The sequence below is a fragment of the Tellurirhabdus bombi genome (genome assembly GCF_021484805.1).
Classification (GTDB): Bacteria; Bacteroidota; Bacteroidia; order Cytophagales; family Spirosomataceae; genus Tellurirhabdus; species Tellurirhabdus bombi.
Genome location: NZ_CP090557.1, coordinates 2,479,859 through 2,595,201, shown reverse-complemented (window position 1 = coordinate 2,595,201; position 115,343 = coordinate 2,479,859). Strand labels below are relative to the sequence as shown.

The following is a 115,343-nucleotide window of genomic DNA, read 5'->3' as shown; positions in this document are numbered from 1 at the left end:
GGCCTCAATTCGGCGCTAATGAGCCGATTTATGACAACTTCCGCAGTGTTTTTCAAACGGGTTTCACCCAGAAACACGATTTGTCGGTCAGCGGGGGCAACGAGCGCTCTACCTTCTACGCCTCGGCCTCGCGTTTTGCACAGAACGGAATTGTAAAAAATACGGATTTCAACCGGAGTTCATTCCGAATCGCTGCCGATAGCAAAGTAGGCAATAAACTATCGGTAGGTGGTAGTGCCAGCTACATCAAGACGGATCGCCAATACCTCTCACAAGGAAGCGCTAATGGCGTTTTAGGGGCTGTTTACTGGCCCCGGAACGATGACATGACCAATTACCTGAACCCGGACGGCACGCAACGGACCATCGCTGCCAACGATAATCCGCAGTGGACCATCCGCAACAAACCGGTTAATAGTGAGGTTGACCGCATTATTGCCATCGGTAACTTGTCGTATGATCCGTTTAGCTTCCTAAATGTTACGTATCGCTTAGGAACGGACTATTACACGGATAATTTCAAAAGCATTCGGGCGACAGGAACAAAGGTTGTCGGGGAAGAAAAAGGGGCAATTTCGCAATCCTCGGCCAATAACCAGATTACTACCTCAACCTTGTTGGTTACCGCCAAGAAAACATTTGCCGAGAATTTCAACGTTAGTCTAACAGTGGGTAATAACGTGGAAGACTCACGTCGCCAGACGGTTACTTGGTTTGGCCGGAACTTTATCGATCCGAATTTCCCAAGCATCAATAATGTCCTGGAAACCAACCGGACCGTCTCGCAGACCATTAACCGACGGCGGATTATCGGCCTGTTCGGCGACCTGAACTTGGATTGGAAAAGCATTGCCTTCCTGAACTTCCGAGGCCGTAACGACTGGTCGTCTACCCTACCCGTTTCGAATCGTTCGTTTTTTTATCCGGCCATTAGTGGTTCACTTGTTGTTACCGATCTGTTGAAAGAGCTAGGCACCATGTCGGAAAGCGATGTGCTGTCGTTTGCGAAAGTTCGCGCTTCCTGGGCTCGCGTTGGTAAAGATGCACCGGCGCACGTACTGACCTCCACGCTAGCCACAACAACCAACACCTTTACGATTGCGCCGCGTGGCTTTATCTCGAACGTGAATGATTATTTCGGAAATCCGACGCTGCAACCTGAGTTTACGAACTCCATCGAAGTAGGTGCCGACGTACGTTTCTTCCGCAACCGCCTGGGCCTGGACGTTGCTTATTACAAGACAAGCTCCGACAACCAGATTCTGGCCACCCGCACGCCACCTTCGTCCAGTACGTTCCTGGCTTACCTGAACGGCGGTCAGATTGACAACGAAGGAATCGAGTTTCTGGTGACGGTACAGCCCGTTAAGAAGAAAATAGGCTGGTCGCTCGACTTCAATTTTGCGCGGAACCGAGCAACGGTGAGAGACTTACCGGGCACGCTGGACCGGGTCGAATTGTCGGACGCCTGGGTGGCGGGCTCCGTAGCACAGGGAGCGGCTTTCCTGGGTGGTTCGCTGTTTGGCATTAACGGTAACGTCTGGAAACGGAATGCCCAAGGACAGTTACTACTCGATAACAATGGTTATCCGCAGGTTCAGGCAACAATGGCCAATATTGGCGACCGGGCGCCCCGCTGGACGGGTGGCATCACCAACACCCTTACTTACCAAAACCTGTCGCTTTCCTTCCTGATCGACGTTCGGATTGGTGGCCACGTGTATAACGCCACCGAAAACTCGCTTGTTAGCTCCGGGCTTAGCACCAAAACACTGGAGCGCGGCCAGACTCGTGTGTTCGAAGGAATCATTGAATCAACAGGTGAACCAAATACGAAAGAAGTGGCGCTGAATCAGAACTATTACCAGACGTTATACACCAAGCAAGGCTACGATTTTGTGGAAGATGGCGGCTGGTATCGTCTGCGTTACGTGACATTGAATTATGCTTTACCAAAAAGTGTATTGAGCAAAACCCCGATCAGCGGGTTGCAATTCTTCGCAACGGGCCGAAACCTGATCCTGATCACAAAATACTCGGGTATGGACCCGGAAGTATCGGGTAGTGGCGCTGGTGTGGGCGGTTCGGGTTCTTTTGGTTTCGATAACCTGGGTATTCCGGCCACACGCGGCTTTGATTTCGGTTTGAAGTTGACTCTTTAATTGTCGTGAATCCATGAAAAAACTCGTTTCAAAAATACAGTTTCTTGTTCTGGGTACAGTCCTGCTGACATCGTCTTGCAAGGATTATCTGGACGTTAACAAGGACCCCAATAACCCAACGCAGGTGCCGGTTGAAAGCCGTCTGGTTGGGGCCATTACCACCACAAACGGAGCCGCCATGTGGCGCGGTGCCCGAGAAATTACGGGTGTGACGCAATACGGCGTGACCAAACTGACAACGGGCACGAACCGCAATGCCGAAACCTGGCGCTTTACGGCTTCGTATTTTCTGTGGCAGAATGCCTACACGTTTGCGCTACCTAACTGCGTGGATATGACCGTTCTGGGCGAACGCGATGGCTCCCCGCATTTTGTGGGCGCAGGCAAAGTTTTGCAGGCCATCAATTTTAGTTTGCTCACGGATCAGTATGGTTCAATTGTGTTCAGCGATGCGTATGACGGCGTTTCTCAGGTAAAACTGACGCCTAAAATGGACGACCAGCAGACGGTGTATCAGGGTATCGACCGTTTGTTGGATGAAGCGATTGCGGCTTTCAATAACACGAATAATAAAACTGCGCTGAACGCGGGCGGTGGTGATATTATGTATGCCGGTGATGTCGAAAAATGGCGGCGGCTGGCTTGGTCGCTGAAGGCGCGGCAACTGAATCACCTGTCTAAAAAAGGCAGTCTGTACGATCCTAAAAAAATCATCGAAGCGTGTACGAATGGGTTTAACAAGGATGGCATGGACGCCGAATTTGCTTACCTCGCCGGGGCGCAGCAAACCGACGAAAATCCGTGGTTTAGCTGGGGTGGTTTCACGAGCGCGACCGATCCGCGTTATTTTACGTATTCTCAGTTTTTTGTAGACATTCTCACAAAATTCCCAGTTACGGAAACCTCTTTTCAGGATCCACGAATCAGCCGCATCATGGCTCCGGCCCCTTCCGATGGGAAGTACCGTGGTCTGAAGCCGGGCTTAGGCTTGGCCGGTGGTCAGGGTGGAAATGGCCAGTTCAAAAATGAAAACGATTACGGTAAATTCAGCAACAGCGGTTTTTACACCAAAGCGACCTCGCCGTTCCCGTTCATTACCTATTCAGAGGTAAAACTGATTGAAGCCGAAGCGCGTCTGCGCTCGAACGACGTGACGGGTGCGCTGGCCGCGTATGAAGAAGGCGTAAAAGCCAACATGCGGAAACTGGGCGTAACGACTGCCGAAATCAATGCTTACTGGACTGCCCAACTAGCCGACGGACTAGCGGCGCATTTTGCCAACCAGACGCAAGGATTGAGCCACATCATGCGGCAGAAATACATCACGCAGTGCCTGAACCCCGAAACTTGGGTGGATATGCGGCGGATGGATTACAGCCAGGCCATTTACGGTCCAAGTCTGCAACGTCCGGCCAACCTGAACACGGTTATTTTTGACGCCAACAATGCCACCGACTGGATTCAGGCCATGGTGTATGAATCGAACGAGCAGAACCGGAACCCGGAAAACGTGGGTGACAATACGGAGAAAACCCGCTTGAAAACGCCGCTGTGGTGGAATAAGCCTTGATTTATTATTCCTGATTAATCTGAGAAGAGTTACGCCAGTTGATATAGCGTAACTCTTCTCATTTCATCTGTTTTCTCCACTCCAACCAGATCATTTCCAATGGCTATACTAACCCGGCGTATTCTATTCAATAGCTATCTTTTGGGATTTTTCCTGCTGAGTGCATGCGCTTCGGCACCTACGTTCCGCATTATTGACAAACCCATTATTTTCGATGAGGAGCGAAAGCAGCTTTCTCTGGAATACCTCAAGCAACGCCACGGCATTCAGCAGGATGAGCCCTACATCAAACCCAAAATGATTGTGCTGCACTGGACGGCTATCCCAACGCTCGAAAGTTCGTTCGATGCTTTTAACCCTACCTTGCTTCCCGGACGTCCTAATCTCGCTTCGGCGAGTCGGCTTAACGTGTCGGTTCCGTTTCTGGTAGATCGCGACGGCACTATCTTTCGCTTATTGCCAGACACAACCTTCGCCCGGCACTGCATTGGCCTGAACTACTGCGCAATCGGGGTTGAGAACATTGGTAATAACGATTTGACGAAAGCGCAGGTGAAAGCAAACGTTAAACTGGTGCGCTACCTGAAACGGCGCTACGACATCGAATACCTGATTGGACATCACGAATACAAAGACTTTATCGGAACGCCGCTCTGGAAAGAAACGGACCCGAATTACCTGACCGCAAAAACGGACCCGGGCAAACGGTTCATGCGAAAAGTCCGCAAAGAATTGAAAGACTTAAATTTGAAAGGCAGCCCGAGAGCTACCCCTTAAACACAAAAGGTCGCCTATTGGGGCGACCTTTTGTTTGTTGAAATTTATTGTTAATATGGTTGTGCTGGGTGGCCTTTGTCTTCGGCTTCCTGCACGCCTTTGTCGGAGCCTGTCGAACCAATTGGCCCGCTAGAAATCCCGTCTCCGCTCGTACCGCGCAGCCCTTCCGCAACCCGGCGACCGTAATCTTCATCGCACTGGGTGAACAGCTCGATCATTTTATCCTGAATGTGCTTATGCGCTGGTTTCAGCGTATTTACCAGGTTCAAGATTAAATCGTCGCGCTCCCAATCTTCAAACGACCGGTAACGCTCACCCGCCTGCTGGAAGTTGTTTTGCCGATCAATTTTTTCCTTAACCACGTTGCCTGAAACAAACGGCGTGTGATCTTTTCCACTTTTGGGTGCTTCTTTCAGACCACCCAACGTAGACGGTTCGTAATTCACGTGCGGATTCTGACCAGAACCCATATCTACGTGATAGGTCATTTGGCCATCCCGCTGGTTGGTTGCCACGTGGCGCTTCGGCGCGTTGATTGGCAATTGCAGGTAGTTGGCTCCAACGCGGTACCGCTGCGTATCGGAGTACGAAAGCGTCCGTCCCTGCAACATTTTATCGTCCGAGAAGTCAAGTCCATCCACCAGAACACCCGTTCCGAAAGCGGCTTGTTCTACTTCAGCGAAATAGTTAACCGGGTTGCGATCCAGCACCATCCGACCTACCGGCAGGAATGGGAATTGGTCGGTTGGCCATATTTTCGTATCGTCGAGCGGATCGAAATCCAGTTCGGCGTGCTCGTCATCGCTCATGATCTGAACGCAGAATTCCCATTCTGGAAAATTACCCGCTTCGATGGCATCGTATAAATCCTGCGTAGCGTGGTTGAAATTCTTACCCTGGATGCTTTCCGCTTCGGCTTGGGTCAGGTTTTTAATGCCCTGTTTTGGCTCCCAGTGGTATTTCACCAGTACGGCCTCGCCGTCTTCATTCACCCATTTGTATGTATTCACGCCGGAGCCTTGCATCTCCCGGTAGTTCGCCGGAATACCCCAGGGCGAGAACAGGAACGTAATCATGTGCATGGCTTCGGGCGTGCCAGAAATAAAGTCGAAAATCCGCTCGCCATCCTGCCGGTTCGTCACCGGATCGGGCTTGAACGCGTGGACCAGATCAGGAAATTTCACGGCATCCCGAATGAAAAAGACTTTCAGGTTATTGCCTACTAAGTCCCAGTTTCCATCTTCCGTGTAGAACTTCACGGCAAAACCACGCGGATCGCGCAGTGTCTCCGGCGAGTGACCGCCGTGAATTACCGAGGAGAAACGCACAAAAACCGGTGTTTTCTTGCCTTTTTGCTGGAATAATTTGGCCCGTGTATACTTGGAAACGGGTTCGTCACCCACCGTTCCGTAGGCTTCAAAATAACCATGTGCACCAGCTCCGCGCGCGTGTACAACGCGTTCAGGAATGCGCTCACGGTCAAAATGGGTAATTTTTTCGATGAACTGATAGTTTTCCAGTGTAGAGGGTCCACGATTTCCTACTGTCCGTAAGCTTTGGTTGTTCGTGACCGGATGCCCCTGCCGCGTCGTCAGTGTCTGATCACCTTCTCCGTTTTGGCCATTCGATTGGCCGTTGGTTTTTGGGGTTTCTTCCTGCATGGTTTTTCACAGATTAAATTTACACTATTATGTAATGAAGTAACCTGTATAGGACCAAACTGTTTGGCCGTAAAGCGCCTTTTAACTTAGATAAAATCTATCTCTCATCGATTTTATCTAATACTTTAAGCGAACGTGTGTAATGCAGGAATAATTAGATAATAAATTGATAACCGGGCAACAAACAAACAGAGCTAGGTGCTCTACCGCTGAGCTACCCTGAACAAGCCAGGGGCAGGAGTCGAACCTGCGGCCGCCCGAGTGAAAGTCGAAGTAACTCTGTCTTACGGCACCGGTTATCAATTGGGTAAGTAAGGCAACAGGTAGTCAGAGTCGTTTTACAGACGAAGGAGCTCTAACTGACGGCACTTACTTAATGAGGTTGCAGGGTATGTTTTGTTTGAGCTATACCGAAATTTTCGGCAGTAGGGCGTGAACCTACCCCTCTCCTATTACTAGGAGCGCTCTAACCATCGAAGTATCACTGTACTACGACACCTGCAAATAATGAAAACAGGAGTAACAAGCGGGCTGGGCTAGCGGGGCATTTGCGTGCCAGAGTCGAACTGGATAATCTTGCTTCATAAAAGAAGCTACATTATTCCTCCCCTAAGTTTCGAGCGAAGTAACCCAACCCTACGACATCCTGTCATTCCTTATAATTCAATCTGAGCAATATGGCTCAACGCGTCCTGCCCTTCCTCCAAAGCCTGCAAGACGTCAAAGATTTTGTCCGACCAGCCAGCAATCAGAAAAACATCATCCTGCTCCGTTCGCAAAGGCGCCTGACCGTGGCCCGCCAGATCGAATAAATACAACTTGGCGTTGGGGGCGATTTCTTTATATTGCCGCCACTTCGCCGACAGCGTATTGTTTACAGACTGGTTGTATGTTTGGCTATCCCACAGCTGCATATCGGTGAAAAACATCACTTTATCCGCTACGTGACGGCGGCAAATCAAGTCTTCTAACACTAAATAACCATTGGTCGAATACCCAACTTCGCCCTCCCGTCGGTAAAATGCCTCCACATTTTCCAGCACATTATCCGAAGACAGGCTGACCGGTTGCCAGCGGTCGCCAAACATGCCACTCAGCACATTTTTGCATTTTGACTGCAACAGCATCCCCAGCAGCAAACCAATGTCGTACAAAAGCACTTTACTTCTGGCCGACACCGGACTCTGCATCGACCCCGACACGTCGCAGGCGATAACAACCTGTTTATCAGCGTCAAATCCCCGCAGATTGGCCATACTCATCTGAATCGCCTTTTCGAGTGCGTTCAAGACAACGGGTGCATAAACCGGCTGTCTATGTATATCCTCAATCCCTTGTCCAGCAACAGCGATGAAGCGAGCTGGTAATCGCACGCCCTTGATTTCCCGGTAAGCCGCCAGGAACCGAAACGGCAACTGTTTGGATTTTTGCACCGCCTTTTCGTTGGCCAGATAAGCACAGACCTGCCGAAGCGTCTCCGTGTTTACGCCAGCTTCCAGCAGGTTGCGGAGGTTGCGCAAGGTAGCCATGTAGCCCATGCGCTGGCTGCTGACCAGTTCTTCCCACTTCTGCCGGAACGCCTCCGCTTTTTTAGCCGGTGACGGAAATTTTACCTGTCCCAAGGCGCTTAACTCCGTTTCCCAGGTATAAGGCGTCTCCAATGAATCGCTGACGATCTTGTTAAAAATCACCTGCTGTTCTTCGTCTTTCGCTTTGGGGTGAACCAGAAACAAGGCATCGCGCAGCTTAACCGTGGCCGCCCGGTTGTATTTGGCGAACTGGTACTCGTCAAATTTATTAAATGCGGCGGATAAGCCTTTTTGCACCTGCTTCGACAGGCGGTTCAGGCGTTTTACTTCCTTGCGCTCATTGGCCATCTGGTAATAAGCCAGCAGTTCCAGAATTTCGTCCGGGCGCTGGACCACGCGATTAACTGTTTTACTGACCAGGTTATCGCCATTGTGCACCTTGGCCAATTCGCTGGCCAATACCACCGGCGCCGAACGTAAGTACATCTTTTCCCGCACGTAAACCGCCAGTTTGGCAACGAACGCCGGGCTAACTTTCCCAACCAGTTCGCGAATTCGGTTCATGCGCTCGTCTGCCTGTTCGTAGAAGGTCGCGTTCAGCATCGTACTCGCCACCGCCGAATACAGTTCCAGTTCTGGTGTCAACCGAAAGGCTCCGGCTCTCTCGTGGTTGACTGTGCGGGTTTTAAAATACGTGCTAAATTTCATGACCGTTTCGTTTTTACTGCCTTGGTGCTACAAAGGTTTAGTCCAACTGCGCAGCCTTTTTGCGCAGTTCAATTTTTTTTCAGATTTTTTCGAAATTTTTCCAGAAACACCCATGCCCGCCAACCGCAACGCCCTGATTCGCTACAAGATCATCGACAATTGCCTGCGAAATCGCTACCGACAATGGACGCTGGAAGCGCTCATCGACTGCGTTTCGGAGGCTTTGTACGAGTATGAAGGCATGGAGAAAGGCATCAGCCGCCGGACCATCCAGGCAGATCTGCAAATGATGCGCAGCGACAAGCTAGGCTACAATGCACCCATTTTGGTGATTGACAGGAAGTATTACACCTACGCCGATCCGGCCTACAGCATTACGCAAACCCCGCTGACCAATCAGGATTTAAGCCGCATGAACGAGGCAGTGGAAATGTTGAAACAGTTCAAAGGCTTTTCGCATTTTCAGGAACTGAACGAAGTCATTCAGAAGTTAGAGGCACACGTCCACGCCGCTACGGTCCGGCAAACATCCGTCATTGATTTCGAGAAAAATGATGGCTTGAAAGGCCTTTCTTACCTGGATCAGATTTATCAGGCAATCATTCAGAAAAAAGTGCTTTTTCTTACCTACCAGTCGTTCAAGGCCCGGCAGTCAAGCCAGTTTCATTTCCACGCCTGGTGGCTGAAAGAGTTTAAAAACCGCTGGTTTGTAGTAGGGATACAGGCTAATAAATCAGAAATAATGCACCTCGCCCTGGATCGAATTCTAAGCCTAAAGCTGGCCGAAGAACCGGAATTTCTCGCTAACGACGCCTTTTCGCCCGACAGCTACTACCAGCACGTCATCGGCGTCACGGTCAGCCCTCGCATGCGACCGCAGTGCGTCCGTATTCTGGTTAGTCTGCAACATGCGCCCTACGTCGAAACCAAGCCGCTCCACCCTTCCCAGCAGCTTATTGAGCGTCGGGAAGATGGGATCGTGATCGAGATTTGTGTTCAACTGAACCTTGAGCTGGAAAAAGAAATTCTGGGTTTCGGGGAAGGCATGACCGTACTGGCTCCGGCCAGCCTGCGCGCCCGGATACAAGCCCGGCTGGCAACGGCAGCCCGTTTTTACGAACAGCCGTAAAGTTTATGGGGCGAATCGGTAGTGTTTGACCTAAAGTTGCTTTCGTTAATCAGCCGCATTATCCGTATGAGTATGAGCGAACAACCCAACCGCCGCCAGTTTCTTAAGTTGGCTGCCCTGACTCCTTTTCTGCCTGCCGCGAAGCCCGAGCCGGTTCCGCCGCGCCCAATTCATCACAAGCTGAGCTGCAACCTGTACTCGTTCAACCGACCCCTGACTACTGGCCAGATGACGCTGGAGCAGGTGTTGGAGTTTTGCGCCGACCTGGGTTTCGACGCCGTTGACCCAACCGCCTATTACATTCCAAACTATCCCGCTTTACCCGACGACACTTATATCTATACGCTCAAACGCAAAGCCTTTCGGCTGGGCCTTGACATTAGCGGAACGGGGGTGCGGAATAATTTTTGCCTGCCCGACACCGCCAGCCGGAAGAAAGAAATTGACCTTGTTAAGCAGTGGACGCACTTTGCAGCAAAATTTGACGCGCCGGTACTGCGGGTCTTTTCGGGTCTGGAGGTGCCCAAAGGGCATACCCGCAAAGAGGCCACCAAATGGGTCGTTGACTCGCTCCGGCAATGCGCTGACTACGGAGCCCAGCATGGCGTTATGATCGTACTGCAAAACCACGCCGATTTTATTGAAACCGCCGATCATATCCTGGAAGTTTTACGGCTGGTTGATTCCGACTGGCTGGCGCTTAACCTGGATATTGGCAGCTTCCGCGTAGGCGATCCGTATAAAGAAATAGCGAAAGTAGCCCAACACGCCGCCACCTGGCAAATCAAGGAAAATCTGTACGTTAACGGGCAGGAAGTAGCGACCGACCTGGATAAAATTGTCCGAATCGTGCGGGAGTCAGGCTACCGGGGTTACTTGCCCATCGAAACCCTCGGCCCCGGCGACCCACGGGAAAAGGTGCCCCTCTTTCTGGAAAAAGTGCGGCAGGCCCTGGCGAATGGATAAGCTAGCCGTTTAGTAAACTACACGCAAACCTTTTTTAGATAAACGAACGTTCTTTTATTTTTGCCTACAAGATGCGCATTAGAGACGAAAATAAAGAACTGGCTATTCGGGAGAAAGCGCTCGATATGATTGTGCAGGAAGGCTTTGACGGGCTGAGTATGCACAAACTGGCCAAAGCGGCAGGCGTTTCACCCGCTACGATCTACATTTATTTTAAAGATCGGGAAGACCTGATTGTCCAGATTTACCGGGAAGAAAGCCAGCGCATGACCGAAGCTACCCTGGATGGTTTCGACCCGGCCATGCCTTTCGAAGAAGGACTGCGTATTCAGTGGGTCAACCGGGCCAATTACTGCCTGCGCTACCCGCAGCGGATGCATTTTATGGAACAGATGCGCCACTCGCCTTTTCACGACAAATTCCGACAGGTGGCAGAAAATCCGTTTATCGCAGCCATGAAATCTTTTGTTTGTAACGCCATCAAACGCAAGGAACTGGAAGAACTGCCCCTGGAAGTCTACTGGTCACTTGCTTTTGCCCCGCTCTATCAGCTTATCAAGTTTCACATGTCGCACCGGGGGGAGCCGGGAGCCAATGAATTTACGTTGGATAAAATATTACTCAACAAAACACTGGAGCTGGTTCTGAAGGCCCTCCGCCCCGCTTAAACTACAATCAAACAACAAATGCAAAACACACCATCAACCACTTCGTTCAGTACGTACCACAAAGTGGTCATCGGACTGCTCGCTTTCCTCCAGTTTACGGTCGTGCTGGATTTTATGGTTCTCTCGCCGCTGGGCGCTCAGCTCATGAGTGAACTAAAAATTACAACCGCTCAATTCGGCTGGGTTGTTTCGGGTTATGCCTTCAGCGCCGGAATTGCCGGACTGTTGACCGCCGGTTTTGCCGACCGCTTCGACCGAAAAAAATTACTGCTCTTTTTTTACTCTGGCTTCGTCATCGGCACGTTGCTCTGCGGCCTCGCGCCTGACTACCTCTCGCTGCTCATTGCCCGCATTGTGACCGGTATTTTTGGCGGTGTTATTTCGTCCATCAGCTTTGCCATCATCACCGATTTGTTCGACTGGCAGGTTCGGGGTCGGGTAATGGGTTTTGTCCAGATGTCGTTCGCGGCGAGTCAGGTGCTGGGAATTCCCCTTGGTTTGTACCTGGCTAATCACTTTGGCTGGCATTCGCCTTTTCTGCTCATCGTGGCGCTGAGCATTGGAGCCGGGTTTGTTATTGCGTTTTACCTAAAGCCAATTACCGCCCATTTGCTCTTGAAATCGGACCGAAACCCCTTGCAACACCTCGTTCATACCGTTTCTCAGAAAGCCTATCTGCGCGGATTTGCCGCCACTATTCTGCTCACTACGGGCGGTTTTATGCTGATGCCTTTCGGTAGTGCCTTTTCGATTCATAACCTGGGTATTTCACAAACTGAACTGCCGCTGATCTATCTGGTTACCGGTATTTCTTCCATCATTATGGGTCCGTTAGCGGGAAAACTGAGTGACAAAATTGGCAAATACCCCCTGTTTTTCTATGCCTCCGTGTTGGGCATGATTGTCACCATTGTGTATTGCAATCTGGGGATTACGCCGCTGCCCTGGCTCATTTTACTGAACGTGATTTTGTTCATGGGTGTCACTGCCCGAATGATTTCCTCGTCGGCGCTGATGTCGGGCGTTCCGGAACCCGCCGACCGGGGTGCCTTCATGGGCGTCAATTCATCTGTTCAGCAGCTATCGGGTGGTCTTGCGTCGATTGCGGCCGGATTTATTGTAGTTCAGGCACCAGATGGCACATTGCAGCATTATGATTTGCTGGGCTACATTGTGGCTACCACCACCGCCTTTACGATTTTCATGATGTACTTCATCAACAAGTACGTTACGCAGAAGCAACAAACCGCTCTAAAGAGCGAATCAGTAGTAGGTAGTAAAGAGGTATTTTCCTAATTTCACCCCGATATCTCATACTTCAATCAACACATGCAATTGAGAACTTCTTCTCTTTTTCTGAGCCTGTTGACGCTGTCACTGGGTGCCTGGGCGCAAACCGCTCCTTCACCGCGTTACAACGCCAACGACCGCTTCGAGCAAATGGGTACTATGTTGCCTACGCCCAACACGTACCGCACCGCTTCGGGCTCACCGGGACGCGATTATTTTCAGAACCGCGCCGACTACGACATCAAAGTCGAACTGGACGACGCGAACCAGAAAATTATTGGTTCGGAAATGGTGACGTATTACAACAACTCGCCGGATGTGCTGCCTTATATCTGGTTGCAGGTTGAGCAAAATCTATTCGCTAAAAATTCGGCGGGTAGCCGCAGTCGCACCGGCAGTGTCAATCCCAACGGCATGTCAGCTGCGGCAATGGGAGCCGCGATGGGCCAGGGTGCTGGACGCGATTATGGGTATAACATCACTGCCGTGCGCGACAAAGCGGGTAAGGCGCTGAAATACACCATCAACGAAACCATGATGCGGGTTGAATTGCCTGCTCCGTTGAAGCCGGGGCAAAGCGTATCGTTCGGTGTTGACTGGAATTATGTAATCACGGATTATCGCCGCAGCGGATACGAGTTTTTCCCGAAAGATGGTAATTACAACTACTTCATTGCGCAGTGGTTTCCGCGTTTGGCCGCCTACAACGACGTGAATGGCTGGCAGAACAAGCAGTTCATGGGTCAGGGTGAGTTTACGCTGATTTTCGGGAATTATAAGGTAGCTATTACCGTTCCCAACGACCATATCGTGGCCGCTTCGGGCGAATGCCAGAACTACAAGCAAGTGCTGTCCGGGACGCAATTCCAGCGCTTGCAAAAAGCCGCCAACTCCAAAACGCCCGTTGTGATCGTCACACAGGCTGAAGCCGAAGCCGCCGAGAAAGCCGGGGGTGCGAACGCCAAACCAAGGGGCAAAAAGACCTGGATTTACAAAGCGGATAACGTCCGCGACTTCGCGTTTGCCTCGTCCCGCAAGTTCATTTGGGATGCCATGCAGACCGACGTATACGGTGATGGTAAGAAAATCTGGAGCATGTCCGTTTATCCGAAAGAAGGCAATCCGCTGTGGGGCCAATATTCGACGCGCGTGGTTGAGCATACGCTGAAATCCTACGGTAACCGCACGTTCAAATACCCGTATCCGGTAGCCATTTCCTGTCATGCTACGTCGGGCGGCGGGATGGAATACCCCATGATCAGCTTTAACGGGGGTCGCCCGGAAGCGGATGGAACTTATTCCGAGCGCACCAAAGCGGGCATGATTGGGGTAATTATCCACGAGGTAGGCCACAATTTTTTCCCCATGATTGTCAACTCCGACGAACGGCAGTGGACCTGGATGGATGAGGGGCTGAATAGTTTTTGTGAATATCTGGCGGAAAAAGAATGGGATTACAATTTCCCAACCAGCTACGGCGAACCCCAGGGAATCGTAGACTACATGAAGTCAGACAAGGCGGTTTTGTCGCCCATTATGTCTTCTTCCGATAACGTCATTAGCCTGGGACCCAACGCGTATTCCAAACCGGCGACGGCGCTGAACATCCTGCGGGAAACGGTGATGGGTCGCGAGCTGTTTGATTATGCGTTTAAAGAATATGCCAATCGCTGGGCCTTCAAAAACCCCGAACCCGCCGACTTTTTCCGCACGATGGAAGATGCCTCGGGCGTTGATCTGGACTGGTTCTGGAAAGGCTGGTTCTTTGGTACCGAAGCGGTTGATCAGGACTTGGTAGAAGTGGACTGGTTTCAGGTGAATTCACAGAATCCGGAAATCGTCAAAGCCGAAGCCCGCGCCGAGGCCCAACGCCGCAGCAACACCATCAGCAAGCAGCGCGATGCCGCCACCCAGAAAGAAACGGTGGTTTCGCAGGATACCAGTATGCGGGATTTCTACAACAACTATGACCCCTACAAAGTAACGGAGGCCGACAAGAAGAAATACCAGGAGTATCTGGCCAGCCTGTCGGAAGAAGAACGCAAACTGGCGGAATCAACGCAAAATTTTTACACGCTGACGCTGAAAAATAAAGGCGGTATTCCAATGCCGGTCATTGTTCGGATGCAGTTTGAAGATGGCACCGACTCCGTGGCCCGCTTCCCGGCTGAAATCTGGCGTTTCAACGACCAGCAGGTGCAGAAAGTACTGGCTACGTCGAAGCGCGTGACACAATGGACGCTCGATCCGTTCAAGGAAATTGCCGATATTGATACCGATAATAATGCATTCCCTCGTCAGTCGGAATCAACTCGTTTCCAGTTGTTCAAGCAACAGCAGCGACGTGGAGCCGGAGAGCCTAATCCCATGCAACAGCAACGGAGCACGCAACCTCCCGGCGCCCAAAGCGGCGGCAGAAAAAATTAAGGACGTACGCCCAAAACACAATAGCCGATGGACAGCATAGATTCGCTGTCCATCGGCTATTTTTATTGCTTTTCCTAGCGCTTGGCCCCACCCAGCGCCGCTGACTGGCTGCCCATGTTTTGCACCAGCGTAGCCAACCGGCCACTCAGCGTGTCAATGGCTTTTTTGTAACGAGCTTCCAGATCCGGCAAATTGGCGGTTGATTTTAGCGAAGCTTCGTAGAGAAAACCCGGTAACATCCACGACGCGTAGCCACTATACGGATCAGACGAAGCATATAACGAGCGATACCAGGCCCCAAACGCCATGCCTTTCGGATCAATGAAAGACTGCTCCAGTTGACGCATGGTTTTGTTCAATTCCGCCAATTTGTCGGTTCGTCCCGCTTGCAGATAAGTTTGACGCGCTGTTTCTGCCGCATCCGTATTTTTCTTCAGCTCAGCAACGGCGTTCAGTAATGGTTCGATAGAATACGTGGGTGAATACGTCTTGATGGCTTTTTCCGCCGCTTTCAGGTGCGTCGCCAGATCATTCGCGTACCGCGCTAGATCGTAAGGCAACAAATCGGCATTAGCCAGTCGTAGCGTCATAGTACCAACGACCTGCTCCACCATCGGTCCCATTTTATAAGTCGGGTCGGCAAATTTATCGTAGAAATACAAATCATCGTAGGCCGAGTGATAGAGCGTTGGCCCGCCTGTACCGGCATTCAGCGACGGAATGCCCACGTGCATGTACGGCCCGATGTGGTCGGAACCACCACCCAAGTTGCCAATAATAGGCTCATTCGCGACGGTTGCCGGGGCCGAGGACGCAATCCCGACCGTGCTGCCGCTACGGGGTTTGCTTTGGCCCAGCCAGTGCTGATACACCGTTTTGTTGGAGTCTGGATAGTCAACCGCCTGCGTAGCTTCGATGAGCAGCTTTTTCATGGAGGGCGAAGCACTGGCCCCGAATACGCGCCCCGATACGGCGGCATCGTAGTTCATGTAGGCAACGGCTTTCTGCGTTAGCTCATCCCGAAACTGCTCCGACCATTCTGCCGAACCGATTACGCCAAATTCTTCGGCATCCCAATGGGCTACCTTGATCGTTCGCCGGGGACGCTGGCCCGCCTTGGCGAGTTTACCCAGGGTCTCGGTCATACTTAGCAGCATCGCCGTTCCGCTGTTGGGGTCGGTGGCGCCAAACGACCAGGCATCGTAATGACAGCCCGCAATGATCCACTCGTCCGGAAACTCGGAGCCGGTTAAGGTGCCAACCACTTCGTAAACGCGGGTAATCGCTTTTTCCTGCTTCACCATCAACCGAACTTTCAGGGCGGAGCCGCCTTCCAGCCGGTAGGTGAACGGCAATCCGCCCTGCCAGCCGCCCGGTACGGCCCGCGCTCCGGTCATGCGTTTCATGATCTCGGTGGCCGAACCATACGGAATGGGAGTCACCGGAATTTTATGCAGCGCTACGTCCTTCGGATCCAGCCGTTTAATCTTGGTTTTCCCATCTACGGGCAACGCGGGTTCAAAGGGCGTTAGTGGATCGCCGGTATACGGCACAGTTAGCAGCGACCCGCGCTGAATGACACTTTCACTCGGCTGCGGTCCTTCGGGGAAGGTCAGCCCTTTCGTGTAGCCATTATCCGCCGGATCGGTGTAAATAATCACGCCCGCAGCGCCTGCCGCCTCGGCAAACTGCGCTTTGTAGCCCCGGAAATTGCCCCCGTAACGGGCCATGACAATCTTGCCCTGCACCGAAACGCCCATCGCTTTGAGTTGCTCAAAATCTTCCTTACGTCCGTAATTGGCATAGACCACCTCAGCCGTCACATCGCCCGAACCGGAGTAGGCATTCCAGCCCGGCATAATGCGCGGATCTTTGGCGTATTTGTCCTGCTCAAACAAGAACTCGCGAATGTTCAGCGGCTGCCGGGTCGGCTCGACCAGCTCGACGGCAATCTCTCCGGGGCCTTTGGGCAGGTAAATGTCGTGCGGATAAATATCGACTTGCCAGCCTGCCTTGCGCATGGTTTCGGCAATGTAATCCCGCACTTTTTCGTTTTCTGGCGTTCCCGCTACGTGTGGTGCACTGGCCAATGTTTCCAGATGCTTTTTAAAAGCCGCCGTCGATTGTTGTTTCTTGAATTCTGCTTCTAGTTTTACTTCGGCCGCCTGGCGGTTTGGCGTGAAGCCGGTAAACGTCTGCGCCTGGGCTGCGGAAAAGCACAAGCCCAAAGCCAATGCCTGCCCAACGGTAGCGCGTAAGGTGGTAATTTTCATCTCCATACAGTCTAGGTTTTCTAAGTAACGTCAGTAAAAGATACTGAAAAAGAGGAAGTCATTTTGACGTAACTCCGTAAATTGATACTAATTGCCCTTGGAATCCAGCTTTTACCAAATTGGGAAGTCAGGGCCCTATAATGTAGCTTTGCCTATATACTTTTTACACATGAACCGTCGTCATTTTATTCAACAGTCAGCCGGGGCTAGTCTTGGTCTGATGGTCAATAGCCAGTGGGCCGCTGCCGCCCTCCCTCCAACCTTCCCCGTTGTTCGGACTGCTCCCGACAAGCGTAATTTCACCAGCACTGCCGTCGAACAAACCATCGAGCGGATGAAGAAAACCATCCGCGATCCGGAGCTGGCCTGGCTTTTCGAAAACTGTTTTCCAAATACGCTTGATACCACTGTTCAATTCAAAGAAGCGGGTGGAAAACCCGATACGTTTGTCATTACGGGCGATATTGATGCCATGTGGCTACGCGATAGCACGGCGCAGGTCTGGCCGTATTTGCCGCTGACCAAAAACGATGCTCCTTTGCGCCAGTTGGTTGCCGGGGTAATTCGGCGGCAGTCGCAATGCATCCGCTTCGATCCATACGCCAATGCTTTTTACGCCGACGAAACGCACGAAAGCGAGTGGAAAAAAGACCGCACCGACATGAAACCCGGCCTCCACGAACGAAAATGGGAGCTGGATTCGCTTTGCTACCCAATTCGGCTGGCTTACCATTATTGGCAAACCACGGGCGACACCAGTCCTTTCGACGCGGGCTGGTTGCAAGCCATGCAGAAAGTAGTGCAAACCTGTCGTGAGCAACAACGGAAAACGGATCGCGGACCGTATAAGTTCGGGCGGGAAACGGCCTGGTCGACGGATACGGTTCCGGGCGATGGCTACGGCAATCCAACGCGCCCCGTCGGACTGATTCACAGCATCTTCCGCCCTTCCGACGATGCGACGATTTTCCCATTCCTGGTGCCTTCCAACTGGTTTGCGGTGGTCTCACTGCGGCAGTTAGCTACCATGATTGATAAGATTCAACCCAATCCGGCCCTGTCAAAAGAATGTCGCGCCATGGCCGACGAGGTTGAAGGTGCATTGAAGCAATACGCCGTTTATAACCACCCGAAATACGGAAAAATGTACGCGCTGGAAGTAGATGGGTTTGGAAATCATCTGTTACAAGACGACTCCAACGTGCCCAATCTGATCTCGCTGCCGTACCTGGGCGTGTGTCCACCTACTGATCCTATTTACCGCAATACCCGGCGATTTGCGCTCAGCGCCGACAATCCGTATTATTTTAAAGGCAAAGCCGCCGAAGGAATTGGCAGTCCGCATACACTGGTCAATAATATCTGGACCATGAGCCTGACCATGCGAGCGCTGACTTCTACCGACGATCAGGAAATTCTAACCCAGCTCCGGCAGTTGAAAAACACCCACGCCGGTACGGGCTTTATGCACGAATCGTTCAATCAGGACGACCCGGCAAAATTCACCCGCAAGTGGTTTGCCTGGGCTAATACCCTGTTCGGCGAATTGGTTCTGAAAGTCGCCGCCGAACGTCCTCACCTGCTGAGTAAGCCGTTGTAAACACAATGAGCGGGTATTCTTGAATACCCGCTCATTGATAAATTATATTGTCTGAATGCGTAACCCGTTGCCATACGCATCAAAATTAGACACGTATGCCCGCGCTGACCTGATGCGAAAGACCTGTTTCCCGCACAACCACCTGGCTTTCGAGCAGAGCCTGGGCGTACGATTCGCTCAAGATGCGCTTGGGAGGCAGCCCTTCTCCCAGTTCCGCATCCCATAAGCCAGAGCGGTGCCAATGATCCAGGTTATCCCAGTCGGGACGGTCAATGATGGGATACAGGCAGATGCCCCAAAGTGGCAAACCACGCCGCAGGGTGGCTGCGCACTCGCTGGCTACGTACCGAATCCAGTGCGGTCGGTCTTCACCGGGATGGCTGGTTTCGCTCAGCACAATTGGCTTTCCGTAGCGTTCGTACACTTCCTGAAAAAGACTGCGCAGCGGCCGCCAGCGTGGGTCGTTCCCTTCGTTCGCCCAGGGCAGGAAATGATGGGGCTTGTTTGGCTCCACTACCCATTGGTTATTGTAATAAAAATTCACCCCGATAATATCCACATAGTCAGGCGATCCGCCCAGTTCGGGGCAGGCCCGTCCTGTCAATATATCCATTGCCTGGTACTGGGCGTTATGGGCTTTTTTGGCCCGGGAAATATCCTGGGGTGTGCCTTTCAGCGGCGGCACCATGTTTACCAACGGTTCAGTAGACATAATGCAGATTGTGGGATCGGCTTCCCGTAGGGCAGCTACCCCCTCAATATAAGCCCGCATCAGGTGGTATTTCACGTCCCAGCCCTGCCCTACGCAATAGGGCGACGTGCCGCGAACATCACCGCCCAGCCACGAAATAAAGCTCACTTCATTGATGGGCGTTACGATAAGCACCCCATCGGGGTTAACAGAACGGTAAAACGAAACAAAGGCCCGACAGAGGGCCGCAAAGCGCCGGGCAAACATCGGATGCAAGGGCGTCAGATCGTCCGGATAGCCGAAGTGACATAAATCCCATACCTGCTGAATGCCGTGAGTACGGCCTTTTTCCAGCATTAGTTTAACGGTACTCCAATCGTATTGATAGGCCTTTTTCTCTACTTCACTCCAGCGGATACCCTCCCGAACCGTGTGAATACCAAACGGATGAAGATTTTGGTAATCTTCGTCCAGCATATCCAGGTGGCCGGTAGTTTTCGCCAGATCGACCCGAATACCAAAGCAGTTCTGTTGATCGGTGCATTCGTAGCCGCCCATCCAGAAAGAACGAAACGGATTGGGAGAAGTGTGTTGAATTGAGCGCGTTGCAAGCATTGAGGTGGAAATTTGATCCACAGCCAAGGTAGCTAAAATCGCTGTCCTGTTGCCGCAATTCGCTAGAATAATAGTAAATGGCCTTACAGAAATCAGTCCTCAATAATAGGATTTATCGAATAATACGGCCTAAAATTTAAAAGCCTGACCAAGCCGTTTTTTCGGTTGCTTTTATTCGCATTATAAACCCATTAAATTATGTGTCTAAGAGCTTATATGACTGTTTATTGGTAGACTATTTCATTAATTTTTTATCCTTTTGCAGTCATAACCGAACTTGTACTTTAGCTACATCATTTTTTTGAAAAATCCATACCTGGCCTTACTTGCTACGGCCTGGAAATACGCCCGTCAAGAGAAAGGTCGCTACCTTTTTATTTATTCGCTTTTCATAGCTTCGAACCTGATTGTTGCCCTGCATCCGCTCCTATTTGGCTGGTTTATTAACGCCATCCAGCAGAAAGGAGCCGATGTTCCGACCATTGCGCTCCAGTTTGGCGGTGGCTTCTTACTCCTGAAACTAGCGGAATGGGCCTTCCACGGCCCCGCCCGGATTATGGAACGCGAGCTGGCCTTTAACGTCAGCCGGAATTTTCTAACCGAGCTGTACCACCAAACGTTGCACTTACCCGTTAAGTGGCACAAAGAGCACCACAGCGGCGCTACCATCAACCGCATCCGAAAAGCCTACGAAGCCCTGAAATCGTTTTTTCAGACGGGCTTTGTTTACATGCACACGATTTTCAAGTGTCTTTTTTCGTTCGGAGCGATGCTGTATTTTTCGCCACTTTACGGCTCGACGGGCATTCTGCTCGGCGCGCTAACCGTCTGGGTCATTCTGAAGTTTGACAAACCATTCATTAAAGCTGTTGACGAAACCAACGAACGCGAACACGACTCGTCGTCTATGCTGTTTGATAGCCTTTCCAACATCATTACGGTGATTACGCTGCGGCTCGAAAAGCAGATGGAAGCCGGTATGCTCGGCAAAATCATGCAGGTTTTCCCGCCCTTCCGGCGCAATATCCGCATCAACGAGTGGAAATGGTTTGTGGCCAGCATGCTGATTGGGTTGATTTATGTCGTCGTTACGGCGGGGTACGTACATCAGCATTATACACCGGGGCAGGTCTTTGCCGTGGGCGGTCTGGTTACACTCCTGGGTTATGTCAATCAGTTCACGAGCGTTTTCACGGATGTAGCGTTCCAATATACGCAGATTGTCCAGTATAATACGGACGTGCAAACGGCCCGTAGCATCAGCGAGGCACACAGCCAGCACCACCAGCAGGACAAAGAAGCAGCTTTGGTAAGCAACTGGAAAACCATCGGCATCCGTGGGCTGAACTTTTCGCACCCGACGACGGCCCTTGATGTGAACCGCAAAATGCCGAGCCTGACCGACATCAGCATTCAGATTGAACGCGGTAAACGCATTGCCTTCATTGGTGAAAGCGGCAGCGGAAAAAGTACCCTTCTGACCTTGCTACGCGGTTTGTACCAACCTGAGTTTGTCGAAGAAATCCGCGTGGACGGGCAGCCGGTGGCCAGTCTCAGCCAGATTGCCGATTCGGTGACGCTGTTCCCGCAGGAGCCCGAAATTTTTGAAAACACGGTGGCTTATAACATTACACTAGGCTTGCCGTTCGAAGAGGCGGATGTGTCGCAGGCTTGCGAGACGTCGCGTTTTGCCGATATTGTTGACCGGTTGCCGCTGGGTCTGGAAACGAGTATTCAGGAGAAAGGCGTTAACCTGTCTGGTGGGCAGAAGCAGCGGCTGGCGCTGGCCCGGGGCGTACTGGCCGCCCGTGATAGCGATATTGTCTTACTGGATGAGCCTACCAGCAGCGTGGATCCAAAAACAGAATTTGAAATTTACCACAAAATGCTGGCCCAGTTCTCCAACAAAGCCGTTATTTCAACCCTCCACCGCCTGCACCTGCTGCCGATGTTCGATTACATCTACATTCTGCGCAACGGGCGGGTTGTTGATGAAGGAAGCTTTGTTCACCTGCGTCAGCACAGTATGCTGTTCCAGGAAATGTGGCAGCACCAGCAGGAAACGAAAAGCGAATACCTGGCCGCCTAAATACGATTTATCGGGCAGCATAAAGTTACAGTAGTTTCAAGCCCTATAACTTTATGCTGCCTAATGAATAAATTACTTGGTTATCTCCTTCAACCAGGTTGTCATTGCCTCTAGCGCCTGCGGAGAGAACGTTTCTTCAAGCAAGCCATACTCCTGAATGGAGCCTGTTGTTGACGTCTGAAACAGGTGATTTAAACCGGGGAATGTCTGCGTTTTGAAATTTTTGTTACCGGCCTGGGTCAAGCCTTTTTCGATCGCAGCCAGGTTTTCTACTGCCGATACCTGCATGTCTTTATCGCCGTTGAGGGCCAATACTGGAATGGTCAATTTGGACAATACTGGTGCCGGATCGTACTTAACAATATAATGATACCACTTGGCGCTGGCTGCTTTCGCAAATTCATCGGCCATTTTCTGTCCCGCGGTGCCGGCAACGCCCATCTGCTGCAGGCGTTCCTGCGGCTGGCTTTGCTGCCAGTTTGCCATTGCCAACCGAACATCGGCGGTCAGGTCGGTCTTGCTCATGGGCTGATTGGCAACAGCCTGTAACATCGCTGTCTGCATGCTGGTGAAGTAGCCGATAAATTCTTCATTCAGCATCCCCGAAGCCCGGACGATATCCGCATACTGGCGCTTCAGCAAATCAATTCCTTTTACACCGACACCCGCCAACGATACCAGATACGCTACGTCTTTCGATTGCGTAGCAGCCAGTGGCGCTGTTATGCCCCCTTCGCTGTGCCCAATCAGACCAATCTTCTTTTTCGCAACTTCTGGACGAGTTTTAAGGTAATCAATAGCAGCCAGCGCATCCTGGGCAAAGTCAGCGGCGGTAGACTGGTCGAAATTACCTGTAGTTTGCCCAACGCCCCGGTCATCGACGCGCAATACGGCAAACCCGGCCCGGCTCAGGTGGTCGGCAATTACCCAGAACGGCTTGTGTCCCAGCAGCGTTTCGTCACGATCCTGCGCACCACTGCCCGAGAGCAGCACAACTGTTGGAAAAGGCCCGTTCCCGGTTGGAATGGTCAGCGTACCGCCAAACTGAAGGCTTTTGTCTTTATTGGCAAATGTGACGTTGTCGCTCCGGTAAGGGAAAGGTGGTTTTGGCGTCTGCGGACGGGCGGGTTCGGATATGGCACCCACTCGCTTCAGGGTGAGCGGAGCTTCCATTCCCTGTTGCTTCCAGATGCCGACTGCCGTTTGTTTGTTTCCTTCGAATTTACCCTTGAATACCCCATTGATGGTCTTTGATTCAGCGATCAGACTATCAGCGGTTTCGGACAGGCGGTGGATGGGTATTTTTTTCACGCCCTGATCGGGGCTTTCAAAATGGGCGGCGGGCTGGCGTGTCAGAGAATCCGTATACAGGTGAAGAACCAGTCGGATTGGCCCTAATTGCCCCTGATAAATGCGCTTTTCCTTGCCTGTTTGCGCCTGCACAAAACCGGTGAGTAAGATCAGACCGAGAAGTGATAAATATTTCATGATTTACTGAAAAAGAAGTGAATTTTTACGGCTCAAAGAGACACTAGTTACAAATAAAAACGCCGTAAATTCCCAAAATAGTGATAAGCAGGGATATTTCACGGTTCAACTGACTCAAATGATGATGAATCTCGTCGCGATGGTTAGCCCCGAACAGGCTGTGCAAACCATTCAATCTGGTAACCGTGTTTTTATTCATAGCGTTGCACAAACGCCGCACCGCCTTATTGCTGCTATGGTAGCCAGGGCTGATAGCTTAACTAATGTTGAAGTTTGCCACATCCACACGGAAGGCCATCTCCCCTACTGCGAAGAACAATACGCCGGTATTTTCAAGCCAAACGCTTTTTTCATTGGGGCTAACATGCGGAAACAGGTCAACATGGGCATTGCCGATTATGTCCCGATTTTCCTGAGTGAGATTCCTTTACTCTTTCAACGAAATATTTTACCAATTGATGTAGCCCTGATTCAGGTTTCTCCGCCCGATCAGCACGGATTTTGCTCGCTTGGTCCGTCGGTAGATGTGTCCCTGAGCGCCATTAAAATGGCTAAATACGTGATTGCCCAGATCAACCCCAACGTGCCCCGGACGCACGGCGACGGCATGATTCACGTCAAATCAATTCATGCTGCCATTGACTGCGACGATCCTATTTACGAAATACCAATCAAACCTGTTACGGACACTGAGCAGAAAATTGGCCGCCTCGTGGCCGAACTGGTCGAAGATGGCGCTACGTTGCAGATGGGTATCGGCGGGATTCCAAATGCGGTGCTGGCCGAACTGGTGCATCACCAGAAGCTGGGGATTCATACTGAGATGTTTTCCGATGGCATCATCGACCTGGTGGAACGCGGCGTCGTAACGGGCGAACGCAAAAAAGTCCTGCCTTATAAGCTGGTTTCGTGCTTCGCGATGGGCAGCCGCCGCCTGTACGACTTCATCAACGACAATCCCGGCGTGACGATGAAGGAAGTTTCTTACACCAACGATACCTCCATCATCCGGCGCAATCCGAAAGTGACGGCCATCAACAGCGCCATTGAAGTAGATTTGACGGGTCAGGTGTGCGCCGATACCATTGGAACCTACCAGTATTCGGGCGTTGGCGGGCAGATGGATTTTGTGCGCGGCGCTTCGTTGTCTGAGGGTGGCAAGCCCATTATTGCCCTCCCTTCTGTGACTAAATACGGCGAAAGTAAGATCGTGCCTTTCCTGAAAGAAGGGGCCGGTGTAACCACTACCCGCGCTCACGTTCACTACATCGTAACTGAATATGGCGTGGCGAATCTTTACGGAAAAAATCTCCGTCAACGAGCACACGCCCTTATCCAGATTGCCCATCCTGACCACCGGGAAACGTTAGAAAGACAGGCGCATGAGCGTTTTAGGGTATTTTAATGTCAGATAAACTATTCATTTACAGCCACATACTAAGTTGTTAGTAATTATTTTTGCGGGTTATTCGTAAAAGCCATAAATTCACATTCCTTCCAATTTACGGCCACCGAATGCTGAGGTTTATTTACGTTGCGGCTACGCTTTTATTGTTACTAACAGCTTACCACCCACCGGAGAGATTTGTCACTTCTGCAAAGCCCTTTATAAGTCGTGGTGATTCGGTCCCTCGATTAAATAATACCGCAGTACGCTTAGTCTGGAACGGAAATTTTTCGAATGCCTTCAATCTTTTGCAACGCGCTGGCGCCGCGCGGTCGGTGGATACCATCACGTACAACCAGGCGCTGGTATTAGGTCGGCTGAAACGCTACGAAGAAGCGGAACAGCAGTTACGGTCTGTTCCCAGTTTTCAGCTTTCGGAGGTCAACCAGGGTATTTTTCGCTGTCTGCAAGGCGATCATGCCGCAGGTGTTCAATTGTTGGAAAGCGGTTCTGCGGGTAAAGATCAATCGTCTAAACTGTATTACAACCGGGCGCTCGCTTACCTGAAACTGGATCGTTTGCCCGAAGCCAGCAAAACCATCGACGAAGCCATTCGCCTGCGCGGTAATGAGCCTGTTTATCGCCTCTTGAAAGGCGATGTTTTATTAACGCAGGGCAAACACCGGGAAGCCCTGAGTCAGTATCGTTCCCTGGGAAATCAAAAGGATGTAGCCCGTTTGCTGCCCGTTCGCATCGGTAATTCGCTGCTGGGACTCAAAAAATACGAAGAAGCCGCTACTATTTTTGAGAAATACCTCCAGCAACTCGACCGCACCCATCATTTCTGGGCCTGCTATGGTTTGGCCAGCGCCCGTTACGCCTTGAAGCAGTTTCCGGCAGCCGTTATGCAGTTTCGCCACGCTACGCAATTGGAACCCCAGTCGGCGGCTGCGCACCTGGGTTTGGGACACGCATTCTGTAGTCAACACGATTATAAACAGGCCCGACAGGAATACGAAACTGCTCTTCAGTTAAAGCCCAACAATTCGTACGCGCACCTGGGGCTTGGCGTAGTAAGCTGTAAACAAGGCGCTTACGAAGAATCCCTGGAAGAGTTTGAGAAAGCTGGCGAGGCTTTCAATCCGAAAGATCCGAGTCTGGCCGACTGCTACCTGAGCCGGGGGCTCGCCCAACTGGAAATGGGCAAAAATCAGCTGGCTATGGCTGATTTCCTGACGGCTATTAACCTCAATAAAGACCTGCCAGCCGCTTACGCCGGGGTGAGTGATGTGTACCGGAAAAACGAGAATTTTCTACAGGCAATTCGCTACATGGACAAGGCCGTTAGCCTGGAGCCACAAAACGATAAGTTGTTGACCAACAAGGGTAATCTGTACCTTAAAGTTAGCAATATGGATGAAGCCTACCCAATGTTTATGTGGGCACTCCGACATAACCCGCGCAATGTTAACGCCCTGAACGGCATGGGGGTAGCCCTGCTCGAACGCGATCATATTGAACGGGCCCAAACCTTGTACGACAGCCTCATTTCCCGTGGCCACCACAAAGCTTACCTGTACAACAACCGGGGAATTGTTCGTTCGTATGTGGCCCTGAAGCTGGAAAAAGCAAAGGATTTTCATAACTCCCGGCAGTATTTCTACCGCTCGCTGAAAGATTTTGAAAAAGCCCAGAAACTCGACTCATCGACTAAGTATTACCAGAATAATCTCGGCAATGTCTACAAAAACATGCAAGATTTCGGCAATGCCATTAAGAGTTACGAATCGTATCTGAGTAAGACCGCCATCAACAACATGGGCGTTTTGTTTGCCAGCAACTCGAAAGGAACCATTTCCAAGCATTATTTGAATATTGCGATTGATCTGGATTCGACCAATCAAATCTATCATTACAACCGCTACCGGGTTTTCAATGAATTTTTCAAGGATTCATTGCACACCAACAACGATGTGGCCCGGGCCGGGACACTGGTGCTGACCAACTCGATTAGCGCTAAATACAGCCGGGATGGGTATATCAACATTTACATGTACGATTACGCCTTCGACAAAATCGAATTTCCGGGCGAACACTTTTTCCCGATTCTTCCTGAAAACCCGCCCCATCCTGATTTTCGGCCCATTGATGATTTGCTGATGATGGACATCAAAGCCGAACGCGCAGACAGCCGTGTGTCGCCGCCTATCCAGGTCAAATCCAAACGGATGCCCAAGCCCCGCCGTTCGCGCGCCAACTCCGGCACCGACTGTCCAAAAATTATTTAGCGCTACATCCTTTTCATCTTGTTCTTGAAGGGTCGTAATCAGCCGTATACCTGGCGCGGGTGCGGACTTATTCTTCACATTATTCCTGAAGCTGTTGTATTTTGTTGGTAGAGTAACCCATTTTTTAACGAATAATTGGGTTTATTTATCCTCCACTTGATCTTCAAGCCAGATGAGTAGTCAAAAACTTCGGGAAGATGCCCTGCATTATCACGCCAAAGGCCGCCCCGGAAAAATTGAAGTTGTTCCTTCCAAAGAAACGGCCAACCAGCGCGATCTTTCGTTAGCTTATTCCCCCGGTGTGGCGGAACCTTGCCTCGAAATTGCCGTCGCTCCCGAAAAAGCCTATGATTATACGACCAAAGGAAACCTGGTCGCGGTTATTTCCAACGGGACGGCCGTGCTCGGTCTGGGCAACATCGGCCCCGTTGCTTCCAAGCCGGTAATGGAAGGCAAAAGCTTGCTTTTCAAAATTTACGCCGACATCGATTCTTTTGATATTGAGCTAGATACCAACAATATTGACGAGTTTGTCCGAACCGTAAAAATTCTGGAGCCAACCTTCGGGGCGGTTAACCTGGAAGACATTGCGGCACCGGCCTGCTTCGAAATAGAAACGCGGCTCCGCCAGGAACTCACCATTCCGGTCATGCACGACGACCAGCACGGCACCGCCATTGTTAGCTCAGCCGCCCTGCTCAACGCCCTCGAACTGTCGGGGAAAGACATCAGCCAGATTCGGCTGGTGGCCAACGGAGCCGGAGCCGCCGCCATTGCCTGCCTGAATTTATACGTGGCGTTGGGTTTGCCGCGCGAAAACATTACGGTTTTTGACAAAGATGGTTTGCTGCATACGTCGCGCACAAATCTAGCTGCCAACCAGTATGTCTACGTTACGGATCGTTTTTCAACGGATTGGACCTTAGCCGATGCGCTTCGGGGTGCCGATGTTTTTCTGGGCTTGTCGGTTGGTAATGTCGTCAGTCCGGAAATGGTTGCGTCGATGGCCCCTAACTGCATTGTGTTTGCGATGGCTAACCCCACTCCCGAAATCAGTTATGAAACAGCTACGGCTGCCCGGCCAGACCTGATCATGGCCACCGGACGTTCCGATTACCCGAATCAGGTCAATAATGTGTTGGGCTTCCCCTATATTTTCCGTGGGGCGCTCGACGTGCGTGCCTCCGAAATTAACGAAGCGATGAAGCTGGCCGCCGTGCAGGCGTTGGCTTCGCTGGCCCGAAAAACAGTACCGGAAAGTGTCTACCGCAGCTACGGAACGACTAGCCTATCGTTCGGAAAAACATATATTTTACCCAAACCAACCGACCCCCGCCTACTCACCACCATTGCCCCGGCAGTAGCCCAGGCAGCCATTGAATCGGGCGTGGCTCGAAGAGCGATTACGGATTGGGATGAATACCGCCTGCAATTGTCGCGCCGTCTGGGTCAGGATAATTCACTCATTCGGGGCATTATTGCCCAGGCGCAGGAACGGCCCAAGCGAGTGGTGTTTACGGATGGTGAAAATCTGACGGTTCTACGGGCCGTGCAGGAAGTGCTCGAACAGCGCATTGCGATTCCTATTCTGCTGGGCGACCCCGCCGTTATTCAGCAGGTGATGCAGGAACAGGCTTTGACGTTTTCGGATCAGGTCATCATCATTAACCCAAGAAATAAGGATCAGGCCGACAAACGCGCCGCATACGCCCAGGTTCTCTACGAAAAACGAAAGCGAAAAGGACTAACCTATTCCGATGCTTTGGGCTTGCTGCAACACCGGAATTATTTTGGCGCCGTGATGGTCGAAACGGGCGAGGCCGACGTGTTGATTTCCGGTCTTACCCGCAATTACCCCCAAACCATTCGTCCGGCTTTGCAGGTGATCGGGCGGCAAAAAGGTGTTCGTAAGGTACTGGGAATGTACATTCTGATGAGCCGGTTCGGGCCACTTTTCTTGGCCGATACGACGGTCAACCTAAATCCGACGGTGGACGAAATTGTCGAAATCGCCGAATTGGCAGCCCGGCAGGTCCAGCGTTTGTCGGTGGAGCCCCGCGTGGCACTGCTCTCCTATTCAACCTTTGGCAGTGCGTCGGGCGAAGATGCGACTAAGATGCACGAAGCGTCCGAAATTCTGCGGGCCAAGCACCCGAACCTGATCGTTGATGGAGAAATGCAGGCGCACTTACCGTTCAATCTGGACCTGCTGAAAGAAACGTACCCCTTCTCGCCCCTGGCGCAAACCGGCGCGAACGTGCTGATTTTCCCAAATCTAGCCGCGTCAAACATCGCGTATAACCTCCTAAAAGAAATTGCTCAGATTGAAAAAATAGGCCCGGTTCTGATGGGTCTGAAAAAGCCGATTCACGTCCTGCAATTAGGTAGTACGGTTCGGGAAGTATTCAACATGGTAGCGATTGCGGTGGCCGAACAGTAACGCTCAGAGTTTGAGCTGCTGTTTAAACTGACGCGGACTAATCTGCTCCACCGAACGAAATGCACTGCTAAAATGGGTCAGGCTGTTGAAGCCTGACTCGTAGCAGGCATCGGTAATGGATTTGGCCGGATTGCTAAGCACTTGCTTTGCCAGCCGGATGCGCTCGGTCAGAATAAACTGCACGGGCGACATACCCAATTCGTTCTTGAACAGCCGGAAAAAATGCGATTTAGACAAACAGGCTTTGTTGCATAGCTCGTCAATGGATAGATTGCGCGTCAGATTTTTCCGGATAAAATCAATCACAAACGCCAGTCGATGGGTACTCAGGTACTGTTGCGTCTGGTCCAGCAGCACACTTTTAGCGCGGGTCTGCATGAGCCGAACCACCAGTTCTTTCAGCGAATTGGTAATAAAAAATGGCTTGAAGGAATTGTCATTCCGAAACGTGCGAATGATTTTATCGATCAGTGAATTCATCTCGTAATCATTCCGCAAGTGGTAATTGTTCGCTTCGAGCCGCCACTCCCCCGCTTCCTCCACGAGTGGACATTGCTCATTTAGGGTATTGACCGTCTCTCGAATAAACTCATCCGAAATGGTAAGGGCAATGCAGCGCGTGGGCGTTTGCAGCTCCGCATCGGGAAAATCAATGCGCATGGGCTTATGCGCCGGCAGCATTAGCGACTCTCCCGGCAGGTAATCAAACGGCGTCAGCTCATCAATGTGCATTACTTTTTTTCCCTTCAACATACTGGTTAATACGGGCGCATCGAATTGCAATTCGACCAGTCGGGCACGCTGAAATGTTTCGTAGAGGTGCAGTTCGGCGTTGTCATGACCTAGTGTCAGTTTATTCTCAACCAGACGGTCCAGCCGACCACCAAAGGCATTCACAAGGTGGTTTGCAGAGCTATTTTTGGCATATTTCATAGGGCTTCTGACTTCTTCATCGCGACCAGATGGCGGCAATAAAATGAGAGAATACCGAAACAAAATGAGATTTCGGCGCAACACTTCTTGCACAATATCGGCAAAATTTGTGACTAAATAAACCCAACCAATTGATTATCTACGCTAAACACCTGTCAAATTATGGAAACGATTGAAACCGCAAACCCAGCTCTCGACCGGCCCATGTTCAAGGCTCAGTACGAAAACTACATTGGTGGACAGTGGGTTGCGCCCGTAGACGGAGAATATTTTGAAAACCATTCACCCGTTGATGGCAGCCTGATCAGCCGCGTGGCCCGCTCAAAGGCGGCCGACGTGGAACTGGCGCTGGATGCGGCCCATAAAGCCTTCGAAAGCTGGTCGAGAACGTCGGCCACCGAACGCTCCAACCTCCTGCTGAAAATTGCCGATATTATTGAAGACAACCTGGATTATATTGCCCGCGTCGAAACAATGGAAAACGGAAAGGCGGTCCGCGAGACGATGGCCGCCGACATTCCGCTTTGCGTGGATCACTTTCGGTACTTTGCCGGGGTGATTCGAGCGGAAGAAGGCAGTCTGGCCGAACTGGACAGCACGACCGTTTCGCTGATTATTAAAGAACCGATTGGCGTTGTTGGGCAGATTATTCCCTGGAATTTTCCGCTGCTGATGGCGACCTGGAAGCTGGCTCCGGCCCTGGCGGCGGGCTGCTGCGTGGTGATGAAACCCGCCGAGCAAACGCCTACATCCATTCTGGTGCTGATGGAGTTGCTGGAAGGTGTTCTTCCGGCGGGGGTAATTAACATCGTCAACGGGTTCGGGCCGGAGGCGGGTAAACCCCTCGCGCAATCCAAACGCGTAGCGAAAGTGGCCTTCACGGGCGAAACTACCACGGGCCGCCTGATCATGCAGTATGCTTCGGAAAACCTGATTCCGGTTACGATGGAATTGGGCGGAAAGTCGCCGAATATCTTCATGCCGAGCATCGCCGACGCCGACGACGAGTTTTTTGATAAGTGTGTGGAAGGGGCCGTTCTGTTTGCGCTCAACCAGGGCGAAGTTTGTACCTGTCCATCGCGGCTGCTGGTTCACGAGAGCGTTTACGACCGTTTCATGGAGCGCGTGGTGGAACGGACCAAAGCCATCAAAATGGGCCACCCACTCGATCCGAGCACGATGATGGGCGCGCAGGCTTCTAACGACCAATACGAAAAAATTCTGTCGTACATTGATATTGGCAAGCAAGAAGGGGCCGAAGTGCTAACCGGCGGCGGACCGGCTAACCTCAACAGCGGTTTGGAAAAAGGCTATTACATCCAGCCAACCATTCTGAAGGGGCATAACAAAATGCGGGTCTTCCAGGAAGAAATTTTTGGTCCGGTGGTTTCCGTGACGACCTTCAAAAGCACGGAAGAAGCCGTTCAGATGGCCAACGATACGCTTTACGGACTCGGCGCTGGCTTCTGGACCCGTGATGCCCACGAAATGTATCAGGTTCCGCGGGCCATTCAGGCCGGTCGGGTGTGGGTAAATTGCTACCACCAATATCCGGCCCACGCGCCGTTCGGCGGTTACAAAAAATCGGGCTTTGGTCGCGAAAACCACGCCATGATGCTGAACCACTACCGGCAGACTAAAAACCTACTCATCTCGTACAGCAAATCCAAACTAGGATTTTTTTAAAGAGTGAAAGAGTGAATGGCGAAAGAGCGATCTGGAGTGGTTCCCTCTTTCGCTTTGATCCAGCGCATTGATTTGGCTCTTTGCTGGATCGCTCTTCCACTCTCTACCTTTTCGCTCATTACCGAACCGCTCTTTCATTCTTTATCTCTTTCGCTCTTTATATTTTTTTATATGGTTTCTCTTTCCCGCGTCGATGTGACGGCTGCGGCTGCCGAAGTGATTGATCAACTGCGGAAGCAGCACGGTGAATTGATGTTTCACCAGAGCGGCGGCTGTTGCGACGGATCATCGCCCATGTGTTTTGCCGAGGGTGATTTTCAGATTGGTTCTACGGATGTGCTGCTGGGCCAGGTTCACGGCTGTGACTTCTGGATGGCCGAAGATCAGTTTGAATACTGGAAACATACTCACCTGACTGTCGATGTCACCCCCGGTCGTGGGGCTAGTTTTTCGCTGGAAATTCCGCTGGGTATCCGCTTTATCATTCGCTCCCGCTTGCTGGAAATGGACCAACTAGAGCAATTACCAGCCGTACACGTTGGACCGTTGCCTTAATTACAGTCAACCCTTCTCTAATCAAACGGGTTTAGTTAGGTAGTTAATTAAATACACTTACCTTTAACAACTTAACGTTATGGCTAACAAGGATTTGGAAACGTACGAGGAGATGATTGGCGGAGGCCAGGCGGGTGATAAACAAAGCAACGGCGCCCAAAAAGGCTCCAAAGGAACACGCAGCGGCACGTCCCACAGCAACAGCAATAAAGGTAGCCACAGTGGCGGTGGCTCAACTGGCGGCTCCAAAGGAGGACATAAAAACTAGGCTTATCAAGGCCCTATTTTGAAAGACCGGTAGCGTGCTACCGGTCTTTTTGCTGTTGGCCAGTAACATTCCGCAACTAGAATCTGTTTTCCAGACAGAGGTATTTCCGCTAAAAGTACCATGACGCCTTCTTCGCCAACGATTAATTCCAGTCCTTCTCTGTGGGAGGCTTTTCGCTTTCCGGTTTTTAAAGCTATCTGGCTGGCTGCCTTTGTCTCCAACATCGGTACCTGGATGCAGAACATGGCGGGGGTCTGGTTGCTTACCACACTCTCCGACTCGCAGGTGCTGGTGGCCCTAATGCAAACGGCCACGAGCTTACCCGTCTTTTTGCTTAGCATTCCGGCGGGTGCACTAGCCGATTTGCTGGACCGCCGCAAGCTCCTGATGACCACGCAGGGCTTTATGGCCATCGTCGCCTTTACGTTAGGCATTGTTACGCTGAGTGGGCTGGCCAGTCCGCAACTGGTCCTTTTCTTTACGTTCCTGCTGGGAACGGGGGCCGCCCTGAATGGTCCGGCTTGGCAGTCGGTCACGCCCGAGGTAGTGCCACGACCGATCCTGCCGACGGCGCTTACCCTGAACGGCATTAGCATGAACCTGTCCCGCGCCATTGGTCCCGCCATTGGTGGCCTTGTCATTGCCTATTATTCGCCGGGTTTTGTGTTTATGCTGAATGGCGTTTCGTTTATTGCTACCTTTTTGGTTATTTATCGCTGGCAACGCACTGCTGTAACTGCCACTGCACCGGTTGAAGACTTCTTTACGGCCTTGATTGCTGGTATGCGTTACGTGCGCTATTCGCCTTCGCTGCACGCCATTCTCGTCCGAGCCTTTTCGTTTACGTTTGGGGCCAGCGCCATGTGGGCGTTGCTTTCCCTCGTGGTAGCGCGCAAGTTAAATCTGGAATCCAGTTCGTACGGTCTGATGCTGACCTGGCTGGGAGCGGGTGCCGTTACGGGAGCCTTAGCGCTCAACAAAGTGCGCGAGCGCATCAGCCCCGATCTGCGGGTTATTATTGCGGTTACTATTTTTGCCGGGGTTAATTTCTCGCTTGCTCTGGTCACCTCCGTGTATGTGCTTTACCCCATCATGTTTATCTGCGGCACGGCCTGGCTGCTGGTTATGACCAGCATGAATGTTTCCATTCAGCTGCAACTTCCCAAGTGGGTTCAGGCGCGGGTGCTAAGTATTTACATGCTTATTTTTCAGGGCGGTATGGCCCTGGGCAGTTTGGTTTGGGGTTCGGTTGCCGACCGTTTTGGCTTATCGGTCGCCCTTATGGCGGCGGGAATCTGGCTGCTGTTGTCGTTGCTGCTGGTTATTCCGTTTCGGCTCCCAATGGGCGATTCTCTGGACTTATCCCCCGCCCGCAATTGGCCGCACCCCGCTATCAGTGACCCCATTCGACCGGGGCAGGGACCCGTGGTTATCATGATTGAATACCATGTTCGTTTAGGCGATCGGGATAATTTTCTGCGCGCCATGGAGTCGCTGAAACGGCTGCGATTACGGGATGGTGCCCTTCGTGCGGGCGTCTTTACGGACACCAACAATCCGCTGCGGCAGGTAGAGTTTTTTCTGGTTTCTTCCTGGGATGAGCACCTCCGCCAGCACCAGCGGTTTACGAAAGAAGATCAGCGGATTCAGGATCGTGTTCTTCAATATCATTCCGGCCCCGAATTACCGGTTGTGTCCCATTTTATCAATCAGCCGGAACCAGAAACCGACACGCACGCCGTAGTTGCTACAGCGGGAATGGGCGACCTGGAAGGTTAATCGAGCAACGCGGCATTTCGTCCCTGCAAGCCGCCGGTATGCAACGCCACCACCGTTGAACCCGGTTGAAAATAGCCTTGTCGGGCCAAATCATAAATGCCGTACAGCATTTTACCCGTATAAACCTGCTCAAGCAAAATTCCGTTTTGCCGCTTAAAAAGGCGAATGAAGTCAATCAGTTCTGGCTTGGTGCGCGCATAGCCCCCGAAATGGTAGGCCGTCTGTAAAGAATCGGTTGGCGTTACCCCTTTCAGTGCCGCGAAGCCAATCACCCGCGTTGGTTCAGCCGCTCCGGCTACCAGTCCAGCCAGCGTTCCCCCGGTTCCGACGGGACAGCATATATAATCTGGGGCAGCGCCTAACTGCGCCCTGATTTCAGGTATTACTTCTGCCACGCCGCGCACGGCCAGCTCGTTGGTGCCGCCTTCCGGAAGGTTGTAAAAATCGCCGAACGACTGCCGCAAATCAGCCAGAAATGGGGCTTCATCCTTACGCCGAAACTGTTCGCGCGTGACAAAATGGAGCCGCATTCCCTGCTCACGCGCGTAAGCCAAGGTAGGTGTATCCCGTTCGCGGTGGTCCTCCCCCCGAATAATACCAATCGTTTGGAAACCAAATACTTTCCCCGCTGATGCCACGGCATAGATGTGGTTCGAAAAAGCGCCGCCGTACGTCAACAGCGTGTTCTGGCTAAGGCGGCTCGCTTCCAGCAGGTTGTATTTTAATTTGCGCCATTTATTTCCGGAAACATTCGGATGTAGTTCATCGTCCCGCTTTAGAAATAACCGAATAGAAACCGGTTCTGGAAATGGATTGGGCAGGAACTGAAGCCGCGAGCCAGCAGCCAATGCGAAGAAATCTTCCAACATTTGTAATTTTGCAGCTGAGAACGGTCACTGAACCGTTTCTTTAGCCATTGATTAACTACGGAATGCAAGATACAGCAGAAAATTGGGAGAATGAGCTGGATGGCCTTGACCCCGCAGCGGGCATGGAATCGGATGAGGACGAACTGTACGAACATTACCGGATTGTGGCTGATAAAGGCCAGAGTCTGATTCGTATCGATCAGTTTCTAAAAGACCGTATTCCAAACGCTACCCGCACCAAAATCCAGAACGGGATTGATACCGAATCGGTCAAGGTGAACGGCAAAGTCATCAAGGCGAGTTACAAGCTTAAACCGCTGGATGTCATCACGGTATCACTACCGCATCCGCCGCGTGATACGGAGATTATTCCAGAAAATATTCCGCTTAACATCGTTTACGAAGATGATGATCTGCTGGTGATGAATAAACCCGCTGGCATGGTGGTACACCCCGCGCATGGCAACTGGTCGGGTACGGTCGTTAACGCACTGGTCTATCATTTTCAGCATTTACCAACGCATCGCAATGGCGAGGCGCGTCCCGGTCTGGTTCACCGGATTGATAAAGACACGTCTGGCCTGCTGGTAATTGCCAAAACCGATTACGCCATGACGCACCTAGCCCGGCAGTTTTTCGAGCACACAATTGAGCGAACGTATTACGCCCTGGTGTGGGGCGAACCCAAGGAAGCCGCCGGAACCATCGTTGGCCACCTGGGCCGCAGTGTGCGCGACCGCAAAGTGCAAGTTGTCTACCCTGACGGAAGCCAGGGCAAACACGCCGTTACGCACTACAAAGTCTTGAAAACGTTGCACTATGTCTCGCTGGTGCAGTGCAATCTGGAAACCGGACGGACGCACCAGATTCGGGCGCATATGCAATATTTGGGTAATCCGCTGTTCAACGATGCCATGTACGGCGGCGATCAGATCAAGAAAGGAACCCCCAACGGCTCCTACAAAGCTTTTGTGCAGAATTGCTTTAACCTGATTCCCCGGCAGGCGCTCCACGCTAAGTCACTGGGTTTTATCCATCCCAAGACGAAAGAATGGATGCAGTTCGATTCGGACTTGCCCAGTGATTTTCAGGCGGCACTGGAAAAATGGGAAAGTTACATCGCCAATCGGTAAGGGCTTCGGGAAAGCGTCACTAGGCTGTACCTTTGATCTGCTTTCCCGAAAATTTACCATTTCTTGAAGACAAAAAACACCGCCAGCACGATCAGGGCGAAACCCACTATGTAATTCCACTTTACCTCTTCTTTCAGGTAAAAGACGGCAAACGCGACAAAAACGACCAGACTTATTACCTCCTGCATGGTCTTGAGCTGAAAAGCACTGAACTGGTACGATCCAATTCGATTGGCCGGAACCGCCAGCCAGTATTCGAAGAAAGCGATCAGCCAGCTAATCAGGACAACTTTCCAAAGCGCCTCCTGCTTGAAGCGCAGGTGCCAATACCAGGCCGTTGTCATAAAAAGATTGGACATAACGAGCAAAATGACAGTCCGCATAAATTAAGTTGGAGTAAGGATATAAAGCGGCTAAAAGTGGTGCGAATTTACGCGGATCCGCGAAATAAAAAACCCTTCTCCTCTTGCCGAAGTTAAGGCTTACATGAAGCCTGACTTTGATCTTGATGTTGTTCTTACCCGCGTCGAAGAGGCCATTCGGCCTTACCCGAAAGCCGCCATGTTCGAGTTGACCGAGCGTGGGTATAGCAGTTTATTTGAGCAATTAATTTCCTGCATTATCTCCATTCGGACGTTGGACGAAACGACCATTCCTATATCGGAGCGGCTGTTTGCCGTTGCCCGAACGCCGGAACAGTTTCTTCAACTCGATGCTTCAAGGCTCACCCAACTGCTCTACGGTAGCAGTTACCCCGACCAGAAAGCCGCAACCATGCTCGGCATTGCCCAGCGGACGGTAGACGAATTTGACGGCCAGCTTCCCGCCGATTACGAAACGCTGATTAGTCTGAAAGGCGTTGGTCCCAAGTGTGCCAACCTAGCGCTGGGTGTATCGACGGGCAACGCGGGAATCAGCGTGGATATTCATGTGCACCGCGTCACGAACCGCTGGGGTTTTGTGGAGGCCAGCCAGCCGGAAAAGACCATGCTTCAACTAGAGAAAAAAGTCCCTCGATCGCAGTGGGTTGACATCAACCGGCTTTTGATGCCGTTCGGGAAGCACATTTGCACGGGCACCCTCCCCCATTGCTCCACCTGCCCCGTTCTGACCTGGTGCGAGCAGGTTGGCGTGACGAAGCATCGCTGATTGGAGAACCGGATTTTTGTGTATATTTCTGGTACATCGATTCGCTAAGCCCCATCAACATGACCCTCTCCCGCCGCTCTTTCCTGGCTGCTTCGACGCTGGCCGCTACTCCACTTCTACCCACCCCAAATACACCAGCACCAACGATCCCGGCGGCTCCGCGCATCAAACTGGGCATTTCTTCGTATTCGTACTGGCATTTTAAAACGGCTAAGGTACCTATCGAAATGGTGATCGACGAAGCGGCCAAGCTTGGCGTGGAAGGCGTCGATATTCTGCACCGCCAGATGGAAGGTGAAGACAACGCGTACCTGCAAAAGCTGAAACGGCATGCCTTCCACGCGGGTATCGACCTGATTTGCCTGTCCATCCACCAAGGATTCGTCTACCCGGACGCGGCGGAACGTCAGAAAAACATCGACCATACCATCAAAGGCATTGAAATGGCTTACAAGATGGGCATTCCGTGTATGCGGCTGAATACGGGCCGCTGGAATACCATCAAGTCGTTTGATGAACTGATGGCCAAGCGTGGCATCGAACCCATTTTGCCGGGGCATACGGAAGATGAGGGTTTCAAATGGGTGATCGACAGCATTGAAAAGTGCCTACCTAAAGCTGCCGAGTGCGGCGTGATGCTGGCGCTGGAAAACCACTGGGGTTTGTCGTCAATGCCGGAAGGACTGCTGCGCATTCGCCAAGCGATTGATTCGCCCTGGATGGGGGTTTTGCTCGATACGGGTAATTTCCTGGAAAACCCCTACGACAAACTGGAAAAAGTAGCGCCCCACGCCACGTTCGTTCAAGCCAAAACCTACTACGGCGGCGGGGAGTGGTATTCGCTCGATCTAGACTACAAACGCATTTTCAACCTCCTGCGTAAAGCCAATTACCAGGGTTATTTATCGATTGAATTTGAAGGCAAGGAAGATGCTAAAACCGGCGTGCGAAAAAGTGTGGAACTGATGCGGAACGCTATGATCAGTTAGCCAAGGGGAGAATTAGGGCTGTACTTCCTCGGCTGGCGGCAGCACATCACCAGCTAGCAGAGCGGCTTCGTGCAGAAGTTCCGTGGCTACCAGTTCGTCCGTTACCTCTTCAATGTGTTCGTCGAGGGTTTCGAGCGTTTCCTCCTGGTTTGGCGAATGCGTGGTCATGCCCAGCAGAAGCCGACCGACGTAAAGCAGATTAAGCGAAAGACGAAGTTCGGGCAGAGCGTGGCTGTGGCGCGTTGACGGTTCTGTATTCATAGGCAATGGCAAAACACAAACGTCAATTGCTTCGGTTCCCGGCGGTTTGTGTTCTATTTCTCCTGTAAAGCCTCCTGCAACGCTTTCAAAAAGCGCTCCGGTTCCTGTATGTGCGGAATATGGCCAATGCCGGTCAGTTCAATCAGTTTGCCCGATTTCAATTGCTGAACGATTTTTTTACCAAGCGCCTGATACTGCCCGTGCCGCTCCTGCTCCGACTTAGCCAGCAGTGCTTTGCCAACCACAGTACGGTCTTCCTGACCCAAAATCAATACGGTTGGCATCGCCAAGTTAGCAAATTCGTACACGACGGGCTGTTCGTAAATCATCTGGTAGGTGATGGCATTTGACCAGGCAATAGCCTTGAAATCCGGCGCTCGCAGATCGCTGGCCTGCACCCGGACTAAATCTTCATACTGCGGTTTCCAGATCGGATAGTAACTCTGTTGGTATTTTTTGTAGGACTCATACGAAGCAGTTAGTTCTTTCTGGTACTGCTGCTCAATGGTTTGGAAGGGCACAAAGGTTTTGTAATCTTCCAGGCCAATTGGATTCTCTAGAATCAACTTCTCAACCGTTTGCGGATACATGAGCGAGAAGCGCGTACCCAGCATGCCGCCCATGGAATGCGCCAACACTGTCACTTTAGGAATATTCAAGGTATCTAGCAGCTTTTTTGTGTTGGCCGCCAGCCGGTGAAAACTGTAATGAATGTCGGGGTGCGATGATTTGCCCCAGCCCACCTGATCAGGAATGATGGCCCGGTAGCCATTTTTTGTGAGCCACTGGATTACCCTTTTCCAGTAATACCCATTAAAATTTTTACCGTGTAAGAGCAAAACAACCTTGCCGTTCGGACGCTCAGACCGAACATCCATGTAAGCCATTTTGACAGGCTTCGACTCAATAGTCAGTGGCAAATATTGAACGGGATAAGCATAATTGATTTCGCCGGTATCCTGAGCAACACCACGAGAAACAACGAAAAGAAAAATCAGTAGGTAACTAAAAAAGCGCATTGCATTTCGGTTGGTCTTTGTTCTGCCAACAGAAAAACAAGGCGCTTTGTTGGGCAAATCTGCTTTTTAACCCAGCAGATCAGGCCGTCTTGCCTTGGTTCGCTCCACGGCCTTTTCAAATCGCCACTCATTGATTTTAGCTTCGTGACCCGAAAGCAGAATTTCCGGAATGGCATGACCTTCAAAGTCTGCCGGGCGCGTGTATACGGGCGGCGAGAGTAAATCATCCTGAAACGAATCCGTCAAGGCCGAGGTTTCGTCGGAAATGACCCCCGGAATCAGCCGAATAATGGAGTCAGCAACCACCGCAGCGGGCAATTCGCCACCCGTCAGCACGTAATCACCGATGCTGATTTCTTTCGTGATAAACAACTCCCGCACGCGTTCGTCAACGCCTTTGTAGTGCCCACAAAGAATGAGCAGATTTTTGGCCAGCGAAAGCCGGTTTGCTGTCCGTTGGTCGAAGCGGTCACCGTCCGGCGTCATATAAATAATATCGTCGTAAGAACGTTCCGCCTGCAGAGCCCGGATGCAACGCGCGATGGGTTCAATTTGCATGACCATACCGGCCCCGCCACCAAACATATAGTCGTCGACGCGCTTGTGCTTGTCCGTTGAATAGTCACGCAGATCGTGGATAACCACTTCGACCTGCTGGCTCTGCTGCGCCCGCTGCACGATGGAATGCGCAAAAAAGCTATCCAGCAATTTAGGCAGGCACGTAATAATATCAATCCTCATCGGGGAAAGTTGGTTCGTCGGAATCAATTGGTTCGTCTTCGTCGTCAGGCTGCTCTTTTTTTCCAGCACCTTCTTCCAGGTACAAATCAATCAGACCTTCCGGCAAGCGAACATTCAGGACTTTCTGCTCCCGATCTGCGGTTGTGACAATATCACTGTTTGAGGGAATTAAAATCTCCTGCCCCTGATAATCCATCACAATCAGATCCTGGGTAGACATGCTGTATACGGTCCGTACCGTTCCCAAGTCTCCCATTTTTTCGTCGCGTACCAGAAAACCAACAATTTCGTGGAAGTAGAACGCGCCTTCGTCAAGTTCTTCCAGGTTCTCCAAAGGCAGGTACAGATCGCAATTTATCAGCTTTTGCGCCGCCTCAATCGTGTCTACATCTTCCAGACCGACAATGGCCCGGTTGCGGTGGATCGAAATGGACTCAATAAAGTAAGGCACCAGTTCGCCCCTTACCTCGACCAGTACCGAGTCCAGTTCGTCGTATACATTTGGCACATCCACATCCAGAAAGAACACCAGTTCTCCCTGTACGCCATGTGTTTTTGTTATTTTACCCAGTTGGTAACAATCGTCTTTCGTCACAGCAATTAGATCGCCGCAGCGACCGTTTATTCATTTAGTATACCCTATAAACAACAACTGACGGGAATCCATTCCGCATTGGCAGAACAGACGCCCATCAGTTGTCTAAAGAGGAAATTATGCTTATTCAGCCGCTGTTTCTTCGCCTTCAGAAGCCGCTGGTGCTTCTTCAGTTTCAGCCGCCGGCTCAGGCTCTGGTTCTGGAACGGCGTTCTTTTTAGCGATGGCTTCGGCACGGGCTGCGCTAACTTTCTGCTCAGCTTCCAGACGCGCTTGTTTGTCGCTCGCTTTCTTCTGAGATTTCGTTTCAGCAACACCGGCTTTGCGGCCTTCTTTTTCTTCTTTCCAAGCGTCGAACTTAGTGTCGGCTTGTTCCTGCGTGATGGCACCTTTAAGTACCCCAACTTGCAGGTGTTTTTTCAGCATAACGCCTTCGTGCGACAAAAGGGCACGAGTCGTATCGGTTGGCTGGGCACCTTTCAACAACCAATCAACTGCGCGCTCCGACTTCAGCGTAACGGTAGCAGGATCGGTGTTTGGGTTGTATGACCCAATTTTTTCAATGAATTTACCATCCCGTGGTGATCTGGCGTCGGCTATAACGATGTCGTAGATAGCCAGTTTTTTGCGTCCCCGACGCGATAAACGGATTTTAACTGCCATTGTAGTGGTTTATTTTTCCTGAAGGAACACGTCCCCCAAAACCGGGCGCAAAGTTACTGATTTTTTGATTGTTTACCAACGTGTTTGCCCCATTCCTTCGAAGCTTTTTCGGGAATGCTTCCAGCGTTTGTGCGACCAGAGCCAATCTGACGGGTTTTTGCGGATTGTTTTTTCCAACAAATCCCGGTAGCGATCAATAATTTCGCCTGGTGAAAGCTGCTCGTAAGGCGGTTCAGCAACGGGCCGAAACGTAGCGATGTAATAGCCCCGCCCGACACGCTCCATCTCAATGTAAAAAACCGGATGTTTCAGGCTGCGGGCGAGGCGCTCCGTACCCGGATAAAAGGGGGTTTCCTGGTGTAAAAAATTGGTCCAGTAGCCCATTTCGGGTCTATCGGGAACCTGGTCGGCAACCAGCGCGATGAGGCGAGGTTCGTTTTTCCGGGCAGCAATTTCCCGTAGCAGGCGGTGCATGGGCACAGGTTTTGCGCCAAAAGCAGAGCGGATATACCGCACAATCTTCTCGAATCGTTGGCTAGCCAACGGCTTATAAATGGCGTCAGCTGGCATTCCGTTTAGCACAGCAGCCGAAGGAGCCCACTCCCAATTACACTGGTGAGCCGCCATGATAATTACACTATGCCCCGCTTTCAGGTAGTTTTTCACGACCTCCTCATTGTAAAATGTCACCCGACGGCGCAGCTCACCGACTGAAAAAGCCGGCATCTTGATGGTTTCCACAATGAGGTCGGCCAGATGGCGGTAGAAGCCCTGCGCAATCTGGTGCCGCTCGGCAGCCGATTTTTCGGGAAAGGAGTTGGCGAGATTTTGCTCAATTACCTTACGGCGATACCTGAAGACACGGGCCAACAAAAAGTACAAGAAGTTACTCAGAATATATAACCAACTGATTGGTAGCTTGGAAAGTAGGCGAAAAAAAAACAGGCTCATTAGAAAATAAAGAACAGCTGGTATACCACTCTATAAAAACGAAATAAAAATTTACCGAAAAAGTTGACTGTTCGACATTTTTCTCGTTATTTGGATTTATAAGATAGAATAACGATTATTGGAAAAGTACCAAGTTAAGCAGTCCATAAATGCCATTCGAATAGAAGCTCATTACTTACCTTGTCTGGCCTATTTTACTGCTATTTATCCTTTCGATACGGTTTGGCTGGAAGCCGCCGAGCATTATGGAAAGCAAAGTTACAGAAATCGCTGTTATGTACGGACAGCTAATGGTGTGGACCGGCTTACAGTTCCGGTTTTGAACGGCACGCACAAACAAGCCATTCGCGATATAAAGATCGATTACCGGCAGTCATGGGCTGAGCAGCAATGGCGATGCCTGGAAACAGCTTACCGCAAAGCCGCTTTTTTTGAGCACTATGCCGAAAATTTTAGAACCGTTTACCAAAAAAAATATACTTTTCTTTTTGATCTGAATGTTGAGATGCTGACAATTTGTCTGCATTCCCTCGGATGGCAAAAATCCCTGAAAATCACCGAAGAATTTGAGAAACAACCGAATAAGGCAGAAGTAGCAGACATGCATGCGTGGATTAGCCCACGTGGCGACGATCAAAGTGGCAGTGTATACCGGCCATTTCCGTACCTTCAGAATTTTGGCAGTGATTTTGTACCTAACTTAAGTCTTATTGATCTGATTTTTTGTCAGGGGCCGCTCGCCAGTGAGATCTTACAATGCTCTCGTTTAGAGTGAACAAACCCGAAAAAAATTTCGTTAGAGTAATAAGACGCAATACGATTTATAGACCCCACAGCGAATGGAAGCTAAATTTTCGAACCGAGTAAAAGAAGTCATCACACTCAGCAGAGAGGAGGCCTTGCGTCTGGGCCATGATTACATTGGCACAGAGCACCTGCTGCTGGGCATGATTCGGGAAGGTGAGGGGGTAGCCGTCGGGCTTTTGAAAAAATTGGGAATTTCTCTGGAAGAATTACGACTAACGATCGAACAAGCCACCAAAGGAACCGCCACCAACAACGTCAAGAATCTGGCTAACATCCCACTGACCCGCCAGTCGGAGAAAGTGTTAAAAATTACGTATCTGGAAGCAAAAATCTTCAAAAGCCCTCTAATTGGTACAGAGCACCTGCTGCTGTCTATTTTGCGGGATGAAGATAACGTGGCTACCCAGATTCTGAACAAGTACAACGTTAACTACGAAGTCATTAAGGAAATGCTGGAATATCAATCATCAGGTACGCGCCCACATATGGGCTCCGAAACCGACGACGATGACGAACGCGGCAGCATGTTTGGTGGAAGTGGTAGTTCTTCGTCGGGGAAAGACCCGAAAGGAGCCGAAAAATCACGTACGCCTGTACTCGATAACTTTGGACGGGACTTAACGAAGCTGGCAGAATTAGGAAAACTTGATCCTATTGTTGGCCGTGAGAAAGAAATCGAGCGTGTTGCTCAGATTCTAAGCCGCCGTAAAAAGAATAACCCAATTCTGATTGGTGAACCAGGCGTTGGTAAGACGGCAATTGCCGAAGGACTTGCCCTGCGTATTGTTCAGAAGAAGGTTTCGCGGGTGCTGTTTGGCAAACGAGTTGTAACTCTTGATCTTGCCTCGCTGGTAGCTGGTACCAAGTACCGTGGTCAGTTTGAAGAGCGGATGAAGGCCGTTATGAACGAGCTGGAAAAATCGCCGGAAGTTATCTTATTCATTGACGAGTTACATACCATTGTTGGCGCTGGTGGAGCTTCCGGCTCGCTGGATGCATCCAACATGTTCAAACCAGCCTTAGCCCGTGGAGATATCCAATGTATTGGTGCTACTACGCTGGACGAATACCGTCAGTATATCGAAAAAGATGGCGCTTTAGCGCGTCGGTTCCAGGTTGTTATGGTGGATGCAACTTCGGTTGAAGAAACCATTGAAATCCTGAACAACATCAAAGATAAGTACGAGGAACACCACCACGTTAACTATACGCCGGAGGCCATCGAAGCAGCCGTTAAGCTGTCAGAACGTTACATTTCTGACCGTTTCCTGCCCGATAAAGCCATCGACGTAATGGATGAAGTTGGTGCCCGCGTACACATCTCTAATATCTCTGTTCCTGAGGATATTCTGAAGCTGGAAGAAAGCATTGAGAATATCAAGAAAGAGAAGAATCAGGTTGTTAAAAGCCAGAAATACGAAGAAGCCGCCCAGCTTCGCGATAAGGAAAAACGCCTGATCGATCAGCTTGACCGTGCTAAGCAAGCGTGGGAAGAAGAAACCAAGAAGAAACGCTATGAGGTTAACGAAGAAAGCGTAGCCGAAGTCGTAGCGATGATGACGGGTATTCCGACAAACCGCGTGGCTACCAACGAAGGAGCCAAATTGCTGAACATGGGCGAACAGCTGAAAGGTCGCGTGATTGGCCAGGACAAAGCCGTTGAGAAACTGGTGAAAGCCATTCAGCGGACGCGGGTTGGTCTGAAAGATCCGAAGAAACCAATTGGCTCGTTTATCTTCCTGGGTCCAACCGGGGTTGGTAAAACCGAGTTAGCCAAAGTGCTCGCTACTTACCTATTCGACAAAGAAGATGCGCTGGTGCGGATCGATATGTCGGAATACATGGAGAAGTTTAGCGTAAGCCGTCTGGTTGGAGCGCCTCCGGGCTACGTTGGTTACGAAGAAGGTGGTCAGTTGACGGAGAAAATCCGCCGGAAGCCTTATTCAGTCGTGCTTTTGGATGAGATCGAAAAAGCACACCCGGATGTGTTTAACATTCTGTTGCAGGTGCTTGACGATGGTATCCTGACCGATGGTTTAGGCCGCCGCGTTGACTTCCGTAATACCATCATCATCATGACGTCGAACATTGGGGTTCGTGACCTGAAAGATTTCGGTACAGGTATTGGTTTTGCGACCAAAGCTAAGTCCGAAAATCAGGATGATGCGATGAAGAGCACTATTCAGAACGCCCTGCGGAAAGCTTTCTCGCCGGAGTTCCTGAACCGTCTGGACGATGTAATCGTGTTTAACTCACTGCAACGTGAAGATATTCACAAGATCATCGACCTCATGCTCGGCAAATTGCTGGGTCGTGTAACCAGCCTCGGCTACAAAGTCGAACTGACGGATAAAGCGAAAGACTTCCTGTCAGAAAAAGGCTACGATCCACAGTATGGTGCTCGTCCTTTGAGCCGTGCCATTCAGAAATACCTCGAAGACCCCGTCGCTGAGGAAATCCTGAAAGGCGATCTTAAAGAAGGCGATGTCATTATGGCTGACTATGACGACAACGGTGAAGCGCTTAACATCTCGGTGAAAAAACAAGAAGAAGTAGCTAACTAATAAGGTTATAGATAAAAAAAAGGCTGGACGTTCGTTCAGCCTTTTTTTGTGCTTTTCATTTTACTGCTGCGGAGGATTGATCATGATGTGAGCGCGGTGGGTTCCGGGATCCATGAGCCAGGGCATACCGGGTGCCTCCGCCTTCAAAGGTAAACCGGTACTCTCGGTAGTCGCGTAAGGGATGTAAACGACATACCGCAAGTAACCGTCTTTCACTTCTCCCGTTGACAAATTGTAATTCTCATCTTTGGCGGAAAAGACATACAGCGTCGTTGGCTGCTTTGGCATTTTTAGCTTACCGGCCTTGGTTTCTTCTTCCCGAATCTGCATAATTTCGTCGGATTTCTTGCCCGCTTTTTGCAATTCACGGCCTCGTTTCATGAAAGGTTCCAGATCACGGTGATAACAGGAAACCGAAAGGCCTTTTTTATCGGGATCATCGGTAAGGCATACCAAATCATTCGAACCTTTTCGAAGCACAACAAACTCTTTTTGAGCGTTATACCCATAAACCAAGGCTCCCTCCCGCTTCTCGGTTGGGGCGGCCAGAAGGGCAGTTTTAATCTGAAGATCAGTACTGGGAAGAGCGGTCTGGGCCGAAGCATTCAGCGCCGTAACCATTAGTAGCACGACCGGAAGAGCAAGGTTTTTCATAAAGATTAGAGGGTTGGATTGATAAGCAACTTAGCGAGTTTTTTTGGGTCGTCAAATGTGGATGACGTTAATCTTTCACGAATTGCCTTTATTAATTTTCTATCTTTATTGCCTGTTACTATTCATTTACTCGTGGCTACTCAAACGCTTTCGGTTTCGTCTTTTAATATGATTCTGTTTGCCGCCCAACAACGCGGCGCTAATCCCAGCGATCTGATTCAGGCCGTTGGTGTCAAACCGGAGCAGCTGGGTGACCCTGATGGCCGGATTCCCATTCCGACAGTACAGGCGCTCTGGCACGAAGCAATTACAGCGACTGGCGATCCTGCCCTTGCCTTGCACATGAGCGAGATGATAAATCCGGCTGCTATTGGTGTGCTGGCCTATGTGATGATGCACTGCCCAACACTGGAAAAAGCACTGGATAAACTTTGCCAGTATCAGGACATTGTTTGTGAGGGTGTGGTTACAAAGATGCAGAAGAGTGGTGATCAGTTCAGCATGGTTCTTCAGATCATTAGCCCAGATATTATTTACCTGGATCACGTGCTTAATTCTGAGCTATCAATTTACCTGGCAGCCATGCGCGCCCTAACCAACCAGCCTGTTGCGGCCAAGGAAATCTCTTTCGCTTATCCCCGCCCACTCGACAGCCGCGAACACGAGCGAATTTTTGCGCCCGCCCGATTGACTTTTGACGCTCCTGAAACCAAAATGATCATGGATGCAAGCTGGCTGGATACGCCCATCTTAAATGCGCATCCCGGCTTGTTCCCGTTGTTTGAACAACGTGCTGAAAACCTGCTTAGTCAACTTCGTACGTCAAATGGGACTACGTTAAAAGTACGCGTTAAAGAGGAAATCATTGAGCTACTAAAAGGAGAAGAGCCTACTTTGGCGGCAGTTGCCGACCGGCTTTCAATGGGCCTTCGGACGCTTCAATTGCACTTAAAGGAAGAAGGAGTTACCTACCAGCAACTCCTGGACGAAGTGCGGCGCGACCTGGCCGAGCAGCACCTCCGCGACTCGCATTTAAGCACAACCGACATTGCCTATTTGCTAGGCTATTCCGAGCCTAGTGTATTTTACCGGTCTTTCAAGAAATGGACAGGTTCAACGCCTGGGGATTATCGGAGTTCCCGCCTGACTTTCCGTCAATCGGCGTAACGGGTTGAAACTGATGACTTAACTGTGTTTCTGCAAACCAGGCTAGCGTATCTGTCATGGCTTTTTCAAGGGGCGTTGGCTGAAAATCAGGGAGCTTTTTACGCAGCTTTTCGTCATCCATCACAACCGTATTTTCAAAAAGATAGAGCATTTCGGTAAGCTCCCGCATCATAGGCGAGAATAGGCCGAGAAAGCGGAATAACAGGGGCGGGTATACTCGCACCTTCAGGGGCTTTCCCGTCAAACGTGTCAGTTTTTCGAAGAACCAGCGAGCGGAAGGCCAGATTTCGCCGCCATAATTCCAAACCTGATACGTTCCCAAAGGTAGCTCCACGGCCTCCTGCATCAATTGTACCATTACTTCAGCGGCATCAGGTGTGTATACGGCCTGATGGGCGATTCGGGCGTTTGCAATCCACGGCATGGCTTTTCCAGTTAGAGCCCCTTCAAAAATAGGCCGTATGCCTTCGTTCAGCACATTAGGACCCCAGAAATCCGGCAACCGCACATTCAGTACGTTACATCGCTCCTTTGTCGCTGCTTCTTTCAACATGGCCTCCAGATCAACGCGCAACTGGCCTTTTCGGGTACACGGGCTTGGCTGGCTCTCTTCCCGAATCGGCGTCTTGCTATTGCCAAAATTGTAGATGTTGCCCGGAAAGACAATCGTCGCTGGCTGGTCAGTGGTGGCGGCAGCCTCAATCACATTGCGCGTTACGGCGTCCATGTTACCGAACCACTCTGGATACGGATAATTGATGCCGTGAAAGATAAAATCTTTACCGACAGCCAGTTGCTTTAACAAGTCTGCATTCTGCGCATCGCCTTCCGCAATGGTTAGCGTAGGCGCGTTAGAAAATAGCTTTTCGGCTTTGCCCCGGTTTCGAACCAGAATCGTGACGGGTAAATTTCTCTGCAATAGATTAACCGTAAAGGCATAGCCTAAACTACCGGTTGCCCCGAGGACAAGCGTACTGAAATAAGTTTTCATGAGTGAATGATTAGGGTGGAAAGGAAACTACTTACCAATAATGTCTAAATGCGTATGCTTGAAGCTATCGGTGTATTTTAATCCGTAGCCAAACAGGCGGTCCATGCTTGAATGCGCAAAAAGGATGCATCCTGCCAGCATCCAGGCTGGGTCCTGCAAAAAGAAGCCCAGGCTGCCAACGATAATGCCCGTTGCTTTATGATGAATTAAATTATAGAGATAGGCGCCCAGGCGGGTGCTTACCAGATAGCCAAGCATGCTTAAATCAGGTACCAGAATTAACGCCGGAAACCACCACCAGGCGTAAGGAAGCTGAGTAAAAATAGCAATTGAGAGGGTAAACTGGGCGAGTTCTTCAATTTTCAGGAGGTTCTTCACGGCTTTTGCTGTTAAAATTCTTATTACAAAAGTCCGCCATAAACACCGGATCGAAGATGACCGGAAATGAAAATGAAGTGACCAAAAACGAAAATCTGACTAAATCAGGGATTAAGCAGCATATACTCTAGTTAATCCCTGATTCTTTGTATTAAAGCTGGGCTACGCTAGCCACTTTTGCAAAATCGTCCCAGAACGACGGGTAGGATTTCGCCACGACGCCCGGCTCTTCAATAATAACCTCCCGCCGCATGGCAACCGGCGCGAAAGCCATGGCCATCCGGTGGTCGTCATACGTATGAATGGACGGAACCGCCGACTCATCCGCCGATGGCAGTTGACGAACTTCGTAGCGTGTATTGGTTTCTACCTCGACTAACTTCGCACCAATTTTTTGCAGTTCGGCCTGAAGTGCTCCTACGCGGTCTGTTTCCTTGATTTTTAGGCTTTCGATGCCCGTCAGCGTCAACAAAACGCCTTTCACGGCGGCCACTACGGCCACGGTCTGGGCCAGATCCGGGCAATCAGTAAAGTCCCAGGCCAGTGATGGCTGGGCCGGAATTTTGGTTAAGCGAACCCCGCCGTTGAAAAAGGTACTTTCAACGCCCAGCGGTCGCATGATGGCTACTATTTCGCTATCTCCCTGCAACGACTGCTCTTTTAAGCCTAGCAGTTCGACTTCGGAACCTTCTTCGGCTAAGGCGACAACGCTGTACCAGTAGCTTGCTCCCGACCAATCGGATTCGACGGCGTAATCGCGGGCGACGTACGGAGTGGCAGGAACGGTAATTGTGTTAGTTGACCAATCGGCCTGGGACTGAACGCCAAAATGCTCCATCTGCTTCAGGGTCATTTCGATGTAAGGCCGCGAACCAACGTCACCTGTTAGTTCGAGCACCAGTCCATCAGGCAGCAACGGCGCAATCATCACCAGTGCAGAAATATATTGGCTACTCACATCCCCCCGAACGGCTACCCGATTCGTATCGCTTTTGTTAAATCCTCGCGTCGTCAGCGGCGGAAAACCTTCGTTGTTCAGGTATTCGATATCGGCGCCCAGTACCCGCAGGGCATCCACCAAAATCCCAATGGGACGCTCACACATGCGGGGTGTACCCGTCAGGGTCTTGTGCTTTCCCGAAACGGCAAAATACGCCGTCAGAAAGCGCATGGTTGTTCCGGCGTCCAGCACATCGGCCACGGGCTCATCAGACTCCAACAGCCGAATCATGGTTTGCGTATCGCGGGCGGCAGAAATATTGTGTAAGTTGGCCTGAAAGCCAGTCAGTGCGTTGATAATCAAAGCCCGATTGCTTTCGCTCTTGGAGGAAGTCAATTGGATCGTCGCCCGGACAGGGCCAGTCGGGGGAGTCAGTTGTACAGCGCTCAATGCCGGAAAGGATTAGTGAATTTCCCGCAAAAGTACCATTCGGGATGCACAATGAATAACGAATCGAAAATAATGCCCGATGAAATTACAAGCCAAACCTCCCCTACCAACGGCTCACTGCCCTTTATTCATTCATTATCAATACGTTTTGAGCACTTTAAGTCTATTATTGCGGTTGATAGGTATACTTATAAAACTCGCTTTATAGCATACGCCACCCAAACCAATCAAAACGCCCGTTGGCACCAGCGCCCTGGTATTAATCTGTCGACTGTTTACAATATCAGCGCCCATAAAAACAACACCCGCCAAGGGCAACATCACAGCTCCAAGCGTTACCCAGGGCAACCGTCGGTACGTATAAACCCGCTCGACCCCATCCAGTCGGAAATGCACCGTTTCCGGCAGAAAATTATTGGAATTTTCTAAAACCAGCGCAAAGGAAGTATCCGTCACCACGCTGATTCGTTCTCTGTACCGGCGTCCGTCGTACCGAAACTTGATTGTCTGACCGGGAAAATAACGATAGCGCCGATAGGGTGACAATGGGCCTGCTTTATCCAAAGCCACATAGCGCGTACCCGGTTTTTTTAGATTCGCGTATTCTGGATTATTACGAATCAGCAACGAATCAATGGATAGCGTATCGGTTGATTGCGCCTGAGTAACAGTAAACAAACAAGAAAAAATAGCAATAAAGAAGAAACTTTTCATCTTTGGTGGCAATGTAAGTGGGTGTGATAGGGATAGTGTCTAAAATTATAACGAATTAAAGAACGAATCGTCATTCAACAATCAGCATTTTTCGGCTTGAGTTTACTAATTCATCCCTACTTTTGGGACTATTATCCTGAATTGTTAATGTCTTGGCGTCCAATTTATAGTTACCTTGGACCCGAAGAATGCCAAAAATGATAAACGCAAATAGCTTAAAAGATTTTACCCGACGGGTTTTTCAGGCCATCGGCTGTTCAGAAACTGATGCTGAACAAGCCGCTACGGTGCTGGTTCAGGCAGATCTTCGGGGCGTCGATTCACACGGTGTAGCGCGGCTGGCGGGTTATGTCCGCTTGTATGATCACGGTCGGCTAAATCCAACGCCCGACGTCCGAATTATTCATGAATCGCCTTCAACAGCCGTAGTAAATGGCGACAAAGGACTTGGCCTGGTGGTTGGTCCGAAAGCAATGCAAATTGCCATCGACAAAGCCCGGGTGGCGGGAACAGGCTGGGTTGCCGTACGCAATTCCAATCACTTTGGCATTGCCGGTTACCACGCCATGCTGGCCCTCGAAAACGACATGATTGGCTGGGCCATGACCAATGCGGCGCCGCTGGTCTCTCCTACTTTTTCGCTGGATAAACTACTGGGTACCAACCCAATCGCTGTTGCGGTTCCGGCGCTCACCCAACCGCCGTTTGTGGCAGACTTTGCAACCACGGCAGTAGCATACGGAAAGCTGGAAATCCTTCAGCGTACAAATCAGGATGCTCCTTTAGGGTGGGCCCAGGACGCTGCCGGACAGCCAACCACCGACGCGCACGCCGTTCGGAACGGCGGTGGCTTGTTACCATTGGGGTCGGATCGGGAGCACGGTAGCCATAAAGGCTATGCCCTTGGTGCGATGGTCGATATTTTTACGGGTGTTTTGTCCGGAGCCAACTACGGCCCCTGGGTTCCGCCGTTTGCCACTGCGGGCTTCATGGCGGCACAGGCGGGTGTTGGCGAAGGAACCGGGCACTTTTTTGGTGCCATGCGCATCGACGCCTTCCGGCCAGCCGATGAATTTAAGCAGCACATGGACCAGTGGATAGCTGCGTTTCGGCAGGCACGCGCCGTTGACGGAAAGCAGGTATTGATTCCGGGCGATCCGGAACGGGAAATGGAGGCAATCCGCGCTGCGGAAGGCATTCCGCTTATTGAACCTGTACTGAAAAGCCTGGAGGAACTGGCCGAAAAACTACGTATTCCATTTATTGCTTAATGATCCTCTGGCTGGACCATTAAGTAAATGAAAAGTAGAGTCCAAAATCTCCAAATAGAATACTGGCTCGTTATTAGTATCTTTGTCGTTTTACCCACAACACACTTAAACACATTTTGTCTGACACATGAAGATAGTGGGGATTTCTGCTTTTTATCATGACTCCGCAGCTGCGATTATTATAGATGGGAAAATCGTAGCGGCCGCTCAGGAAGAACGATTTACCCGCAAAAAACACGACCCCGACTTCCCAACGAATGCACTTCGGTTTTGCCTTCAGTACGGCGGGGTTTCGCTGAAAGACGTAGATGCTGTCGTATTTTACGACAAGCCATTGCTAAAATTTGAGCGTTTGCTGGAAACCTATTACCACTTTGCGCCCAAAGGAGTTCGGTCGTTTATCACGGCTATTCCGGTCTGGATTAAGGAAAAAATGTTCCTGAAACGCCTGATTCGTGAGGAGTTAACCAAAGCTTTTGGTGACGAAGCCAAAGACGTCAAGCTTCTTTTTCCAGAGCACCACCTGTCGCATGCGGCCAGTGCCTTCTATCCATCTCCGTTTGAACGCGCGGCCATTCTGACCGTTGATGGGGTTGGCGAATGGGCAACGGCGTCTATCTGCCTCGGCGATGGAAAAGACATTACCATTCTGAAAGAACTGCGTTTCCCGCATTCACTGGGTCTTTTATACTCTGCTTTTACCTATTTTCTGGGTTTTAAAGTTAATTCAGGCGAATACAAGCTCATGGGCCTTGCCCCCTACGGCGATCCCGCTTCCCCTGATATTGCCCGCTACTGCGACATCATCCGAAACCACATTGTTTCCATCAAAGAAGATGGTTCAGTTTGGCTAAATCAGGAATATTTTGATTACGCCACGGGCTTAAAAATGGTGAATGACGACCAGTGGGAAAAACTGTTTGGCTTTCCCCGCCGGAATCCAGAAGATGAACTGAAAGAACACCACTGCAACCTGGGTCTGGCTATTCAGCAGATTACGGAGGAAGTGATTGTGAAAATGGCTGAAGAAGCCAAGCGCCTGACCGGAGCTAAATACCTGTGCATGGCCGGAGGGGTAGCGCTAAACTGCGTATCCAACGGAAAGCTCCAGAAAGAAGGCGTTTTCGACGAAATATTCATCCAGCCAGCGGCGGGTGATGCGGGTGGCGCTCCCGGCGCAGCCTTAGCGGCTTACCATATTTTCTACGGTAAGGAGCGCGTAGTGAGCAAAGGCCTGGATGGCATGGAAGGTTCTTACCTCGGCCCAACGTTCAGTGATCTGGATGTAGAGCTGATGAGCCGCAAATACGGCGCTGTTTACACGCGTTACGACAATTTTGGCGATCTGGCGAAACAAACCGCCCAGGTTCTGGCCGAAGGAAACGTGGTTGGCTGGATTCAGGGCCGCATGGAGTTTGGACCGCGTGCACTCGGTGGCCGCAGTATTCTGGGCGATCCGCGCAATGCCGAAATGCAGAAAAAACTGAATCTTAAAATCAAGTACCGCGAGTCGTTCCGGCCTTTTGCGCCTTCCGTTCTGGCCGAAGATTGCGAGCAGTATTTTGAGTATAAAGGCGTTTCTCCGTACATGTTGCTGGTGCATCCGGTGGCTAAAAGCCGCCAGAAACCACTTCCGGCAGACTACCATAGCCTGTCGCTACGGGATAAGTTATATCATCTTCGCTCCGACCTGCCTTCTATTACGCACATTGATTACTCTGCCCGGATTCAGACGGTGCATCAGGAAACCAATCCGCGTTATTACCAACTCATTGATGCGTTCAAGCAATTGACTGGCTACGGCGTTATTGTCAATACGAGCTTCAACGTACGGGGCGAACCAATTGTCTGTACGCCTGAGGATGCGTATCGGTGCTTTATGCGGACAGAAATGGATTACCTGGCGGTCGGAAATTTCTTATTTGCCAAGCAAAAACAGCCGCAGTGGCAGGAAAAAGACAACTGGAAAGAAGAATTCGTTTTGGATTAATTTTCTCATTTTATACATTTTCACACTTTAAAGAAATAACCACAAATTCTTCATGGACTTTCTAACGGATTTGTTTCGCTTTATGAAGGAGCGGAAAAAATGGTGGCTGGCACCGATGATTCTGGTGTTGCTCTTGCTAGGCATTATTCTGGTTATTGGAGGTGGTTCTGCTATCGCTCCTTTTATTTATACGCTGTTTTAACATGATGAAGTATCCCAACGAGACGGATGTACTGAAAGCAAATCTTGCCATTGCAACCGGTTTTCTGGCGATCTACCTTTTTACCAACCAGCGATACAGCTGGATGCTATACGTAGCCGTAATTGTCGGGGCAGTAGCCCTGCTGATTCCTGCTTTAAGTCGCTGGGTAGCGTGGATCTGGTTCAAACTGGCCGAAGGCTTGGGTTGGTTTAATTCACGGGTGATTCTGTCGCTGGTCTTTTTTATACTTCTCTTTCCGTTTGCTTTCTTATTTCGTCTTTTTAATAAAACGGGCAACTGGTTTAGCGCCGGTAAAACAGCGAAGTCGGTTTATCAGGAACGAAATCACCAGTATTCGGCGAAAGACCTGGAGGATAGCTGGTAAGGCCCTTTTTATTCGCATTCAACTTGCTTTATAGGTAAGAACCATTAGTCGGCGGTGCCTGCACCGCCGACTTTTTGTATCTTTGCTCATTCAATGACTTGTTTGTATGTCACTTAAAATTAAAAGTGCGATTCTTATTATAGCCACTGTCCTGCTGGCTAGTTTCTCTTTTTATTTCTGGCAGATATTCCGTACTCCAAACCTGCAAACGGGAGAAAACGATGGCGATTTTGCGTTGCTAATTCCGCGCGGAGCCACCTTTGAAACCGTCATGGACTCGTTGAACAAGCACAAAGTCATAAACGATAAAATTTCGTTTGGATTTATGGCCCGATTGCTGAAATACAAAGAGCACGTTAAGTTTGGCCGCTACGTCATCAAGAAGGAAATGAATAACTACGACGCCATTCGTAAATTGCGGGCGGGCGCGCAGGACCCCATGAACATTACCTTCAATAATATCCGCCTTAAAGAAGACCTTATTCAGCGACTGGGCAATAAATTTGAATTTGGCCCTCAAAAACTGGGCGCTCTGCTGAATGATCCCAACGTTTGTGCCAAATATGGCTTCGACACCACCACCATTATGTGTCTGTTTCTGCCAAACACGTATGAGTTCTTCTGGACCGCCACCCCAGAAACCTTCCTGGATCGAATGGGCGATGAATATAAAAAGTTCTGGACGGACGGACGGAAAGCCAAAGCTAAAACCATGAATCTTAGCCAGACTCAGGTGCAAGTACTAGCTTCAATTGTGGAATCAGAAACGAAGAAGGAAGACGAAAAGCCGCGTGTTGCCGGCGTATATTTCAACCGTTTGCAAAAAGGAATGCTGCTCGAAGCAGACCCGACGCTTGTGTTTGCCCACCGCGATTTTTCCATTCGGCGCGTGCTGAACCGACACAAACAGATTGACTCGCCTTACAATACCTATCGTTTTAAAGGTTTGCCTCCAGGCCCGATCAACCTGCCAACGCTGACCTCTATTGATGCCGTCCTGAATCATGAAAACCACGAGTACATCTATTTTGTAGCCCGTGCCGATTTCTCCGGTTATCATACTTTTGCCAAAACCTACTCAGAACACCTTGCCAACGCCCGGATCTACCAGCAGGAGCTAACCAAGCGTAATATTCTTAAATGAGCATCACCAACTGAATAAACGCGGTTTTCAGACTGCTTTTTAAGTTGGTGATGCTCATTCTCCATCGCTTATGTTTATTTACGATGTTCCGCCCGTCCGCGTCCGTTACGCCGATACCGACCAGATGGGTTATGTCTATTACGGAAATTACGCCCGATTTTATGAAATTGGCCGTGTAGAAGCGCTCCGAAGCCTGGGGTTTCATTACAAAGAAATGGAGGCTTCGGGCGTTATGATGCCCGTTTACGAAAACCGCTCACGCTATTTGAAACCCGCCCGTTACGACGATTTATTAACAATTCGGGTGAAAATTAGTGACTTGCCCACGGTGCGTATCGTCTTTCAATATGATATTTACAATGAGCAAGGCGATCATCTGAATGCGGGTGAAACCACGCTTGTGTTTCAAAATTCAGGTACTGGACGGCTTTGCAAGGCACCCCAGGATTTGATTGAAAAGCTCAAACCTTTTTTTGCAGCGACGGTTTAATTAATGAACAAACAGCACAATCGAAAAGTATGTTTGAGCAAGTAATGGGCCTGAAGTTTATGCAGCGTTTTCGGCTAGGGCTGCAAAATAACAAGGCATTTGACTCTAAGCTGAACTGGTACGACTTTCTGAATAGATTCATCGCGAAGTTTCTGGATAATGACACGAATGAGCGCTCTACCTCAGTTGCCTATAGCCTGATCCTTGCTGTATTTCCGTTCATTATCTTCTTATTTACGCTTATTCCGTACATTCCCATCGACAACCTGGAAGACCAGGTTATGGAGTTTATGCGGCAAGTATTACCCGCCACCACCTACGATACGGTCAAGCATACCGTTTTGGATATCATTAGCCGCCCCCGCCAGGGCGTACTGTCTTTTGGTTTTATTCTGGCGGGTTATGCTGCCACGAGCGGCATGGTGTCCCTGATGGCGGCCTTCAACTCTTCGCATACGAGCAAAGAGAGCCGTGGATTTTTCAAAACGCGCCTGATTGCCGTGGGATTGACTTTAACGCTGGTGATTTCGCTGTTTCTGGCTATTGCCATTCTTGTTGTGGGCGGCGTTATTTCGGACTACCTGCGGCAATTTCGCATTTTCGACAATCCTGTTTTTTACACCTTGATCGACCTTGGTCGTTATGTGGTTGTTTTCATCGTCTTTGTGCTGGCTATTGCGATTTTATACCGCTTCGGGCCCGACGCTAACATGAAATGGAAGCTCATCACACCGGGCTCCATTCTTGCCTCTGTATTGATTGTTATCACTACGCTGGGCTTCTCTTATTACGTCTCTAACTTCAGCTCCTACAACAAACTTTATGGCTCCATTGGAACGCTCATTGTGCTCATGGTCTGGATTAATCTGGTTTGCCTGCTGCTAATTCTAGGTTTTGAAATGAATGTTTCTCTCTATAATCACGAGGAAGAAATGCTTCCGAAAGTCAATTCTAAACCAGCTAGTGTTACCTAAAACTCACTGATAGTTAACTCAATTAGCCGACAACTAGTATTCACCTTCGCTCTTTTCCGTTTGCTCAATAGTATACTATTATATCCCTTAATTATTGGTAGTATTGTCTTACAAGGCTTGAATAAAAGTTAGGATTTAGTGGAAAATAGTCTGCCTGATTTTCCGCAAATTATTAGTTATGAGTGTAGAAGCGCCCGTATCCAACTCTCCGGGGTTGTTAGCAGATTATTTATCGTCTGTTCGGCCATTGGTTTCCGTAATCTGCATTAGCTACAATCATGGTTGTTTCATCAAGGCGGCCCTGCAATCGGTGCTTGAGCAAACGTATCCAGCTATTGAGTTGATTGTTATTGATAATGACAGTAAAGACGATACCCGATCTGTAATTCAGGAAGTTATTGATAAAAATCCAAGCATTCAGTTTATTGCCAATGCGGACAATGTAGGGTTATGCAGGGCCTTTAATCAGGGTCTGAAGCAAGCCAAGGGAAAATATGTAATTGATCTCTCGGCGGATGACCTACTGCATCCTAATCGCGTTGAAACGCAGGTTAAAACTTTCGAGCGCCTCCCCTGCGATTACGCCGTTGTTTTTGGCAATGCCGCTTTTATTGACGAAACCGACAATGTAACCGGTTATCATTTCCCAGTTAACCAACAGAAAAACACTACGGTTAAGGTTCCTTCGGGCTGGGTATTTAAGGAAATCTTATCTTCCTATTTCGTCTGTACTCCTACAATGATGATGCGGAAAGATGTACTCGATAGCCTGGGGGGCTACGATGAGTCGCTGGCCTACGAAGATTTTGATTTCTGGGTACGCAGTTCGCGCGATTATCGCTACCAATATATAGACAGCGTTTTGACCAGCAAACGGGTTTTACAAAAATCACTCTCTACCCAGTTTTCCCGCCCAAAAAATAGATTGCTGCAATCGACGCTGGCCGTTTGTTACAAAGCCTTTGACCAGTGCCGCACCGCCGACGAATACAAAGCCTTGGTTGCCCGCCTGCGTTGGTGCATCCGGCAATGCTTTTACGCCCAGCATTTTGAATTAGCCTTCCAGTTTAAAGCTTTACTGGAGTTTATAGAAGAGCCAGACTGGCAAACCAAGCTATTTTTGCAGTTTTGTCGCCTGCGCATTCCAGTTAATAAACTCTATCAGCCTTATTTGCAGTGGCGGATTAGCCGGGAAAAACGCCCCGTCTTTCAGTGAGAGAAGTAACCAAATCGGCACCGAACGAGTTATTTCTCTACGAACATGAATCGATAAACCTATGCCGGCTGAATTTTTGCGGGTTCACCCCGAAACACCAGAAGAACGAAAAATACAGCACATCGTTAAGACATTGCGCGATGGCGGGGTTATTATATACCCTACTGATACCGTCTATGGACTCGGCTGCGATATTCACAACGTACGGGCTGTAGAGCGCATTGCACGAATCAAAGGAATCAAACCCCAAAAGAACGATTTCTCTTTTATTTGCTACGACTTAAGCCACATTGCAGATTATGCCCGTGTTGGTAATCAAGCATTTAAAGTGATGAAACGGCTCTTACCCGGCCCTTTTACTTTCATCCTTGACGCCAGTAACCGCGTGCCTAAGATTCTGCACACCAACAAAAAAACGGTGGGTATCCGGATTCCCAACCACGCGATTCCTCGTCAGATTGTTAAGGAACTCGGCAATCCCATCATTACCACCTCCATTAAGGACGATGATGATATTATTGAATATCCGACTGATCCAGAAGAGATTTTTGAGCGGTTTCAGCACATGGTTGACCTTGTTGTTGACGGAGGCTACGGTGGTAACATAGCTTCTACTATTGTAAATGCAACTACCGATGATTTAGAAATAGTCCGGCAAGGTTTAGGCGAACTTGATATTTAACTAGCTATTTTGGCAAAAACAGGATTTATCATACAAGCAGATACACCAAAGGTGGCGGCCTATTCGTGGCGAATTTTACGCAGGGCGGCTACCAAACTAAAAAATTGCCTAGCTATCAAATAGGAGCCTTTTTATAAAGTTGTCAACTAATCCGACTGAAAAGCTGCGCTAATCCGCAGCTTTTTTTACAACTTGCGATTTAGACAACGTATGATTCCTAATCAATGAAGCACAGCATTATTCACAAAAGTACAACACAATCTTTATGGGCAGTCGGCACGATGCTCACGCTCAGTCTGGCGGGGTGTAGCTCTCAGGGCGCTCAGGAAGCTAGCAAGGACAAGGCCGACTCAACAAAAGACGCTAAAATGGTTGCCGCTGCTTCACCCGAAGAGGCTCCAGCCACGGCCGCAGCCTCCAAATCCGATTCGGTTACGGCCGTCTTTCCAGGTGCCGACACCCTACAGTTTAAAGGAACGTTGCCCGACACAATTCTTCCCAAACACCGCATTTTGGCTTACTACGGGAATCCACACTCCAAGCGTATGGGTATTCTGGGAGAATATCCGAAAGACGAAATGCTCCGTCGCCTGGACAAGGAAGCCAAAAACTGGGAGAAAGCTGACCCGAGTAAGCCTGTTCAGAAGGCACTGCACTTGGTTGCTATTTCTGCCCAGAGCGCTCCCGGTAAAGACGGGAAGTACCGTCTTCGCATGACGAGCAAAACCATCCGGAAAGTCATTAAATGGGGCTCTGATCATGGCGCACTGGTCTTTTTGGACATTCAGGTTGGGTTAGGCAATCTGCAAGACGAGATGGAATACCTGCGTGATTACCTCAAACTTCCGCACGTTCATTTGGGTATAGACCCGGAATTTTCCATGAAAACGGGTGCCAAACCAGGTACTAAAATTGGAACTTACGATGCTGCTGATATAAATGGGGCAGTTCGCTTCCTTTCAGGCATTGCGAAAGAGTATAATCTGCCGCCTAAAATTCTGGTTGTTCATCGTTTTACCCAGCGCATGGTTACCAATTATAAAAACATCAAATTGGACCCTAAAGTTGATATTGTGATTGACATGGATGGCTGGGGACCTCCGGTTCTAAAACGTGATACGTACCGTGATTACATCAAGAAGGAGCCAATTCAATACACCGGTTTCAAATTGTTTTATCACAATGACGTTAAGAAACCACCTCATAAGTTGATGACGCCGGAAGAAGTTCTTACCGAAACGCCACAACCTCTTTACATTCAATACCAGTAGAACGGATCTCCTTAAAAAAGAAAAACCCCGGCTAGATTAGCCGGGGTTTTTCTTTGCTTGATAATTGGATTATCTCGGTTCGCGTGGGTCTGTCCGGAAGCCGGATTGATAGGGCGAGCGAAGCATGTTCTGTGGTACAATTTTGATTTCTACGCGGCGGTTTCGCTGTAGGTTGTCACCGGATGTGTTCGGCGCTACTGGGCGATACTCTCCGTAGTACTCAACCGTTACGCGGCTTGGATCGGTCAATCCAGCGCGGGTCAGGAAGCGCTTGGCTGCTTCGACACGGCGTTTTGATAATTGTACGTTGTAGCCATAAGAAGCACGGTAGTCAGCATGGCCAACCAGAATGATTCCGCAGTTTGTTTTCACATTAAGCAGTTCGATTACTTTCCGCATTACTTCCTGCGAAGCCGGGCGAATCGTTGCCTTATCCGTGTCAAATTCGATGTTGCTGAACAGGGCCTCGCACTCTGGTGTCAATTTTGAACGAAGCAGCGAGCTAATGATGCTATCCAGGTTCATGGCTACACCGGCACCTGATACAACGCTACCAGCGGGTGTGCTTGGTTCTTTGTCGAAAAGATCCGCTACGCCATCATTGTCCGAGTCAGTATACAAACGAGGGTCAACTGGCTTCGGCATGTTTGCTTTCGCAATCGAGTCAGCATCGTTCATGGTTGGGTTGTAAGGCTCCTTAATCAGGTCTTTAGGATCAGCCCAACGCAGGTGATAACGTCCTTTCGAAGCATCATAGATACCATCTTTACCAACCCGAACCGCGTTCCGTCCTAACTTATAAGTCAATGAAAGGCCAAGCGTTGCGAATTTATCCAGTTTGGAAGTTCCTTTGCGGAAGATGAAGATGTTACCCGGATTGTCATTATACGTTGGATCAGAGCTACCAACGGTCATGTCCAGTTTCTCCGTATTAGTAAAGTAGTACGTAAAATCAAGGCCCAAATCCAGGCGCGGTGTTAACTCATAATGTAGCGCCGTTCCGGTTGGAACAACGATTTCCCGCGTGAACCGCGAACCATCGCCTTCCCATTTTCCAGCCGTTTTGGAGCTATAATCGAAGCGGTTATTGCTAAAGCGAATGAGGTTACCAGAAGTCAGGCTATATACGCGGGTATCAAACCACATCTGGCCAACGCCACCATATAAATCCCATTTCCAGCGCTTCAGCTTTTTAGTCCCCATTAGGAGTGATTTCATGTTCACCTGAGCCGTCAGCGTTCCCATCAGGTAGTCAGAGCGGAAATAGGCGTCATAAGTTTCTTTTTTTCCATCCCGTAATTGGCCCGAGCTGAAATTGGCTGATACGCCAAAAAGGTGGGTCAACTGTTTGTTGACAGAAAGTCCGATTGTACCGGTTTGTTTGCCGCTTGGACCCAGTTCAGGAAATGCGCGGTCAGTACCTCTGCTTAGATCGCCAAAAAAGCGCGTTAAGCCGGGCGTAACCGAAACCGACCAGGTGTTCATCTTATACTCTCCTTCGTATGAGCGGTTCTGGGCATGTCCCGGAGCCAAGGTCAACAAGGAAAGCGATAGGGCAACATAAAGGGAAATTTTCTTCATGGAGTTACTCAGGTTTAATTCATTAAGCCTTTTATCTGCAACCGTGTGTGGCCCGGTTACTGCTGGCCTTTAATAACGTAATCGTGTTGTTCGTTTTAGTTTTTGAGTTACAGGCTAATATTAACTATTATTAGTTTTAAACCCAAACTACTTTATTGTGCAACCATCGGCGGAGTAAATCGATAAGCCGGATTCTGTTCATCTGGCACAAGGCCAAACGTCTTATCATTTATCTCGATCCTGAATCGCTCCAGAACTCCATCGACCTACCCGCACCAGCGTCACAAAAAACAGACACGAGGTCTCCTTTCTGTTACAGGAACGAGCCGCTCCCAGTCTGGTGCCTATTTGGTCTTTCAGCCCATAAGGTTTGCCCTGCCCCGTCTGTCACCAGCCGGGCGGTGGGCTCTTACCCCACCATTTCACCCTTACCGATTTCTATTTTCTACAACTGACCCTTCAAATAAACGAGTTATTTTAGTAATCATCTGCTTTAGTTAGACAACGGCGGTATATTTTCTGTGGCACTTTCTGTCATTCCAATCCTTCTGCCGAAGCAAAAGAATTAAAATGCCTTCCTGTTAGGAAGTATGGTGCTCTACGCTGTCCGGACTTTCCTCCCCGAAGTTTCTTTTCAGATCTTCGGAGCGATAAGATAATTTACTCCGCTTAGGTTGCCGTATTGTGGCTACCGCAAAGCTATAAATAGTTGCTTTCTTAAAAAAACCAGTCCTAAAAATCTCGTGTTTTTTCGACTATTTGCTATCCAATAGCCCATAAAACACCGTTAAAGCCCTTCAACCTTTACGTTTACCTGCCCGTTAGCATGAACAACAGCCAGTAAAGCGTCTGCCGTCAGGTATACCTGATCAGGGGTTACTTGGGTGATTTTTCCGTTCAATATAACCCCCTTGGTCACCGAATTGTTTGTTAAACGCGCTTGAAGGGCTTTTTTTGCTTCGTCAATCTGATCACCAACCGGAAAAGTAAGCTGTTTTTCCAGCATACGGGCAAAACTTCCCTGAAGAAGCCAGTTAGCGGCTCGGTACAATACATTGCGCGTATCCAAGTCATAGGTTAGCTCCCGCAGGTAAATAGTACGGGTTTTGGTATCGTAGAAAGGTTGCCCGCGCAAATAGATAACCCCTTCCAGACTGCCCTTTAAATCCGCTTTTACAATCAAATAGTTGTTACTGGGATAAATATCAAGCTTGGTGATGGTGATGCTCCTGCCACCAGGAAAGTCAAATTTTTTCCCGGCAAACTGTTGGTTAGCCAGCGAAACCGCTTCCTGGTAAGACATCTCAGCCAACAGTTGAATTCGGAAATCATCCGGCATTTGCGGACTTAATAATAAATCGGGCAAATCGACGGCAGGTTTGACATCCGGCTTTGCACCCGTTTGCGTCAGTGTGTAGCCTTCCAAACCAACTTTTGAATGAAGCACATTCCCCTTCAACTGAAAAGGTGCCATCAACACCCGCCGGGGCACCACCAGTAGCCAGGTCCGGTATTCTTCCGACAGCAAGTAAGGCTGCCGAACGGTGTTCCAGGCTTGCAGGACCGGCGCTTTCAAATCAATTTTTTCCCGGATCTGCTCGTCCAGCTGCTTCGTTATCTTACCTAGATTTTTATCGATGATCCGGCCAACGATGCTGGTTACCGGTATATCCAATCCGGCTACTTTCATGGTCGGTTTTTTGATCCAATCGTATCCGTCAGCGCTGGTTTGTGTGTTGATACGCCAGTTCGAAGCAATGGAAAATTGCGTTATAAACTTTAAATCCAGACTAAATTCCGTTTCCTGATACCGCGTGAAACCCAGTATATTGACACCTGCTTTGACCCAGATGCGCAAAGGAACATGAAATCGAAACAGATTACTGGTTCCTCCCGTGGTCTGGGCCGTGAGCCGAATGGGCTCCCGTTTCCAGACTTTGGTCATAAACTGGTCGTTGTCGTTATCCGTCAAGCTATTGTCTTCATAAACGAGCCCATTGACCTGCTGATTTAATTGCTGCTCAATTTCAGGCAGACTAATGGCAACCGGTACATTGACAGTAGATAGGAATTTATCGTTCTGAACATCCATTTTCGTAACCGAAGAAGCTTCTTTCGGGGCTTTCGGGTTAGTGGTAGGCTTATTATTGTTGCAACCAACCAGTTGAAAGATCAGTACGAAAAAGCAGCTGATGATCAACGACAGTCGGCAACAGGCATTCCATTGCTTCGATTGGGCAGTTTTTAAGAGTTGGAAACTTACTGGTGCCACCGGTTTATTTAAGCTTAACCTTTGTTGCGCCATAGCCGAACCGCTCCTTCTGCGCATCCTGAAAAAACTGTACGCCAGCGTGCTTGCTTAATCGCCGGTGCAACTCCATGCGCAAAACCCCGTTACCAACCCCGTGAATAAACGTTATATCGTCCATCCCGGCGGCAATGGCATTCTCCAGGCTTTTTTCAAATGTCTTCAACTGCAATTCCAGTAAATCGGCACTGGTACGCTTTCCCTGGCCACCAGGGAGCAAAGCCTCCACGTGCAAGTCTACCGTTGCTGATGGCCGTTCAATGGCAATGGTTTCCGGTTCGCTATTGGGCTCGAACATTTTAGTCCGAATCTCCTGCGGTTCAATGGGCTTGTCGTTGTTCTCTTCGTCCAACTGAAACAGATGTCCGTTGTTATTTAGTACCGGCACCAGCTTTTTGCTCTTATAGAACGACTGCGCCCGAGGCTTTAACCGTTTTACCAGCGGTGGCCGCAACGTAGCTACCCCATTGCGAAACCACAAAGCTTGTACCACAAATGTTGGCCACTCTTCAAATTTTTCGGTTTGGTACAATTGATTTAACTTCAGGTGGGTACGCGCCTTCAGAATCCCGGACTGCAAACCGGTGAAGCGATTGCTTTTTTCCTCCCCAATTGTAAAAGGTAGTTCCCAGTCCGTGTTGTTCACTAAATGAACAGCCATGTCGCGGTCGTTTTGCGGTACAAACGCCAGATAAAATCCTTTATTGGCAACAATGTCCGGACGCGTTGGCGGCTTTTGTGGCTCAAAAACCGATTCGTTACGAAAGCGGAGTGCCTCCATTGGCGACACGACCACAATTTCCGACCGCAGCACGGGAATCCGGAAACCGTCCTCAATTTCCATCTCAACCTGATTGCCGGGCAAAAAACGCGTTACAACGCCTTCTTCACGCCCCCGCAGCATTCTTACTTTATCGCCTATATTCATAATAAACTAGTCAAGATGTGGACTGGAGAAGCGATATTTAAGGCTCCTCCTGCCCTATTAATAGCCCCCAAAATATTTCCGTAACCCCCACTCAATTCCTGCCAGGGCCAGAATCAGGAAAAAAAGCCAGCGTAAGTTAATCAGTTCATTAAGCTGTTCACTGCTGGTAAGGCGCCCCGTCGGTTTCCGATTTTGTAAGTCCGTAGCCAACGATGCGAGTGTCGCCGTGTTGTAAAACTTGCCACCCGTTTGCTGCGAAAGCTGCCGTAATAGCAAGTGATCAGCCGTTGTATTCAGGGCTTCGAGCTGAAGTTCCCGAACAATAAACTCGCCGTTGGCCGTTTCAGTTTTCCCGTTTAGCGAAGCTGTCGCCCGAAACTTATAAACACCGTCGGGTAGATTGCTTACCTCGAAGCGGCTATTGGCCTCGGTTGGTGTATACGTGAATGTGCGGGTAATGGCTTTTTCACTGGTTATTTCCAGGCGAACAGGCCGGTCGTAAAGTCGCTCGTAAATGTCGTTGTACATCTCGGTTTCTAGCGCTACTTTTTCGCCCGTTAAAAACTCGTTGCGGCTCGGATAAACGCGTAGTTTCCGACGGTCTTCCTTAACCGAAATCAACTGCATTACTTTTTGCAGTAGCTCATCGATAATTTCTTGCTTATCGGTTTGGGCAAATTCTTCCAAGCGCCACTCCCAAAGGCCCTCTCCCGCCAGTATAGCCGCCTTTCTCGGCCCCGTCAGGTTTAACGCCAGCAACGGTTTTGAGGTCTTAACACTTCCTACCTGCTGCCAAACCACTACCTGACTGGCCGGTTTCAACTGGTAGTCCCCGAAGGGAACCGAAACGGGCGGCATCCGTTCCAGCAAACCCAGTTTATTGGCGTCCAGATTTAATTGGCGAAAATCGGCATTAAACCGTCCAGCTACTTTATCAAGCTGTCCGCCAGAGGCCGAGATCTGCATGACAGGATTTACCGCGTTCAGCGCCTGTACGCTCGTTTGATTCCCAACAATAAACAAAACTGGAGTTGTTTTAGCCAGTACCCGTTGCACGGTTGGAAGGCCTAAATTTCCATTATCGGGTAATTGATGGAGGATAACCAGGTCGTAAACTTTATCGGGAATGTCTGCATTCCCGGCGTTCAGGATGCGGATATCGAGTTCGTAATTCTGGTTTTTCTCGATAATGCTGCGAATCGCCTTGATGTCTGGATGCGGAGCCAAGGCGAGCAACAGAATTTTTTCTTTCCCGTCGATTACATCAATGTATACATCACGACGGTTGTTACGGGTTGTAAACTCGCCACTTTGCGGGGTTATTTCGGCCACTAAGTGCTGAACACCTTTCTGGGTAGCCGTTGCCTGAAAGTTGACGGATTGAAACGTTTCGGCGCGGTTAAAATTAACCGTTTGCCGACTTAGCTCCCGGCCATTCTGCCGCAGTACAACGGTCGCGCTTTTACCCTGAAACCCATAACTAGCTACGTCGACCTGCACCGGGAACTGATTCCCCAGGTAAGCCAGCCGGTTAGCTACGGCGTCGCGAATCTGAATGTCCCGCTTCGGAATGGTGTCGCCCACTCCCAACGTATGTATTCCGAAATTATAACGACCAAAAGTAGGCGATACGCCCTGGTTGGTAATTCCGTCCGATACCAACACCACATCGGTGAGGTTACGGCCTTCGTAGTTGGAGCGAATGTTATTCAGCAGATCCGACAGGTTCGTGCTTCGCTGGGTAAACTTAACCTGATTCAAGTCCCCATTTACAGTACTGTCCCCCAGCGTTTGTACGGCTACTTCCACGCCCTGGTCGGCCAGTTGCTGCCGAACCTGGTCCAATGCGTTTAGGGTCTGCGTTAGCTGTTCGCGCCCGGCTGCCGTCATTGATTCCGAATTATCGATGGCCAGCACGACCTTCGGTTTTTCGGTTGAGGTGGTCACGCTACGAACCAGTGGATTGATGAGGAGAAAACAAATCACGCTAACAGCCACAAACCGCAAGGCCGCCAACGCGTACTGAATGCGCTTATCCCAATCTTTTCGGTGCTGGTATAAAGCAAATGCATAGGCCGCTCCCGCCGCCAAACAAACTAAAATCCACCAGGGGGAGGATTGAAAATAAAGTTCTGAGCGCATAAAGTTTTAGGGAAACAAAGTCCCAGAGCAGCCCACCAACCAGGGCTTAATCTGATTCGTGGGCCGCTAAGTCACTCTGTCGCGATTCTAAGTTAACATCCCACCATCGACCTGCAACACTTGTCCGGTGATGTAACGGGAAAGATCAGACGCCAGGAAGATGGCACAGTCGGCGACCTCTTCGGGTTGCCCACCGCGTCGGAGCGGAATTGTCTGCTTCCATTCTTCGATGGCTTTTTCATTTAATTCGCCGGTCATTTCTGTTTCAATAAAGCCCGGAGCGATGGCGTTGGCGCGGATATTCCGCGAACCAAGTTCCAACGCAACTGACTTTGTAAACCCAATAATGCCCGACTTGGAGGCGGCGTAGTTGGCTTGTCCGGCATTTCCCCGCAGACCTACTACAGAAGTCAGGTTAATGATCGAACCCGACTTGGCTTTCATCATTGGCTTGATGACGGCTTTGGTCAGGTTGAAGACCGACTTAAGATTAACGTTAATAACGTCGTCCCATTGTTGTTCGGACATCCGCATTAACAATCCATCGCGGGTAATGCCGGCATTATTAATCAAGGTGTCAATTTTTCCAAAATCAGCAACGACCTGAGCGGCCAGCTCTTCGGCGGCAGTGAACACAGAGGCATCGGAGCGATAACCTTTTGCCTTGATGCCAAAAGCGGCTAATTCTGCTTCGAGCGCCTGGCCTTTTTCCACGCTGGAAAGATACGTAAACGCTACATCAGCACCTTCCTGCGCAAAACGAATTGCAATAGCCCGTCCGATGCCGCGTGAGGCTCCAGTTATCAACACCACTTTACCTTGCAATAAACTCATGGGGTCTTATTATTACTAAAAGAAATTAGATGATTAAAATAGTAACCCCAAAATTAACCGTTTGGACGGGGATGACAAAAGTCCCTATCTTTAACCACTATAAATTCCTTACTCTTTAAAAATTGTATATCACCCACAAGATATGAAACGGCTTCTATTTCTGCTACTCTGTCCCCTACTATCATTCGCGCAGCAAATTCATTCGCACAATGATTATGTCAAAGCGGAGCCTTTTTGGGGAGCGTATAATGCCCGTGCAGCTTCCATCGAAGCGGATGTTTTTCTGGTAGACGGGAAGTTGCTCGTTGCGCATACCAAAGAAGAACTAGCTAAAGCGCCAACGCTTGATTCGCTCTACTTAAAGCCAATTGCCCGCCTGTTTGACCAACACAAAAACAAGGTGAGCCCGGATCGGAAGTACATGTTCCAGCTCGTGATTGATGTTAAAGATGATGGTGTTGAGACGCTGAAGAAAATACAAGAGGCTATTGCTCCCTACCGCACCTGTTTTGATCGGGCGCTCAATCCAATGGCCATCCAGTTGATCATCAGCGGTAACCGGCCCGCCGTTGCCGCCTGGGTCGATTACCCAGCCTACCTTCAGTTTGACGGCCGCCCCAACGAAGTCTACGATTCGGAGACCCTGAAGCACGTAGGGCTCATCAGTGATTCGTTTCACAATTATTCGCGCTGGAAAGGCGAAGGAGAATTAACGGATCGGGACCGGGAAACGTTGAAACGCATCATTAAGCGCGCCCACGGCCAAAGTAAACCCATTCGTTTCTGGGCCACACCCGATACGCCTACCGCCTGGAAACAACTCACCCGGCTCGACGTTGATTTTATCAATACCGACCGGGTGAAAGAATGTGCCGAAACGTTAAAATAAGTGGTTATTTATCGATTAACCGTCAGTGTTTCCAGCCTCTTGCTGGCGTCGTTCTTCTTCTTTTTCGCGTCGCTTGCGCTCCCGGCGCTCCTGCCGAAGCTGGCGACGCGTTTTTACAGTATCCGCAGCAGCCGGCGAATTAGGATCTGAACTTTGTTGCTCCGGCGTGACGGTGGCTGGCGCCTCGCGGTCCCGGCCAAATACGCGGCGGAAGAAGCCGTTGATACCGCCCGTGCTCTCGGGCATCTCGCCATCGATATCCGGCTCAAACATCATGGTGCTATCGATCTGGATGCTATCCACCGGTACAATTTGCTGCCGTAACCCTTCCCGCACGCGAACGCCGTAAAAGCCATACGCGCTCGAATCGTAAGGAGTTAAACCACGCTTAGCCATGATGCGGCCAATTAGTTTAAAGTAGCCCCGCAAATAGGTTTTCAGGGATCCATCGGGCGCAAAACGGGTCAGCGCCCGCTTTGGCGAAGGAACCACGTAGGCAAGAAAAATACTTTCCCCGATATCCAGGTTCGAGGCGCTTTTGGCAAAATAATACCGCGAGGCTTCTTCGATGCCGTAGATGTCGCGCCCCCACTCAATGATGTTGAGGTAGACTTCATACATGCGCTCTTTGCTAACAATCCGCTGGTTCTCGAGCAGCCAGACAATCAGGATTTCTTCAAACTTTCGGGAGAGCGTTTTATTCCGGTTCAGGAAAACGTTTTTCACCAGCTGCATGGAAATCGTACTGGCTCCCCGCTTGAATTTTTTCTCTTTAAAGTTGGTCGCGATCGATACCCGGAAGGCTTTTTCGTTGAATCCTTTGTGCGTAAAGAAATTGTAATCTTCGGCAGTCAGAACGGCATTCCGAATGTTGGGCGAGATTTCGTTCAACGGCTTGAATTTCGGATTCTCCGGCCCTACGGTGAACTTCCGAACCAGCTTGCCCTTTTCGTATACTTCGTGCTCGAAGGACCGGTTCATTTTGCCCAGATCTTCTTTTCCGAACTGTATGATTTTGAAATTAGTCGGCGTCATTCCAGCCTCAAACTTCACCGAATCAGGCAGCGAACTATCCAAATGCAGACTCAGGTCATACTTTAACTGACCGCTTACCTTGATGCCTTCCAGTGACTCAAACAGCCCTTGCGGAAACGAATCAAATACATCCTGCGCTTCCTGGGACTCTGTGTGTAACTGAACCTCGTAGATTTTGGTTGGGTAAGTCGTGTATTTGATGAAAGGGTGCGCCGTCGCCTTATTTAATCGAATAGTCGATGAGCTGTCTACACCCAGGTAATTTTCACCAACAAACAGATTGGCATCCATGGCCGCATGGGGAACCACTACATCGCTCAAGGCAACCGCCGGGTGATTAATTCGCAGATTACTAACTGAGCCAGCCCCTTCGATTCGCAACTCCCCGCCTGAACGCTCAACTTCGCGTAGTTCGGCGCCTAAGGTATCGGCCTGCAATTTTAGTTTGTATCGCTCTTCCAGATAAGGCAGTTCAAGCGGTTTTCCATCGGCATAAAGCTGCACATTCGCTTCTTGATCGCCGCCGTTTACCCGACCGTTCAGGTGCCAAACCGCTTCGTTGCCGTTGACACGAATGGTAGACGTTAGCTGTTCGTCGTTGATGATGGCCGATTCGGTCAGGAAACTCATTTGCCGCGTGCTATCCGTTAGCCGTAACTCCAGATTTCCTACGTTCATGTCGGCCGGAATTTTCGACAACAAGTTATCAACCAGATTTCCCGCAACAACCGACAAATCCGTCCGGCGGGAATTTGGGGTTTCTGTTACAACAGCCGAGTCTTTTTCACTGCGTTTTCGCAGAAAATCAACGTTGGTAAGGCTATCACGACGGACCACATTGATCTGGCCATTTTGCAGGTTCAGCGAAGACACGGCCACCTTCCCAACCAGCAGAGGCCAGATACTCACGCCAACTTCCACGCTATCAATCCGTACCAGGCTATCCCGTTCAACGGGTACCACGGCGATGTCTGTAAACGCCACGGTTGCCAGTCCGGTAAAACGCGCGGAGCCAACTGTTACCTGTAAGTCATAATCCCGTTTGGCTTTTCGAATGCCCTTTTCCAGAGCAGCTTTTAGGAGTGCTTCCCGCTTTTGGTAGGCAATACCGCCTGCTACTCCGCCCAGCGTCAATAAGCCAAGCAGTATCCAGCCGGTTATTTTAAGTATTCGTTTTGTTTTAACTTGCATTCTGCCTGATTCAGAGTCCGCAACCAAGTACTTCTATATTTAAAGAATCGCGCAAAAATACAGATTTTGGTTAGAAAAGAGTTGGGTAATTATCCAGCGCCTAGAAATCGAGGTGGCAGTTCCACCATTCTGTGTCAAATCGGGCCTCAAAAGCTTTGTAAAAATTAATGGCCGGGCGGTTCCAATCCAGTACTTGCCACATCATTCCCGTGCAGTCCGACTGCCGCGCTTCCTCCACTGTTTTTTCAAACAAGAGCTTGCCTAAACCCTGACCACGGTGGTTTTCGGTTACAATTATATCTTCCAGATAAAGACGCTTTCCTTTCCAGGTTGAGTAGCGGTAATAATAGAGCGACATGCCCACCACCTTGCCTTCTACTTCTGCCACCAGAACCCCAAAAAGTGGGTGTTCGCCAAACCCATCTTTCAGCATTTGCTCGGGGGTGTTGGTTACCTGTTCCGGGGCTTTTTCGTAAATAGCTAGCTCAGTGACTAGCTCAAACAACTGGGGAACGTCGTCGGGAGTACCTTTTCTAATTTGCATGGATTTTTAAAAGCAAAGATGCTACTTTCGATAGCATCTTTGCGAATTTTAGAGCTGATTTAGCGACTTCGTTTTTTAATACTTCACTATTTTCTGCCTAAACACTTCATCACCAGAGCGGATCTCAACGATGTAAACTCCTGCGGGATAGTGTTGCAGGTTTAGCGGTTGCTCGAATCGGTCTTCGGTTTTCTGGTATTGCTGCCTGATGATTTCTACGCCTGTCAAGGTCCTAACGGAGACGTTTAACTGACCACGCAGCTTATTTCGGAGCGATAAAGTCGCAATGCCATCGCTCGGATTCGGTGTAATGGACAGCTCTTGATCGGCCGTAGGCTCCACCCCCGTTACCGTTCCCGCCCTAACGAAAACGCGGGCCGTGGCCGTGGCTGTACATAGATCCGTCCCCGAACCTGTTACCGTATAAGAACTGGTCTGCGTTGGCCGAACAATCACCTGAGGACCCAGGTTGGAGCTTAGGTTTTCGCCAGCCCAGCTGAAAATACTGGAACCGCGCGCGTTTATCGTCACGGCTGTACCCGGATCGACAAACTGCTCTGAAACAGCCACCTGTACGGAAGGCTTCATGCCCACCTTCGCGGTGATGTCGTGCGCGATGTTCAAGCCCAGACTGTCCCGATTTCGTCCCCACTCATTTTTTGTATTCTGCCGCCAGGAAGTGGCGTTCAACGCTTCGCCGTCTCTGGTGGTCATCAAGGCGACGGTATCACCAGCGGCATACGTCAATTGAATACCAATATGGAATGGCAAGCCACTCAGGGGTACATTTCGGTCGAACGTAATGTTGGTTGGGCGGTTATTCGCCACATCATCCAGAATCACGCGCAAAGGCACTTCCTTTGTTTCCAGAATAGCCCCCGGCCCACTTTGAAAGCCTCGGGCATTCCAGACCACAACGTTGACAATAGCCTCTGTGTTGGCTCCTCTGGCTGCTTTGGCAACCCCAAAACGCAACGAAGCACTACTCAGGTTTACATAGCCCAGATCATTATTGAAAAACTCCGATACGGCTTTTGTTCCTCTGTTATTTTGTCCAGCCACGTAACCCGTTCCATTTGGATAGCGAATTACAGTTCGTGTACCATTAAAATTGGTTTGATCGGTGCACAAGCCAACATTCAGTACTTCAATGTACTGCTCCCGCACGACGGGCTCTGAACGGCCAGCACTATTGGAGGCCACCAGGGTTACCTTGAACTTACCAGGCTGATTGTAAGTCACTACTGGGTTTTGCTCAGATGATGTCGCTGGGGTTCCTCCCTCAAACGTCCACTCCCAAGCTGTCGGGAAATTGGTTGAGAGGTCCGTAAACCGCACCTGTGCACCCAAGAGAATGCGTTGTCGATCGGCCCGGAAGTTGGCAGCAGGCCGTCCGGCTACGGTAATTCCACAGACACTAGAAGTAATCAGGTTAGCCCGCCGAGGGCTAATGTCCATGACGGCCCGAATCCGGGCTTTTTGCCCCATCGTGAAAATATTGAAACAGGCGTCATCGGAATAATCCATGTAGTTCTCCACCATGTTCGTAGTGTTGCAACTAACCCGCCCTTTCTGACACCCATTGCTTGCTGATGCCTGTGTCGGTGTATCATCAACAAAATCGTTTCCACAATTAGAATCTCCCCAGATGTGAATCAATCCCAGCCAGTGGCCCGTTTCATGGGTTAGTGTTCGGCCCAGGTTTTGAGGAGCCCGTAAAACCGGGAAGTTTCCCTTCTCGGAATTACCGAATGCCCAGTAATTAACGACAACACCATCCGTACTGGCAGCTCCACCGTTGGGGGGCATCCCAGTCAAGTTTGATGCACTTGGAAATTGCGCGTAAGCCACCACAATTCCCCCCGATGTCGCTTCGGACAGATCGGTTACCCAGATGTTGTAATATTTTTCAGGATCCCAATACGTGCTTGGCTTTAAAACGCCTTCGATGTCACTCCGCGACCAGCTTGCCCGGTTTCCGTTTACCCGATCAATCCCCCGTTCGGTCATCGTCCGGCCCTGTGGATCAACCGCAGCAAGGCAAAATTCAATCTCAATGTCAGCGCCAACTGGGTTGTCATTATACCCGCGCGTACCTGGTTTCCGACGAAAGTCCTCGTTCAGTGTCTCAAGCTGGGATTGAACCTGGGCCGCGCTGATGTTACGCCCGGATCCAACTGCTTCCCCGTTGTGGACAACGTGCACAACGACGGGAATGGTCAGAACGACTGCCGCCAAACGGCCCGTTTTCTGTAATTTTTGAATCTGATTAACGCGCTCCTGGATGCTTTTCTCAAAATCAGACCGACTCCCCATCTCTGGGTGTCTGATCCGCAAGGCACTGTCCATCTGCATGGTAGCACATTTCTCAATGCTTGGTCGATCCGCAAGCTGCTGCCAGGATGGAAGCTGCTGGGCCACCAATGGCTTAAAAGCCAGAAGAAGGAAAGAAAGGGAAAGAAGTAGTCGTTGGAACATAGTCGTATCTTATCCGAATCGGTTGATTTCCAAGTTACTCTGTTATTAGAAACAGCATCTTTTAAAGTAACCGGAACAACTTATTTTGTCGTAGAATTGAACGTAAAACGGTAGCTGGCGTTGATATCTCCGAAATAATATTCGACCGTCAAGACAGTAGGCGTCAGGTTTTTGATTGTCCAGGGCACTTTTCCCCCTAATACGGGAAGCACAAACTCCAGGTACGCATTTGAATTAACTAAAGCCCAGCTATCTTCAAAAATAACGTCTGGCTCGCTAGGGTCACATTTTGATGCCCCGTTCGTGTATTCAAATTTGTGCTCTGCGTTCGCATAAAAAACGTACTGGTCGTCGGATTCGCAGGCATAATCGAATAATTGACGGGCTGGAATTACCCCCGACGCTACCCCATTATCGATAACCTGGTAGGAAACCAGACTCCAGGCTTTTTTCTCCGTTCCGGTTAGCAATTGCGAATAAGTTGCCGGCGTTGGCTCTATTTTTTCGGAACATCCGGTAAATAAACCCGCTACCAGCAATATCAGCCAAGAAAGGCGTAGTAATTTTTTCATAGTCAATGGAATACGTAATAACCAATGGATAAACTACCCGACTTACTGGGGCGTATAGGTATACGGAATCGTTAGCGTTTGCACCGTGCCGTTATTAAGCGGAACTTTAAACCGTACATTAAGCGTAATTTGTCGCGTTTGCGGGTTCCAAGCCCCTGTTCCCTGTAAGGTATCATAGTTCGTAATCAGTTCCGAATTGACCTGTGGCGGAATCGTCAACGAATTATCGCCGTTGTCAATAAAAGTCAATCGTGGATTGATTGCATTGAACCCGAAGAGAGCGCCTAAACCGATATTCCAGTTAGCAACCGTATAGGTTTTGCAATCGGCACTGTTACTGGTGATGGCAATGCCAGCCAGAGAGGTGGGTTGCCCACGCACGTCCAGAATACTGGAATAGGTTCCGTTTTGCCGCAACCCCGTATAGGTGCCGCTCAACAAGCAATCATCCTGGAGAGTAAAGGTCAGTTTTTTGCCTAACGTCCCCGCAGGCCCTAAGCCTATCTGCAGCGATGATGGCTGAACACCTGTTAGCGTAAATTCCAGCGTCTGCGATTCCAGAATGTTGTTGGCATTATTGATAAGTCTCAGTTTGATCTCCCCAAAACTTTTCTTGGCCGGAATAATGACAGTTCCTTTAGTACCCTCAATGGTATAATCCCTGCCTTCGCGCGCTGATCCGGCAATGGTATAATTTACCGTAATTGCTTCATCCAGCAGCGGGCCAACGTTGTGTACTTTAATAGCAATCGGCTGATTGTAGCTCTCTTTATACGTCAGCGTTGAATCCGTAAACCGAACAAAATAAGGTCCTTCAAACGTCCGGTTCACATCCTGCTCTTCACAAGCGGCTATTCCTATGCCAATTGCCAACAGCATAAATAATCCAAAACCTAATCTTTTATTTCTCATTCTGATTCGCCCCTACGTGGACGCTCCAATTATAATTCTTGATTGATAATAGTATCAGTACCCTGGATTTTGGGCGCCTCTCAACGACGGATTCCGCTGAATTTCACTTTGTGGGATCGGCCAGCGTTCATAGCGGCTGTTCCAGTTGGGCGAGAAAGCAGACATAACGGCTTGCGCTCGGCCCGTCCGTACGAGATCATACCAGCGTTGTCCTTCGAAAGCCAATTCATAGATACGTTCACGCTCTACGGCCAGCAGCACATCCGCCTGATTAGCTGCTGTTACATTAGGCGCTTTGGCCCGGGCTCTTAACACATTTAGATCAGCGACGGCTCCGTTAGCGCCCGTCAAGCGACCTTGCTGCGCTCTGGCTTCGGCGCGAATGAGGTACAGTTCGGCGAGGCGCATCAGCACAATGTTGTTATTATCTTCTGAAGCAGTCCCGTATTTCAATACCGACCATCCGTTGTCGTTACCGCGCTGGTTTTGCGGATTGAAGCCAATCGTTTGCCGCCGCTCCCCAGACTCAGTTGAATTCAGGGTCACGACGAGCTGATCAGTTGGAATCACTTCGCGCCGGCCTACCAACAGGTTATTCAGGGCCGTACTGCTCGTTCCTGGATCATCGGTGAGGGCGTACCCCACTTCCATAATGGACTCGGTAGTAAATTCTTTAACTACCACGTCAACATAATTGGTCAGTAACCGATAAGCCCCTGAGCCAATGACCTGCGTAGCCAACTGCTCGGCCTGGGCCCAGGATTTTTGGTAGAGGTAATACCGCGCCATCAGCGCCCGAGCGGTTAATTTATTGGCATAGGTCGCCAGGTTTGTTGTGGTAGTGGTGCTGGTAACATCCGGCAAATCCTGTTCGGCGGCCTGCAAATCTGCCAGGGCTGCGGCTAGAATATCGGCTTTGGGGCTTTTTGCGATGGTGCGGTTCGTTGCTTGATTGGTTGTTGTTACGCGTGGAATATCGCCATACGTCTCAGCACCAATAAAATAAGCGAATCCACGCAGAAAACGCGCCTCTGCCAGTACCTGGCGGCGCGTTGCCTCCGAGACGCCACTTATGCCGGGAAGGCGTTCTTCAATAAAATTAGCAATGTAAACGGTGCGGTAGATAGCCCCCCACAAACTCGCGACGGCACCATTTGCCGCCGTGATTTGCTTGGTTGCCAATTCCCGGTAATCCGTAAAAGTACCGTTATGCTGAACGTAATCAGCCGTGAAATCTCCCGCAATAATAATCGGCGATGCCATTGACCGATAAGCGCTGTATAACCCAATGCGAACTGGCTCTACGTCCATTGGTTCGTTGAGCACTAATTCATCAACCAACAAATCGACAGGCTGTGGCTCCAAAACGGGCTGGCAGGAAGCCAGCCATAGCAAGGGCATTAATAAGATATATCCAGATAATCGTTTCATAGAAAGGCTATAAATTCAAGGTCACTCCAACCGTCATCATTTTGTATTGCGGCACCGTAAAAAAGTCGATTCCCTGCGCGGTCGTCGAACCATCCAGCGTGCTTACTTCTGGGTCAGGTCCACTGTAGCGGGTCAATGTCCAGAGGTTGGTTCCCGAAGCAAAAATTCGTGCGGTTGATACAATGCGTAATCGTTGTAGGTATTTTTTAGGAATTGCGTAACCGATTGACACGTTTTTAAGACGCAGGTACGACCCATCTTCGATAAAGCGGCTGCTGTGGTAATTGTTGTAGGAGTTCTGATAGACATAGCGCGGAACGCTCGTCATGTCACCCGGATTCTGCCACCGCTCCAGCGCTTTGCGAGACTGGTTATTCTGTAAATCAGCCCCGGTATTCAGCGATGTGGTATTTGAAAAGTTAAGAATCTTGTTGCCGTATGAGGACTGAAAGAATACGCTCAGATCAAAGCCTTTCCAGGAAAAGCGATTGGTAAGCCCACCAAACAATTTGGGTTGAGCGTTGCCAATGACCTGACCATCATCGGGTGAAATCCGTCCGTCGCCGTTTTTGTCATCGTAAATGGCATCGCCCGTAGCCGGATCAACGCCCAGAAACTTCAAGCCCCAGAAGGTTCCTAGCGGCTGCCCTGGCAAAACAACGTTTGTGTTGCTGACGCCATCGGCCGTATAGCCCCGGAACAGCGGTTCGTCGCTGGCCAGTTCTATAACTTTATTTCTATTGTGCGAAATATTAAGATCGGTGCTCCAGCGAAACCCATTTTTGTCAAAATTGACCGTCGATAGCGTCAATTCAAGACCGCGGTTGGATACTTTCCCGATATTTCCCTGTAGCGAGCCAAAACCCGTCGTGAGCGGAATAGGCTCGGCAAACAGCAGGCGATCCGTCAGGTTATCGTAAGCATCCACGGTTAGATTCAGCCGACCATTGAAAAAGGAAGCATCCACACCCACGTTGGCTTCGCGCGTCCGCTCCCATTGCAGGGTTGGGTTGGCCAGCGCCGCCGGCCCTAACCCGGTAGCACCGCTATAGGTAACCGACGACCAAGTTCCTAGAAATTGATAATCTCCAATTCGCTCATTTCCTGTATACCCAAAACTGGCCCGCAGTTTCAAATCGTTCAAGACAGAAGCATCCTTGAGGAACTCCTCCTGCGACAGCCGCCAGCCTAAGGACACGGACGGGAAAAAGCCAAATTGCCGGTCGCGCCCGAAGCGGGAAGAACCATCGTAACGGCCTGTAAACGTGACCAGGTAGCGGTCGTCGTAATCATAGCGAATTTCACCGAAACCCGATAACAAGCCACTTTTTACAACGCTCGAACTTCCGTTATCAACAATACCGGCCGAAGTGATATAGGTGAAATCATCACTTGGAAACAAACGCCCAATAACGTTGGAAGAGCGTTCCTGCCGCTGCAAAACTTCAAACCCTAAAAGCGCATTAAAGCGGTGTTTCTCGGCCAGGTTAAAATTATAAGTTAGGGTATTGGTATTGATAAAGGTCGAATACGTGCCGGAGGAGAAGACCCCGTAGCCGCGTCCACCAACGTTGGATAAATAGCCTCCGATGGCGGTGGCCGATGACTCAAATTGATCTTCGGTTACCTGGTTGTAATCAATACTAAACTTTGAGCGAAAACGCAGATTCTGGAGCAACTCGTATTCTCCATAGATACCACCCAGCATTTTTACCGTATACACATCAAACCGCGGCAGCAATGCCTGCGCTACCGGATTAAAGTTCGGGAAACCTGCGTAATTGGGGTCTCCAGGGCCGTATAATTTCCCCTGCTCATTATAAGGCGCGTAATAAGGCAGGCTTTTCACAGCACCAGAATACACGCCATCCAAAAAGTTATCGCCCTTGATCCGCTTGTTCAAGGTACGTGAAAGCGTCAGATCGGTTCCAAAAGTTAGCGCTGAAGTTGCCTTGTGATCAAACCGTACTTTACCCGACATCCGCGTAAATCGGTTATTCAACTGCACCCCTTCCTCGTCGCGGTAGTTGCCACTGATGTAAAAATTGGTGCGTTCATTTCCTCCGGATGCTGAAAGCTGATATTGTTGATAAACTCCCTGACGCAGCACTTCGTCTACCCAGTTCGTATTTACCCCATCGGTAACACCTCTAATCAGCCCAAGCTGATCGGGGTCCTGGCCTGCGTTGATCACGGCTTCTCGTTGCAGCTCAAGCAACTCACTGGCGTTCAGCAAGTCAGGCTTGCGGACAACTTCCGTAATCCCACGCTGTACATCAGCCGTAAACGTTGTTTTCTGGTTTGCTTTTCCTTTTTTCGTAGTAATGAGTACGACGCCATTGGCCGCCCGCGAGCCGTAGATCGCCTTTGCCGAAGCATCTTTCAGTACCTGAATGGCTTCAATATCGTTGGGGTTGAGCAGGGAAAATGCATTGTCATTCTGCCCACCAAAATCACGCTGAGATAAGAAGCCATCTTCTACGGGTATGCCATCGACAATAAACAAAGGTCGGTTGCTGGCGGAGATGGATGTATTTCCGCGAATACGAACGGTAACCCCCCCGCCCGGTGTTCCTGACGATTGTGAAACCTGTACACCGGCTGCCTGTCCTTGCAGAGCCTGATCAAAACCCGTAACCGGAATGTCTTTGAATTTGTCGGAGGTAACGATTGCAATGGAACCGGTGATGTCTTTCTTCTGGGTAGAATTATAACCCGTGACGACCACCTGGGCCAATTCACTAACCGACTCTTTCATTCGCACATTAACAACTGAACGCGTTCCGACAGTAATTTCCTGCGGAATCAAGCCAATAGAGCTATACGTTAATATGGTTTTATCATCGGGAAGGGTAATGCTGTAATTTCCGTCGGCATCGGTACTAACGCCGTTTGTTGTTCCTTTAACGACCACGTTCACACCCGGTAAGGAGGTTCCATCGGTGTCTGACGTGACTCTACCTGTGACACGGCGATTTTGCGCAAACGCCCAGCCAGGCAGCAAAATAATGAGTACCCAGTAAACAACAATCCGGTAGTGTTTTTTCATGTATACGTATTTAATAAGCAGCCTTTATTTGATTAATACCTACTTTTTCAATCAATCGATGCACCTCGCTTTAACTAATTACTGATTGCCCGAAAATATACACAATAAACGCAACTAACTTATAAAACCATATAATAAAAGCACCCGATTTTCTGAATCGGGTGCTTTTATTAGTTAAATGTATTTAGCCGTGCTGACCACTGCCTGTATGGCTTAATAACCAGGGTTTTGAACCAGCAGGTTATTCGCATCGACCTCACGCTGCGGAATTGGAAATACCAGTTCGGGCGCGTTCCAGGCGTAGGTACCCGTTGAGGCGCGTGTCCGCTTAATATCGTGAATTCGCAGGCCTTCAAAGGCTAGTTCATAAACACGCTCACGCAAAACATCCGCCAACGTTGGAGCAGCAATCGGTGCTACACCCGCCCGCGTACGAACCGCGTTCAGATCCTGTGCCGGCGTTGCACCAACTGTGGTGTTCAAACGCAGGTTTGTTTCAGCCCGCACCAGCAACATTTCGGCTAACCGAATCACCGGAATGTTGGCTCCAAAATCGGTAAACTTGCCCGTATAATACCGGTTCACTCCTTTGTAACCGATATAAAACAGTTCGGTCCGCCGTGCGTCAGTAGCACTATAAGATTCGACAAAAGAGGTATTCACCTGCACATCACCCCGGCCAATGTTCACCCCGTTTATGGGCAAGCTGGCGTAAAGCGTTGTTAAACCATCATTGGCCGAACCTGCATTATTCTGGTCATTCTGCTGAATCTCGAAAATACTTTCCGCGGTATTCCGGTTCCGGAAACCCGCCGTTACCGACGGATTCAGGCGAAAATTGCCCGAACTGATAACCTGGTTGGCAGCGTCGCGTGCTTTTGCGAAATCACTTTGTTGCAAGTATACCCGCGCCAGAAAAGCCTGAGCAGAGAATTTGTCAGCCCGTGTGCCATTATCGGCTGGCAGTAAAGTAGACGCCTTGGTTAAATCATTGATAACCTGGGTGTATACCTGTGCTACCGTATTTCTCGCCGCGGTCTGACCGGCCTGCTCCTGCGTCAGGGTTGCCCGCAAGACCAGCGGTATACCCAAATGGCTATTGTCAGCCGTAGCCCCCCAAGGAAGCGCGTAGTACCGAACCAGTTCAAAGAAAAGGATGCCCCGAATAAAAAGTGCTTCTCCTTCCAACTGCGCTCTTACGTCTTCACTCTGCACTTTGCCTAAGGCTTCCAGTACATTGTTCACCGTATTGATGGCGGCATAAGCGCGCGTCCATGTACGCTCTACATCTGCATTGGTTGTTTGAATGGTTTTCTGGGCTACCTGTCGATAGCTCACAAAGGTTCCCCGCCAGGTGATGTAATTTTCCGCCCCCTGGAGTTCAGATAACAGGTTCAGGTTAGTGCCGTATAAAGCCGGGTTGCCCAAGTGCCCATAGGCACCTATAATGGCACTTTCAATATCCTGTTGATTTTCGAGAGCCGTGCTGGCATCGATTGACTGCGTAGGCTCCAAATTAAGTTTATCATCGCAGGCAGTCATCCCCAGCATTAAGGCAACACTTATGGATAATGCTAATTTTTTCATGTTCGATTTCTTTTCAATAAGCGCTTTTCAGCTAATTGGATCTAAGTCTACTTCATTAAAAGCCAAGGTTGATACCAAATGTCACTGTCCGGCTTTGTGGCGGTGTATAAAAATCGTGACCCAAAGCAACGTTAGCAATTTGCGTCGATGAGTTCGCATATTGCGTTGTTACCTCCGGATCGTAGCCCGTATATTTCGTAAACGTAAACAGGTTCAGCCCCGACACGTATACCCGCGCTGATTGAATAAACGTCTTCTTCAATAACTGGCTTGGAACCGTGTAGCCAAATGAAGCGGTTTTCACGCGCAGAAAGGAACCGTCCTGTACCCAGCGCGACGAAACATCCGTACCGTTGGCTCCATATAAGCGCGCCTGTGGAACACTGGTGATATCACCAGGCTTCTGCCAGCGATTTAATTGATCAACCGTTTGATTGTCAAAGTAGTCAGCAGCAACCGACTGGAACAGACCAGCCACGTTATACAAATCATTGCCCGATACAAACTGCAACAGAACGCTAAAGTCAAAGCCTTTGTAAGACAAGGTGTTCGACAAACCGCCCGTAAAATTCGGGTTGGGATCGCCTACATACTTATTTGGCGCAGCCGCAGGATCGTTCGTTGGCTGTCCATCTTCCCCTTCATAAAGAGCATCACCATTGTCAGGATCTGCACCCAAGAATTTTTTACCGTAGAAAATACCCAACGGCTGTCCTTCGGTTACGTAGCTAAGGAAACGAGAGTTTGGTCGAATCGGAGAAACGTCTAGTTTCAACACTTTATTGCGGTTGAAGGCAATGTTGAAGTTCGTTGACCACCGGAGCGCACCCACCAGGTTTTGAGAAGTTACGCTGAATTCCAGACCGCGGTTACGCAAGCTACCGATGTTACGAGTGATCGTCGTGAAGCCATTGACACCCGGCTGCGGAACGTTCAGCAAGAGATCCTTCGTCACTTTGCTATACACGTCAATCTGTCCATTAATGCGGTTGTTCAGGACACCAAACTCAAGACCTAAATCGAACTGGGTTGATTTTTCCCAACGCAAATCCGGGTTGGCAATTTGTGACGGACGAATACCCGCCTGGTCGGCGTATGGAATGGCAACGTACAGACCCCGTGAATCGAAGTTACCGATTTCGGAGTTACCAGTTACCCCGTAGCTAGCCCGCAATTTAAGTAAGCTAATCACCGGAATATTGTCTTTAATAAACGCCTCTTCGTTCAGAATCCAGCCTGCCGATACCGACGGGAAGAAACCATAGCGGTTGTTTGTCCCAAACCGTGACGAACCATCAACCCGACCTGACACACCAATCAGATAGCGATCCATGTATTTGTAATTCGCCCGGGCTACATAAGAAAGAATGCTGTAACCTGTTTCCGTAGAACTACCACTCAGAATACGGGCCGCACTGGCGATTTTCTGGAACTGATCATTGGGGAAACCGCGGGCTTCTGACGAAAGCGCCTGAAGGGTTTGCTCTTGATAAGTAACCCCGCCAAGCACATCAATATTGTGATTGCCAAACGTTTTCAGATACGACAGGGTGTTGTTAGTCGTCCAGTTCAACGAGCGAGACTGAGCCTGGTAACCATAACCCGTTGGTGCACCATCTTCGGTAATCCGACCCCGGTAGATTTCTTCCTGTAGGTTCAGGAAATCAAACCCGTATTCGCTCCGGAAAGTCAGCCCCGGAACAATCTGATAGGAGCCAAACAGATTCCCAAACATCCGATACGTATTGGCTGTATTCGACGCGTTGGCTAGTTCGATCAGGTTATTGTAATACAGCGTCTGCCGGTTAAACTGGCCAGGATTTGCCGGATCATAAGCCGACTGGATAGGCGGCAACGCGTTCAGCTGCACGGGGTTAGAGAATGCATTATCCCCCGGTGTTTTTTTGTTGATCGTACGGGTCAAAGCCAGACTAGTTCCAATGGTGAACTTCTTGCTAATGGTATGATCCACGTTTAGACGAATGTTGTTCCGCTTAAATTCATTGCCAACTATGATCCCGGTTTGATTATTCAGCGCCCCCGACAGGTTAAAACGAGTTTTCTCATTTCCACCGTTAATGCCGAAGTTAGCCTGATTAACAGCACCCGTCCGGAATGCTTTCTCAGACCAGTTTTCGTTTACGGCTGAATTGATGTCCAAATTCGCGCCCTCAAATTCTTCGGTCGGATCAAGGCCGGAGTTGATAGCGGCCTCGGTGAACAGTTCCTTATACTGAGTGCCGTTCAGGAATTTCCGTAAGCGAGTTGGTCTGCTGATACCTGTATAATAACCAACGGTTACGTTTGTACGTCCGGCTTTACCCCGTTTCGTTGAAATCAGAACAACCCCGTTGCTGGCACGTGATCCATAAATAGCCGAAGCCGAAGCGTCTTTTAGAATCTCGATGGACTCGATATCATTCGGATCAATATCCGCCAGCGGACTAAACAACTCATTGTCAGTCGTATTAACATCCTGAGAAGTAATGGGAATACCGTCCAATACATACAACGGCTCATTACCCGCTGAGATCGAAGCTGCACCCCGTACACGGATTTGCAAGGCAGAACCAAGCCGTCCGCTACCCTGTGTGATTTGTACCCCAGGCGTCCGGCCCTGCAAAGCCGTTTCGAAGGTCTGGACTGGTAAACGGGCAATTTCATCACCTTTAACGGTCACCTGCGAACCGGTCAGATCGCGGCGTTGCTGGGTTCCATACCCAACTACTACCACTTCATTCAGTGACCGCGTGTCATTGGCCAACTGCACATCCAGGGTCGTGCGACTACCCACCGGAAGCTCCTGCGTCACGGTACCGATAAAGCTGAAAATAAGCGTTCCGCCATCCGGTACACCAATCGAATAGTTTCCCGAAGCGTCCGTTTGTGTCCCGCGGTTGGTTCCTTTAACCTGAACCGACACACCCGGCAAAATACTCTGGTCCTCGGCAGAAGTTACCTTCCCGGTTACCTGACGGTCCTGGGCCAAAGCCGGCAACCAGGCTAGCATCACCATCACTACGTTTAGTAATAGTATTTTTCTCATAGATTTAGAATAAGATTAATAAAAAGGATAACTCGGCTAATAGCCTTAACACGCTAACTAGTAAGGATAAATCCTGTACAAAATACGGTAATTTTAACTTACCAGCATACAAACCCTATAAACTTCATTCTAACGAATTTAAGCGCTAACTTATCTTATTCAATTTAAAAAACTCATACCGAACGACTTGCTGCTAACTCATTAACTGGATTACTTATTATTCGGCGTTTCACTCTAAAAACAAGAAATAGGACTTTTTTATCTTTTGTCTTTTTGAAGATGTCTAGTAATTAACCCTGATTCTTACGGAGCCGATGGAGTTGTCAATTTAAATAAGTCAATTTCCATCGTCCGCGTATATTCGTAGCCTACGCGGAAAATCTCGCGGGCTTTCCGCAAATCAAAAACTTCGTAGCGGCATAAGTCCGGTGGCTCTACCAACAGATCACATTTCGTGAGCCGTTCCCGCGTCTTACTGCGGATCGCCAGCATCAGACTTCGCTCCAAAACCCCCTTCACCGAGGTGATCGATTTGTTCGGGTTGGGCGGATTGCAACTGGCACCAATAATAAAATCAACCTTGTTTTCCAGCATTTCTACGGGCATGTTGTTCAGCACCGCGCCGTCTACATACTGCCGATCACCAATCTGGTAAGGCGCAAATATCCCTGGCAGACAGCAGGACGCCACCAGGGGCCGCACCAACTCCCCCTCCTCAAAAACAACGCATTCGCCCGCATTGATGTCGGTGGCCACTACGTGCAATGGAATCTTTAACGCTTCAAAACGGTCTTCTGGTAAATAGGTACGGTACAGGGCTTCGACCCGGTCGAGCTTTAGCAAGCCCATTCGATTAAAAGCAGGACGGACATGGCGGAAAAAGGGCGTTGTAACCACAATTTCCAAAATTTCGTCGGGACTATAGCCCGTAGCCAGCAAAGCGCCAGCCACCGCTCCAGCGCTGGTTCCGGCAATCCGATCAATCTGAACGCCCTGCTCCTGCAAGGCTTTGATAATGCCCAGGTGAGCAATACCACGGGCACCCCCTCCCGATAATACCAAACCAACTGTCATTCTATTCGTTAATATGTCCCGCTTGTCCCAAGTAAATCGGCCAGGCGCCCTTTTTGCTTTATTCTAATTCCTTTTTCCGTACTTTCAACCGTAGCCGCTTCGATGAGCGGATCGTGCTCAAAAATTAGAATCCAGTTCTCGACAGCCGCCTGCCGCAACAGGGTTTCTTTTTCCGCCATGGTTAATAACGGACGCACATCATAACTCATTATCCAGGGCAAGGGTACGTGGGCTGCTGATGGAATCAGATCGGCTGCGTACACGAGCGTCTGGCCGCCAAGCGAGAATTTAGGTAAGACCATTTTTTCCGTGTGCCCGTCAACCTGAATCAACTCAATCTCTCCCTCAGATAAGTTTTCGTTATCCAGAAACCGAAGCTGACCGCTTTCCTGAAGGGGAAGTATGTTTTCCTTTAGAAAGGACGCTTTCTCGCGCGGATTCGGCTCAATGGCCCACTGCCAATGAGCGGCCTGGGTCCAATACGTGGCATTGTCGAAAGTCGGCAGCAACGCCTCCCCTTCCCGCCGAACGGCACCGCCGACGTGATCGAAATGCAGGTGCGTGAGTAAAACGTCCGAAATTTCCTTTTCCGAGTACCCCGCCTTCTGAATGGAACCGATCAGGGAAGCATCTCCGTGGAGGTCATAATGACCAAAAAATTTGGCGTCTTGCTTGTTACCAATCCCGGTATCGACGAGAATTAAACGATTCTGTAGTTCTACCAACAGACAGCGCATCGCCCAGGTACACCGATTCTGGCTATCTGCCGGATTTTGGTTATTCCAAAGTGCCTTGGGAACGACCCCAAACATGGCACCGCCATCCAGTTTAAAAAAACCCGTCTCAATAATTGAAAGCTTCATGAAGAGTTTGTTTAGCGCAGTCCGTAGCTTCTGACTTTGAATAAAGAAAACGTTCGGGAAAGCAGAAACACACAAGGTAATTTTTTGACCAATATTATCGGCTCTTTTGTCGTTATTAATATAAGTATTGCTTGGCAAACCCTCAGGAAGTCTGGTATATCCCTTATATCACTCTTTTTTCGTCTTTTCTATGCCATTGCTGGAGTACGTCAACGTGGCTTTCGGCGTATAAGGTAGAGATAAGACGCTTGGATTGTCGAGACAATTAGGACAGAGAAAAAGCAGCAAAAATCCCTGGACGGGCGGCTCACCGCGTAAATGATTCCGGGGATTTTTCTTTTCCTACCCTCGCTCAAACCGGATAATAAGGTAATTATTTCATTATTTTTATATAAGCAATTACCCCTACTAATACTCGCTTCTTTTTTTAGGCTTTTATTCCAGCTAAATCGATTTATTCTTATCTATAAAAACACATATAGCTTATAAATAATATAATTATTCCAACAAATACTTATAACCATTTAATAAGTACACTTCATTAAATTTCTCCTTATTATTTCCTTTTTCCTACTTTTGGTTACTCTTTAATCAGGCACTTAGTATGAAAACCTTTACTGTAAAAACAAGGAAATATACTCTACATCAGAAGTTACACAGTAGTCTTTTACAAGACCATGCGGATACGCAACGATTGACGTAAGTCAGCTTCATCAATACCACTTCTTCGACATTTCTTAGTTGCCTTTTGTTACTACACCACTTTAAATAGGTTGATACTAGCTGCTATTTTGTTTAGCAGTCTTTTATCTCTAGTTAATAGGTCTATCAAGTATAGCTCTCTGTAGCTACCTGGCGTTATTTTGCCTTTTCTGTACGCATTTTTTTCTGTTCAACCATAATCTCCATTTTTTTATGAAAAAGTTAATTTTTACTGGTGCGGCCCTGCTCATGATGGCCACTGCCTACGCTCAAACAAACACAGCTACGCTCAGCCAATCAGGCACAGGCAATGGAGCCACTCTTAATCAATCAGGTGCGGAACAAGCCGTAACAGTCGTTCAGAATGGGACAGACAATGAGGTGCTGACTAACCAAACCAGTATCTATTCGCAGGAAATTTTTATTTCTCAGACGGGATTAGGAAGCTCTGCTACAGTGAATCAGAATGCTGATGCTGGTCCAAGCAATTTAGTAAACATTACACAAAACGGAACGGGTGCGGGCGGTAACGAAGCCAATGTTAACCAATCCAGCTTCTACACGGTTGCAGCAACGGCTGGCATTTCCCAAGACGGAGAAAACAACAGTGCCACCATTGATCAAAGAGGAACTGGAGCTACTGGTCTTAGCCAAAACAACCAAGCCTACATCTCCCAGGTTGGCGCTAACCATGAAGCAACAATCGCTCAGACAGACGGAGACAATAATTTTGCTGAGATTGTTCAGGAGGGTGATGGCGGAGACGCCTCTATTGCTCAAACAGGCAATGGTAACTATGCTGGTATCTTACAAAGTACTGTCTTTGGGCCTGTAACGGCTGACATTGTTCAAGCTGGGGATGGCAATGAAGCCCTTATCCTGCAGGCTAACAATAATGGCCCTGATAATTCCGCTACAATCACTCAGACTGGTGATGGTAATTATGCTGGCATTAACCAATCCGACTTGTTTACTATAGGATCTACAGCTACTATCACTCAGCTTGGCGATTTTAACGCAGCGGTTATTAATCAGATAGATGCCATTGGAAGTACAGCATCAATTAGCCAGGATGGGAATGACAATATTGCTCAAATTGATCAAACTGGCTTATCAGACTTTAATCTCGCCGAAATTAGCCAAGTTGGAGATAGCCATTTTGCTTATATCCTTCAAACAACTGGTTCTGGAAACGTAGCAACATCTCAACAAACCGGAACTGGTGGCTATGTATATATTTCACAAACGGGTAGTGACAACAATGCATCTGTTGTACAGAGCAACTTGCCTTAGTCTGAATTTCATCTCATAGTAATTAAAACGGCTCCCAGATTTGGGAGCCGTTTTTTGGCTTATGCGTTTTTTTAATCAATTGCCTTCGCTACTTCGAGTTCCTGCGGCTTCTTCGGCTTTACTTTTTTGCCGCTGAAGCGAGCCACAAGCCGGTCAACGACCAGATACATCGACGGCACCACCAGCAGTGTCAACAACATCGAAGAGGTTAGACCACCGATGATTACCCAGGCCATACCGTTTTTTGTCTCAGCACCCGCACCGCTGGCCAGAGCAATTGGCAACATACCCAGAATCATCGCCAGTGTCGTCATCAAGATAGGACGCAGACGTTCTTTACCTGCCTCAATCAGGGCGTGAACTACTTCCTTGCCCTCCGCTTTTAACTGATTGGTAAAGTCAACGATCAGGATGGCGTTTTTCGCAACCAGACCGAGCAACATAATCATACCAACAATCGAGAAAACGGTCAAGCTTTCCATCGTCAGCGCCAGCGCCAGCAATGCACCAACCAGGGCCACCGGAATCGAGAACAAGACGACGAACGGATAGATAACGCTTTCGTACAAAGCTACCATGATGAAATACACCAACAGAATGGCGATTCCTAAAGCTAGCCCCAGACTACCAAAGGCATCCGACTGCTGTTGTAATTGACCCAGATACTGAATGGAAACCCCCTCCGGCAGTTTTTGCTGCGCCATTTTGGTTTGAATATCCGTACCAACCGTTCCGACCGGGCGGCCAACAACCTGCGCGTTGATGGTCACCGACGAAAGCCGGTCAATCCGCTCCAGTACGCTCTCTCCAATTTGCTCCTGTACTTTTGCAAATTGAGACAATTCGAACATTTTGCCCTGGTTGTTTACAAAGGTAAGGCGGCTGATATCCTGGGCATTGGTGCGGTCGAACCGATCCAGGCCAATCAGAATGTCGTATTCATTACCCGCTTGTTTGAACTTCGACTGATCGTTACCCCGGAAGGAGTTTTGCAACGCAAGCCCAACGTCGGCGGCATTGATACCCAACTGGGCCATCTTTTCGCGGTCAAGGTTCACGGTTACTTCCGGCTTCGGATCTTTCACCGAATACTTCACGTCCTGGGTACCCGGCACTGATTTGGTAACATTCAGCACGATAGCTGCTGCTTCCCGAATCTCTTTCAGGTTGGTTCCCTTCACGGCGATCTGGATCGGAGCCTGCGAAGCGCCAACGATACCGACCGGGCTCACCGTTACTTTCGTTCCTGGAATCTGGCCTACTTCTCTCTTTAATAACTGACCAAACTCTTCCGTCGAAATTGTACGCTCTTTTTTATCAATCAATTTTACGTTGATATCCGCGACGTTACTGTTCGAAGCGGTGGCAATACCGCTGCTGGTGTAACCGACGTTTGTAAAGACATTGGTTACTTCCGGGTGCTTCATAATGATCTGCTCCGCCCGTTGCGCCACGGCATTGGTTTGGTAGATCGAAGCCGTTGGTGACAATTCAATATTAACCGCCATCTCGCCCATATCGCTCTGTGGCATGAACGCCCCACCGATGAAACCGGCTGGCACCAGCGCAATTGAGCCTACTAGCAAGGCAATCGTCGCCAGGAAAATATACCGTTTGTGGCCCAACACCCACGCTAACACCCGTCCGTACCATTCCGTTAAGCGGGTAATCATGTTTTCAAACCCGAGGTTCAGACGCCCCCAAAGCGAACTCCGACTCAGCACTTCAATTTTACCGAAGCGCGAAGCCAGCAGCGGCGTCAGCGTAAACGATACCAGTAAGCTCATCAAGGTTGAGAATACAACCACGAGCGCAAACTCACGCAGAATGTTCCCGATCAGACCGCCCGTCATCGCCAGCGGCACGAATACCACGACGTCAACCAGCGTAATCGCAAGGGCCGTAAAGCCAATCTCACTCCGACCATCCAAGGCAGCGGTACGCTTGTCTTTGCCCATTTCGAGGTGGCGGTTGATATTTTCCAGGACCACAATCGAGTCATCGACCAGGATACCTACCACCAGCGAAAGTGCCATCAGAGTCATCAGGTTCAGCGAGAAGCCCATCAGGTACATCAGCGCAAACGTCGGAATCATTGACGAAGGCAGCGCCACCAGAACGAACATGGCCGACCGGAAACTGTGCAGGAACAGGAGCATCACCACGGATACAATCACGATAGCCAGCCCCATATCAAACACCACCGCATCTGCCGAAGCCAGTGTATAGACCGACTGGTCAGCGGCAATGTTGAATTTCAGATTGATGTTGCTGTATTGCTTTTCAAGTTGCTTAATCCGATCTTGCGTCAACTGGCTGACCGACACCGCGTTGGCATCCGACTGCTTTTGAATCTGCAAACCGATGGATGGCTGCGCGTTGATGTGGTTGATGGCGGTCGGTTTCGTGGTTGCATCCACGACTTCCGCCACATCTTTCAGCAACACTTCACTCCCGTTGGTCCGGCGGGAAACGATCAGGTTACGCAGGCGGTTCGTTGTCTCAACCGAGGCATCAAAACGAATCGAAAGTTGCGACTCCCGGGTTTCCAACTGACCAGCCGGGTAGCTGGTATTAGCCGCCGCAATGGCCTGCGACACCTGACCAATGGACAGACCGTAGGCACGCAGTTTTTCCTGGTTAACGTTTACCTGAATTTCACGCTCATTCCCACCAATGACGTTCACCTGACCGACTCCGGCTACGTTCGATAGCTGCGGTTTGATGTTATCATCGATCAAATCGTAAAGCGCGGTTGGCGACAGATTCGCCGTTACCCCCATCCGCAAAACCGGCAATTCGTCGGTCGAGAATTTGTTGATAATTGGCCGATCCGCTTCATCAGGTAACAAGTTCAACACCTGCTCTACTTTCCGCTGGGCATCCTGTTGCGCGAGGGTGGTGCTAACGCCGTTTTTCAACTGAACGATAACGATCGAAGCCCCTTCCTGCGACGTTGAGGTCATGCGGTCCAGCCCTTCGAGCGACGACAGAGCGTCCTCAATCCGCTTGGTTACGTTGGTTTCAACCTCATCGGCCGATGCTCCCCGGTAGGTTGTTGCCACGCTGATTACGTTGGCCTCAAACTTGGGTAATAGATTATAAGACAACTGCTGGTAGCTCAATGCACCGAACAAAATCAGTACAGTGAAGACCGTGAGAATCAGCAGCGGTCGTTTGACAGCTATTTCAGATACTGACATGATTTCTTTCCTTATTTTGTGATTTGTACGGGTTTGCCATCACTCAAGTTCAATTGGCCAGTCGTTACCACCTGGTCACCAGCCGTTAAGCCGTCAATCACTTCAATGTTATCGCCAAACTCCCGTCCTACTTTGATTTTGCGTTGTTTCGCGGCGTTGCCTTCAACCACGTATACATACGGGTTCTTGATGCTTTCTACCAGCGCTGAACGCGGAATCTGCAAAGCTTTCTGGTTCGACTGCTGCGAGAAATCGACATTGACAAACGTTCCGGCTTTCAGACCACCGGCACTAGCCAGCGTAATTTCAATCGGGTAATTGTGCTCATCGGTTCCCTGCGGAGCGATATAGGAAATCTGGCCCGTGAACGTTTTTCCGGGGAAAACATCCGCCGTAACTTTCACTGACTGGCCTCTGCGTAACCGGTACACATCGCTTTCGTTAACCAGAACGTTTACTTTTAACCGATTCACATCCAACACAGTACCCAAAACAGTACCCGGAGAAATGTATTCGCCTGGCTCAATGTCTTTCTTCACAATCTGACCGCTGATCGGTGATTTTACGTTCGCATCCTGAATCTGCTTTTTGATCTGCTCAGCCTGGTTAACCGCGCTCTCGTAGTTAAACTTGGTTTCGTTCACCTGAAGTTCTGTCGTTGCGTTTCCCGCTAAAAGCGTGTTATAACGATTCACGTCTTTCTTCAGTTTATCGATGTTCAACTGCGTGGCCTGGAGCGAGAGTTCGCGTAGTTTGTTATCCAACTGTACCAAGATTTTGCCCTGGCTAACCTGCGAGCCCAGATCAAAATTCACCTGCGTTACCCGTCCGGCTGTTGTTGCCGTAATATCAGCAGCTTTGAATGGAATCAGGTTACCGGTTTTAATCAGTTGTTGACTAACCGTGCCTTCCTCAACCCGCGTAACCGTCACCGGAATAGCAACGTTTGTGTTTGTTGGCTGTTTATTTTTCTCATTAATGCTCTTCTTGTTAGAAGCCAGCCGGAAGCCGATAAGCGCAGTAACAGCCAGCAGAGCAACTACAACGATAATGGTTGACTTTTTCATGATTCTTATTCTTCAGTTGAATGCTCAGAGTTGATTATAAAAATTTAACAAAGTACCCTGCGATTGTTCTAAATCCAGCCGGGCCTGATAGAAATTAATGAGGGAATTGATATAGTTCGACTGTGCCTGACGATACGAATTATCGGCATTGATCAGGTCAGTCAATGGTTTTGTACCTTGCTTATATTGTAAGGTTGTGATGTTATACACTTCCTGAGCGAGCTTCACGTTCCGGTCATCGTTCTGAACGTTGGCCTGAGCGCGCTGAATCTGCGATTGGGCATTGTTGAACTGAAGCTGATAAGCCGCCGTGTTCAAACGCTGTTGTTCCTCCTGCGTCAAAACCGTTAGTTTCTGTTGCTGAACCTGCGCATCCCGCTGAAAACCATCGAAGATGGGCACATTTAACCGCAGGCCGATGCTACCAAAACCAAGGAAATTTTTAAACGCATTCTCGAACTGGTTCGCAAAGTTTAGCGTACCGTAATTCGCTGTAAAGTTTAAGGTTGGCAGATAACCGGCCCGTATGCGTTGCAATTGCAGCCGTTGCAGGTCCAGGTTCTTTTCTCCCTGCTGGAACGTAACCAGGTTCTTGGTATCAAACTGGCTTCTCTCCAACGTTGGCGCCACCTTCATCAGCAACGAGTCAGACAGCGTCAGGACTTGGTCTTGTGGCAAACCCATTTGATATTTCAGGCGATTCAAGGCCAGTTCCAGGTCATTTTCGGCCAGCGTTAATTGCGAGCGTGTATTGTTGAAGCTTACTTCCGTATTGGTATAATCCACGGGTTGAATTACGCCGTTGTCGCGTTGCAATTTCAGGACGTTCAGCACTTGCTGAGTTCGTTCCAGATTGTCTTTCAAAAGTCCAATCTGTTGCTGGCTGATAAAGACCTGGTAGTAATTGCTGGCAATGTTATACACAATGTCTTCCCGCGTTTGGCGCGTGTTCAACTCGGCTAGTTGCTGGTTAGGCTTAGCGGCTTTTAAACCCAGCAAGAGCGACCGGTCGTAGATCGGCTGGCTCGCCTGGGCAACGATATTGTTTTGGTATTTCTGACCAAACACAACCCGGATCGGCTCTGGACTCAGCGGTCCCGCCGGGATGATCGATGTTTGCAGTTTGACGTTGTTCGTGAAAGTCGCCGAACCCGATACCTGTGGTAAGTATAATCCTAGTGCCTGCCGGGCCTGCTGATTCGCATTCTCCAACTGATACTGCGCAATCCGTACAGTACCGAAATGTTGTAGGCCATAATCAATACAGCTTTTCAAAGACCAGTTGGTAGGCGCTTGGGCCCAGCCAGGCACCGAAACTGCTAAGGAAAGTAGTGCGAAAAATGCAGCTATCTTTTTCATGATATATAAATAAACAAAGAAAAACTTAAATTGTAGACATATCTACTGTTGACATATCAACAATGCATCTATATAAAAAATCAACTCTCTAGCACGCCAGAGATTTTGCTTAAAACTTTGAGTAATGAAGCGATCTCTTCAGTTGTTAGCTGACTTGTCACCTCTTCATCCATCCGTTTGGCCGTTTCAATCACTTTATTGATAATGGCTTTCCCTGCCGGCGTGAGTTGGATCAGGTTCTTGCGTCGATCGACACTATCGGGTGTTATCCGCAGATAGCCGTCTCGCTCTAAAGTGCGAATTGAGCGCTGTATGCCCGATTTATCACGCTGAAGCATGTTGGCAATATCTTGCTGCGACAATAATTCCTCCGTTGAACAATTCACTACAAAAAGAATTGGTAATTGTTCCAATTGAAGTGAAAAACCTGATTTAGTTAACTCCCGATTCGCTTTGCGGGCAAACGTGTGCGAGACCTGGTTGATGTTGAACACAACCAACTGTCCCATCTGATTAAATATTTTCTCCTTTATGTTCTGCTCCACTGTCGATATCATGGTCACAAATGTAAAGCTTGTTGATATATCAACCAATTTTTTCTGTATTAAGTTTTCTATATTGTGAAAATGATAGGGATTTCCTCCATGAACGGTTTGGAACCTATTCTAACCGGCAAGCTTTACTTAGAATAAAGCCCAAAACTTATTCTCTCATAAATGAGTTGTAGAGTAATCATTCTAATCTTCCTTTAATCTCCAATTGGTACTTCGAAAAAAATATACGTAATTGCTTACGTAATTAGTAACGTTAGTGCTAACATAGTAATGAACAAAGATTTTATTGACGAAATGGAAGAATTAGGCATCACTAGTCGGCTAAGACGGGTAAGCGATGCCATGTCTCACGCGGCTAATTCCTTTTATAAGGGCACAGGAATTGATTTTGAAGCCCGCTGGTTTAGTGTGTTTTATCTTATTGCCAGCAAAGGGCCAATGGGGGTTACCGAAATTGCCGACTTGTTAAGCATTACGCACCCCGCCGTTATTCAGGTAACTAAAGAACTGGAAAACCGTAACCTCATTAGTTCAACCGCCTGCGTGAAAGACTGTCGGAAACGATTACTGGCCATCACCGCAGAAGGGCAGGAACGGATTCAGCAGATCAAACCCTTGATTAACGCTTTTCGGGAGGTGAATCAGCAACTGCTGAATGCGCAATCCTGCAACCTGCTGCTGGCGCTCCGGGAATTTGAAGACCAGCTGGAGACTAAAAGCTATTCAAGACGTTTGCAAGAAGTTCTGACCCACTCTCTTTAATCATCCCCTAACTAAACGATAGCTATCCAATTTACACATCCATGAAACGAATCTTTTACCTGGCCGCTCTGGTGATAAGCGCTCTCCCGCTTTCCACTTTCGCCCAGGCAGTTCCTGATTCCGTCCTGCAACAGGCTACGCTCGATAATTGTATCCAGTATGCCTTGAAAAATCAGCCGGTAATTCGGCAATCCGTCATTGACGAAGCCATTGCCGACCGAACTGTCAAAAGTCGCCTTTCGGCCTGGTATCCACAGATTGGTGGTGCTTACAACCTGCAACACTATCTTCAGTTGCCCGTGACCATCCTGCCGGATTTTACCAATCCGAACTCGGACGTACGGCGGGCCGTCACTACGGGGGTGCCTAATACATCCAGCGTGCAGTTTTCATTTAGCCAGAATATCTTTAACCGGGACGTTTTGCTGGCGAGCCGGACGGGAAGCCTTGTCCGACTACAATCCGGCCAGGTGACGACCAGTAATAAAATCGATCTGGTAGTTAATGTGAGCAAGGCTTATTACGATGTTTTGTTAACGCAAAAACAGGTAGAAATCCTGAATTCCAACATCGTTCGGCTACAACGGAGTTTGCAAGATGCTACCAACCAGTACAAAAGCGGTATTGTTGACAAAACCGACTACCAGCGGGCTACCATTGCGCTGAATACGACGCGGGCGCAGCATAAGCAGTATGTAGAACAGGTTGGCTCTAAATACGAATACCTGAAGCAACTGATGAACTATCCAATTAGTCAGAAGTTGCCGCTTGAATTTGATACGCTGCAACTGGCGCGGGAGGTTGCCTTCGATACACTACAAGGTTTGAATCTGGAAAATCGCATTGAATACCAGCAACTACAAACCCAACGCCAATTGCTTCAGGCCAATGTACGCTATAATCGCTGGGCTTACCTGCCGTCGCTCTCGGCCTTTGGAAACTACAATCTAGTGTTTCAGAACACGGAATTTACGAAACTTTACAGCCAGCGCTTTCCAAATTCGCTGATTGGGGTAACGCTGGCGCTGCCTATTTTCCAGGGTGGCCGCCGCGTCCAGGAAGTGCGGATTGCGGAGCTACAGCTTCAGCGCTCGCAATGGGATGTTACCGCCCTGAAAAATGGCGTTAATTCGGAATACGCGCAGGCCTTGGCTAATTACAAAGGCAACCTGGCTAACCTGAATGCTTTGCAGGAAAACGTGGAGCTGGCACAGGATGTGTACCGTATCATCAGTCTTCAGTACCGCTCAGGAGTCAAAGCTTACCTGGACGTTGTTATTTCGGAATCTGACCTGCGGGCGGCGCAATTGTCGCATCTGAATGCCCTCTACCAGACGCTGAGCAGCAAGCTGGATGTCCAACGAGCATTAGGAACTATTCAATTTTAATACAATTAACTAGTTGAAACTATGAAAAGCGCACCAGGCTTGTCCGAAGTTGCGATATTATCTCTTCTAACGTTGGCGGCCTGCGGAGGCGGCGAACAGAAAGCTGAACAAAAAGCACCACCTCCAACGCCGGTTGCCGTTTATACGGTACAGCGGGAGAACGCTACCTATTATGACCAGTTTCCGGCTACGGTTACTCCTCTAAACGAAGTTGAGATACGTCCTCAGGTGGCCGGATACATTACAGGAATTTTCTTTACCGATGGTCAAAAGGTTTCGAAAGGCCAGAAGCTTTACGAAATTGATCGTCAGCAATATAAAGCTACTTATGATCAGGCTGTTGCCAATCTGAACGCCGCTCAGGCCAATCAGAACCGAGCGCAGAAAGACGCGGATCGGTACAATACCCTGGCGAAGCAGGACGCCATTGCGCGGCAGGTTCTCGATAATGCCGAAGCCGAGCTTCAGTCGACCAAAATGCAGGTCGAAGCAGCCAAAGCCAACGTACGACTGGTTGAGACGAATTTGCGGTATTCCACCATTTACGCTCCTTTTGCAGGCACGATTGGCATTTCGCAGGCTCGTTTAGGGGCAGCCGTGGTTCCAGGATCGACGTTGCTGAATACCATTTCGACCAACAATCCGATGGCGGTTGATATTCAGGTCGACGAAAAACAGATTTCGCGTTTTGCGGCCCTTAATGAGCGCAAACAAACGCCGCGTGATTCTGTTTTTACCCTGCTTCTGCCGGATGGTAGCGTGTATCCGCAAATCGGTTCTATCGGCATTATTGACCGGGCCGTTGATCCGCAAACCGGAACAATTCGCATTCGGATGGTTTTCCCCAATCCGCAAGACCGTTTGAAAGCGGGCTTGAGTGGAACCGCCCGCATTAAAAACAATACGGGTACGCCGCAACTGCTGATTCCGTACAAAGCGGTGACCGAGCAAATGAGTGAATATTTTGTCTTTGTGGCGGATAGCAACAAAGTGTCACAACGGAAAATCACGCTGGGACAACGCATTGCGGACAAAGTGGTGATTAAAGAGGGCCTCCGCGAAAATGAGGTTATCGTGACGGAGGGTATCCAGAAACTGAAAGAAGGTTCGCCGATCCAGGTTGCACCCAATCCTAACGCTGGACAACAAGTTGGTGCACGGTAAACAATAACGTACCTACAGGCAGAAACTGTAGCGCCTGCTAAGGCGATTTATGGCGACTTCTGTACGTACACACCCAATTAAAAAAAGGATATGATTGCCGATATATTCATCAAAAGGCCGGTTACTGCAATTGTTATCTCAATTGTTATTTTACTGGTGGGGGTACTGGCCATATTGAATCTACCGATTAGCCAATATCCCAATATTACGCCGCCTGTCGTTCAGGTCACCGGAACCTACACCGGGGCGGATGCGCAAACGGTGGAGCAAACCGTTGCAACCCCTATTGAAACCCAGGTGAACGGTACACCGGGCATGAGCTACCTCCAGAGCAACAGTACCAGCGATGGCCGGATGAGCATGAACGTTACCTTCGACGTAGGGACGAACGTGGACATTGCCGCCCTGGACGTGCAAAACCGGGTTAGCATTGCCCAGCCCCAACTACCGGAAGAAGTTAGCCGCCTCGGTCTGACCGTTCGGAAACGGAATCCCAGCCTTTTCATGCTGGTGGCACTTTATTCCCCCAATGGTACGCACAACGTATCGTTTATGGATAACTACGCCAACATTTTCATCAAAGATGCCTTGCTGCGGGTTAAAGGAGTTGGCGATATTTTTAGCCGCGCCGACGACTTTAGTATGCGTATCTGGCTGAAACCCGACAAGTTAGCACAGTTTGGCCTGACGTCTGCCGAGGTAATTGCCGCCTTACAGGAGCAAAACCTTCAGGTAGCCGCCGGTTCAGTCGGTGCGCCACCCCAGCAGTCGGTGCAGGCGTTTGAGTTTTCGGTATTTACCAACAGCCGCCTTAGCTCGGAAGAGGAATTTCGGAACATTGTCGTTCGCACGAAGCCTTCGGCGGGTTCGGTTATTTACCTCAAAGACGTGGCCCGGGTGCAACTCGGAAAGTTTTCGTACGCCAGCAACTCGTTTGTCGATGGAAAAAGAGCGTCTTACCTGCTGCTTTACCAATTACCGGGCAGTAACGCCCTGACTACCGCGGAGGGCGTCTACGCCGCCATGGAAGAGCTGAAAAAAACCTTCCCGAAAGACATCGATTACGTCGTTCCGTTTGAGTCGGTTTCGGTAGTCGAGGTGTCGATTGACGAAGTAATTCATACGCTGGTTGAAGCACTCGGACTCGTTATTCTGGTGGTCTTTTTGTTCCTGCAAAGCTGGCGGGCAACGCTTATTCCGATCCTGGCCATTCCGGTTTCGATTCTGGGAACATTTGCCTTTTTCATTCCGCTTGGTTTTACGATCAACACGTTGACCATGTTTGGTTTTGTTCTCGCCATTGGGATTGTGGTGGATGACGCCATTGTGGTGGTTGAGGCCGTGCAGCACTACATGGACACGCAGGGTCTATCGGCCAAGGAAGCTACCCAGAAAGCCATGAAAGACATTTCCGGGCCGGTTATTGCCATTGCCTTGATTCTGGCGGCGGTATTTGTCCCGGTTGGATTTATTCCCGGTATTGTCGGGCGGCTCTATCAGCAGTTTGCCATCACCATCGCGATTTCGGTGTTGATTTCGGCCTTCGTGGCCTTGTCGCTAACCCCGGCCTTGTGTTCGTTGCTGTTGAAGCCCATGCACCTGGACGAAAAATCGAAAGGACTGAACAAGTTCTTTTATAAGTTCAATAAGTGGTTTGAACGGACCGCCAGCTCCTACACGAATGGCGTACGAAGAACCATCAAGGCAACGCCGTATGCGCTGGTCTTTCTGGTGTGTATTTTCGTTGGCACTGGGCTTTTGTTCAAGGCTAAACCCACGGGCTTTATTCCGGGTGAAGATGAGGGTCGTTTGTTCATTACCTACGAAATACCGGAAGCTTCGTCCAGCACCCGCAGTTTGGAAGTGCTGAATAGCATCATGAAGATCCTCAAGGAAGAGCCTTATGTGAATCACTTTGCCGCCTTGGGAGGTCTGAACGCTATTACTTTTGCGTCTAAATCCAACAGCGGTACGGTCTTTACGCAGCTAAAACCCTGGGCCGAGCGGAAGGATCCTTCCATGCAGTTGGAGGCTATTATTCCGCGCCTCCAGCAACGGTTTGCCTCCATCAAGGAAGCCAACGTAGTTGTGGTGTCACCTCCGCCAATTCCGGGCTTGGGGCAGACGGCCGGTTTTACGTTCCAGATTGAGCAACGCGAAACCAACGACGACATCAAAGCCTTCGAAAAGGTGGTGCAGAACTTCCTGGCCGAAGTCAACAAGCGTCCCGAAATCGCCCGCGCCTTTACGTATTTTACGGCCAAGACGCCCGCCTTCCGGGTTGATGTTGACCGGGATAAGGCCAAAAAGCTAGGGATCAACGTGAATGACGTTTACCGAACGATGCAGACTTATCTGGGTAGCGTATACGTTAATGACTTCATTGTCTATGGCCGTAAATTCCGGGTCGTTGCCCAGGCAGATACGCTGTATCGAAACGACATTAGCCAGCTCGGTCAGTATTACGTCCGAAACCAGCAGGGAAACATGCTGCCACTAAGCACGGTAATTACGACGAAACAGATTGAAAATGCGCCGCTTATTTCGCACTACAACCTGTTCAAATCTGTAGAAATTAACGGGAGTCCTAAACCGGGTTACAGTAGTGGACAGGCCATTGACGCCCTGCGGGAAGTAGCCGCTGATGTGCTACCGGCGGGTTACGGTTATGATTTCTCCGGTTTGAGTCGCGAGGAAATTAGCTCAGGCGACAGTACAATCTACATTTTTGGTTTGTCTATTCTGTTCGTCTTTTTGTTCCTGGCTGCGCTCTACGAGAGCTGGTCGGTTCCTTTCTCCGTTATGTTGTCGGTGCCGATTGGGGCTTTTGGGGCCATCCTGGCGCTTTATTTCCTGCCGAAATTAACTAACAACGTATACGCTCAGATTGGTTTGATTACACTGATTGGTCTGGCGGCCAAAAACGCCATTCTGATTGTGGAGTTTGCTAAAGAACGCGTGGACAGCGGGGAGGATGTTTTGAAGGCAACTCTGGAAGCGGTTAACCTGCGTTTACGGCCGATTATCATGACCTCACTGGCCTTTATTTTAGGGGTACTTCCGCTGGCATTTGCCCAGGGAGCCGGGGCCGTTGCGCGTCAAACGCTTGGCTGGACCGTAATTGGAGGTATGCTGGCGGCCACTTCACTGGCCATTTTCATCGTTCCGGTGTTGTATGTAGGCATTACCAAGCTCGCTTATGGCAAAAAAGGTCTGGCGAAAATGAAAAAGCAAAAGCCAGAAGAAGCCGAAGCTTAGCTAAAATAAAATAGATTCATCAAGACGTCACAGAATACGCTAAATAAGAAGCGGTGTTTCTGTGACGTCTTTGCATTATAGCCTAATAGTAAATTTCGGCAACGGCGTTAAAGTTTTTCTTAACTTCGTTACCGATTTCCCATTGTAACAACACAACAAATACGAATGAAGTCCCTGGTACGCGCGCTTCCCAGCTTGATTACTTTTATTTGCCTCAGCAGTTTTCTCTCCCCCCTACAGACAATCGACCGCTTATCGGCCCAAATGACAACCCGCCAGGTTCAGCAGGGTAAATCAGTCACCATCAAGGGAGAGCTTTTCTACCAGCGCAACGGCAACATGATCACGCATTTTTCTTACCCCAAAGAAGTTATTATTCTGGCTAATAAACTGGGCGAAACGCGTATCTACGATCCGAAAGCCAACGCTGTTATGCGGTTTCAAAACGCCATGTTTGGCACCCAAACAACCCAACTAGCGTATTTTCTAACGGGCAGTACGGCGGATATGGGCTTGAATAATATTGGTTTTGTTCAGGAAAAAGTATCGAACAATAAAGGGCTGCTGGTTACGGACTGGAAGCCTAAGGTTGCGGATAAAAAAACGCTGATTCAACGCGTGCGGGTGGTTTATAACGGTACTAATCCGATTTACATGCATTACACCGACGCGAACCAGAAAATCATTCGCAAAGTCTATTATTCGGGTTACCAAACCGTTGGTGAGCGGCCTTTCCCCACATCTACGACTGAAATTATGTACGAAAAGGGGGACTCGACGGTCTCCAAGACAACCTATTCCAACTTTCAGGTCAACCAGCAGGCCAACAGCTCTTACTTCAATTACACCATTCCGGCCAGCGCCAAAATTCAGCAGCCATGATAAAAAGAATGTATCTCCTTTTCATCGGCTGTCTGCTCGCTTTCTCGGGATATAGTCAGACAAGCCAGCAGGACTGGGCACTGGTAGCCGGTAAAGATTTTCATTCCGAGGAGCTTACTTATTACAACCGAGCGGGTAACGACGACAAAGCCCTGCAAAACCGCCGCCAAAGCTGGCTGGCCCAATACAACCCTGTTTCTCTCGCTTTTAAAGGAGCTTTGTTAGGGTATCAGCGACTCATGTCCCAGCAGTTAGCACGGTCTTGTCCCTACGAGATTACCTGCTCGAATTTCAGCAAACAGTCCATCCAACAATTCGGCATTGTGAAAGGCGTTTTCCTGAGTGCGGACCGCATCATGCGCTGCAACCGCATTGGGTTGCTGGATGTCCACCCTCTCAGTATCAACCCGCAAAACGGCACCATTGTCGACTCGCCGAGCCAGTATCAATGAAGGGTTTACAGGTCTATTTTTTAGGGTTTGCCATAGGCGTCAATATGCTTATGGCCGGTCACTTATCGGCTCAGCATACCGAGTTAGTACCCTCCGATTCGGCGTCTATGCCGGAGGAGAATTTCACGCATGAGCTTCGTTTTGCCCAATATCTCACCGATAAAGATGCTTTTGAGGAAGCCATTTTTGTGCTCTCAAACCTTAATTCGCTGACACTTACGGTGCCGCAGCGGGATTCGTTGCGGTATAGTCTCGGCTGGAATGCCTACAGTGCCAAACAGCTTGGACTAGCAAGCCGTAGTTTACTGACGGTTTCCTCTCAGTCGCCGTATTACCTGAAATCGCAGTTTTTTGGTAATTATAGCCGGGCTTTTCAAGGCCAAACTGACTCGGCTTACGCTGCACTTAATCAGTTAACGGTTCCCGACGCGACCCTAAACGAATTGAAAGCGGTGGAACTGGCCGGAATTTCGCTCTTGAAACGGGATTACGACGCTTTCAATCAGCATCGCCAGGGTTTTACCTACGCTTCGTACGCACTCTCCACAGAAGAGAAACGCATGGATGACTATGCCCACAAGCTTCAATCCTTCAAACGTAAATCGCCCGTATTGGCCGGTTTATACAGCGCCGTTGTTCCGGGGCTGGGCAAGATCTACGCCGGAAAAAAAAGACAGGGAATTGCTTCCCTCCTGCCTATCCTGTCGATGGGCCTGTTAACCTACGAAGGCCTGCGGAAAGATGGTGTTAAAAGTGCCCGTTTTATTAGCTTCGGTACGTTGTTTACGGTCTTTTATGTCGGGAATATCTGGGGCAGCGTCCTATCTGTGAAAATCAAACGCAACGAGTTTAACCGCGAGTATGACAACAAGATTCTGTTTGATATGCATATTCCTATGCGTAACCTGTTTCAGTAAGGCACAAACCCGTTGGCTGGCACGAGCGGATTCGCTGCTGGCCCAAAAAGCCTATTTTGAAGCGTCGGTTGCTTATGAGCGTGTGCTTTTTAACAACGCAAGTCCGCAAATTAACTTTCAGGCGGCGCTGGGAAAAACGCAGTGCCTGAAACAACAAAGTCTGTTTGCCAACGCCGTTACGTTCCTGAGTGGGCAACTGGCGGCAGCTTATCCCGATAGTTTGTCGTATCGGTTGCGCTACGAACAAATTCTCTGCGCTTATCTGGCTGGGCAGTTCGAAAATACGTTGTCCACTATTCAGCAATTGACGTATCTGTATCCTGACCAGTCTGCACCGCCCCTTGTGTCTGTCATTCAGATTCTTTCCTTAAATGAGTTGCAGCGCTGGCCCGAAGCCAGTGCCGCTTACCAGCAATTACTGACCTGGCAAGGCATTGATACCACGCAACACCAGCCTTATCAGCAATTACCCAAACTAAAGAGTCAAAAAAAAGCGCAGTGGCTATCTACTTTTTTGCCGGGTGGCGGACAGTTTTACGCGGGTAAACCGGGCGAAGCGTTGCTAAGCATCGCCGTACAGGGAGCGGGTCTTTATTTTGGAATTACCAGTTTTCTGCAAGGCTACTATATCTCAGCCTGGGGCATCGGCGCGGGCCTTTTTGGATCATTTCACATGGGCGGTGTCCGGCGGGCGGAGGTCCTGGTTCAACAGCATAACCAGAAGAAAATCAAATCGTTCAACGAACAGGTTAAAGCCCAGCTCCTCGAAACTGTACACCCATGAAAAAGCCCGGCAGATGACTCCGCCGGGCTTTTTCATTTGAAGCAATTTTATATCCAGCTCTCTCGGTAGCCAAAGACTAGTTTGCCCACATAAAGAACTTCGGGTTATCGATATAAGGAGCCAGATTGTCGTTGTTGATAATCAGAACGATTAAGTCAACCAAGGGCACGATACCGAAAATACCACCGCAAGTCAGAATATAACCTACCCAAGTCAGCGTTTGCGTTCCCAGATATAAACGGTGAATCCCTAAATAACCAACAAATAGGTTCAGCAAAAGGGCTGGGGCAAATTCTTTCGCCTGCACTTTTTTAGCATCACTTAATCCTGATGTCGTTTGCTGGCCTAAGGCCATACTTCCATCAATCGCGGCTAAACTAACGTCTGTGCTCTGCGTAAATAATTGTTCAACTTGCTGATCGTTTACCAGGTACGCTTCGGCGGGGGTTTCAGTAGCAAAAGCAGTGAAGCTACCTACGGTAAGCATCAATAGTAAAAAAAGCTTTTTCATGGAAAAAAAGATGGGTTAAAAATCAGCCTTAAAGATAAAGGTCTTTTCTAAATCCATCCTACAAAAGCCGGCAAACAGCTTCCAGAATTAACTATTCGGCAAGATTTCGGCCTAAAGTTGGCTCTAGACGAGATTGCCAAAAAAAACAGGCTCAGCGACAAATGCCGTTGAGCCTGTTTTTACGCTTGTTGTGGTCTAAATAAATACCTGGTATTGAAGCGTCAGCGACCCCCGTCGTCCAGCCTGCTCCAATGCGTTCCCAGTAGCGCCGAAAATCGGACGATTCTGATAATCTAGGGTCAGTTTAGAATTATGTCCGCGAATTAACCAGTTTACCCCAACGTTGTAAACCCCCATTGATTTAGTCAAGCGCTGGTAGTCGGCTATCTGCGCGGATACGTACGGCATTAAGAGTCCATTTCCGTTCAGCAAGTTCTGAGGCAACAGGTAACCCGCTTGCGCATACCAGACACTACCGGTCCCAAACATGGGAAAACTATTTCCCTGCGTGCCTGACAGTCCGGTTAAGGGTTGCGTTGTGCCGCTGCCGGGATTCATGCTTCCATTGTAACGCAGGTAATTAGAACCGTAATTTGTGTTAAAATAACCTAGATAGGCCGATATGGCCGACCCTTTAGCAGCGTTGAGCGGCATATCCAGATAAGCCGCCAAGGACCACAAATTCATATTTTGATACAGCGTGTCGGCTCCTTCCTGTCGCCACATCGCAGCTTTCTGCGTGATAAACCCACCTTCAATATTGAATACTTTCTTCTTACCCAGATACGTTCCGGTCATGTATCCCGGCGTAACGTGGCTTTCTTTATCGAAAAACTGGTACAAAAATAATCCCTGATACTGCTTTGTATGGCCTTTCTGCGCGAAGGTGGCGTTTGACGACAAGGCGGGCGGCACGGCCCCATTCGTGGCAATTGGGAACGGATCACTGATAGCTACGCGGTAATCAATCGGTCCAACCTGACCACGGGCATACAGACTTAATTTTCGGCTAAATTCATCCGTTTGATCCACGGTTGCCTGCGCGAAAACTGGCACATCCATGGTCATGATTGAACTAACACTGGGGGCCGAGAACCGCGATAGACCGTTGACAATGGTTAGACCGCCACCAATTTTGAGGTAATCCTTGTTCTTAAAAACCGTGTATTCTCCCACGGCGTCATGGAAGAAGGCCTGTATTTTTCGGTTGGAAGGCGTACCAGCGGTATTGTAACCCGGAAAAGCGCTCAGGTAATTAAAGTTATTCATCCCGAACTGAAGATAGATCATCGTGCGGTCATTGATTTGGCCGTACATCTGGATGCGGGTACGGCGCAACCCAATATCAAAGGTCTGGTCTTTTGGCTCGCCGATAACCGTTGTTCCCGGATTGCTTTGGTTCTGACGCAACCAGATCTGGTTCAGGAAAGTAACTTTAAAAAAATGGGTTCCTGATTCGTTCAGATTATACTTAAGTTCATTTTTATCGCCTGCTGGCACAATGGGCTTCTTCTGAGTTTGTTCCGCTACCGGAACCAAAGAATCAGACCGCATGGATGGTTTTTGCTGGCTAAATGCCATTCCATTGACCAACAAAGCAGTTGCAATAAATAAATATCTCATGGGTGTCGAGTTAAAACAATGCCGAATAACGGCAAAAAAAAGACACTCGCTATGCAAGTGTCTTTTTTGTTTCCCAATTATTAACGCTCCGTCCATTCGCAGTCGGGTTGCAGCCATTCCTGACCCGGATCGATAGGCGCTCCATCCGGTGGAGCCAGCGCCGTTCCCGCAGGAATTGTTTCTGGACTGTTTTCGTATTGATTAATTAACCAGCTTAGGTAATCGGTATTGGTTCCGGCATAGCTTTTTATGCGCATAATCGCGTTGTGCGTTGCCAAGCGGACGCCCCCATCAACCTCTTTATCAACAGCGAGTTGCATCAATTGTTCCAACACTTTCTGCTGCACCATCCGGCGAATTTCACCCGCGTAGCTTTTGTCATTTTTCTGGGCGTTATAGGCTTGGCTCTGTCCGTACGTAGCCAGAAGTAACTTGTCTAGAACCTGCGCATACGTGGGCAAATTGCCTGCGGCAAAACCCTGCCGTACCAGTCGGGCACTGCGTTCAGGGTTCAGCAGCAACCGCAACGTCATGCCTGCCGCCGCTTCGGGTGGTCCCAGCGGGTCGAACGTCAGGCCTGTGCGCCGCTTGAAAACTTCGCGCGGGTTGGGACCGAAGCGGTAAGGGCGCGGCGGTATTAGCTTTAGAACCGCATCCGGAACGGCTAAAAACTGCGGGTCCAGCGTTGTCAGTAACGTGGTTAAGGCTTTGTTTTGCTCAGCCGCCGGAACGGGCGCTAAGGCAACCTGGCCATCACCCCGCAACGCGTTCGAATAGCTCATTCCTCCAATCACTTTTGCGGCACCTTCTACCTGGTAGCGGTGGAACATATACATTGGCACGAACACTTCTTCAATCGTGGCCATTGGCGTTCCGGCGGGAATTTTCTTTTCGTTGAAGTTACCCATTACCAGTTTTCGTACCTGCATGACGCGCTGAAGTTCTTCGGTGGCGTTGCTCCCGTTGTCCCACAAGTGCGTTTCCGGGTGAACGCTGCCTTCGGGCCGGGCATCCTGATCGGTCAGGAAAGTCAAGCCTTTGGCGTGCATTTGCTGAACAATCTTGTTCAATTCCTGCTTCTCGTTAGCTCCTTTCGGGAAGTCTTGGTAGCCCCAAATGATCGACCATTTATCATAATCGCCAATCTCTTTCGTATAGGCGTCCGACAAATCGATGCTGGCTCCTTTAATTTTAGCTACCATCGTTGGGTAGTCCATCACCGAGGCCCGATTTTGCGTACTGGCAATGTAATTATGGGGTAATCCCAGCGTATGCCCTACTTCGTGCGCCGCTAACTGCCGCAGCCGAGCCAGCGACATACCCATCATTTCGTTCACGTGGGACGAATCGTTATCAAAATTACCCACCAGACCTTGTGCAATCAGGTAGTCCTGACGGACCCGCAATGAACCCAGCGTTACTTTCCCTTTGATGATTTCCCCCGTGCGCGGATCGATGAGGCTAGCGCCGTACGACCATCCCCGCGTTGATCGATGCACCCACTGAATAACGTTGTACCGGGCATCCATCGGATCGGCATCGGCAGGTAGCAATTTTACCTGAAAAGCGTTCCGGTAGCCCGCCGCTTCGTACGCTTGATTCCACCACGCTGTTCCTTCCATCAAAGCCGAGCGAATGGGTTCGGGTGTGCCCGGATCCAGGTAATAAATGATTGGTTTTACGGGATCACTCACCGCTGCCGATGGGTCTTTCTTTTCCAGACGGTGCCGAGCAATGTAACGCTTTGTAATGGGCTGGCTAACGGGTGTGGCGTAATCAAAGTATTCGATTCCGTTGTAACCAACGCGGGGGTCAAATTCACGCTTCTTGAAACCCGGCCCCGGCAACTGCACAAAAGAATGGTGCTGACGCACCGTTACTGCCGACGGCGTTGGAACTACCTGACGCAAATACCCACCCGGGCTGTCACCAGTTAGCGTAATGGTTACTTCAAATTCTGTGTTCTGCGGAAAATTTTTGGTTCGGGGCAGGTAAATAGCACAACGCGATGGATCCAGTTTAAAAGCCCCCTGCTTGGCCCGGCTAATATCCTGAATAGCACCAACGGCATCTTGCATGAGCATGGGCGTTAAGTCAACCAGTGTTCTGCTGCCTTCTTCCGCCGCAATTTCAAAACCCCACAAAACCGATTCGGCGAAGGATTCAGCGACCGCCCGACGCTCCAGCGAATCATTGGTAATGGCGCGGTAGCGGTAATTAGGTTCAACCATCAGCACTTTTGAGCCGCTGCGCTTGAAACTAACAATGTGCTCGTCGCCGAGACGCCCTCGGTCTAGTCCAATATCATTTGACCCAACTCCCTGAGCTAACGTTGGATAATAAAGAATTTCCGTATCGAACTTGTCAATTTCCAGGTAGATTTTCCCTTTCTTCGCATCCCAGTAAAAAGGAAGATAGCCCGCCTGCTTTTGCATTCCCGATGTGAAAGCAGCGATGGTTTGCGCTTGAGAAAGAACCGGATGAGCGACAAAAAATAAACTGTAAAAAATGAAGAGTAAGCCGATGAAGGTAGATGTTGGGTTACGCATAGGTTTCCTTTGTTTATCACTTAAAGCTACACAAAAAGTGATTTCCTGCGTTTAACCCGCACAGCCTTCCATTAATTTGCGCATTTTGTATTATAAACTCTCCACAAATTACAGTTTTGGAAAGCCTATTCAAGCAAAAATCGTTAAGCTACAGCCTGATAAGCTACAACCTAACGATTTTTGACCGACAATTTCCGAGCTTATTTCAACTCAAAAGTCACTTTGACCTGTGCAGGGATGACAATTTTTTGGGGAAACTCAAAAAGGTTACCGCTATCGGCAGCACTCTTCCCGGCCCGAAGCGACTCGCTGGCAAAAGCCATGGCTACCGGATAGCGACGTCCCAGCGCGGGGTCCGTTTCTTCCGTATCGCGCACGCTTAATACGCCACCCAATGTTCGGCCCGATGCTTTGGCCATCGTTTCGGCTTTGGCACGAGCGACTTCAATGGCTTTTTCCAGCACTTTGTTTTTATTATCGTCTTCCTTCGTCGAACTGAAGGAGGCACTGAAGTTATTGAAACCGCCGCCGATCAAGGTCAATTGCAGTTCTGGATAACGTTTCAGGTCGTTCAGTTTGAAGATAATCTGCTGGTCTGTACCTACTTCTTCCCGACGGCGGCCATCCGGACCGTAGAGGTCTACGTTTTTATGCACATTCAACAAGGAATAGACAATGTCTTTGTCGTCAATTTTAAAATCTTTCAGTAGTTGTACTAATCTTTTTTCGGCGGCTCGGTGCCCTTCGTAGGCCTTTTTGGCATCGGTTGGATCCGTAAAGCGTAGGTTTACCTGCACCCGAACCTGATCGGCGGGCAACTCAAGCGTTGCGTCACCTAGTACCACAATTCTATTCGTTGGTAAATCGGGGGTCGTTGTCTGGGCCTGTGTCATGGTGCTTAAGCCGAATAACATTACTAAAGCAAACAATTTGTTTTGCATAATTCTTAAGAGTTAATGTCCCTGAACCTTTTCAAGGCGGTTGTTAAACCTTAGACCGCTTAAGTAGGCATAGCGTTTAAAGCCAGCTAAAATATTCTGCTTTAACAAAAAAAGCCCCGACTCTCGCCGGGGCTCACACTCTAAAAAGAAAGGTATTTTTATTTATTCTGTCCAGCGATAAGACCAAAGAACTGATCTAGTTTTGGCGTCAAAATAATTTCTGTGCGACGATTCACGCGGCGACCAGCAGAAGTTGTGTTGTCATCTTTTGGTTCAAATTCGCCACGACCGCCAGCCGTCAGACGCTCCGGACGAACCGCAAATTTAGATTGCAGTACCCGCACGACCGAAGTAGCACGCATAACGCTCAAGTCCCAGTTGTCTTTCAGGTAGTCCGTTGAAATCGGGTAAACATCCGTGTGGCCCTGTACCAATACGTCCAGTTCCTTGTGGTCATTTACTACCTGTGCTACTTTGCCCAAAATCAGCTCAGCAGGCTTGTTGACTTCATACCGACCCACTGGAAAGAGCAGTTTATCCGCGATAGAGACGTAAACAACGCCTTTTTTCACTTCTACCTGTACGTCCTGGTCGTTTACATCAGCCAACGAACGTTTCAGATTCATAACCAATGCCAGGTTAATTGAATCTTTTCGTTGTACCGACTGGTTCAGGTTATTCACGTATTTCGTTTGCTCATTCAGCGTCTCCAGTGATTTCCGGATGCTTTCTGCTCCCGATTTACTCACGATTGACAAATCAGACAAACGATCAAGCAGATTCGTGTTGGTTTTTTTCATGTAATCCAACTGATTCTGTAAATCAGCAAGCTGGCTGTTTCTGCTTTGCAAATCGGTATCCTTTGTACCTAATTGTGTACGCAGATCAGCCATCAGTTTATCACAGTCTGCAACAGCTTTCGAACGGGCAGCTTCTAACTCGACAATTTTTGCTTGTGCCTCAGTGAATTTCTTTTTGCTTGCGCACGAAGAGGTCAACATTGATAGCACAGCAAGAGATAACAGGATTTTTTTCATACGCTTTGTAGGCGGGTAGAGAGTTGTATAGGATAAGGAAACAGCTTGCAAGTTACAACTGTCTGGTGAATTCCTCAATTATAAAACCACATTTCCCGCTTATTGACTTTATTATTAAAGACGTATGAATCCTAATTTTAGTATGTAAATCGTAAAACTATCCCAAGTTGACCGGCTGTAATGTTGACTTTTCTTCTGTTTTAGGAACCTTCCCAAGTGCATGAATTATCATTATTACGGCATACTCCAACCGCATCCATCCACTTTCCGACGTCAGGTTTATGCCCATCATAGACCGATTTTTTTTGGACAAAATAGTCAGGTAGGTCATTGAACCGACCAGCAAGGCAGCCATCGTTTTTTTATCTACCCCTTCAGGAAGTGCGATTTTTGTTGTGATGGAAGTCAGCACTTCGTCCAATGCCTTTCTTGTTGCCTCGTTCACGGAATTATCCTCCGCGCTGATGTTCTTTAGTAACTGATAAGCCGGTGGACTCTGCCGAATGTGTCGATACGTATTCAATAAGTCTGCACTGCTCATTCTCTCATCTCCGCACAAGTTGTCGTTTTTCTGCTCCGTCTGACCCGGTATGAAAACTCCCCCTTCCCGGATATAATGAGCCAACAAAGTCTCCAAATTCCCGAAATAGCGATAAATAAGTACTTTGCTGACTCCCGCTTCTTCGGCGATTCGGTTAATTCCCAGTTCCTCCACACCTTTCTCGGAAATTATTTTTGCGACTGCGTTGAGAATGTTCTGGATCGTGTTGGCTTTATTTCGTCGCCTTACAGGATTACAAATGGCATTTTTCATAGATAGAGACGTTTCTTTTAGTTACTAAGTGCTTAATAAAGTATCTAAACATACCTTATAGACCTTTCTCTGGCAAAAAAAGCTAAACCTATTTTGTCATTTGACACACAAAATACATGATTTGATACAAACTAAGGAGCGCTTCATTACTCGTTACCTGGCCAAATCACTATGAAAGTTATCCTGCGAGTTTCTCCATAGTTACAATAGGTTTATCCGTTCTTTGGACATTTTTTAACGAACATTCGTTCTCGCGATTATAACTATACCCATTGTCTGACAAAGGCCAAAGCATGGGTGCCAAAAACAGCGTTGTTGCTTTAAATCCCTGCACTGTTGCAGCCATATTACCCGTTCCTTTGGAAAGATCGGCCTCATTTTCCATCTCAAACGGACCTGTAAAGCCCCGCTCTTTGAGCACATCGCAAAATGCTCGCCAGTCATGGCTATCTGAGCCACCAAAGCCCGGCATCAGGCATTCGTAGTTTTGCCGCGCCCACTCGTGCTCGGGTAGTGGCACACCCGCCCGAGTAGCCAGATCGGCATCAAGCGTTTGCATCGAATACATGCCACCCCAGTAGGTACGTGCTTTGTTGTGTTTATTCCGCGTTGCTTTCACATGAATCCGCTTTAGGCGCGTCATATCCGTTTCCCGAATGACCTCAACGGGATCGGTATGCTGCCAGACATCATGGGACGGATCGTAAATTTCCCCGTGGTTTGGACTTGGAATAAGTTCATAGATCAATTTGCGGGCGGCAAGTACCCCGGTCAGGTTGTTGAAGGTTCCCGTATACGTTGTCGGACGCCAGCCTTCCATTGGGCAGTTTTCGTAGAGAATGGAGACGCCCAAATCTTCGGCATACTTAATAATGGGCTCAAACACCTTTACGTATTCATCCAGATTTTTTTGAAAACCTCCCTCCTGGTTGCCCAATTCGTGGTTGTAGCCCACAAAGGTTCCTACTTTTACGTCGTTCTCGTCACCTCCGAGCAGGTAGGCCATGCGAATAAGGCGTAACAAGTGGTTTTGATTATTGCGCCGCTGAACCGGATCCCCACCAATCAGGTTTTCAAAAGCACCAATCGACAGTTTTAGTCCATGCTTATTAAATTGATCAAGCAGGCGGCTCGCTGAATCGGGGGTAAAGTTCTCGTAATCAAGGTGCGTCGCAATGTGGTCGCTTCGGGTCCCATCGCGACGAAACACACACAAGTCGATGCCTTGCGCACCAATTTCAACCGTTTTTTCAATAAGCTGGTCAAGGGTAAGCGTGGGGAAAGCAGAGCTCATCACCCAAATAGGATTGTTCATGCTGTTTTCTTTTAAAAAATACAGAATAGACTTCTACCCCTAAATACACCTTTAGGGCAAGCCGGGAATTTGCAGTAGTTGATTGGGATTGGGACAAATAGACAGAAACTTTGCCCGGTCAGATAGCGAACAAACGCCCGGAAAATCGCCTTTTAATCCCAGCATATCAGTCATGAGCTGAAAATGCAGGTGTGGCGGCCAATCGCCATTTTCGGGAAAAGGGCCAATTTCGGCTACTTTCTCCCCCGATTTAATGCGTTTGCCTTCGTAAAGTCCGGCTAACGATTCCCGGTTTAGATGGCCGTAGAGCGAGTAAAGCGGTTTTCCTTTCACTTCGTGCTCCAGAATAATGGTCGGACCGTAATCGCCAAAATTGGCATTATCCTGAAAGCTGTGCACGAAGCCATCGAGCGGAGCAAGCACAGGCATTCCCGCTTCTGCCCAAAGGTCAATACCTAGATGAATCACCCTTGGCTCTCGCGCTCCATCCGCTTCTGTCTGCTGAAAATGAGGACTTCGGCGGTAAATAACCCGGTGTTCGTTATAGCCACCTACGCCGACCCGAGCGCCCGCTTTACGCAGCTTATCAAATACATAGCGGTCGAAAGCGCTCGTATCCGTTAGCTCCAAGGTATTGAGGTCAGGATTTTTCTCCGTGAAGTCAA

90 protein-coding genes and 1 other RNA gene (2 of these 91 running past the window's edge) are annotated in these 115,343 nt (G+C 49.5%); 43 read left to right on the top strand and 48 right to left on the bottom strand.

From position 1 onward, the window contains the following. The 3 genes from L0Y31_RS10945 to L0Y31_RS10935 form a co-directional block, all read left to right on the top strand. A protein-coding gene (locus L0Y31_RS10945) for a SusC/RagA family TonB-linked outer membrane protein (RefSeq protein ID WP_234733101.1) crosses the window boundary here: on the top strand, positions 1–2,162 show its 3' portion. Its footprint begins 883 nt before the window's first position; the window shows 2,162 of its 3,045 coding nt (coding positions 884–3,045); its start codon lies off the left edge, out of view; the stop codon is at positions 2,160–2,162. Positions 2,163–2,175: 13 nt separating this feature from the next. Beyond that, positions 2,176–3,732 carry a SusD/RagB family nutrient-binding outer membrane lipoprotein gene (locus L0Y31_RS10940; protein ID WP_234733100.1) on the top strand — a complete coding sequence of 519 codons (1,557 nt, stop codon included), beginning with the start codon at positions 2,176–2,178 and terminating at the stop codon, positions 3,730–3,732. 99 nt (positions 3,733–3,831) lie between these two features. Continuing rightward, complete coding sequence (locus tag L0Y31_RS10935) at positions 3,832–4,509, top strand: peptidoglycan recognition protein family protein (protein WP_234733099.1); 678 nt, start codon at positions 3,832–3,834, stop codon at positions 4,507–4,509. Positions 4,510–4,559: 50 nt separating this feature from the next. Here L0Y31_RS10935 and L0Y31_RS10930 read toward each other — a convergent pair whose 3' ends face one another. Continuing rightward, positions 4,560–6,170: a catalase gene (locus L0Y31_RS10930; RefSeq protein WP_234733098.1), complete on the bottom strand. Its 1,611-nt coding sequence runs from the start codon at positions 6,168–6,170 to the stop codon at positions 4,560–4,562. A gap of 656 nt (positions 6,171–6,826) precedes the next feature. Further along, on the bottom strand, positions 6,827–8,407 hold the full coding sequence (locus L0Y31_RS10925) for a TROVE domain-containing protein (RefSeq protein WP_234733097.1): 1,581 nt from the start codon (positions 8,405–8,407) through the stop codon (positions 6,827–6,829). A 112-nt stretch (positions 8,408–8,519) separates the two neighbouring features. Here L0Y31_RS10925 and L0Y31_RS10920 point away from each other — a divergent pair, with 112 nt between their 5' ends. The 5 genes from L0Y31_RS10920 to L0Y31_RS10900 all read left to right on the top strand — a co-directional run bounded on the left by L0Y31_RS10920 (position 8,520) and on the right by L0Y31_RS10900 (position 14,887). Further along, the gene (locus L0Y31_RS10920; RefSeq protein ID WP_234733096.1) at positions 8,520–9,536 is read left to right on the top strand and encodes a helix-turn-helix transcriptional regulator; all 1,017 of its coding nucleotides are present in this window, start codon (positions 8,520–8,522) and stop codon (positions 9,534–9,536) included. Positions 9,537–9,608: 72 nt separating this feature from the next. Further along, complete coding sequence (locus tag L0Y31_RS10915; RefSeq protein WP_234733095.1) at positions 9,609–10,502, top strand: sugar phosphate isomerase/epimerase family protein; 894 nt, start codon at positions 9,609–9,611, stop codon at positions 10,500–10,502. A gap of 71 nt (positions 10,503–10,573) precedes the next feature. Next, positions 10,574–11,170, top strand: a complete 597-nt coding sequence (locus tag L0Y31_RS10910) for a TetR/AcrR family transcriptional regulator (protein WP_234733094.1) — start codon at positions 10,574–10,576, stop codon at positions 11,168–11,170. A gap of 18 nt (positions 11,171–11,188) precedes the next feature. Then, positions 11,189–12,466 carry an MFS transporter gene (locus L0Y31_RS10905; RefSeq protein ID WP_234733093.1) on the top strand — a complete coding sequence of 426 codons (1,278 nt, stop codon included), beginning with the start codon at positions 11,189–11,191 and terminating at the stop codon, positions 12,464–12,466. Positions 12,467–12,499: 33 nt separating this feature from the next. Beyond that, positions 12,500–14,887, top strand: coding sequence for a M1 family metallopeptidase (locus tag L0Y31_RS10900; RefSeq protein ID WP_234733092.1), 2,388 nt, complete (start codon positions 12,500–12,502; stop codon positions 14,885–14,887). Positions 14,888–14,961: 74 nt separating this feature from the next. Here L0Y31_RS10900 and L0Y31_RS10895 read toward each other — a convergent pair whose 3' ends face one another. Next, a complete protein-coding gene (locus tag L0Y31_RS10895) occupies positions 14,962–17,160 on the bottom strand; it encodes a M28 family peptidase (protein WP_407084076.1) in 2,199 nt (732 codons plus the stop codon). Between the two features lie 169 nt (positions 17,161–17,329). Here L0Y31_RS10895 and L0Y31_RS10890 point away from each other — a divergent pair, with 169 nt between their 5' ends. Beyond that, positions 17,330–18,760, top strand: coding sequence for a glycoside hydrolase family 125 protein (locus tag L0Y31_RS10890; protein WP_234733090.1), 1,431 nt, complete (start codon positions 17,330–17,332; stop codon positions 18,758–18,760). 85 nt (positions 18,761–18,845) lie between these two features. Here L0Y31_RS10890 and L0Y31_RS10885 read toward each other — a convergent pair whose 3' ends face one another. Continuing rightward, complete coding sequence (locus L0Y31_RS10885) at positions 18,846–20,066, bottom strand: glycoside hydrolase family 1 protein (protein ID WP_234733089.1); 1,221 nt, start codon at positions 20,064–20,066, stop codon at positions 18,846–18,848. Between the two features lie 301 nt (positions 20,067–20,367). On the opposite strand from L0Y31_RS10885, the gene L0Y31_RS10880 reads away from it, so the two are divergent. Beyond that, positions 20,368–22,155, top strand: coding sequence for an ABC transporter ATP-binding protein (locus L0Y31_RS10880; RefSeq protein ID WP_234733088.1), 1,788 nt, complete (start codon positions 20,368–20,370; stop codon positions 22,153–22,155). A 72-nt stretch (positions 22,156–22,227) separates the two neighbouring features. Here the strand turns inward: L0Y31_RS10880 and L0Y31_RS10875 are convergent, their stop codons facing one another. Continuing rightward, the gene (locus L0Y31_RS10875) at positions 22,228–23,643 is read right to left on the bottom strand and encodes an alpha/beta hydrolase family protein (RefSeq protein WP_234733087.1); all 1,416 of its coding nucleotides are present in this window, start codon (positions 23,641–23,643) and stop codon (positions 22,228–22,230) included. 121 nt (positions 23,644–23,764) lie between these two features. Between L0Y31_RS10875 and L0Y31_RS10870 the strand changes: the two genes are divergently transcribed. The 3 genes from L0Y31_RS10870 (at position 23,765) to L0Y31_RS10860 (ending at position 29,758) form a co-directional block, all read left to right on the top strand. Then, positions 23,765–25,048, top strand: a complete 1,284-nt coding sequence (locus L0Y31_RS10870; protein WP_234737162.1) for an acetyl-CoA hydrolase/transferase family protein — start codon at positions 23,765–23,767, stop codon at positions 25,046–25,048. Between the two features lie 290 nt (positions 25,049–25,338). Then, entirely contained in the window at positions 25,339–27,318 is a 1,980-nt protein-coding gene (locus L0Y31_RS10865) for a tetratricopeptide repeat protein (protein WP_234733086.1), read from the top strand. A gap of 172 nt (positions 27,319–27,490) precedes the next feature. Beyond that, positions 27,491–29,758: an NADP-dependent malic enzyme gene (locus L0Y31_RS10860; RefSeq protein ID WP_234733085.1), complete on the top strand. Its 2,268-nt coding sequence runs from the start codon at positions 27,491–27,493 to the stop codon at positions 29,756–29,758. Between the two features lie 3 nt (positions 29,759–29,761). On the opposite strand, the gene L0Y31_RS10855 is transcribed toward L0Y31_RS10860, so the two are convergent. Further along, positions 29,762–30,691: an AraC family transcriptional regulator gene (locus L0Y31_RS10855; RefSeq protein ID WP_234733084.1), complete on the bottom strand. Its 930-nt coding sequence runs from the start codon at positions 30,689–30,691 to the stop codon at positions 29,762–29,764. Positions 30,692–30,853: 162 nt separating this feature from the next. Between L0Y31_RS10855 and L0Y31_RS10850 the strand changes: the two genes are divergently transcribed. From L0Y31_RS10850 to L0Y31_RS10835, 4 genes are all read left to right on the top strand, one after another. Next, the gene (locus tag L0Y31_RS10850; protein ID WP_234733083.1) at positions 30,854–32,377 is read left to right on the top strand and encodes an aldehyde dehydrogenase family protein; all 1,524 of its coding nucleotides are present in this window, start codon (positions 30,854–30,856) and stop codon (positions 32,375–32,377) included. Between the two features lie 171 nt (positions 32,378–32,548). Beyond that, positions 32,549–32,932 carry a DUF779 domain-containing protein gene (locus L0Y31_RS10845; RefSeq protein WP_234737161.1) on the top strand — a complete coding sequence of 128 codons (384 nt, stop codon included), beginning with the start codon at positions 32,549–32,551 and terminating at the stop codon, positions 32,930–32,932. Between the two features lie 79 nt (positions 32,933–33,011). Next, on the top strand, positions 33,012–33,200 hold the full coding sequence (locus L0Y31_RS10840) for a hypothetical protein (RefSeq protein ID WP_234733082.1): 189 nt from the start codon (positions 33,012–33,014) through the stop codon (positions 33,198–33,200). 120 nt (positions 33,201–33,320) lie between these two features. Further along, positions 33,321–34,979, top strand: coding sequence for an MFS transporter (locus L0Y31_RS10835; RefSeq protein WP_234733081.1), 1,659 nt, complete (start codon positions 33,321–33,323; stop codon positions 34,977–34,979). On the opposite strand, the gene L0Y31_RS10830 is transcribed toward L0Y31_RS10835, so the two are convergent. After that, positions 34,976–35,848: a 1-aminocyclopropane-1-carboxylate deaminase/D-cysteine desulfhydrase gene (locus L0Y31_RS10830; protein WP_234733080.1), complete on the bottom strand. Its 873-nt coding sequence runs from the start codon at positions 35,846–35,848 to the stop codon at positions 34,976–34,978. The genes L0Y31_RS10835 and L0Y31_RS10830 overlap by 4 nt on opposite strands. A 122-nt stretch (positions 35,849–35,970) precedes the next feature. Between L0Y31_RS10830 and L0Y31_RS10825 the strand changes: the two genes are divergently transcribed. Continuing rightward, entirely contained in the window at positions 35,971–36,981 is a 1,011-nt protein-coding gene (locus tag L0Y31_RS10825) for an RluA family pseudouridine synthase (protein ID WP_234737160.1), read from the top strand. A 53-nt stretch (positions 36,982–37,034) separates the two neighbouring features. On the opposite strand, the gene L0Y31_RS10820 is transcribed toward L0Y31_RS10825, so the two are convergent. Continuing rightward, positions 37,035–37,364, bottom strand: a complete 330-nt coding sequence (locus tag L0Y31_RS10820) for a DMT family protein (protein WP_234733079.1) — start codon at positions 37,362–37,364, stop codon at positions 37,035–37,037. A 103-nt stretch (positions 37,365–37,467) separates the two neighbouring features. On the opposite strand from L0Y31_RS10820, the gene L0Y31_RS10815 reads away from it, so the two are divergent. Both L0Y31_RS10815 and L0Y31_RS10810 read left to right on the top strand, forming a co-directional pair. Further along, on the top strand, positions 37,468–38,130 hold the full coding sequence (locus L0Y31_RS10815; RefSeq protein ID WP_234733078.1) for an endonuclease III domain-containing protein: 663 nt from the start codon (positions 37,468–37,470) through the stop codon (positions 38,128–38,130). Further along, positions 38,070–39,119, top strand: a complete 1,050-nt coding sequence (locus L0Y31_RS10810; protein WP_234733077.1) for a sugar phosphate isomerase/epimerase family protein — start codon at positions 38,070–38,072, stop codon at positions 39,117–39,119. Before L0Y31_RS10815 ends, L0Y31_RS10810 begins: the two co-directional genes overlap by 61 nt. Before the next feature lie 12 nt (positions 39,120–39,131). Here the strand turns inward: L0Y31_RS10810 and L0Y31_RS10805 are convergent, their stop codons facing one another. From L0Y31_RS10805 to L0Y31_RS10780, 6 genes are all read right to left on the bottom strand, one after another. Then, positions 39,132–39,380 (bottom strand): hypothetical protein, encoded by a 249-nt coding sequence (locus tag L0Y31_RS10805; RefSeq protein WP_234733076.1) that lies wholly within the window; start codon positions 39,378–39,380, stop codon positions 39,132–39,134. Positions 39,381–39,433: 53 nt separating this feature from the next. Next, entirely contained in the window at positions 39,434–40,399 is a 966-nt protein-coding gene (locus tag L0Y31_RS10800) for an alpha/beta fold hydrolase (RefSeq protein WP_234733075.1), read from the bottom strand. Positions 40,400–40,465: 66 nt separating this feature from the next. After that, positions 40,466–41,140, bottom strand: coding sequence for a tRNA (guanosine(37)-N1)-methyltransferase TrmD (gene trmD / locus L0Y31_RS10795; protein WP_234733074.1), 675 nt, complete (start codon positions 41,138–41,140; stop codon positions 40,466–40,468). Beyond that, positions 41,130–41,735, bottom strand: a complete 606-nt coding sequence (rimM, locus tag L0Y31_RS10790) for a ribosome maturation factor RimM (protein ID WP_234733073.1) — start codon at positions 41,733–41,735, stop codon at positions 41,130–41,132. The genes trmD and rimM overlap by 11 nt, the downstream gene beginning before the upstream one ends. A 123-nt stretch (positions 41,736–41,858) precedes the next feature. Continuing rightward, positions 41,859–42,398, bottom strand: a complete 540-nt coding sequence (locus L0Y31_RS10785; RefSeq protein ID WP_234733072.1) for a 30S ribosomal protein S16 — start codon at positions 42,396–42,398, stop codon at positions 41,859–41,861. Between the two features lie 72 nt (positions 42,399–42,470). Beyond that, positions 42,471–43,349 carry a lysophospholipid acyltransferase family protein gene (locus tag L0Y31_RS10780; RefSeq protein WP_310587081.1) on the bottom strand — a complete coding sequence of 293 codons (879 nt, stop codon included), beginning with the start codon at positions 43,347–43,349 and terminating at the stop codon, positions 42,471–42,473. A 118-nt stretch (positions 43,350–43,467) separates the two neighbouring features. On the opposite strand from L0Y31_RS10780, the gene L0Y31_RS10775 reads away from it, so the two are divergent. Both L0Y31_RS10775 and L0Y31_RS10770 read left to right on the top strand, forming a co-directional pair. After that, positions 43,468–44,124 carry a WbqC family protein gene (locus tag L0Y31_RS10775; RefSeq protein WP_234733071.1) on the top strand — a complete coding sequence of 219 codons (657 nt, stop codon included), beginning with the start codon at positions 43,468–43,470 and terminating at the stop codon, positions 44,122–44,124. 64 nt (positions 44,125–44,188) lie between these two features. Next, complete coding sequence (locus tag L0Y31_RS10770) at positions 44,189–46,720, top strand: ATP-dependent Clp protease ATP-binding subunit (protein WP_234733070.1); 2,532 nt, start codon at positions 44,189–44,191, stop codon at positions 46,718–46,720. A gap of 60 nt (positions 46,721–46,780) precedes the next feature. Here L0Y31_RS10770 and L0Y31_RS10765 read toward each other — a convergent pair whose 3' ends face one another. Next, positions 46,781–47,374, bottom strand: coding sequence for a hypothetical protein (locus L0Y31_RS10765; RefSeq protein ID WP_407084031.1), 594 nt, complete (start codon positions 47,372–47,374; stop codon positions 46,781–46,783). Positions 47,375–47,506: 132 nt separating this feature from the next. Here L0Y31_RS10765 and L0Y31_RS10760 point away from each other — a divergent pair, with 132 nt between their 5' ends. Beyond that, the gene (locus L0Y31_RS10760; RefSeq protein ID WP_234733069.1) at positions 47,507–48,541 is read left to right on the top strand and encodes an AraC family transcriptional regulator; all 1,035 of its coding nucleotides are present in this window, start codon (positions 47,507–47,509) and stop codon (positions 48,539–48,541) included. Here the strand turns inward: L0Y31_RS10760 and L0Y31_RS10755 are convergent. From L0Y31_RS10755 to L0Y31_RS10740, 4 genes are all read right to left on the bottom strand, one after another. Continuing rightward, positions 48,471–49,532, bottom strand: a complete 1,062-nt coding sequence (locus tag L0Y31_RS10755; RefSeq protein ID WP_234733068.1) for an NAD(P)H-binding protein — start codon at positions 49,530–49,532, stop codon at positions 48,471–48,473. The two genes, L0Y31_RS10760 and L0Y31_RS10755, sit on opposite strands and share 71 nt — an antisense overlap. Before the next feature lie 27 nt (positions 49,533–49,559). Further along, complete coding sequence (locus L0Y31_RS10750; protein ID WP_234733067.1) at positions 49,560–49,910, bottom strand: DUF4260 domain-containing protein; 351 nt, start codon at positions 49,908–49,910, stop codon at positions 49,560–49,562. Between the two features lie 151 nt (positions 49,911–50,061). After that, complete coding sequence (locus tag L0Y31_RS10745) at positions 50,062–51,300, bottom strand: 3-phosphoshikimate 1-carboxyvinyltransferase (RefSeq protein WP_234733066.1); 1,239 nt, start codon at positions 51,298–51,300, stop codon at positions 50,062–50,064. A gap of 138 nt (positions 51,301–51,438) precedes the next feature. Continuing rightward, positions 51,439–52,014: an SH2 domain-containing protein gene (locus L0Y31_RS10740; protein WP_234733065.1), complete on the bottom strand. Its 576-nt coding sequence runs from the start codon at positions 52,012–52,014 to the stop codon at positions 51,439–51,441. A gap of 197 nt (positions 52,015–52,211) precedes the next feature. Here L0Y31_RS10740 and L0Y31_RS10735 point away from each other — a divergent pair, with 197 nt between their 5' ends. The 10 genes from L0Y31_RS10735 (at position 52,212) to L0Y31_RS10690 (ending at position 61,639) form a co-directional block, all read left to right on the top strand. Then, a complete protein-coding gene (locus tag L0Y31_RS10735) occupies positions 52,212–53,285 on the top strand; it encodes an Ldh family oxidoreductase (RefSeq protein ID WP_234733064.1) in 1,074 nt (357 codons plus the stop codon). 127 nt (positions 53,286–53,412) lie between these two features. Continuing rightward, positions 53,413–55,275 (top strand): carbamoyltransferase family protein, encoded by a 1,863-nt coding sequence (locus tag L0Y31_RS10730; protein WP_234733063.1) that lies wholly within the window; start codon positions 53,413–53,415, stop codon positions 55,273–55,275. A 52-nt stretch (positions 55,276–55,327) separates the two neighbouring features. After that, positions 55,328–55,477, top strand: a complete 150-nt coding sequence (locus L0Y31_RS10725; RefSeq protein WP_234733062.1) for a DUF5989 family protein — start codon at positions 55,328–55,330, stop codon at positions 55,475–55,477. A 1-nt stretch (position 55,478) separates the two neighbouring features. Further along, positions 55,479–55,862 carry an SxtJ family membrane protein gene (locus tag L0Y31_RS10720; RefSeq protein WP_234733061.1) on the top strand — a complete coding sequence of 128 codons (384 nt, stop codon included), beginning with the start codon at positions 55,479–55,481 and terminating at the stop codon, positions 55,860–55,862. 106 nt (positions 55,863–55,968) lie between these two features. Next, positions 55,969–57,006, top strand: a complete 1,038-nt coding sequence (gene mltG / locus L0Y31_RS10715; RefSeq protein ID WP_234733060.1) for an endolytic transglycosylase MltG — start codon at positions 55,969–55,971, stop codon at positions 57,004–57,006. A 70-nt stretch (positions 57,007–57,076) separates the two neighbouring features. Continuing rightward, positions 57,077–57,496, top strand: a complete 420-nt coding sequence (locus L0Y31_RS10710; protein ID WP_234733059.1) for an acyl-CoA thioesterase — start codon at positions 57,077–57,079, stop codon at positions 57,494–57,496. Positions 57,497–57,525: 29 nt separating this feature from the next. Further along, complete coding sequence (locus L0Y31_RS10705) at positions 57,526–58,470, top strand: YihY/virulence factor BrkB family protein (protein WP_234733058.1); 945 nt, start codon at positions 57,526–57,528, stop codon at positions 58,468–58,470. 178 nt (positions 58,471–58,648) lie between these two features. Then, positions 58,649–59,686 carry a glycosyltransferase gene (locus tag L0Y31_RS10700; RefSeq protein ID WP_234733057.1) on the top strand — a complete coding sequence of 346 codons (1,038 nt, stop codon included), beginning with the start codon at positions 58,649–58,651 and terminating at the stop codon, positions 59,684–59,686. Positions 59,687–59,747: 61 nt separating this feature from the next. After that, the gene (locus L0Y31_RS10695; protein WP_234733056.1) at positions 59,748–60,368 is read left to right on the top strand and encodes an L-threonylcarbamoyladenylate synthase; all 621 of its coding nucleotides are present in this window, start codon (positions 59,748–59,750) and stop codon (positions 60,366–60,368) included. Between the two features lie 224 nt (positions 60,369–60,592). Beyond that, entirely contained in the window at positions 60,593–61,639 is a 1,047-nt protein-coding gene (locus tag L0Y31_RS10690) for a hypothetical protein (RefSeq protein ID WP_234733055.1), read from the top strand. Positions 61,640–61,708: 69 nt separating this feature from the next. Here L0Y31_RS10690 and L0Y31_RS10685 read toward each other — a convergent pair whose 3' ends face one another. From L0Y31_RS10685 to fabG, 6 genes are all read right to left on the bottom strand, one after another. Further along, positions 61,709–63,220, bottom strand: a complete 1,512-nt coding sequence (locus tag L0Y31_RS10685) for an OmpA family protein (RefSeq protein ID WP_234733054.1) — start codon at positions 63,218–63,220, stop codon at positions 61,709–61,711. Positions 63,221–63,387: 167 nt separating this feature from the next. Then, positions 63,388–63,887, bottom strand: an RNA gene (gene rnpB / locus L0Y31_RS10680) — RNase P RNA component class A. Positions 63,888–64,007: 120 nt separating this feature from the next. Beyond that, positions 64,008–65,492 carry a DUF4403 family protein gene (locus L0Y31_RS10675; RefSeq protein ID WP_234733053.1) on the bottom strand — a complete coding sequence of 495 codons (1,485 nt, stop codon included), beginning with the start codon at positions 65,490–65,492 and terminating at the stop codon, positions 64,008–64,010. 4 nt (positions 65,493–65,496) lie between these two features. Further along, positions 65,497–66,456: a Smr/MutS family protein gene (locus L0Y31_RS10670; protein WP_234733052.1), complete on the bottom strand. Its 960-nt coding sequence runs from the start codon at positions 66,454–66,456 to the stop codon at positions 65,497–65,499. 57 nt (positions 66,457–66,513) lie between these two features. Beyond that, positions 66,514–68,598 carry a vWA domain-containing protein gene (locus L0Y31_RS10665; RefSeq protein WP_234733051.1) on the bottom strand — a complete coding sequence of 695 codons (2,085 nt, stop codon included), beginning with the start codon at positions 68,596–68,598 and terminating at the stop codon, positions 66,514–66,516. Positions 68,599–68,685: 87 nt separating this feature from the next. After that, a complete protein-coding gene (gene fabG, locus L0Y31_RS10660) occupies positions 68,686–69,432 on the bottom strand; it encodes a 3-oxoacyl-[acyl-carrier-protein] reductase (RefSeq protein WP_234733050.1) in 747 nt (248 codons plus the stop codon). Positions 69,433–69,574: 142 nt separating this feature from the next. Here fabG and L0Y31_RS10655 point away from each other — a divergent pair, with 142 nt between their 5' ends. Then, positions 69,575–70,321: a phosphatidylinositol-specific phospholipase C/glycerophosphodiester phosphodiesterase family protein gene (locus L0Y31_RS10655; protein ID WP_234733049.1), complete on the top strand. Its 747-nt coding sequence runs from the start codon at positions 69,575–69,577 to the stop codon at positions 70,319–70,321. 15 nt (positions 70,322–70,336) lie between these two features. Here L0Y31_RS10655 and L0Y31_RS10650 read toward each other — a convergent pair whose 3' ends face one another. The 11 genes from L0Y31_RS10650 to L0Y31_RS10600 all read right to left on the bottom strand — a co-directional run bounded on the left by L0Y31_RS10650 (position 70,337) and on the right by L0Y31_RS10600 (position 88,103). Further along, on the bottom strand, positions 70,337–72,547 hold the full coding sequence (locus L0Y31_RS10650; RefSeq protein ID WP_234733048.1) for a transglycosylase domain-containing protein: 2,211 nt from the start codon (positions 72,545–72,547) through the stop codon (positions 70,337–70,339). A gap of 100 nt (positions 72,548–72,647) precedes the next feature. After that, positions 72,648–73,091, bottom strand: a complete 444-nt coding sequence (locus L0Y31_RS10645; RefSeq protein WP_234733047.1) for a GNAT family N-acetyltransferase — start codon at positions 73,089–73,091, stop codon at positions 72,648–72,650. A 75-nt stretch (positions 73,092–73,166) separates the two neighbouring features. Continuing rightward, positions 73,167–75,569 (bottom strand): M43 family zinc metalloprotease, encoded by a 2,403-nt coding sequence (locus tag L0Y31_RS10640; protein ID WP_234733046.1) that lies wholly within the window; start codon positions 75,567–75,569, stop codon positions 73,167–73,169. Positions 75,570–75,649: 80 nt separating this feature from the next. Next, the gene (locus L0Y31_RS10635; RefSeq protein WP_234733045.1) at positions 75,650–76,141 is read right to left on the bottom strand and encodes a hypothetical protein; all 492 of its coding nucleotides are present in this window, start codon (positions 76,139–76,141) and stop codon (positions 75,650–75,652) included. A 42-nt stretch (positions 76,142–76,183) separates the two neighbouring features. Continuing rightward, positions 76,184–77,053, bottom strand: coding sequence for a hypothetical protein (locus tag L0Y31_RS10630; protein ID WP_234733044.1), 870 nt, complete (start codon positions 77,051–77,053; stop codon positions 76,184–76,186). 54 nt (positions 77,054–77,107) lie between these two features. After that, complete coding sequence (locus L0Y31_RS10625) at positions 77,108–78,484, bottom strand: RagB/SusD family nutrient uptake outer membrane protein (protein ID WP_234733043.1); 1,377 nt, start codon at positions 78,482–78,484, stop codon at positions 77,108–77,110. A gap of 7 nt (positions 78,485–78,491) precedes the next feature. Beyond that, on the bottom strand, positions 78,492–81,533 hold the full coding sequence (locus L0Y31_RS10620) for a SusC/RagA family TonB-linked outer membrane protein (protein WP_234733042.1): 3,042 nt from the start codon (positions 81,531–81,533) through the stop codon (positions 78,492–78,494). Between the two features lie 213 nt (positions 81,534–81,746). Continuing rightward, positions 81,747–83,120, bottom strand: coding sequence for a RagB/SusD family nutrient uptake outer membrane protein (locus L0Y31_RS10615; RefSeq protein WP_234733041.1), 1,374 nt, complete (start codon positions 83,118–83,120; stop codon positions 81,747–81,749). 55 nt (positions 83,121–83,175) lie between these two features. Further along, a complete protein-coding gene (locus L0Y31_RS10610; protein ID WP_234733040.1) occupies positions 83,176–86,166 on the bottom strand; it encodes a SusC/RagA family TonB-linked outer membrane protein in 2,991 nt (996 codons plus the stop codon). Between the two features lie 303 nt (positions 86,167–86,469). Continuing rightward, positions 86,470–87,240, bottom strand: a complete 771-nt coding sequence (locus tag L0Y31_RS10605; protein ID WP_234733039.1) for a patatin-like phospholipase family protein — start codon at positions 87,238–87,240, stop codon at positions 86,470–86,472. 8 nt (positions 87,241–87,248) lie between these two features. Continuing rightward, a complete protein-coding gene (locus L0Y31_RS10600; RefSeq protein WP_234733038.1) occupies positions 87,249–88,103 on the bottom strand; it encodes an MBL fold metallo-hydrolase in 855 nt (284 codons plus the stop codon). A 915-nt stretch (positions 88,104–89,018) separates the two neighbouring features. Here L0Y31_RS10600 and L0Y31_RS10595 point away from each other — a divergent pair. After that, positions 89,019–90,098 (top strand): hypothetical protein, encoded by a 1,080-nt coding sequence (locus tag L0Y31_RS10595; RefSeq protein WP_234733037.1) that lies wholly within the window; start codon positions 89,019–89,021, stop codon positions 90,096–90,098. A gap of 71 nt (positions 90,099–90,169) precedes the next feature. Here the strand turns inward: L0Y31_RS10595 and L0Y31_RS10590 are convergent, their stop codons facing one another. From L0Y31_RS10590 to L0Y31_RS10575, 4 genes are all read right to left on the bottom strand, one after another. Continuing rightward, positions 90,170–93,301, bottom strand: coding sequence for an efflux RND transporter permease subunit (locus tag L0Y31_RS10590; RefSeq protein WP_234733036.1), 3,132 nt, complete (start codon positions 93,299–93,301; stop codon positions 90,170–90,172). An 11-nt stretch (positions 93,302–93,312) separates the two neighbouring features. Beyond that, a complete protein-coding gene (locus L0Y31_RS10585) occupies positions 93,313–94,368 on the bottom strand; it encodes an efflux RND transporter periplasmic adaptor subunit (RefSeq protein WP_234733035.1) in 1,056 nt (351 codons plus the stop codon). Positions 94,369–94,392: 24 nt separating this feature from the next. Next, positions 94,393–95,727: a TolC family protein gene (locus tag L0Y31_RS10580; RefSeq protein ID WP_234733034.1), complete on the bottom strand. Its 1,335-nt coding sequence runs from the start codon at positions 95,725–95,727 to the stop codon at positions 94,393–94,395. Between the two features lie 80 nt (positions 95,728–95,807). Beyond that, positions 95,808–96,284: a MarR family winged helix-turn-helix transcriptional regulator gene (locus L0Y31_RS10575; protein WP_234733033.1), complete on the bottom strand. Its 477-nt coding sequence runs from the start codon at positions 96,282–96,284 to the stop codon at positions 95,808–95,810. A 267-nt stretch (positions 96,285–96,551) separates the two neighbouring features. On the opposite strand from L0Y31_RS10575, the gene L0Y31_RS10570 reads away from it, so the two are divergent. From L0Y31_RS10570 to L0Y31_RS10535, 8 genes are all read left to right on the top strand, one after another. Then, positions 96,552–97,043, top strand: a complete 492-nt coding sequence (locus L0Y31_RS10570; RefSeq protein ID WP_234733032.1) for a MarR family winged helix-turn-helix transcriptional regulator — start codon at positions 96,552–96,554, stop codon at positions 97,041–97,043. A gap of 41 nt (positions 97,044–97,084) precedes the next feature. After that, positions 97,085–98,431 (top strand): TolC family protein, encoded by a 1,347-nt coding sequence (locus tag L0Y31_RS10565; protein WP_234733031.1) that lies wholly within the window; start codon positions 97,085–97,087, stop codon positions 98,429–98,431. Between the two features lie 21 nt (positions 98,432–98,452). After that, complete coding sequence (locus L0Y31_RS10560) at positions 98,453–99,595, top strand: efflux RND transporter periplasmic adaptor subunit (RefSeq protein WP_234733030.1); 1,143 nt, start codon at positions 98,453–98,455, stop codon at positions 99,593–99,595. Positions 99,596–99,685: 90 nt separating this feature from the next. Beyond that, positions 99,686–102,853, top strand: coding sequence for an efflux RND transporter permease subunit (locus tag L0Y31_RS10555; protein ID WP_234733029.1), 3,168 nt, complete (start codon positions 99,686–99,688; stop codon positions 102,851–102,853). Positions 102,854–103,018: 165 nt separating this feature from the next. Then, on the top strand, positions 103,019–103,735 hold the full coding sequence (locus L0Y31_RS10550; RefSeq protein WP_234733028.1) for a LolA family protein: 717 nt from the start codon (positions 103,019–103,021) through the stop codon (positions 103,733–103,735). Between the two features lie 8 nt (positions 103,736–103,743). Beyond that, positions 103,744–104,187, top strand: a complete 444-nt coding sequence (gene yidD / locus L0Y31_RS10545) for a membrane protein insertion efficiency factor YidD (protein ID WP_234733027.1) — start codon at positions 103,744–103,746, stop codon at positions 104,185–104,187. Next, complete coding sequence (locus L0Y31_RS10540; protein WP_234733026.1) at positions 104,184–105,104, top strand: hypothetical protein; 921 nt, start codon at positions 104,184–104,186, stop codon at positions 105,102–105,104. The genes yidD and L0Y31_RS10540 overlap by 4 nt, the downstream gene beginning before the upstream one ends. Continuing rightward, positions 105,067–105,888, top strand: a complete 822-nt coding sequence (locus tag L0Y31_RS10535) for a tetratricopeptide repeat protein (RefSeq protein WP_234733025.1) — start codon at positions 105,067–105,069, stop codon at positions 105,886–105,888. The genes L0Y31_RS10540 and L0Y31_RS10535 overlap by 38 nt, the downstream gene beginning before the upstream one ends. Positions 105,889–105,964: 76 nt before the next feature. Here L0Y31_RS10535 and L0Y31_RS10530 read toward each other — a convergent pair whose 3' ends face one another. The 8 genes from L0Y31_RS10530 to L0Y31_RS10495 form a co-directional block, all read right to left on the bottom strand. Continuing rightward, complete coding sequence (locus tag L0Y31_RS10530; protein ID WP_234733024.1) at positions 105,965–106,399, bottom strand: TM2 domain-containing protein; 435 nt, start codon at positions 106,397–106,399, stop codon at positions 105,965–105,967. 195 nt (positions 106,400–106,594) lie between these two features. Then, positions 106,595–108,022, bottom strand: a complete 1,428-nt coding sequence (locus L0Y31_RS10525) for a hypothetical protein (RefSeq protein ID WP_234733023.1) — start codon at positions 108,020–108,022, stop codon at positions 106,595–106,597. An 80-nt stretch (positions 108,023–108,102) separates the two neighbouring features. Next, complete coding sequence (locus L0Y31_RS10520) at positions 108,103–110,571, bottom strand: zinc-dependent metalloprotease (RefSeq protein WP_234733022.1); 2,469 nt, start codon at positions 110,569–110,571, stop codon at positions 108,103–108,105. A gap of 200 nt (positions 110,572–110,771) precedes the next feature. After that, positions 110,772–111,512, bottom strand: coding sequence for an SIMPL domain-containing protein (locus L0Y31_RS10515; RefSeq protein WP_234733021.1), 741 nt, complete (start codon positions 111,510–111,512; stop codon positions 110,772–110,774). Positions 111,513–111,670: 158 nt separating this feature from the next. Continuing rightward, positions 111,671–112,549 carry an OmpA/MotB family protein gene (locus L0Y31_RS10510; RefSeq protein ID WP_310587079.1) on the bottom strand — a complete coding sequence of 293 codons (879 nt, stop codon included), beginning with the start codon at positions 112,547–112,549 and terminating at the stop codon, positions 111,671–111,673. Positions 112,550–112,706: 157 nt separating this feature from the next. Beyond that, the gene (locus L0Y31_RS10505; RefSeq protein WP_234733019.1) at positions 112,707–113,363 is read right to left on the bottom strand and encodes a TetR/AcrR family transcriptional regulator; all 657 of its coding nucleotides are present in this window, start codon (positions 113,361–113,363) and stop codon (positions 112,707–112,709) included. A 178-nt stretch (positions 113,364–113,541) separates the two neighbouring features. After that, a complete protein-coding gene (locus tag L0Y31_RS10500; protein WP_234733018.1) occupies positions 113,542–114,678 on the bottom strand; it encodes a sugar phosphate isomerase/epimerase family protein in 1,137 nt (378 codons plus the stop codon). 51 nt (positions 114,679–114,729) lie between these two features. Continuing rightward, positions 114,730–115,343, bottom strand: partial view of a peptidoglycan DD-metalloendopeptidase family protein gene (locus L0Y31_RS10495; protein ID WP_234733017.1) — the 3' portion only. 43 nt of this gene lie beyond the right edge of the window; the window shows 614 of its 657 coding nt (coding positions 44–657); its start codon lies off the right edge, out of view; the stop codon is at positions 114,730–114,732.

Coding starts and splice junctions, on each gene's coding strand:
- L0Y31_RS10940 (WP_234733100.1), top strand. CDS start 2,176: ATGAAAAAACTCGTTTCAAAAATACAGTTTCTTGTTCTGGGTACAGTC.
- L0Y31_RS10935 (WP_234733099.1), top strand. CDS start 3,832: ATGGCTATACTAACCCGGCGTATTCTATTCAATAGCTATCTTTTGGGA.
- L0Y31_RS10930 (WP_234733098.1), bottom strand. CDS start 6,170: ATGCAGGAAGAAACCCCAAAAACCAACGGCCAATCGAATGGCCAAAAC.
- L0Y31_RS10925 (WP_234733097.1), bottom strand. CDS start 8,407: ATGAAATTTAGCACGTATTTTAAAACCCGCACAGTCAACCACGAGAGA.
- L0Y31_RS10920 (WP_234733096.1), top strand. CDS start 8,520: ATGCCCGCCAACCGCAACGCCCTGATTCGCTACAAGATCATCGACAAT.
- L0Y31_RS10915 (WP_234733095.1), top strand. CDS start 9,609: ATGAGCGAACAACCCAACCGCCGCCAGTTTCTTAAGTTGGCTGCCCTG.
- L0Y31_RS10910 (WP_234733094.1), top strand. CDS start 10,574: ATGCGCATTAGAGACGAAAATAAAGAACTGGCTATTCGGGAGAAAGCG.
- L0Y31_RS10905 (WP_234733093.1), top strand. CDS start 11,189: ATGCAAAACACACCATCAACCACTTCGTTCAGTACGTACCACAAAGTG.
- L0Y31_RS10900 (WP_234733092.1), top strand. CDS start 12,500: ATGCAATTGAGAACTTCTTCTCTTTTTCTGAGCCTGTTGACGCTGTCA.
- L0Y31_RS10895 (WP_407084076.1), bottom strand. CDS start 17,160: ATGAAAATTACCACCTTACGCGCTACCGTTGGGCAGGCATTGGCTTTG.
- L0Y31_RS10890 (WP_234733090.1), top strand. CDS start 17,330: ATGAACCGTCGTCATTTTATTCAACAGTCAGCCGGGGCTAGTCTTGGT.
- L0Y31_RS10885 (WP_234733089.1), bottom strand. CDS start 20,066: ATGCTTGCAACGCGCTCAATTCAACACACTTCTCCCAATCCGTTTCGT.
- L0Y31_RS10875 (WP_234733087.1), bottom strand. CDS start 23,643: ATGAAATATTTATCACTTCTCGGTCTGATCTTACTCACCGGTTTTGTG.
- L0Y31_RS10870 (WP_234737162.1), top strand. CDS start 23,765: ATGATGAATCTCGTCGCGATGGTTAGCCCCGAACAGGCTGTGCAAACC.
- L0Y31_RS10860 (WP_234733085.1), top strand. CDS start 27,491: ATGAGTAGTCAAAAACTTCGGGAAGATGCCCTGCATTATCACGCCAAA.
- L0Y31_RS10855 (WP_234733084.1), bottom strand. CDS start 30,691: ATGAAATATGCCAAAAATAGCTCTGCAAACCACCTTGTGAATGCCTTT.
- L0Y31_RS10850 (WP_234733083.1), top strand. CDS start 30,854: ATGGAAACGATTGAAACCGCAAACCCAGCTCTCGACCGGCCCATGTTC.
- L0Y31_RS10845 (WP_234737161.1), top strand. CDS start 32,549: ATGGTTTCTCTTTCCCGCGTCGATGTGACGGCTGCGGCTGCCGAAGTG.
- L0Y31_RS10840 (WP_234733082.1), top strand. CDS start 33,012: ATGGCTAACAAGGATTTGGAAACGTACGAGGAGATGATTGGCGGAGGC.
- L0Y31_RS10835 (WP_234733081.1), top strand. CDS start 33,321: ATGACGCCTTCTTCGCCAACGATTAATTCCAGTCCTTCTCTGTGGGAG.
- L0Y31_RS10830 (WP_234733080.1), bottom strand. CDS start 35,848: ATGTTGGAAGATTTCTTCGCATTGGCTGCTGGCTCGCGGCTTCAGTTC.
- L0Y31_RS10825 (WP_234737160.1), top strand. CDS start 35,971: ATGGAATCGGATGAGGACGAACTGTACGAACATTACCGGATTGTGGCT.
- L0Y31_RS10820 (WP_234733079.1), bottom strand. CDS start 37,364: ATGCGGACTGTCATTTTGCTCGTTATGTCCAATCTTTTTATGACAACG.
- L0Y31_RS10815 (WP_234733078.1), top strand. CDS start 37,468: ATGAAGCCTGACTTTGATCTTGATGTTGTTCTTACCCGCGTCGAAGAG.
- L0Y31_RS10805 (WP_234733076.1), bottom strand. CDS start 39,380: ATGAATACAGAACCGTCAACGCGCCACAGCCACGCTCTGCCCGAACTT.
- L0Y31_RS10800 (WP_234733075.1), bottom strand. CDS start 40,399: ATGCGCTTTTTTAGTTACCTACTGATTTTTCTTTTCGTTGTTTCTCGT.
- trmD (WP_234733074.1), bottom strand. CDS start 41,140: ATGAGGATTGATATTATTACGTGCCTGCCTAAATTGCTGGATAGCTTT.
- L0Y31_RS10785 (WP_234733072.1), bottom strand. CDS start 42,398: ATGGCAGTTAAAATCCGTTTATCGCGTCGGGGACGCAAAAAACTGGCT.
- L0Y31_RS10780 (WP_310587081.1), bottom strand. CDS start 43,349: ATGAGCCTGTTTTTTTTTCGCCTACTTTCCAAGCTACCAATCAGTTGG.
- L0Y31_RS10770 (WP_234733070.1), top strand. CDS start 44,189: ATGGAAGCTAAATTTTCGAACCGAGTAAAAGAAGTCATCACACTCAGC.
- L0Y31_RS10765 (WP_407084031.1), bottom strand. CDS start 47,374: ATGAAAAACCTTGCTCTTCCGGTCGTGCTACTAATGGTTACGGCGCTG.
- L0Y31_RS10755 (WP_234733068.1), bottom strand. CDS start 49,532: ATGAAAACTTATTTCAGTACGCTTGTCCTCGGGGCAACCGGTAGTTTA.
- L0Y31_RS10740 (WP_234733065.1), bottom strand. CDS start 52,014: ATGAAAAGTTTCTTCTTTATTGCTATTTTTTCTTGTTTGTTTACTGTT.
- L0Y31_RS10735 (WP_234733064.1), top strand. CDS start 52,212: ATGATAAACGCAAATAGCTTAAAAGATTTTACCCGACGGGTTTTTCAG.
- L0Y31_RS10730 (WP_234733063.1), top strand. CDS start 53,413: ATGAAGATAGTGGGGATTTCTGCTTTTTATCATGACTCCGCAGCTGCG.
- L0Y31_RS10725 (WP_234733062.1), top strand. CDS start 55,328: ATGGACTTTCTAACGGATTTGTTTCGCTTTATGAAGGAGCGGAAAAAA.
- L0Y31_RS10720 (WP_234733061.1), top strand. CDS start 55,479: ATGATGAAGTATCCCAACGAGACGGATGTACTGAAAGCAAATCTTGCC.
- mltG (WP_234733060.1), top strand. CDS start 55,969: ATGTCACTTAAAATTAAAAGTGCGATTCTTATTATAGCCACTGTCCTG.
- L0Y31_RS10710 (WP_234733059.1), top strand. CDS start 57,077: ATGTTTATTTACGATGTTCCGCCCGTCCGCGTCCGTTACGCCGATACC.
- L0Y31_RS10705 (WP_234733058.1), top strand. CDS start 57,526: ATGTTTGAGCAAGTAATGGGCCTGAAGTTTATGCAGCGTTTTCGGCTA.
- L0Y31_RS10700 (WP_234733057.1), top strand. CDS start 58,649: ATGAGTGTAGAAGCGCCCGTATCCAACTCTCCGGGGTTGTTAGCAGAT.
- L0Y31_RS10695 (WP_234733056.1), top strand. CDS start 59,748: ATGCCGGCTGAATTTTTGCGGGTTCACCCCGAAACACCAGAAGAACGA.
- L0Y31_RS10690 (WP_234733055.1), top strand. CDS start 60,593: ATGAAGCACAGCATTATTCACAAAAGTACAACACAATCTTTATGGGCA.
- L0Y31_RS10685 (WP_234733054.1), bottom strand. CDS start 63,220: ATGAAGAAAATTTCCCTTTATGTTGCCCTATCGCTTTCCTTGTTGACC.
- L0Y31_RS10670 (WP_234733052.1), bottom strand. CDS start 66,456: ATGAATATAGGCGATAAAGTAAGAATGCTGCGGGGGCGTGAAGAAGGC.
- L0Y31_RS10665 (WP_234733051.1), bottom strand. CDS start 68,598: ATGCGCTCAGAACTTTATTTTCAATCCTCCCCCTGGTGGATTTTAGTT.
- fabG (WP_234733050.1), bottom strand. CDS start 69,432: ATGAGTTTATTGCAAGGTAAAGTGGTGTTGATAACTGGAGCCTCACGC.
- L0Y31_RS10655 (WP_234733049.1), top strand. CDS start 69,575: ATGAAACGGCTTCTATTTCTGCTACTCTGTCCCCTACTATCATTCGCG.
- L0Y31_RS10650 (WP_234733048.1), bottom strand. CDS start 72,547: ATGCAAGTTAAAACAAAACGAATACTTAAAATAACCGGCTGGATACTG.
- L0Y31_RS10645 (WP_234733047.1), bottom strand. CDS start 73,091: ATGCAAATTAGAAAAGGTACTCCCGACGACGTTCCCCAGTTGTTTGAG.
- L0Y31_RS10640 (WP_234733046.1), bottom strand. CDS start 75,569: ATGTTCCAACGACTACTTCTTTCCCTTTCTTTCCTTCTTCTGGCTTTT.
- L0Y31_RS10635 (WP_234733045.1), bottom strand. CDS start 76,141: ATGAAAAAATTACTACGCCTTTCTTGGCTGATATTGCTGGTAGCGGGT.
- L0Y31_RS10630 (WP_234733044.1), bottom strand. CDS start 77,053: ATGAGAAATAAAAGATTAGGTTTTGGATTATTTATGCTGTTGGCAATT.
- L0Y31_RS10625 (WP_234733043.1), bottom strand. CDS start 78,484: ATGAAACGATTATCTGGATATATCTTATTAATGCCCTTGCTATGGCTG.
- L0Y31_RS10620 (WP_234733042.1), bottom strand. CDS start 81,533: ATGAAAAAACACTACCGGATTGTTGTTTACTGGGTACTCATTATTTTG.
- L0Y31_RS10615 (WP_234733041.1), bottom strand. CDS start 83,120: ATGAAAAAATTAGCATTATCCATAAGTGTTGCCTTAATGCTGGGGATG.
- L0Y31_RS10610 (WP_234733040.1), bottom strand. CDS start 86,166: ATGAGAAAAATACTATTACTAAACGTAGTGATGGTGATGCTAGCCTGG.
- L0Y31_RS10605 (WP_234733039.1), bottom strand. CDS start 87,240: ATGACAGTTGGTTTGGTATTATCGGGAGGGGGTGCCCGTGGTATTGCT.
- L0Y31_RS10600 (WP_234733038.1), bottom strand. CDS start 88,103: ATGAAGCTTTCAATTATTGAGACGGGTTTTTTTAAACTGGATGGCGGT.
- L0Y31_RS10595 (WP_234733037.1), top strand. CDS start 89,019: ATGAAAAAGTTAATTTTTACTGGTGCGGCCCTGCTCATGATGGCCACT.
- L0Y31_RS10590 (WP_234733036.1), bottom strand. CDS start 93,301: ATGTCAGTATCTGAAATAGCTGTCAAACGACCGCTGCTGATTCTCACG.
- L0Y31_RS10585 (WP_234733035.1), bottom strand. CDS start 94,368: ATGAAAAAGTCAACCATTATCGTTGTAGTTGCTCTGCTGGCTGTTACT.
- L0Y31_RS10580 (WP_234733034.1), bottom strand. CDS start 95,727: ATGAAAAAGATAGCTGCATTTTTCGCACTACTTTCCTTAGCAGTTTCG.
- L0Y31_RS10575 (WP_234733033.1), bottom strand. CDS start 96,284: ATGATATCGACAGTGGAGCAGAACATAAAGGAGAAAATATTTAATCAG.
- L0Y31_RS10570 (WP_234733032.1), top strand. CDS start 96,552: ATGAACAAAGATTTTATTGACGAAATGGAAGAATTAGGCATCACTAGT.
- L0Y31_RS10565 (WP_234733031.1), top strand. CDS start 97,085: ATGAAACGAATCTTTTACCTGGCCGCTCTGGTGATAAGCGCTCTCCCG.
- L0Y31_RS10560 (WP_234733030.1), top strand. CDS start 98,453: ATGAAAAGCGCACCAGGCTTGTCCGAAGTTGCGATATTATCTCTTCTA.
- L0Y31_RS10555 (WP_234733029.1), top strand. CDS start 99,686: ATGATTGCCGATATATTCATCAAAAGGCCGGTTACTGCAATTGTTATC.
- L0Y31_RS10550 (WP_234733028.1), top strand. CDS start 103,019: ATGAAGTCCCTGGTACGCGCGCTTCCCAGCTTGATTACTTTTATTTGC.
- yidD (WP_234733027.1), top strand. CDS start 103,744: ATGTATCTCCTTTTCATCGGCTGTCTGCTCGCTTTCTCGGGATATAGT.
- L0Y31_RS10540 (WP_234733026.1), top strand. CDS start 104,184: ATGAAGGGTTTACAGGTCTATTTTTTAGGGTTTGCCATAGGCGTCAAT.
- L0Y31_RS10530 (WP_234733024.1), bottom strand. CDS start 106,399: ATGAAAAAGCTTTTTTTACTATTGATGCTTACCGTAGGTAGCTTCACT.
- L0Y31_RS10525 (WP_234733023.1), bottom strand. CDS start 108,022: ATGAGATATTTATTTATTGCAACTGCTTTGTTGGTCAATGGAATGGCA.
- L0Y31_RS10520 (WP_234733022.1), bottom strand. CDS start 110,571: ATGCGTAACCCAACATCTACCTTCATCGGCTTACTCTTCATTTTTTAC.
- L0Y31_RS10515 (WP_234733021.1), bottom strand. CDS start 111,512: ATGCAAAACAAATTGTTTGCTTTAGTAATGTTATTCGGCTTAAGCACC.
- L0Y31_RS10510 (WP_310587079.1), bottom strand. CDS start 112,549: ATGAAAAAAATCCTGTTATCTCTTGCTGTGCTATCAATGTTGACCTCT.
- L0Y31_RS10505 (WP_234733019.1), bottom strand. CDS start 113,363: ATGAAAAATGCCATTTGTAATCCTGTAAGGCGACGAAATAAAGCCAAC.
- L0Y31_RS10500 (WP_234733018.1), bottom strand. CDS start 114,678: ATGAACAATCCTATTTGGGTGATGAGCTCTGCTTTCCCCACGCTTACC.